Genomic DNA, 115,343 nt, shown 5'->3' with positions numbered 1-115,343 from the left:
TGCGTGACGCCGTCCAGTTCCACGGTGACGGTGCCGGGGGTGCGGTCGACGACACGGCCGAGGGCCGGCGCGGCCGGGTCCTGTCCGGCCGCCGACTCGCCCGCGCCGACGAGCAGTTCCGTGCCGGAGTCCGACCGGCGGGTGCGGATCTCCACCGGGTCCTGGCCCGGGAGGCGGAAGTGGTGCACCGTCCACGCGGGAGTGCCGCCCAGGCGCCAGCCGTCGGCGGCGCCGAACGGGTCCACCCAGCCGCCCGCCTCCGCCGCCGCGGGCCGCGCCAGCAGCGCAGCCGCCGCGTACACCTCGGCCGGGACGCCCTCCGGCAGGAGGGACGGCAGGTCCCGCTCGACCAGGCCGGTGTCCAGGTCGCCCGAGACCACGTCCGGGTGCGCGAGCAGCCGCCGCAGGAAGCCCGCGTTGGTCTGGACGCCCAGGATCACCGTGTCGGACAGGGCCCCGCGCAGCACCCGCAGGGCACTGGCGCGGTCGGGCCCGTACGCGATGACCTTGGACAGCATCGGGTCGTACGTGGAACCGACGGGGACGCCCGCCGTCAGACCGGAGTCGGTGCGCACCGCCCCGCCGTCCGGCTCCGACAGCGCCAGCACCGTGCCACCGGACGGCAGGAACCCGCGCGCCGGGTCCTCCGCGCAGACGCGGGCCTCGATCGCGTGCCCGGTCAGCCGGACGTCCTCCTGCCCGAACCCGAGGGGGGAACCGGCCGCGACGCGCAGCTGCTGCTCCACCAGGTCCAGGCCGGTGACCAGCTCGGTGACCGGGTGCTCCACCTGGAGGCGGGTGTTCATCTCCATGAAGTAGTACGAGGACGGGTCCCCGCCCGGGACGATGAACTCCACCGTGCCCGCGCCGACGTACCCGCAGGAGCGCGCCGCCTCCACGGCCGCCGCGCCCATCGCCGCACGGGTCTTCTCGTCCAGCAGGACCGAGGGGGCCTCCTCGATGACCTTCTGGTGGCGCCGCTGGAGGGAGCACTCGCGCTCGCCCAGGTGCACCACGTTCCCGTGGGCGTCCGCCAGTACCTGGATCTCGATGTGCCGGGGCCGGTCGACCCACCGCTCCACGAGCAGCGTGTCGTCGCCGAAGGAGGACTTCGCCTCGCGGCGGGCCGCCGCGATCTCCTCGGCCAGCACCGCCTCGTCCCGCACCAGGCGCATGCCCTTGCCGCCGCCGCCCGCCGAGGGCTTCAGCAGCACCGGCATGCCGATCGCGGACGCGGCCGCGACCAGTTCGGCGTCGGTCAGACCGCTGCCGGAGGAGCCCGGGACCACTGGCACGCCGGCCGCCCGGACCGTCTCCTTGGCCGTGATCTTGTCGCCCATCAGGGAGATGGCGGAGGCGGGCGGCCCGATGAAGGCCAGCCCGGCGTCCGCGCAGGCCCGTGCGAAGGCCGCGTTCTCCGCGAGGAAGCCGTAGCCCGGGTGGACGGCCTCGGCGCCCGTGCGCTTCGCGGCGTCCAGGAGCCGCTCCACCGACAGGTAGCTCTCGGAGGCGGCCGCCGGACCGATCCGGACGGCGGTGTCGGCCTCCCGTACGTGCCGCGCGTCGGCGTCCGCGTCGCTGAAGACGGCCACGGAGCGGATGCCGAGCTCCCGCAGGGTGCGGATGACCCGGACCGCGATCTCGCCGCGGTTGGCGACCAGAACAGTGCTGAACATCAGTGAGGTCCTCACGTCACACGTCACATACGGAAGATGCCGAAGCCGGAGTCGCCCAGGGGGGCGTTCGCGCACGCGGTCAGGGCCAGTCCCAGCACCTGCCGGGTCTCCATCGGGTCGATGACCCCGTCGTCCCACAGCCGCGCGGTGGCGTAGTAGGCGTTGCCCTGCTCCTCGTACTGCGCGCGGACGGGGGCCTTGAAGGCCTCCTCGTCCTCGGCGGGCCACTCCTGGCCCGCGCCCTCGATCTGGTCCCGCTTGACGGTCGCCAGCACCGAGGCGGCCTGCTCGCCGCCCATCACAGAGATCTTGGCGTTGGGCCACATCCACAGGAAGCGCGGCGAGTACGCCCGCCCGCACATGGAGTAGTTGCCCGCGCCGTACGAGCCGCCGACGACCACGGTCAGCTTCGGGACCCGGGTGCAGGCCACCGCCGTGACCATCTTCGCGCCGTGCTTGGCGATGCCGCCGGCCTCGTAGTCGCGGCCGACCATGAAGCCGGAGATATTCTGGAGGAAGAGGAGCGGGATGCCGCGCTGGTCGCACAGCTCGATGAAGTGGGCGCCCTTCTGCGCGGACTCGGAGAAGAGGATGCCGTTGTTGGCGACGATGCCGACCGGGTGGCCGTGGATCCGGGCGAAGCCGGTGACCAGGGTCTGCCCGAACTCCGCCTTGAACTCCTGGAACCGGGACCCGTCCACGATCCGGGCGATGATCTCGCGGGCGTCGTAGGGGGTGCGGGAGTCGACGGGGACCGCGCCGTACAGGCCGTACGGGTCCACCTTGGGCTCCTCGGGAGCCTCGACCGACCAGGGCAGCGCCCCGCGCTCCGGCAGGGTCGCCACGATGTTGCGTACGATCCGCAGCGCGTGCGCGTCGTCCTCCGCGAGGTGGTCGGTGACGCCGGAGGTGCGGGAGTGGACCTCGCCGCCGCCCAGCTCCTCGGCCGTGACCACCTCGCCGGTGGCGGCCTTCACCAGCGGCGGGCCGCCGAGGAAGATCGTGCCCTGGCCGCGCACGATGACGGCCTCGTCGCTCATCGCCGGTACGTACGCCCCGCCCGCCGTGCAGGAGCCGAGGACGGCGGCGATCTGCGGGATCCCGGCCCCCGACATGCGGGCCTGGTTGTAGAAGATCCGGCCGAAGTGCTCCCGGTCGGGGAAGACCTCGTCCTGCATGGGGAGGAAGGCGCCGCCGGAGTCCACCAGGTAGAGGCAGGGGAGACGGTTCTCCAGGGCCACTTCCTGGGCCCGCAGGTGCTTCTTGACGGTCATCGGGTAGTACGTGCCGCCCTTGACGGTGGCGTCGTTGGCGACGATCACGCACTCGCGCCCGCTGACCCGGCCGATGCCGGCGATGACCCCGGCGGCGGGGGCGGCGCCCCCGTACATCCCCTCCGCGGCCAGCGGGGCCAGCTCCAGGAAGGGCGAACCGGGGTCGAGGAGGGTGTCCACGCGGTCGCGGGGGAGCAGCTTCCCGCGCGCGGTGTGGCGGGCCCGGGCCTTCTCGCCGCCGCCGAGACGGGCCGCGTCGAGCCGGGCGCGCAGGCCTTCGGCGAGTTCGCGGTGGGCGGCCTCATTGGTCCGCCAGGCCTCGGACGCCGGGTCCGCGGCGCTCGTCAGCACTGGTGCCTGCTGCATCGGTCGAGCTCCCTTGCTCGTGCACGCTTTGTTAATGACCGTTAACGCGTTCGGGTCTCAGGTTAACGAGCGCTAACCGCCCTGTCTAGAATGGATTTCCATGAGCACCAGAGCGGCCACCCCGACCCGTCGCGAGCAGATCCTCAGTGAGGCCGCTCGTCTCTTCGCGGAGCGCGGCTTCCACGGCGTCGGCGTGGACGAGATAGGGGCGGCGGTCGGCATCAGCGGCCCCGGGCTGTACCGGCACTTCGCCGGCAAGGACGCCATGCTCGCCGAGCTGCTCGTCGGGATCAGCGAGCGGCTGCTGACGGGCGGCCGGCGCCGGGTCGAGGAGGCGGCCGGGGACCCGGAGGCGCTCCTCGCCTCCCTCGTCGAGGGCCACATCGACTTCGCCCTCGACGACCGTGCCCTGATCACCCTGCACGACCGCGAACTGGACCGGCTGCGCGAGGCCGACCGCAAGCTCGTGCGCCAGCTCCAGCGCCAGTACGTGGAGCTGTGGGTCGAGGTCGTACGGGAACTGCACCCCCGGGTGGGGGAGGCGGAGGTACGGGTGGCCGTGCACGCCGTCTTCGGGCTGCTGAACTCCACCCCCCACCTGGCCACACCCGGCCGGGAGGCGACGGAGTCGCTGCTGCGCAGGCTGGCGCACGGGGCCTTCGGGGCGCTGTCGGGTTGAGGCGCCGCTTGAGCGGTGCTCGGTGGAACGGACGGCTCCGGGCGGGCGGCGGCAGAATGGGCCGCATGCCGAAGCCGATAGAGACGCCCGTACCCAGCCGCGCCGAACTCGTCGACCACCTGGTCCGTACGCGCATCGCGGGCCGGGTGGCCACCCCGCGCGAGAACAACCTCTCCCACTACCGCAAACTCGCCAACGGCGACCGGCACTACTGGCTCGGCCTGGAACTGGGCGACCGCTGGGCCGACGAGCAGGACGTACTGGCCGTGATGGCCGAGCGCGCCGGCGTCATCGACGATCCGGCCCACCGGGCCGGACAGGACACCATCGACCCGGAACTGACCGTCGCGGGCCTGGACCGGATGGCGGCCCGGCTGCACAAGGCCGCCCTGGACCGGCAGAGCGTACTGCTGGCCACCGGCCACCCGGGCGGCCTGCTCGACGTCCACCGCGCCACCGCTGACGCGCTGCGGGCCGCCGGCTGCGAGATCGTCCGCATCCCGGCCGGCCTGATCGCCGACGAGGGCTCGGTGTGGCAGTTCGCCGACGTGGCCGTACTGGAGCGGGGCGCGACCCTGTGGCACACCCACTCCCCGGCCCCGATGGCCGCGATCCTGGACGGCCTCGCGGCGGAGGGCCGCCCGCAGCCGGACCTGGTCGTCGCCGACCACGGCTGGGCGGGCTGCGCGGCGCAGCGCGGGCTCGACGCGGTGGGGTACGCGGACTGCAACGACCCGGCGCTGTTCGTCGGCGAGGCGGAGGGCACCCTCCAGGTGGCGGTCCCGCTGGACGACCACGTCCGTGACCCGCGCTTCTACGACCCGATGGTGGCGTACCTGCTCTCGGCGGCGGGCCTGCTGTAGCCCGGCCGCGCGGCGGGCGCGGACCGGGCCGGGCCCGGCTGCCGCTACGGGGCCTGGGGGCCGTTCCTGACCGGCCGGGTGTGGATCTTCGCCACGCAGGCCGGCAGGGCCGCGTCCTCCCCGTGGGCCCGGGCCCGGTACGCGCTCGGGGTCTCGCCCACCAGCTCCGTGAACCGGGAGCTGAACGACCCCAGCGAGGTGCAGCCCACCGCGAAGCAGACCTCCGTCACCGACTGGTCGCCCCGCCGCAGCAGCGCCTTGGCCCGCTCGATCCGGCGCGTCATCAGGTAGCCGTACGGGGTCTCCCCGTAGGCGGCGCGGAAGCTGCGCGAGAAGTGGCCCGCCGACATCAGGGCGGTCCGCGCCAGCGCGGCGACGTCCAGCGGCTCCGCGTAGTCGCGGTCCATCAGGTCACGGGCCCGGCGCAGTCGGGCGAGATCCTCCAGGTTCACCCGTTCAGCCTCGCACGGGCCCCGGCGGTACCGCAGGTTCCGCCGGGGAGGGGGTCGGGTCCAGGTACACCCGGCGGATCGCCGGCCACCGCTCCCGCAGCTGGTCCTCGGCGTCCTCGCAGGCCGCCTCCACCTGCCGGGCCGAGGCCAGGTCGTGGAAGTCCACCTTCGCCGCGATCAGCACCTCGTCCGGCCCCTGCACCAGGGTGGTGAGCTCCAGCACCCCCTCGATGTGCGGGACCGACAGCAGCTCCTCGAGGACCTCCGCCCGCATCGGGGCGGGCAGCGGCCGCCCGATCAGGTACTGGGCGTTGGAGCGCCCCAGCTCCCACGCCACCGCCACCAGCAGCAGCCCGATCAGCAGCGACGCCACCCCGTCGTAGACGCCCGAGCCCGTCAGCCGGGCTCCCAGCAGTCCGCCCGCGGCCAGCGCGAGGCCGATCAGCGCGGCGGCGTTCTCCAGCAGGACCGCCTTCACCGCCGTGTCGGGGGTGTGCTTCACGTACAGCCCCAGCGGCGCCCGCATCCGGGCCGCCTCACCCGTCACCTGCCGCCAGGCCACCAGCAGGGAGTACCCCTCCAGGACGAAGGCGACCGCGAGGACGGCGTACGGGAGCGCCGGGTCACCGGGCTCCTCCCCGTGGACCAGCGTGTGGATCCCGTCGTAGACGGCGAAGACCGCGCCGCCCGCGAAGGTGGCGATCGAGGCGAGCAGCGCCCAGACGTAGCGCTCGGGCCCGTACCCCAGCGGGTGCGCCTCGTCGGCGGGGCGGGCGCTGCGCTTCAGGGACGTCAGCAGCAGCACCTCGGTGACCGTGTCGGCCACCGAGTGCGCGGCCTCGGACAGCATCGCGCTGGACCCGCCGACGATCCCGGCGACGGCCTTCGCCGCGGCGAGGGCCAGGTTGGTGACCACGGCGACGACCACCGTGGCGACGCTCTCGGATTCCGCCCCTTCGGCTGCGACCGGCATGGGGTGACGGTATGTCCGGTCAGCCGCGCGGGACGCGTACGACACCCTCCTGGATGACGGTGACCGCCAGGCGGCCGTCCTGCGTCCAGATGCGGGCCTGGCCCAGGCCGCGGCCGGCGGACGCCGAGGGGGACTCCTGGTCGTACAGCAGCCACTCGTCGGCGCGGAAGGGCCGGTGGAACCACATGGCGTGGTCCAGCGAGGCGCCGACCACGTCGCCGACCGCCCAGCCGCCCCGGCCGTGCGCGAGCAGCACCGAGTCCAGCAGGGTCATGTCGGAGACGTACGTGGCCAGGCAGACGTGCAGCAGCGGGTCGTCCGCGAGCTTGCCCTGGGTCCGGAACCAGACCTGGGAGCGCGGCTCCCTCGGTTCGCCGACCGATCCCCACGGCGGGGTGGTCGCGTACCGCAGGTCCACGGCGCCGCGCGCCTCCAGCAACCGCTCGACGGTGCCCGGGTCGCGGAAGGTCCCGCGGTAGGCGGGCAGCGCCTCGGCGGCCGTCGGCAGGGTCCCGGGGTCGGGCGCGGCCGGCATGGGGGCCTGGTGCTCCATGCCCTCCTCGTACGTCTGGAAGGACGCGGAGAGGTGGAAGATCGGCTGCCCGTGCTGGACGGCGACCACGCGCCGGGTGGTGAAGGAGCGTCCGTCGCGGATCCGGTCCACGGAGTACACGATCGGCGCGCCGGAGTCGCCGGTGCGCAGGAAGTACGAGTGCAGCGAGTGCGGCAGCCGGTCGGCGGGCACCGTGCGGCCGGCCGCGACCAGGGCCTGGGCCGCGACCTGGCCGCCGAACACGCGCGGCACCAGGGAGGTGCGGCTCGTGCCCCGGAAGATGTCCTCCTCGATCTGCTCCAGGTCGAGCAGATCGAGGAGGTCCGCCAGCGCGTCGTTCAAGTGGGTTACAGACCCATCGACTTGGCGATGATCGACTTCATGATCTCGCTGGTGCCGCCGTAGATGCGGTTGACGCGGTTGTCGGCGTACAGGCGGGCGATCGGGTACTCGTTCATGTAGCCGTAGCCGCCGTGCAGCTGGAGGCAGCGGTCGATGACGCGGTGTGCGACCTCGGTGCAGAACAGCTTCGCGGAGGCGGCCTCGGCCGGGGTCAGCTCGCCCGCGTCCAGGGCCTCCAGGGCGCGGTCGGCGACGGCCTGGGCGGCGTCCACCTCGGCCTGGCAGGCGGCCAGCTCGAACTTGGTGTTCTGGAAGTGCGCGACCGGCTTGCCGAAGACGGTGCGGTCGGTGACGTACTGCTGGGCGAACCGGACGGCCGCGGCGGCCTGGGCGTAGGCGCCGAAGGCGATGCCCCAGCGCTCGGAGGCCAGGTTGTGGCCGAGGTAGTAGAAGCCCTTGCCCTCCTCGCCGAGCAGGTCCTCGACGGGGACCTTGACGTCGACGAACGCCAGCTCGGCGGTGTCGGAGGTCTTCAGGCCCAGCTTGTCGAGCTTGCGGCCGATCGAGTAGCCCTCGGACTTGGTGTCCACGGCGAAGAGGGAGATGCCGAAGCGGCGGTCCTCGGCCGACGGGGCGGAGGTGCGGGCGCAGACGATCACGCGGTCGGCGTGCACGCCGCCGGTGATGAACGTCTTGGCGCCGTTGAGGACGTAGTGGGTGCCGTCCTCGGAGAGCTTGGCGGTGGTCTTCATGCCCGCGACGTCGGAGCCGGTGCCCGGCTCGGTCATCGCCAGAGCCCACATCTCCTCACCGGAGACGAACTTCGGCAGGAAGCGCTTCTTCTGCTCGTCGGTCGAGAGCATCTTGATGTAGGGCAGGGCGAGCAGCACGTGGACGCCGGAGCCGCCGAAGTTGACGCCCGCGCGGGAGGTCTCTTCGTAGAGGACGGCCTCGAACTTGTGGGTGTCCAGACCCGCGCCGCCGAACTCCTCGGGCACGTTGATGCCGAAGATGCCCAGCTCGCCGAGCTTGTAGTAGAAGTCGCGCGGCGCCTGGCCGGCCTGGAACCACTCGTCGTAGACGGGGACGACCTCGGCCTCGATGAAGGCGCGGAGGGTCTCGCGGAACGCCTCGTGGTCCTCGTTGAATACGGTACGGCGCACGAGCCGCCTCCTCGATCCCTAGTTCGGCCAGACTATGTCTAAGCGCTTGCTCATAGCTAAGTTACCCGGCGGTCACTCCGGCTGTCCAGGGAGTGTGACGCGGTCCCGGAACCTTTCTGCGGCCTGCTGCCTTCGGGTCGGCGGGCCGGCGGGCCGGCGGGCCTAAGGCAGCAGGCGCAGCGCGAACCACAGCTCCATCCGGGTGTCCGGGTCGTCGAGGTCCCGGTCGAGCAGCGCCGCGCAGCGGGCGATGCGCTGGCGGACCGTGTTGCGGTGGACGCCCAGCGCCGCCGCGCCGCGGTCCCAGCTGCCGTGGTGGGCCAGCCAGCCGCGCAGGGTGTCCCGCAGGGCGGGGGAGAGCGGCCCGAGCAGCGCCTCGGCGTGGGCCCGGGCCTCCGCCTCGCCGACCAGCCCCGCGAAGCCGGGGTCCGTGTGCCGGGCCAGCGGCGTACGGGCCGCCTCGGCACGGGCCAGGGCCCGCCGGGCCTGCGCCCCGGCGGTGGCCAGGGCGCCGGGCGCGGCCGGGGCGCTGACCCCGAGCCGCCACCCGGGCTGCGGGCCGGGCTCGCGGTCGGTGAGCAGGCGTACGCCGTCCCCGCGCGGGTCCAGCAGTACGGTGCCCAGCGCGGCCGCCAGGGCCTGCGGGTCGCCGCCGCCCCGGGCGTGGACCGCGTACCAGGGCCCCGGAGCGAGGGCCCCGGCCGGGTCCCCGTCCAGCAGCAGCCGGGTCAGGGCCGCCGCCTCGTCCCCGGCCGGGCGCTCCGCGGTGACCAGGCTCAGCAGGACGGCGGCGATGGAGGCGATGGTGTGGTCGCCGGGGGTCCGCCCCGGGGTGGCCAGGGCCAGGACCCGCCCGCCGCCCACGGCGTACGCGGCCAGGCTCGTCGCGCCGAGCGAGTCGGTGGCGGTGGCCGCGGCCCCCGGCGCCACCCGGCGCGCCAGCGCGGCCACGGCGTCGAGCACCCCGGAGTCGGGCACGGCCCCGGCGGCCGCCCCGGCGCCGGGGGCTCCGCCGGTACCGATCGCCCCGGCGGCCCCGGCCGCCCCGTCGGCCCCTGACCCGGGAGTCGCCCCGGCGGCCCCGGCCGGGCCGGTTCCGGATGTGACCGCATCGAGCAGCGCGGCCCAGCCGCCCAGGCTCGCCGCCAGGCGGGACAGCACCGCCGGGACCGGGTCCGGGCGGGCCGCGGCCGCCGCCAGGGCCTGCTGCGCCTCCGCGACCCGGCGCAGCTCCCGCGTGCGCGCCTCCGCCATCAGCCGCCCGACGCTGCGGGCGACCGCCGTGAACGGGGTCCCGGGCGGGACCTCCACCAGCGGCAGCCCGTACCGCCGGCACGCCTCGGCCAGGCCCGGCGGCACCACCTCGTGCACCGGGGTCACGCCGAAGCCGAGCGCGGCGGCCCCGGCACGGGCCAGCCCGCCGACGTAGGCGGCGGCGCCGGCCTCCGTCAGCTCGGCCCCCGCCGTCAGCAGGAGCTCGCCGCCCAGCAGGTACGGGGAGGGGTCCGCCATCTCCGAAGCGTGCACCCCGTGCACCTCCGCCACCGCAGGACCCGCGAGGTGCCGCAGCCCGAGCGCCCGCTCGCCGAGCAGTGCGGCCAGCCCCACGGGCGGCGTCATCGGCTCGCCGGCGGGCGCCCCGGCCTGCCCGCCGCCGGGGTTCGGGGTGAGGGGGACCTCGGACATGGATGCTCCGTACATTTCAGTGCTGCCAGGTGGATGAAACGTACCCTCCCCACCCCTGTGCGGCACGCTTACGCTCGAAGGACCGCACCCGCAGGACCACCAGAAGGGCACCCCCCATGAGCACGCAGCCGCGCGGCCCCGTCGACTCCTCCCGCATCCCGCGCTACGCGGGCCCGGCGACCTTCGCCCGCCTGCCCCGCCTCGACGAGGTCGGCTCCGCCGACGTCGCCGTCGTCGGCGTGCCCTTCGACTCCGGTGTCTCCTACCGCCCCGGCGCCCGCTTCGGCGGCAACGCCATCCGCGAGGCCTCCCGCCTGCTGCGCCCGTACAACCCGGCCCAGGACGCCTCCCCCTTCGCCCTCGCGCAGGTCGCGGACGCCGGTGACATCGCGGTGAACCCCTTCAACATCAACGAGGCCGTCGAGACGGTCGAGGCCGCCGCCGACGAGCTCCTCGGCAACGGCTCGCGCCTGATGACCCTCGGCGGCGACCACACCATCGCCCTGCCGCTGCTGCGTTCCGTCGCGAAGAAGCACGGCCCGGTCGCGCTGCTGCACTTCGACGCGCACCTGGACACCTGGGACACCTACTTCGGCGCCGAGTACACCCACGGCACCCCGTTCCGCCGCGCCGTCGAGGAGGGCATCCTCGACACCGAGGCGCTCTCCCACGTCGGCACCCGCGGCCCGCTGTACGGCAAGCAGGACCTCGACGACGACGCCAAGATGGGCTTCGGCATCGTGACCTCGGCGGACGTCTACCGCCGCGGCGCCGACGAGGTCGCCGACCAGCTGCGCCAGCGCATCGGCGACCGCCCGCTGTACATCTCCATCGACATCGACGTGCTCGACCCGGCCCACGCGCCCGGCACCGGCACGCCGGAGGCCGGCGGCATGACCTCCCGCGAGCTGCTGGAGATCATCCGCGGTCTGTCGTCCTGCAACCTGGTTTCGGCCGACGTCGTCGAGGTCGCCCCGGCGTACGATCACGCGGAGATCACCTCGGTCGCGGCCTCGCACACCGCGTACGAGCTGACCACGATCATGAGCCGTCAGATCGCCGCCTCCCGCCAGGGCTGACCAGCCCGGCCCGGCGGCGGCGGGAGCGGAACGACCGCAGCACGAAGGGCACGTACGCGCGTGACGCACGACCACGACCTGGTACTCCGTCCCACCGAGGCCCAGACGGCGGCCGCCCTGGCCCCGCCGCCGGGCCGCACGGGCGGGGACCTGGTCGTGGAGACGCTGCGCGGCCTCGGCGCGACCACCGTCTTCGGCCTGCCGGGCCAGCACGCGCTGGGCCTCTTCGACGCGGTCGGCCGCTCCGACCTGCGCCTGGTCGCCCTGCGCACGGAGAACAACGCCGGCTTCGCCGCCGACGCGTACGGCCGGCTCACGGGCGAGGCGGTGCCGCTACTGTTGTCCACCGGGCCCGGCGCGCTGATGTCCCTGCCGGCCCTCGCGGAAGCGGCGGCCGCCTCCGCGCCGGTCCTCGCGATCTCCTCCCAGGTCCCCACGGCCGGCCTGGGCGGGGGCCGCCGGGGCCATCTGCACGAGCTGCGGGACCAGTCGGCCTCCTTCCGCGACGTGGTGAAGTCGGTCCACACCGCCCGCACCCCCTCCCAGATCCCCTCCGTGATCGCCGAGGCCTGGGAGTCCGCGCTGACCGCCCCGCACGGCCCGGTCTGGGTGGAGATCCCCGAGGACGTCCTGCGGGCGCGGACACTGATCCCGCAGGTCACCGGGATGGACGCGACCCCGCACGAGCTGGCCCCCCGGCCGGAGCTCACCGCGCTGGCCGCGCACTGGCTGTCGAACGCCGCCCGCCCGGTGATCATCGCGGGCGGCGGGGTGATCCGCGCCGACGCCGCCGGCAAGCTCAGGCAGCTCGCGGAGCGGCTGAACGCCCCCGTGGTCACGACCTTCGGCGGCAAGGGCGCCTTCCCCTGGACCCACCCGCTCTCCCTCCGGTCCTGGCTGGAGGACCGCCACACGACGGACTTCCTGGAGGACGCGGACGTCCTGCTGGTCGTCGGCTCCGGCCTCGGCGAGCTGTCCTCGAACTACCACACGTTCTTCCCCACCGGCCGGGTCGTCCAGATCGAGGCGGACCTCGGCAAGCTGGAGTCCAACCACCCGGCACTGGGCATCCACGCCGACGCCCGCCTCGCCCTCCAGGCCCTCCTGGAAACGGTGGAACCCCGCCCGGACGAGGAGGCCCCCGAACGGGTCCGCGCCCTCCTCGCCGCGGTCGAGGAACGCCTCGCCCCGCAGGACGTCGCCCTCGAACGCGGTCTCCTGACCGCCATCCGGCAGGCCCTCCCGGCCCGCTCCCCGTCGTTCTGGGACATGACGATCCTGTCCTACTGGGCCTGGTCGGCCTTCGACGCGAAGCACCCGAACACCATGCACTCCGCCCAGGGCGCGGGCGGCCTCGGCTACGCCTTCCCGGCGGCGCTCGGCGCGGCCGTCGCCGAGCCCGGCACCCCGGTCCTGGCGGTCTCCGGCGACGGCGGCGCGATGTACTCCCTCGCCGAGCTCGCCACCGCCAGGGAACACGGGCTGGACGTCACCTGGCTGATCGTCGACGACGGCGGCTACGGCATCCTGCGCGAGTACATGAACGCCGCGTTCGACGGCCGTACGACCGCCACGGAACTGACCCGGCCCGACTTCACCGCCCTGGCCGCCTCCTTCGGCGTCCCGGCGTCCACCACCGCCCCGGAGACCCTCCGCGAAGACCTGGCGCGGGCCCTGAAGACCCCGGGCCCCTCGGTCCTCGTCCTCCCCGCCACCCTGAAGATGTTCGCCCCGACACACGTCTGAGCCGCGTCGGCCCGGGCCGGCCCGGGACGGGCCCGGCCCGCGCCGTCAGTCGGCCCGGAGGCGGGCGCTGGTCCATTCCAGGGCCGGGGGGATCTCCCGGTTCCAGGTGTTGAAGTTGTGGCCGCCGCGTTCGAGGGTGATCGACGAGACGTGGGCCGGGGCCTTCACGGCCTGGACGAACTGCCGGGTCGCCCGCAGGTTGCCCTCGCCCTGCAGCGAGGTGGTGACCAGGAACGACGCGTTCGGCTGGGGCCGGTTCGCCAGGTGCCACAGCAGGTCGGACCGCTTCTCCTCGTCCTTGTCGCCGTGGAAGAGGTCCCCGGAGTCCGAGTCGACCTCCGGCTTGTAGTCCGCGGAGAGGCCGACCCCGGCCGCATAGGTCTCCGGGTGCTGGAGGGTCATCTTCAGGGCGCAGTAGCCGCCCGTCGAGTCGCCGATGATCGCCCAGTTCCGGGCGGCCGTGCCGACCCGGTAGTGGCTCGCGACGGTCCGCGGGACGTCCGTACCGAAGAAGGTCTCGCTCCGCGGGCCGCCGCCGGGGACGTCGACGCACTGGCTGTTGGACGGGCCCACCACGGGCCGCATCATCACCAGGATCATCGGCTGCGTCTTCTTCTGCTTGGCCTGCGTCCAGGCCGTCTTCGGGTACCGCAGCCCCTTCAGCAGGTTCTCCGCCGTGCCCGGGTAGCCCGTGAGGACCACGGCGGCCGGGAACCTCCGCTGCTCGGCGCCCTTCTGGAAGTACTCCGGCGGCAGGTACACGTACGCCTGGGCCGCCACCCCCGACCGCTCGCCGTGCAGGGTCACCTGCTCTATGACCCCGCCCGTCTGGGGATTGCGCCCGCCCGGCACGTCCGGCGCCTGCCGCCCCAGCACCCGCACCGCCGCCCCGCCCGGCACGGCCTCGCGGCGGGGCGGCCCGGCGGTCAGGTCCTCCCACGACCCGTAGATCAGGAAGCTGCGGTTCGCCGCCAGCGCGACCGAGGCGAACAGGCACACCTGGACCAGGAGCAGCAGTCCGGCACGCCCCACCACCGGCCCCGCGCCGCCCCGCGCCAGCCGCGGCCACCGCCACACCGTCACCGCGAACACCAGCACCGTGCACAGCACGGCGCCCGTCAGGAGCGTGCCACTCGTCAGACCCATGAACCGGCGAATCCTTCCAAGATGCCCACAGCACCGCCAACCGGTGCGCACCCGGCTAGAGCGCCCCGGGGGCGGGACGGTTCCCCGCGCCGCCCCCTGGACGGACGAAGCCCCCGAGCGCTCCCGCGCACACCGGTGCGATCGTTGCGGTGGGATGAAATCCGCCGGTGGGGGCGTTGGGGGAGCGGCAGGACAGGACCGACGGGGAGGCACCACGTGACGGCGGCGCAGACGGAGGCCGGGGAGACGGCGGCCGAAGAGCAGCGGAGCTGGGGCAGGCGGCTGACCGCCTACACCTGGCGGTACAAGGCCAACGTGCTCCTCGCGCTCGGGTCCTCGCTGGCCGGCATGGCCGTCATGGCGCTGGTGCCGCTGGTCACCAAGGTGATCATCGACGACGTCATCGGCGACGAGAGCAAGCCCATGGGCCCCTGGGCCGCCCTGCTCATAGGCGCCGCCCTGCTGGTCTACGTACTGACCTACATACGCAGGTACTACGGCGGGCGCCTCGCCCTCGACGTGCAGCACGACCTGCGCACCGACATGTACGACACCATCGCCCGCCTCGACGGGCGCCGGCAGGACCAGCTGTCCACCGGACAGGTCGTCGGCCGGGCCACGAGCGACCTCCAGCTGATCCAGGGGCTGCTCTTCATGCTGCCCATGACCATCGGGAACTTCCTCCTCTTCGGGATATCCCTGGGGATCATGCTGTGGCTGTCCCCGCTGCTGACCCTCGTCGCCCTGCTGATGGCCCCCGCCCTCTGGTTCATCGCCAAGCGCAGCCGCAAGAAGCTCTTCCCCGCCACCTGGTACGCCCAGGGCCAGGCCGCCGCCGTCGCCTCCGTCGTCGACGGCGCGGTGACCGGCGTACGGGTCGTCAAGGGCTTCGGCCAGGAGGAGCAGGAGACCGGCAAGCTCCGCGAGGCCGGCCGCCGGCTCTTCGGCGGACGGATGCGCGCCATCCGCCTGAACTCCCGCTACACCCCCGCCCTCCAGGCCGTCCCCGCCCTCGGTCAGGTCGCCATGCTGGCCCTCGGCGGCTGGATGGCCACCCGGGGACAGGTCACCCTCGGCACCTTCGTGGCCTTCTCCACCTACCTCGCCCAGCTCGTCGGCCCCGTCCGCATGCTCGCCATGGTGCTCACCGTCGGCCAGCAGGCCCGCGCCGGCGTGGAGCGCGTCTTCGAGCTCATCGACACCGAGCCCGAGATCCGCGAAGGGACCGAGGAGCTCCCCGCCGACGCTCCCGCCACCGTCGAGTTCGAGGACGTCCGCTTCGGGTACGAGCCCGGGCGTCCCGTCCTCGACGGCTTCTCCCTCGCCCTGGCCGAGGGCGAGACCGTCGCCCTCGTGGGCGCCTCCGGCAGCGGCAAGTCCACCGTCTCCCTGCTCCTGCCCCGCTTCTACGACGCCGACCACGGCACGGTCCGCGTCGGCGGCCACGACGTGCGCGAGCTGACCTACGACTCCCTGCGGGGCGCCATCGGACTGGTGCCCGAGGATTCCTTCCTCTTCTCCGACACCATCCGCGCGAACATCGCCTACGGGCGCCCCGACGCCGGCGAGGAGGAGATCCGCGCCGCCGCCCGCGCCGCCCAGGCGGAAGGGTTCATCGAGGCCCTCCCCGCCGGCTACGACACCAAGGTCGGCGAGCAGGGCCTGACCCTCTCCGGCGGCCAGCGCCAGCGCGTCGCGCTCGCCCGCGCCATCCTCACCGACCCCCGCCTGCTGCTGCTGGACGACGCCACCTCCGCCGTGGACGCCCGCGTCGAGCACGAGATCCACGAGGCACTGCGGGCCGTCATGGCGGGCCGCACCACCCTGCTGATCGCCCACCGCCGCTCCACCCTCGCGCTCGCCGACCGGATCGCCGTACTCGAGCACGGGCGGCTCGCCGACATCGGCACCCACGAGGAGCTGGAGCGCCGCTCCGCGCTGTACCGGCGGCTGCTCACGGACCCCGACGCCCTCGGGGCGCACTCGCCGCGGACCCCCGACGCGCCGTCCATGGCGGAGTTCGAGCGGGACCTGGAGAAGGACATCGAGCTCGAGGCCGAGATCGACTCGGAGCCGGTGAGCGCCAAGCGGCGGGTGGCCGACGGGGTCACCCCCGAGCTGTGGCGGCGCCGGGAGGAGAAGGCCGGCGGTGCCGGGGCGGTCTCCGGGACGCCGGGTGCCACCCCCGAGCTGCTCGCGCAGGTGGCCGCGCTGCCGCCCGCCGATGACGAACCCCGGGTGGACGAGGCCCGGGCCTCGTCCGCCGAGGAGAGCTACGGCCTGCGCCGGCTGCTGGCCGGCTTCTGGGCCCCGCTCGCCGTCAGCCTCGGCCTGGTCGCCCTCGACGCGAGCGCCGGGCTGCTGCTGCCCGTCATGATCCGGCACGGCATCGACCAGGGTGTGGAGAAGGCCGCCCTGGGGGCGGTGTGGGCCGCGTCCCTGCTCGCCCTCGCCGTGGTGGCCGCGCAATGGGCCGCGCAGTTCGCCGAGATCCGGATGACCGGGCGCACCGGGGAGCGCGTGCTCTACTCCCTGCGCGTCAAGATCTTCGCCCAGCTCCAGCGCCTCGGCCTGGACTACTACGAGCGCGAGCTCACCGGCAAGATCATGACCCGGATGACCACCGACGTGGACTCCCTGTCCAGCTTCCTGCAGACCGGGCTCGTCACCGCCGTGGTCTCCGTCCTCACCTTCTTCGGCATCCTGATCGCCCTGCTGGTCCTCGACGCCGAGCTGGCGCTGATCGTCTTCGCCACCCTGCCCGTGCTCGTCCTCGGCACGATCGTGTTCCGCCGCAAGTCGGTGGCCGCGTACGAGCTGGCGCGCGACCGGGTCAGCCTGGTCAACGCCGACCTCCAGGAGTCCGTGGCCGGGCTCCGGCTGGTGCAGGCCTTCCGCCGCCAGGACATCGGCCGGGCGCGGTTCGCCGAGCGCAGCGCCGCGTACCGGGAGGCCCGGGTACGCGGCCAGTGGCTGATCTCCGTCTACTTCCCCTTCGTGCAGCTGCTGTCCTCGGGCGCGGCGGCGGCCGTGCTGATCGTCGGCGCGGGCCGGGTCGAGGCGGGCACCCTCACCACGGGCGCGCTGGTGGCGTACCTGCTCTACATCGACCTGTTCTTCGCACCGGTCCAGCAGCTCTCCCAGGTCTTCGACGGATACCAGCAGGCCACCGTCTCCCTGGGCCGCATCCAGGACCTGCTGCGCGAGCCCACCACCACCCCGCGCCCGGCCGAGCCCCGCGAGGTGACGGCGCTGCGCGGCGAGATCGCCTTCGAGGACGTGCGCTTCCAGTACGGCACCGCCGAGGAGCGCGGGGAGAAGGGGGACGCCCTGGCCGGGATCAGCCTGCGGATACCCGCCGGGCAGACCGTCGCCTTCGTCGGCGAGACCGGGGCGGGCAAGTCCACGCTGGTCAAGATGGTGGCCCGGTTCTACGACCCGACCTCCGGCCGGGTCACCGCCGACGGCACCGACCTGCGGGAGCTGGACCTGACGGCGTACCGCCACCGGCTGGGGGTCGTCCCCCAGGAGCCGTACCTCTTCCCGGGGACGGTCCGCGACGCCATCGCCTACGGCCGGCCCGGCGCGAGCGACGCCGAGGTGGAGGCCGCGGCCCGGGCGGTCGGCGCGCACGACATGATCGCCACCCTCGAGGGCGGCTACCTGCACGCCGTCACCGAGCGCGGCCGCAACCTCTCCGCGGGTCAGCGCCAGCTGATCGCGCTGGCCCGCGCCGAGCTGGTCGACCCGGACGTGCTGCTGCTGGACGAGGCCACCGCGGCCCTGGACCTGGCCACCGAGGCGCAGGTCAACCGGGCCACCGAGCGGCTCGCGGGCAAGCGCACCACCCTGGTGGTGGCCCACCGGCTGACCACCGCCGCCCGGGCCGACCGCGTGGTGGTGATGGACCGGGGCCGGGTCGTCGAGGACGGCAGCCACGCGGAACTGCTGGCCCGCGGCGGACGGTACGCGGTGCTGTGGCGGACCTTCGCCGGCGAGGACGAGGCGGCCGCGGCCGCGTAGCGGGCCGCGCGGGCGCCCCGGGTATCAGAGCTCGCCGAAGAGCAGGTTGCCCGGGGCGTCCGCGTCGTCACCGGTGTAGTACTCGCGTACCGAGTCGAGGAGTTCGTCCACCGACAGGTAGCCGTCGTGGTTCTTGTCGATCTTCGCGAACAGGGCCTCCGCGTCGGCGGGCTCCAGCCGCGTGTCGAAGGCCAGCTGCGCCTTGTGGAACTCCTCGGGGCTGATCCGCCCGTCCCCGTTGGTGTCCACGACGGTGAGGATCGCCTTCACCATCGGCCGGAAGGACCGGTCGTAGGCCTCGCCGCCGTCCTTGTAGAGGCGGGTCATGCCCCGGGAGTACTCCTCGGGGGTGACCTTGCCGTCCCGGTCCATGTCCAGTTCGGTGAAGAGCTCCTGCCAGAAGTCGACCAGCCCGCCCATCACCGCGGTCGCCTTCGGGGAGTTCGCCGGCTCGTCGAGGGCCGACAGCAGCCGGGAGCCCAGCGCGATGATGTCGTGCTCGTCGATCACGCCACTGCCGTCGGCGTCCAGGTGCGTGAAGGCGCGTTCCAGCTTGCGGTCGAGCAGGTCGTTCGTCATGTCATTGCCTTCCACGGCTACGATGAGCGGTCGATCGGTCGCCTAGCGTAGTGTCCGGCCTGATCGTCAAATCCCGTTCCGGCGCTGGGAAGTTGCGGATGCACTCGTACGAGGTATGGGGCGGCCGGCGCCCGGCGGGCCACCCCGCGTGGCGGCGCCGGCCGACCCGGGTGCCCCGTGCAACCTTCCGGCGGGCCGGGGCGTCGTTACGTACGCGCGTGCGTGTTACGTACGACTGATCGGGGGGGCGCGGCATGGTGCAGGGCGCGGGAACGCGGGCGAAGAGGGGGCGCGGCCGGGGGCGGGCCGTGTCCCTCGGGGTGTTCGGGGCGGCGCTGTGGCTGGCCGTGGGCGGGGTGTTCGCGACGGCGCCCGAGGCGCGGGCGGCCACCGGCGGGTGCCCGGGGCAGCTGGTCCGGACGCTGCCGCTGCCCGGAGCCGAGGTGCGCGTGTACAAGAGCCGCGCCCAGGTGTGCGCCGTGAACGTGGCCCTGACCCCCGGGGAACGCCGCTTCATGGAGGTGAGCGTTCAACCGCGTGGCGGGGTCCCCGTGGGCGATGCGGGGCAATTCACCCGGTATGCGGGCCCCGTCACCGTCGGAGCTATCAGCCGATGTGTGTATGTAAAGGGGAGTGTGGCGGCCGGATCGGTGGAGTCCGGCTGGATCCTCTGCTGAATCGGCGGCCCAACTGGGACTGTTCACGGGCATGTTGACCCCGCTAGGTTCACGGCGACCACCAGTGAACCGAAATGGGGAGAGTGCATGCGCAAGACGCTTGGCCGGCTGCTGCCGCTCACGGTGCTCATCGGCACCGTCGGCACGGCCGGTTTCACGGCTCAGACGGCCACCGCCGCAGAGCCGGCCGCAGCCGCGCAGGCCACCGCCGGACAGAGCTCCGCGGCGGACATCAAGGACCAGATCCTCGCGATCCCGGGCATGAGCCTGATCGAGGAGAAGCCGTACCCCGGCTACCGCTTCTTCGTGCTGAACTACGAGCAGCCGGTCGACCACCGGCAGCCGTGGAAGGGCACCTTCAAGCAGCGCGTCACCCTGCTGCACAAGGACGTCTCCCGGCCCACGGTCTTCTTCACCTCCGGCTACAACGTCAACACCAACCCGCGCCGCGCGGAGCCGACGACCATAGTCGACGGCAACCAGCTGTCCATGGAGTATCGATTCTTCAACCCGTCCCGCCCCGACCCGGCGGACTGGTCGAAGCTGGACATCTGGCAGGCCGCCAGCGATCAGCACCGCCTGTTCACCGCCCTGAAGAAGCTCTACCCCAAGAACTGGCTCGCCACGGGCGCCAGCAAGGGCGGCATGACGGCGACGTACTACGAGCGCTTCTACCCGCGCGACATGGACGGGATCGTCGCCTACGTGGCGCCCAACGACGTCGTCAACAAGGAGGACTCGGCCTACGACCGGTTCTTCGGCAAGGTCGGCACCAAGGAATGCCGGGACAGACTGAGCGCGGTCCAGCGCGAGGCCCTGATCCGCCGCGAGCCGCTGGAGGCCAAGTACAAGGCCGCCGCCGCCGAGAACGGCTGGACCTTCAACACCGTCGGCAGCCTCGACAAGGCCTTCGAGGCCGTCGTGCTCGACTACACCTGGGCCTTCTGGCAGTACAGCCTGCTCGCCGACTGCGCGGCCGTCCCGGACGCGAAGACCGCCACCGACCAGCAGATCTGGGACACGGTCGACTCGATCTCCGGCTTCTCGGCCTACGCCGACCAGGGCCTGGAGACGTACACGCCGTACTACTACCAGGCCGGTACGCAGCTCGGCTCGCCCGACATCAAGCAGCCGCACCTCAAGGACCTGAGCCGGTACGGCTACCAGCCGCCGCGCGACTTCGTACCGCGCGACATCCCGATGACCTTCCAGCCGGGAGCCATGGCGGACATCGACAACTGGGTCCGCAACAACGCCCACCAGATGCTGTTCGTCTACGGACAGAACGACCCGTGGGGCGCCGAGCCCTTCCGCCTCGGGTACGGGGTGCGCGACAGCCACGTGATGACCGCTCCGGGCGCCAACCACGGGGCCAACGTGGCCAAGCTCATGGACGGCGAGAAGGCCCTCGCGACCGCCCGGATCCTCCAGTGGGCCGGAGTGGCCCCGGCCGCGAACGTGTTCAGCACCGAGAAGGCGGCCCCCCAGGCGGCCCCGCTCGCCGCGCCGGACCCGCAGCTCGACCAGAGCGACCTGCGCCGCGAGTCGCTGCGCCGGTAAGGGCCTCAGCGGGCCGCGGGCTGGTACGACAGCCCGTGGCCCAGCGGGTAGCGGCCCGGCACCGGAACGGGGAGACGGCCCACGGGCCGGCTCGCCCCCGTCAGCACCCGGGCCGCCGCCCGCAGCTCCACGTCCGTCCACGTGTACGTGGCCACCTCGGCCGCGCACTCGGGCAGCCGCGCCGGATCGTACGGATTGCGGACGGCCACCAGCACCACCGGGACCCCCGTCGCCACCAGCTCCGCCACCAGCGTGCGCTGCGGGCTCTCCCCCTGCGGGACGTTGTACGTGCACACCAGCACCGCCGCGTGACCCGGTGCGGCCGCCACCGCCCGCTCCGGCGGGAGCGCCCGGGCACGGCAGCCCAGCGCGGTCAGCTCCCGCGCCAGGACCGTCGTAGGGGGCCCCGTCGTACCCGTGGGGGAGGCCGGGTCGGTCCCGGTCACCAGCAGCCGCGGACCGGCCGACGCGTCCAGGGGCAGCAGCCCGCGGGGATTGGCCAGCAGGGTGGTCGTACCGGCGGCGACCGCGTCGGCGGCCGCCAGGTGCTCGGCCGTCCCCACCGCCTCGTCCACCCGAGCGTCGGAGGTGTACGGGTCCTCGAACAGGCCCCGGCGGGCCTTCAGCTCCAGGATCCGCAGCACCGACTCCTCGATCCGCCCGCGCGTCAGCTCGCCCGACTCCACCGCCGCCAGCACGCTGCGGTACGCCAGCCCCAGGTCGGGCGCGTTCAGCAGCTGGTCGCAGCCCGCCTTCAGGGCCAGTACGGGCACTCGGTCGTCCCCGTACTTCTGCCGGACACCGGCCATGTCGAGGGCGTCGGTGACCACCACCCCGCCGAAGCCGAGGTGTTCGCGCAGGACGCCGGTCACGATGGGCCGCGACAGGGTCGCCGGGTCCTCCGAGGGGTCGAGCGCGGGGAACACGATGTGCGCCGTCATGATCACGTCCACGCCCGCGCGCACCGCCGCCCGGAACGGCGGCGCGTCCAGCTCCTCCCACTGCGCGCGGGTGTGCCGCATCACCGGCAGCCCGACGTGACTGTCCGTCTCGGTGTCCCCGTGGCCCGGGAAGTGCTTCGCCGCGGCCGCCACCCCCGCCCCCTGGTAGCCGCGCACCTGGGCGGCGGCCAGCGCCGCGACGGCGTCCGGGTCGGAGCCGAAGGAGCGCACACCGATCACCGGGTTGGCCGGGTTCACGTTCACGTCGGCCACCGGGGCCCAGTCCTGCCGGATGCCGAGCGCCGCCAGCTCGGTCCCGGCCACCCGCGCCGCCCGGCGCGCCCCCTCGGCGGAGCCCGCCGCGCCCAGCGCCATCGCCCCGGGCAGCAGGGTCGCGGGCCGGCCGATCCGGGCGACGGCCCCGTGCTCCTGGTCCACCGACAGCACCAGCGGGATCCCCGCCCCCGAGTCCGCGGCGGCCCGCTGGAGGCCGTTGGACAGGGCGGCGATCTGGTGCGGGGAGCGGGTGTTGTGGGCCCACGCGAAGTACACGACCCCGCCCAGGTGGTAGCGGGCCACCAGCTCGGCGGCGGTCCGCACCCCGAAGTGCCGCAGGTTCAGCTCGGCGTCCGCCGGGTCGGGGTCCGTCGCCGAATGCCCGTAGGCCCGGGACACGAAGAGCTGCCCCACCAGCTCGGGCAGGCCCAGCCCGGACACCAGGGTCCGCAGCCGGTCCCGGTCCGGCCGGCGGCCGGGCGGCCCGGAGGGGGCGCGGGAGTCGTCCGGGATCCGGGAGGCGGTGGTGGAGGCGGTGGAGGCCGCTCCGGCGGCTCCGGCGGCCGTGACGGCGGCCATGGCGGCGGCGGCGAGCAGAGCCCGGCGGGAGGCGTGGTTCGGCACCCCCAGGACCCTACTGCGGTCCTGCGCGCCAGGCCTGACGGACACTCGGGAATGGCCCGTAAGTGCCGTGCCGGGCGCCGTGGGCCGGACGGGTCCCCCGACGACACGCCTCAGGGCCTCCAGTGCTCCTGGAGGGTGCGCACGGCCTCGGTGATCGCGGGCCGGCGGGCCGCCCCCGTCCGCCACAGGGCGTACAGCCTGCGCACGGGTCCGGGCTCCAGCGGTACGGCCACCGCACCGGGCGGCAGGGCGCCCGTGCCCAGCCGGGGCACCACCGCGATCCCGAGGCCGGCCGCGACCAGGGCGACGATGGTGTGGTTCTCCTCGGCCGTGTGCGCGATGTCCGGCTCGAACCCGGCCGCCCGCATGGTCCGCACCAGCCAGTCGTGGCAGACCCGCCCCGGCGGCTGGCACACCCACCGCTGGCCACCCAGGTCCGCCCGCCGCACCACCCGCCGGGTGGTGAAGGGGTGCCCGGCCGGGACCACCAGATCGCAGCGGTCGTCGCCGATGACCGCCTGCTCCACGCCCTCGGGGGCGGGCAGCGGGGCGATGTCCCAGTCGTGGGCCACCGCCAGGTCGGTGATGCCCCGGGCCACCAGGTCCACCGAGAGGTGGGGGTCGACCTCCGTCAGGCGTACGTCCAGCGCCGGATGGCGGCCCGCCAGGTCCGCCAGCACGCCCGGCAGCAGCCCGCGCGCCGCCGAGGCGAAGGCGGCGACGGTCAGCAGCCCGCTCGGCCGCCCGCGCCGCTCCTCCAGGGTGGTCTCGGCCCGCTCCACGATCGCCAGCAGCTCCCGCGCGGTGTCGGCCAGGTGCCGGGCCTCCTCGGTGAGCGCGACCCCGCGCCCGCGCCGCTCCAGCAGCGTGGTGCGGGTCTCCCGCTCCAGCTTGGCGATCTGCTGCGAGACCGCGGAGGGGGTGTAGCCGAGGGCGGCGGCCGCGCCCGCGACCGAACCGTGGACGGAGACGGCGTGCAGGGCGCGCAGCCGGGAAAGGTCGAGCATCCGCCCATCGTAAGCAGTGCTTCATCCAACCCGGTAGTGATCAGCGCTGGTGCTACATGGTCCGGGGCGCCGATCCTCGGAGCATGCGTCCCGCACACACCGCACTCGCCGTACTCGTCGCCGCCGTCTGGGGGTTCAACTTCGTCGTCATCGAGATCGGCCTCGGCCACTTCCCGCCGCTGCTCCTGTCCGCCCTGCGCTTCCTCGTCGCCGCACTGCCCGCCGTGTTCTTCGTCGGGCGGCCCAAGGTCGCCTGGAAGTGGGTCCTCGGGGTCGGGGCCGCCCTCGGGATCGCCAAGTTCGGGCTGCTGTTCACCGGCATGGCCGCCGGGATGCCGGCCGGGCTGTCCTCCCTGGTGCTCCAGATCCAGGCCGTCTTCACCGCGGTGCTGGCAGCGGCCGTCCTGCGCGAGCGCCCCGGCCGGGTGCGGCTGCTGGGCATGGCCGTGGCGCTGGCCGGGATCGCGGTGGCCGCCGTGGACCGGGGCCTCTCCGGGTCCGTCACCGGCTTCGTCCTGGTCGTCGCGGCCGCCGCCTGCTGGGGCGTGTCCAACGTGCTCACCCGTAGGGCCGCCCCGCCCGACGCCCTGAACTTCATGGTCTGGGTGTGCACCGTCCCGGTGGTCCCGCTGTTCGCGCTCTCGCTGCTGCTGGAGGGGCCCGGGCGGGACCTGGCCGCGCTGCGCGCCCTGGACTGGTCGGGGGCGGCCGTCATCGGCTACGTCGCCTGGGTGTCCACCGTGTTCGGCTTCGGCGCCTGGGGCTACCTGCTGCGCCGCTACCCCGCGTCCGCCGTGGCGCCGTTCTCCCTGCTCGTGCCGGTGTTCGGGATGTCCTCGGCCGCCCTGGTGCTCGGCGAGGGGATCTCCGGACCGCGCTGGCTGGCGGCGGTGCTCCTGGTCGGCGGGGTCGGTCTGACCTCGCTGGCCCCGGCGCGCGCGGGGACCCGTACGGGTGCCGCCGGCGCGGGCGGCCCCCGCACGGCGGCGGCCGCGAGCCCCGCCCCCTGAGGGAGGCCCCGCGCGGCGCCGGCGTGAGGGAGCGGTACGGGGCCCGTACCGCTCCGTACGCTCTGCCGTGCGGCCTACTTCCGGCCGCCGCCCAGGATCTGGCCCAGCAGGTCGCCCAGGCCGCCGCCCTGCGCGCCGCCCGGGCCCGCGCCGCCGCCCTGCGCCCCGCCCGGGCCCGCGCCGCCGCCCTGCGCCCCGCCCGGGCCCTTGCCGGCGGCCATGCGCTTGGCGAAGACGGCCAGTACGACCGGGATCAGCATCTCGACGACCCGCATGACGGTCGGGGCGGGGATGCCGGTCCTCTTCGCCACGGCATCGGCCACCGGCTTGCCGACCTTGGCGAGGACCCCGGCCATCATGCCGCCGCCGAGCAGCCCGCCGAGACCGCCGCCGAGGGTGGCCACGCCCTGGAGGGGCGCGTCGGACGCCCCGGAGTCCCCGGGCGGGCCGGACGCCTCGACGAGTGCCTGGCGGACCTCGTCGTCGCCGGCGTCGGCCTTCTCCTGGAGGCCCCCGGTCATCGCCCCGACGGTCTGGGCGACCGTCTCGCGGGCGCCGTCGGCGTCCGTGCCGAGCAGGCCGGCGATCTCGCCCAGCCGGTCGTCGCCGAGTTCACGCATCACGTCGTCCTGGAAGGAAGATTCGCTCATGCCGGAAACGCTACTTCTGCGGTGATTCGGCAGCACCTCGGAGTGTCGTCCGCGTGGCGCTAGGTAACGGAAAGGTAAAGCTGTGATTCCGGATGCAACCCTCCGGCCGAGTGGCGGGTCGTATGTTGCGTCGGCACTTCCGGGTGGGGATCCGGGGGGATCGGGAAGTCCGACGAGGGAGGGGTAACCGTGAGGGGGTCCGGCCGCGAGGCCGGACCCCCTTTCGTTCGTCCACAGGCCCCCGGCGCCCTGTCGGCGGCGGACGGTAGCGTCGTGCCATGGTGAACAACGGGGCGGCGGTGCAACTGGCGGTGGTCGAGGGGGTGCTGGAGCGCATCACCTACGCCAACGAGGAGAGCGGTTACACGGTCGCCCGGGTCGACACGGGCCGGGGTGCGGCGGACCTGCTGACGGTCGTCGGCTCGCTCCTCGGCGCCCAGCCCGGCGAATCCCTGCGCATGGAGGGCCGCTGGGGGTCGCACCCGCAGTACGGCCGGCAGTTCAGCGTCGAGAACTACTCGACCATCCTGCCCGCCACCATCCAGGGCATCCGCCGCTACCTCGGCTCCGGCCTCATCAAGGGCATCGGCCCGCGCATCGCCGACCGCATCGTCGAGCACTTCGGCCTCGACACCCTCGACGTCATCGAGGCCGAGCCGAAGCGGCTGATCGAGGTCCCCGGCCTCGGCCCCAAGCGGACCCGGCTCATCGGCGCGGCCTGGGAGGAGCAGAAGGCCATCAAGGAGGTCATGGTCTTCCTCCAGGGCGTCGGCGTCTCCACCTCCATCGCGGTGCGCATCTACAAGAAGTACGGGGACGCCTCCATCTCCGTGGTGAAGAACCAGCCGTACCGGCTCGCCGCCGACGTCTGGGGCATCGGCTTCCTCACCGCCGACCGCATCGCCCAGGCCGTCGGGATCCCGCACGACAGCCCCGAGCGGGTCAAGGCCGGCCTCCAGTACGCCCTGTCGCAGTCCACCGACCAGGGGCACTGCTTCCTCCCCGAGGAGCGGCTCATCGCCGACGGGGTCAAGCTGCTCCAGGTCGACACCGGACTGGTCATCGAGTGCCTCGCCGAGCTCGCCGCGGATCCGGAGGGGGTCGTGCGGGAATCCGTGCCCGACCCCCAGGGCGGCCCGGACCCCCTCACGGCGGTGTACCTGGTCCCCTTCCACCGGGCGGAGCTGTCGCTGGTCGGCCAGGTCCGCCGGCTGCTGAACGCCGAGGAGGACCGGATGCCCGGCTTCCGTGACGTGGACTGGGACAAGGCCCTCGGCTGGCTCGCCGGGCGCACGGGGGCCAGCCTCGCCCCCGAGCAGCGGGACGCGGTCAAGCTGGCCCTCACCCGCAGGGTGGCCGTGCTCACCGGCGGCCCGGGCTGCGGGAAGTCCTTCACCGTGCGCTCCATCGTCGAGCTGGCCCGGGCCAAGAAGGCCAAGGTGGTGCTCGCCGCCCCCACCGGCCGCGCGGCGAAGCGGCTGTCCGAGCTGACCGGGGCCGACGCCTCCACCGTGCACCGGCTGCTGGAGCTCAAGCCCGGCGGGGACGCGGCGTACGACCGGGACCGGCCGCTGGACGCCGACCTCGTCGTGGTCGACGAGGCCTCGATGCTGGACCTGCTGCTCGCGAACAAGCTGGTCAAGGCGGTGGCGCCCGGGGCGCACCTGCTGCTGGTCGGCGATGTGGACCAGCTCCCCTCGGTGGGCGCCGGCGAGGTGCTGCGGGACCTGCTGGCCGAGGGCGGCCCGGTGCCCGCCGTCCGGCTGACCCGGATCTTCCGCCAGGCCCAGCAGTCGGGGGTGGTCACCAACGCGCACCGCATCAACACCGGGGTCCCGCCCATCACCGACGGCCTGCCGGACTTCTTCCTCTTCCCGGAGGAGGACACGGAGGCGGCCGGGATCCTCGCCGTGGACGTGGCCGCCCGCCGGATTCCGGCCCGGTTCGGCCTGGACCCGCGCCGCGACGTCCAGGTACTCGCCCCGATGCACCGGGGTCCGGCCGGCGCGGGGAACCTGAACGGCCTGCTCCAGCAGGCGATCACCCCGGCCCGGCCGAACCTGCCCGAGAAGCGGTTCGGCGGCCGGGTCTTCCGGGTGGGCGACAAGGTGACCCAGATCCGCAACAACTACGACAAGGGCGCCAACGGCGTCTTCAACGGCACCGTCGGGGTCGTCACCGCCCTGGACGTGGACGAGCAGCGCTTGACGGTCCGTACAGAGGAGGACGAGGAGGTGGGGTACGAGTTCGCCGAGCTGGACGAGCTGGCGCACGCGTACGCCGTCACCATCCACCGCTCCCAGGGGAGTGAATATCCGGCCGTCGTGATCCCGGTCACCACGGGGGCTTGGATGATGCTCCAGCGGAATCTGCTGTACACGGCCGTGACCCGGGCGAAGAAGTTGGTCGTCCTGGTCGGGTCACGCAAGGCCCTCGGGCAGGCCGTGCGTACCGTTTCCGCAGGCAGGAGGTACACCGCGGTCGCTTCCCGGCTCGCCGGGCGCGTCTCGGTGGGAAACATCACCTAGATGATCGATCATTTGGGGTTCCGACAACCGGTGGGAAGGGGGCAGGATGAGCAGGTTGAAGGCACTCAGTGCCGTCAGACGGACCAAAGGCCGACCCCGAGTGCACTCTCCTGCGCCAAATGGGGGAAGGTAGAGGCAGTCAGGGCACCTCGAAGAAGAGGCACTACGTCGGTGAGGGATGACGTGAGCGACAACTCTGTAGTACTCCGGTACGCGGACGGTGAATACACCTACCCGGTGGTCGAAAGCACCGTCGGTGACCAGGGCTTCGACATCTCGAAGCTGAGGGCCCAGACCGGGCTCGTCACCTTGGACAGCGGCTACGGCAACACCGCCGCGTACAAGTCCGCCATCACCTACCTCGACGGTGAGCAGGGCATCCTGCGCTACCGCGGCTACCCGATCGAGCAGCTGGCGGAGCGCTCGACCTTCATCGAGGTCGCCTACCTGCTGATCAACGGTGAGCTCCCGACCGTCGACCAGCTCGCGTCCTTCCGCAACGAGATCACCCAGCACACGCTGCTGCACGAGGACGTCAAGCGGTTCTACGACGGCTTCCCGCGCGACGCCCACCCGATGGCCATGCTGTCGTCCGTGGTCAGCGCGCTGTCGACGTTCTACCAGGACAGCCACAACCCGTTCGACGAGAAGCAGCGCCACCTCTCGACGATCCGCCTGCTGGCCAAGCTGCCGACGATCGCCGCGTACGCGTACAAGAAGTCGGTCGGCCACCCGGTGGTCTACCCGCGTAACGACCTCGGCTACGTCGAGAACTTCCTGCGCATGACCTTCTCCGTGCCGGCCCAGGAGTACGACCTGGACCCGGTCGTGGTCTCCGCGCTCGACAAGCTGCTGATCCTGCACGCGGACCACGAGCAGAACTGCTCCACCTCCACCGTGCGCCTGGTCGGCTCCTCGCAGGCGAACATGTTCGCCTCGATCTCCGCCGGCATCTCGGCCCTGTGGGGCCCGCTGCACGGTGGCGCCAACCAGTCCGTCCTCGAGATGCTGGAAGGCATCAAGAACGACGGCGGCGACGTCGACGCCTTCATCCGCAAGGTGAAGAACAAGGAGGACGGCGTCCGCCTGATGGGCTTCGGGCACCGCGTCTACAAGAGCTTCGACCCCCGGGCGAAGATCATCAAGGCGGCGGCGCACGACGTCCTCTCGGCGCTCGGCAAGAGCGACGAGCTGCTGGACATCGCGCTCAAGCTGGAGGAGCACGCGCTGGCCGACGAGTACTTCGTCTCCCGCAACCTCTACCCGAACGTGGACTTCTACACCGGTCTGATCTACCGGGCCATGGGCTTCCCGACCGAGATGTTCACCGTGCTGTTCGCGCTCGGCCGCCTTCCCGGCTGGATCGCCCAGTGGCACGAGATGATCAAGGAGCCCGGCTCCCGCATCGGCCGCCCGCGCCAGATCTACACCGGCGAGGTCCTGCGCGACTTCGTCCCGGTCGAGGCCCGCTGAGGCCTTCCCGGCGGCCCCGGTCATACGGAAAGCGCCCCGCCGTCGATCCCCCCACGGGTCGACGGTCGGGGCGCTTCCCTTTCCCCGGCGGCGGATTCCCCCCACGGGACCCGCGCCGGGGCGTCGGTGTGTGCCGGGACCCGTTCGGGTCGGGAGGGCCGCTCACAGCTTCCCGAGGGCACGCGTCCCGGCCGGCGGATGCCCGGACGTCCCCCCAAGGACCTCCGTGAAACGCCCCCCAAGACGTTTTCGGCATCGCCCCATTAGACCCGTGCCGACCCCGGATGGTTACGTTGGCATCACTGTGATCTGCGTCTCCAGTGAAGGATGTGTGGAGGGAACGGGGAGGAGACCCCCCGGATTCCGCTCCGGGTCCCTACCGGAACGAGCGCAGGCGCAGGCTGTTCGTCACGACGAAGACCGACGAGAAGGCCATGGCGGCTCCCGCGATCATCGGGTTGAGCAGGCCGGCGGCGGCCAGCGGCAGCGCCGCCACGTTGTAGCCGAAGGCCCAGAACAGGTTTCCCTTGATGGTGGCCAGGGTCCGCCGGGAGAGCCGGATCGCGTCCGCCGCCACCCGCAGGTCACCCCGTACCAGGGTCAGGTCGCCGGCCTCGATGGCCGCGTCGGTGCCGGTGCCCATGGCCAGACCCAGGTCGGCCTGGGCGAGCGCGGCCGCGTCGTTGACCCCGTCGCCCACCATGGCGACCGTACGGCCCTCGGCCTGGAGCCGGCGGACCACGTCCACCTTGTCCTGCGGGAGCACCTCGGCGATCACCTCGGTGATGCCCACCTCGCGGGCCACCGTCTCGGCCACGGCCCTGTTGTCGCCGGTCAGCAGGACCGGGGCGAGGCCCAGCGCCCGCAGCCGGGCCACGGCCTCGGCACTGGTCCCCTTGACGGCGTCGGCCACGGTCAGGACACCGCGGGCCGTGCCGTCCCAGGCGACCAGGACCGCGGTGGCGCCCGCGGCCTCGGCGGCGGCCTTCGCCCCGGCGAGCGCGGCGGGCAGGGCGACGGCCCGGTCCGCGAGCAGCCGCTCGCGCCCCACCAGGACCTCGCGCCCCTCGACCACGCCCCGCACGCCGAGCCCGGCCACGTTCTCGAAGGAGGCGGGCGCGGGCAGCTCCCCGGCCGCCTCGGCGGCCCCGGCGGCGATCGCCCGCGCGACCGGGTGCTCGGAGGCGTGCTCCAGCGAGCCCGCGAGCCGCAGCAGCTGCCGTTCGTCCACGCCCTCGGCGGCGTGCACCCCGGCGAGGGTCATCCGGCCGGTGGTGACCGTCCCGGTCTTGTCGAGCACGACCGTGTCCACCCGCCGGGTGGACTCCAGCACCTCGGGCCCCTTGATCAGGATGCCCAGCTGCGCGCCCCGCCCCGTGCCGACCATCAGGGCGGTCGGCGTGGCCAGGCCCAGGGCGCAGGGGCAGGCGATGATCAGTACGGCCACGGCGGCGGTGAACGCGGCGCCGGGGTCGTCGGTGACCAGCAGCCAGGTGACCCAGGTGCCGAGCGCCAGCAGCAGGACGACGGGCACGAACACGGCCGAGATCCGGTCGGCGAGGCGCTGGACCCCGGCCTTGCCGCTCTGGGCCTCCTCGACCATCCGGGCCATCCGGGCGAGCTGGGTGTCCGCGCCGACCCGGGTGGCCTCGACGACGAGCCGGCCGGAGGCGTTGACGGTGGCGCCGGTGACCGCGTCCCCCGCGGTGACGTCGACCGGGAGGGACTCGCCGGTCAGCATGGAGGCGTCCACGGCGGAGGAGCCCTCGACGACCGTGCCGTCGGTGGCGATCTTCTCCCCCGGACGGACCACGAACCGGTCGCCGGCCGCGAGCGCGCCGACCGGGATCCGCACCTCCCGGCCGTCGCGCAGCACGGCCACGTCCTTGGCGCCGAGCTCCATCAGCGCCCTGAGGGCCGCGCCCGCCTTCCGCTTGGAGCGGGCCTCCAAGTAGCGGCCGAGCAGGATGAAGGACACGACGCCCGCCGCGACCTCCAGGTAGAGGGCGGAGGAGCCGTCCGTGCGGGAGACGGTCAGGCCGAAGCCGTGCCGCATCCCGGGCGAACCGGCGTGGCCGAAGAACAGGGCCCACAGGGACCAGGCGTAGGCGGCCAGCGTCCCGACCGAGACCAGGGTGTCCATGGTGGCCGCGCCGTGCCGGAGGTTGGTCCAGGCGGCCCGGTGGAAGGGCAGGGCGCCCCAGACGACGACGGGCGAGGCGAGGGTGAGCGAGAGCCACTGCCAGTTGTCGAACTGGAGGGCCGGGACCATCGAGAGCAGGACCACCGGCAGGGCCAGGACGGCGGACACCAGCAGCCGCTGCCGGAGCGCGTCCAGCTCGGGGTCGCGCCCGTCCGTCCCCGCACCGGCCCCGGCGCCGGATTCCGGCTCGGGCCGGGGCGGGGCGGGCGGCGGGGGCTCCTCGGCGGTGTAGCCCGTCCTGACCACGGTCGCGATCAGGTCGGCCACCTGGACCGCGCCGCCGTAGGAGACCCGGGCCTTCTCGGTGGCGTAGTTCACCGTGGCACTGACGCCGTCCATCCGGTTGAGCTTCTTCTCGATGCGGGCCGCGCAGGAGGCGCAGGTCATCCCGCCGATCGTCAGCTCGACCTCGGAGCCGAGGGCTTCCGCCGCGGGCCGGTCGTGCACGGTGCTGCTGCTCATGTTCCCGCTCCAGGGGGAGGGCCGGGCCGTACGGTCCAGTATGAGCCGGCCGGTGCGGCCCGGCGGTACCGCGGTCGTGCGTGGTGCCGGGGAGGCGCCGGGGCTCAGACCTGGCCGGCGAGCTCGTACCCGGCCTCGTCCACGGCGGCGCGCACGTCGGCCTCGGCGAGCGGGGCGGCGGAGGTCACGGTCACCTCGCCGGTGGCGGCGACGGCCTTGACCGAGGTCACGCCGGGGAGGGCGGTGAGCTCGGCGGTCACCGCGCCCTCGCAGTGCCCGCAGGTCATGCCGGTGACCTTGTACACGACGGTGTGCTGGGTGTCCGTTTCGGCGGTCATGTCGTTCTCCTCGTCGAAGGGGTGTCTCTCTCCCCCAGTTTATACCCCTAGGGGGTATTGAGCGAATATCCGCCGGTCATCGAGCGGCGCCGCCCGGGACGGCCGGGCCGCAGGGGGCCCTGCGGTGGCCGGGGCTGAAGAAACATAAGTAAATGCGCACATGTCCCATTCTGTGACGCTCATCCTCATCATGGCCGCCGCGGTGCTCGCGCCCCTCCTCGCCTACGGCGTGGCGCGCCGGCTGCCGGTCCCCCTGGTGATCTTCGAGATCCTGCTGGGCGTCCTCATCGGGCCCGACGTCCTCGGCTGGGCGCACACCGGCGAGGTGATCGACGTACTCAGCCAGCTCGGACTGGCCATGCTGATCTTCCTGGCCGGCTACGAGATCCGGTTCGACCGGATCAAGGGGGACACCCTGCGCCGGTCGGTCTGGGCATGGCTGGCCGCCCTCGCCCTCGGCCTGGCGATCGGTATCCTGCTCGCCGACGGGGGCGGCTTCGACAAGGGCGTCTACGTCGGCACCGCGCTCACCAGCACCGCGCTGGGCGCGATCCTGCCGATGCTGAGGGACTCCGGGGACCTGGGGAGCCGCTTCGGGACGGTGACCATGGCGATGGGGTCCGTCGGCGAGTTCGGGCCGGTCATCGCGATGGCCCTGCTGCTCAGCGGCCGGGCGCCGGCCCGTTCGGCGGCGCTGCTGGCCGCCTTCGCGCTCCTGACGGCGGCAGCGGTGTTCTGGGCGATGCGGCCCAAGCCGCCCTGGTTCGCCAAGGTCATCGCCAAGACCCTGCACAGCAGCGCCCAGTTCGCGGTACGCCTGGTGGTGCTGGTGCTCGTGGCGATGCTGGGGCTGGCCCAGGCGATGGGGCTCGACGTCCTGCTCGGAGCCTTCGCCGCCGGGCTGATCACCCGGCTGGTGCTGCACGGGGCGGCGCCCGAGAGCGGCGAGGCCGTGCTGTCGAAGGTGGAGGCCATGGGCTTCGGCTTCCTCGTACCGCTGTTCTTCGTGGTCACCGGGATCCAGTTCGACCTCGACGCCCTCCTCGAGGGCGGCCGCGAGCTGCTCCTGCTGCCCGGGTTCCTGCTGCTGTTCCTGCTGGTCCGAGGGCTGCCGATCTGGCTGCTGGCCCCGCGCGACCTGGAGCGGCGGGACCGCACGGCGCTGGTGCTGTTCGGGTCGACCGCGCTGCCGCTGGTGGTGGCGATCACCACCCTCGGCGTGCAGGACGGCGCACTCGGCGCGGGGGAGGCGGCCGCCCTGGTCGGGGCCGGCATGGTCTCGGTGCTGGTCTTCCCGCTGGTGGCCCTGCGGCTGCGCGGCCACGCGGCGGGCGGGGGCCGGCGGGCCGGGGAGGAGCCCTGGTGACCGGGGCGGGACCGGGGCCCGCCCCGCTCCCGCGGCGCCGGATCACTGCTCGCGGCGGCCCCGGTTGCCGGGGCGGCGCGACACCCAGGTCCGGATGGTGTCGGCGTACCAGTAGGGCTTGCCGCCCTCCACGTGGTCCGGGGCCGGCAGCAGCCCGTGCTTGCGGTACGAGCGCACGGTGTCGGGCTGGACCCGGATGTGGGCGGCGATCTCCTTGTAGGACCACAACTGTCGGTCGCTCATGCGCGCCACCTCCTGGTCCACGGCGCGGGGCCGGCCGGGAGGCCGTCGGGGGAGCCGGCGCGTGGACATGACGATCACTCGGGGTTGTGCCCGGAGAACGACGCTCGGTGACCGCGGGGGAGTGTCTGTCGACCGGCTGTAACGGAAAACCCGCGTAGTACGGACATCCGTGACACGGCGGCGACTCCTGTGACGCATGCGGCACAGGAGTCAGCCGGTGCCGACGGGCATCACCGGCCGTCGGCGGGCGTACGGCGGGCGGCGGCGTGCATCGGCGGGCGGCTAGCTGCGCGCGTACGGCGGGCGTCAGCGCGCGTACAGCTCCGGCCGCTCGGCCAGCCGCACCTCGGTCCGCACGCCGTCGCGCGCGGCCGCCAGACCCGCCTCCGACACGGCGGCGGCCGCGTACCCGTCCCACGCGTCGGGCCCCGCCACCCGCCCCCGCGCCGCCGCGGCGACCCAGCGCCGCAGCTGGCGGTCGTAGGCGTCGGCGAAGCGGGTGGTGAAGTCCTGGGCGATCTCCCCGCCCCAGCGGCCGCCCGACTGGACGACCATCGCGTGCCCGTCACCGATCCGGGCGCTGCCGGACTCCCCGACGGCCTCGCACCGCACCTGGTAGCCGAAACCGCAGTTGACGAAGATCTCCACGTCGACGATCGCCCCGCCCGAGGTCTCCAGCAGCACCAGCCGGGGGTCGCGCAGCCCCTCCGGCGCCGCCGAGGACGGCGCCGGGGAGAGCACGGTCACCGCGGTGACCTCCTGGCCCAGCAGCCAGCGGGCCGCGTCCACCTCGTGCACCACCGAGTCGCTGATCAGCATGTCGCTGGTGAAGAAGGACGGCGAGGCCGCGTTGCGGTGCCGGCAGTGCAGGAAGAGCGGCCGGCCGATCCCGCCCGCGTCCAGCAGCTCCTTGAGCCGCTCGTACTCCGCGTCGAAGCGCCGCATGAAGCCCACCTGCACCAGGCGCCGGCCGAGCCGGCGCTCCGCCTCCAGCACCCGCAGGGCCCCCTCCGGGTCCGGGGTCAGCGGCTTCTCGCAGAGCACCGGCAACTCCCGTTCCAGGGCGTGCAGAATCGCTTCCTCGTGGGCCGGTCCGGGCGAGGCGATCAGTACGGCGTCCACCCCCGGCGCCGCCATCGCCGCCGCCGGGTCCGTGTACGCGCCCGCCCCGTCCAGGGTCGCCGCGACCTCCTTGACCCGGTCCCCGTCCGGATCGGCCACGGCCACCACCCGTGCCCCGCCGACCGTGCCGCCGATCCGGCGGACGTGGTCGGTGCCCATCTTCCCGGTGCCGATGACGGCGATGCCGAGCGTGCTCATGTCTCTCCTCAGGATGGCCGGGCCGGTCAGCGTGCGCCGCACGAGCGCAGGTAGGCGCGGGTGCGCCGGGCGATCGGCAGCGGACGCTCCGGCGGACACGGGTACATGTCCTGCTCCACGATCGCGAACAGGTCCACCCCGAGCCGCTGCGCCGCCGCCAGCACGGGCTCCAGTGCCGGCACCCCGGACGGAGGCTCGCACATCACCCCGCGCGCCACGGCCGGGCCGAACGGCGTCCCCTGCGCGCGCACTTCGGCGAGGACCCGCGGATCCACCTGCTTCAGGTGGAGGTAGCCGATCCGCTCGCCGAACGCCTCGATCGCCTCGACGCTGTCCCCGCCGCAGTACGCGTAGTGCCCCGTGTCCAGGCACAGGGAGACCAGCGCCGGATCGGTGGCGTCCAGGAACCGGGCCACGTTCCGCGGGGTGTCGAGGTGCGTGTCCGCGTGCGGGTGGACCACGATCCGCAGCCCGTACCGCTCCCGGACCTCCCGGCCCAGGCGCTCGGTCCCGGAGGCCAGTTCACGCCATTGGGCCGCGCTGAGGACCGGGTCCTCCAGCACGGCGCCCGTCTTGTCGTCCCGCCAGAAGGAGGGGATGACGACGAGGTGCTCCGCGCCCGTGTCCCGGGTCAGCGCGGCGATCCGCGACACGTGCGCCCAGGTCTCCTCCCAGACGGCGGGGCCGTGATGGAGTCCGGTGAAGACCGTGCCGGCGGACACCCGCAGGCCCCGCTTGGCCGTCTCGTCGGCGAGCCGGGCGGGATCGGTGGGCAGGTAGCCGTAGGGGCCGAGCTCGATCCACTCGTACCCGGCGTCGGCGACCTCGTCGAGGAACCGCTCCCAAGGGGTCTGGAGGGGATCCTCCGGAAACCAGACACCCCAGGAGTCCGGAGCCGAACCGATGCGGATACGGGTCAACGCGGGTGGGGAGGAGGTCATGACGGCCACCTTAGGGTGCGGGGGTTCGAGGGACTTCGAGGGACTTCGAGGGACGAGGGAGGACGAATGGGAGGAGGACCTGCTGTGACCACGGCGGACGGACCGGTGGAGGGGCCGACCGGGGAAGCGGCCTACGACCTGATCACGATGGGGCGGATCGGGGTGGATCTCTACCCGCTCAAGACCGGTGTACCGCTCGCCGAGGCCGACACCTTCGGCAAGTTCCTCGGCGGCTCGCCGACGAACGTCGCCGTCGCGGCCGCCCGGCTCGGACGGCGCACGGCCGTCATCACCCGGACCGGGGCCGACCCCTTCGGCGCCTATCTGCGGGCCGAGCTGCGGGCGTTCGGCGTCGACGACCGGTGGGCGGGCGAGGTGGCGGCGTACCCGACGCCCGTCACCTTCTGCGAGGTCTTCCCGCCGGACCACTTCCCGCTCTACTTCTACCGCCTCCCGAAGGCGCCCGACCTGGAGATCGGGCCGGACGAGATCGACCGGGAGGCGGTGCGGGCGGCGCGGGTCTTCTGGATGACGGGCACGGGGCTCAGCGCCGAGCCGAGCCGCGGCGCGACCCTGGCCGCGCTGGAGGCCCGCTCGAAGTCCGGGACCACCGTCTTCGACCTCGACTGGAGGCCCATGCTGTGGGACGGCCCGCCGGGGCCCTGGTACGAGCGGGCGCTCGGGATGGCGACGGTGGCCGTCGGCAACACCGAGGAGTGCCGGGTCGCGACCGGGCACGACGAGCCGTACGCGGCCGCCGAGGCGCTGCTCGCCGCCGGGGTGGAGCTGGCCGTGGTCAAACGCGGGCCGCGGGGCGTGCTCGCGGTGCACCGGGACGGGACGGCGGTGGAGGTGCCGCCGGTGGAGGTGGAGGTGGTGAACGGGCTCGGCGCCGGGGACGCCTTCGGGGGCGCGCTGTGCCACGGGCTGCTGGCCGGCTGGGACCTGGAGCGGGTGCTGCGGTACGCGAACGCCGCCGGGGCGATCGTGGCCTCGCGGCTGGCGTGTTCGTCGGCCATGCCGTTCCCCGGCGAAGTGGAGGAGGTGCTCGGCCGTGCCGGTGGTCTGTGAGCGGGAAATGGAGTTCACCCGGCTGCGGGTGCTGGAGATGGCGCCGGGGGAGTCGTACGCGCACGCGTGCGGGGACGCCGAATGGATCGTGCTGCCGCTGTCCGGTGGCTGCGAAGTCCTCTGCGAGGAGGGCGCGGACGGTGAGGAGGGCGGAGCCGCTGCGGGGCTGACCCGGCCCGTCCGGGCCTTCCGGCTGCGCGGCCGGCCCGGGGTGTTCGCCGGAGTCACCGACTTCGCGTACCTCCCCCGGGACGGGCACGCGGAGGTCGCCTCGGCGCGGGGCGGGCGGTTCGCGCTCGTCGGCGCGCGCTGCGGGAACAGGCTGCCCGCCCGGTACGGCCCCGCCGCGGACGTGCCCGTCGAGCTGCGCGGCGCCGGCCGGTGCTCGCGCCAGGTCAACAACTTCGCCGCCGCGGGTGCCTTCGCCGCCGACCGCCTCATCGCCGTCGAGGTGCTCACCCCCGGCGGCAACTGGTCCTCGTACCCGCCCCACAAGCACGACGAGCACCACCCGGGCGAGGAGTCCCGGCTGGAGGAGATCTACTACTTCGAGATCGCCCCGCACGGCGACACCCCCGGCGTCGGCTACCAGCGCGTGACGCCCTCGCCCGCGGGGAAGACCGACGTCCTCGCCGAGGTGCGGACCGGCGACGCCGTCCTGATCCCGGACGGCTGGCACGGGCCGTCGATCGCCGCGCCGGGCCACGACATGTACTACCTGAACGTGATGGCCGGCCCGGGCGCGGAGCGGGAGTGGCTGATCCGGGACCATCCCGACCACGCCTGGATCCGCGAGGAGTGGGCGGGGCAGGACGTGGATCCCCGGCTGCCGTTCCCGCCGCGCGCGGAGCCGAGTTCCGCGTCCGGCTCCGCGTCCGGTCCTGGGGCCGGCCCCGCACCCCGTCCGGCGTCCCGTCCCGCGTCCCGTCCCGAGGAGGCCCCGTGACCGCGCCGCCGCGCAGCGTCCGGCTCACCACCGCCCAGGCGCTCGTACGGTTCCTGAGCGTCCAGTACGCCGAGCGCGACGGCCACCGGCACCGGCTGATCGCCGCCACCTGGGGGATCTTCGGGCACGGGAACGTCGCCGGGATCGGGCAGGCCCTGCTGGAGAGCGGCCCGGACGCCATGCCCTTCCTCCAGGGGCGCAACGAACAGGCCATGGTGCACGCCGCCGTCGGCTACGCCCGCCAGAGCGGCCGGCTCTCCGCGCACGCCGTCACCACCTCCATCGGGCCCGGCGCCACCAACCTCGTCACCGGCGCCGCCCTCGCCACGATCAACCGGATCCCGGTGCTCCTGCTGCCCGGGGACACCTTCGCGGCCCGGCCCGCCGATCCGGTGCTCCAGCAGCTGGAAGTCCCCTACGCGGGCGACCTCTCCGTCAACGACACCCTGCGGCCCGTCTCCCGGTACTTCGACCGGATCACCCGCCCCGAGGCCCTCGTCCCGGCCGCCCTCCAGGCGATGCGGGTGCTCACCGACCCCGTGCAGACCGGCGCCGTCACCCTCGCGCTCCCGCAGGACGTGCAGGCGCAGGCGTACGACTGGCCCGAGGAGTTCTTCGCCGAGCGGGTGTGGGCCGTACGCCGCCCCCGCCCCGACCGGCGCGAACTGGCCGGTGCCGCCGCACTCGTACGCGGCTCCGCGCGTCCCCTGGTCATCGCCGGCGGCGGCATCCGGCACAGCGCCGCCCGGGGCGCCCTCGCCGCCTTCGCGGAGGCCACCGGGATCCCCGTCGCCGCCACCCAGGCGGGCAAGGGCGTCCTCCCGTACGACCACCCCGCCGACGTGGGCGGCGTCGGCCACACCGGGACGGCCACCGCCGACGGACTGGCCCGCGGCGCCGACCTGGTCATCGCCGCCGGGACCCGGCTCACCGACTTCACCACCGCCTCCGCGACCCTGTTCCAGAACCCGGCCGTCCGCTTCATCGGCCTCAACCTCGACCCCTACGACGCCCACAAACTCGCCGCCCACCCCCTCGTCGGCGACGCCCGCGAGACCCTCGCCGAACTCCGGGAAGCGGTCTCCGGGTACCGGGTCGAGTCCGCGTACGAGGCGGCGTACCAGGCGGCGAAGGCCGACTGGGAGCGCCGCGCCGACCGGGCCTGGGCCACCCCGCAGGAAGACGCCCGGCCCACCCAGGCGCAGGTCCTCGGACTGCTCGACGGGCTCGTCGACGACAGCGACATCCTGATCAACGCCGCCGGCTCCCTCCCGGGCGACCTGCACCGGCTGTGGCGGGCCCGCTCCGCCGACCAGTACCACGTCGAGTACGGCTACTCCTGCATGGGCTACGAGATCCCCGCCGCGATCGGCACCGCCCTGGCCGCGCCCGGCCGCCCGGTCTGGGCGCTGGTCGGCGACGGGACGTACCTGATGAACCCGACGGAGATCGTCACCGCCGTCCAGGAGGGGATCCCGGTCAAGGTGGTGATCCTCGACAACCACGGCTACGCCTCCATCGGCGGCCTGTCCGGGGCGGTCGGCGGCGAGGGCTTCGGCACGGCGTACCGCTTCCGTGGGGAGGACGGTTCGTACGACGGGCCGCCCCTGCCGGTGGACCTCGCGGCCAACGCGGCCTCCCTCGGAATGGCCGTGATCCGCACCCGCACCATCGGTGACCTGCGGAAAGCCCTCGCCGAGGCCCGTGAGTCGCACCGGCCCACATGTGTCTACGCACAGACCCGAACACCCGACACTGTGTCGGGCCCGCCCCCGGCACAGGCGTGGTGGGATGTTCCTGTGGCCGAGACCGCGACCCGTGCGCCGGCCGCCCAGGCCCGTGAAGAGTACGACCGGCAAGCCGCACAGCGACGTCGCCATCTGTGAAGGAGCAGCACCATGAAGACCGTCAACCACTGGATCGGTGGCAAGACCGTCGAGGGCGCGTCGGGCAACTACGGCCCGGTCACCGACCCGGCCACCGGCGAGGTCACCACGCGGGTCGCGCTCGCCTCCGCCGAGGAGGTCGACGCCGCGGTGAAGGTCGCCCAGGAGGCCTTCCTGTCGTGGGGCCAGTCCTCGCTGGCCGCCCGCACCAAGGTGCTCTTCGCCTACCGCGCCCTGCTGGACGCCAACCGCGACGCCATCGCCGAGCTGATCGTCGCCGAGCACGGCAAGGTGCACTCCGACGCGCTGGGCGAGGTCGCGCGCGGCCTGGAGATCGTCGAGCTGGCCTGCGGGATCACCACGCAGCTCAAGGGCGAGCTGTCCACGTCCGTGTCCAACCGGGTGGACGTCTCCGCCATCCGCCAGCCGCTCGGCGTCGTCGCGGGCATCACCCCGTTCAACTTCCCGGCCATGGTCCCGATGTGGATGTTCCCGCTGGCCATCGCCTGCGGCAACACCTTCGTCCTCAAGCCGAGCGAGAAGGACCCGTCGGCCTCCAACAAGCTGGCCGAGCTGATGACCGAGGCCGGCCTGCCCGCGGGCGTCCTCAACGTCGTCCACGGCGACAAGGCCGCCGTCGACGCCCTCCTCGCCCACCCCGGCATCTCCGCCGTCTCCTTCGTCGGCTCCACCCCGATCGCCCGCCACATCCACACCACCGCCGCCGCCAACGGCAAGCGCGTCCAGGCGCTGGGCGGCGCCAAGAACCACATGCTGGTGCTCCCCGACGCCGACCTGGACGCCGCCGCCGACGCGGCCGTCTCCGCCGCCTACGGCTCGGCGGGCGAACGCTGCATGGCCATCTCGGCCGTCGTCGCGGTCGGCTCCATCGCCGACGAGCTCGTCGAGAAGATCCGCGAGCGCGCCGAGAAGATCAAGATCGGCCCCGGCAACGACCCGACCTCCGAGATGGGCCCGCTGATCACCGCCGCCCACCGCGACAAGGTCGCCTCCTACGTCAAGGGCGCCGCCGCCCAGGGCGCCGACGTGGTCCTGGACGGCACCGGTTACACGGTCGAGGGCAACGAGAACGGCCACTGGATCGGCCTCTCCCTCCTCGACAACGTCAAGACGGACTCCGACGCCTACCGCGACGAGATCTTCGGCCCGGTGCTGTGCGTCCTGCGCACGGAGACCTACGAGGAGGGCCTGGCCCTCATCAACGCCTCGCCGTTCGGCAACGGCACCGCGATCTTCACCCGCGACGGCGGCGCCGCCCGCCGCTTCCAGCTGGAGGTCCAGGCGGGCATGGTCGGCGTGAACGTGCCGATCCCGGTGCCGGTGGGCTACCACTCCTTCGGCGGCTGGAAGGACTCGCTCTTCGGCGACCACCACATCTACGGCAACGACGGCATCCACTTCTACACGCGCGGCAAGGTCGTCACCACCCGCTGGCCCGACCCGGCGGACGCACCGGCCGGCGTCGACCTGGGCTTCCCCCGCAACCACTGACACCACCCCGCACGACGGAACCCCCGGCCAACCCTCACCGGCCGGGGGTTCCCGCCGTCCTAGCGCCGTGCGCCGGGAGCGACACCCGTGGGAGCCGTCCCTCCGTTCGCCTGAAGGGTGTCCCGGAGGTGCGGCCAGACGTCCGTGGACGCCGTGGCGGACCAGACCGCGTCCCCGTGGCCGTAGCCGGGGACCGTGACGAAGCGGACCCGGGCGTTGCCCGCCGCGCGGATCAGCTCCGCCCCGCGCGGCTCGTCGCCCCGGCCCAGCTCGGTGTTGACCCACACCACCTCGCAGCGGATCCGCTCCCACGCGATCCCGTACGCCTTCCCGTCGCCCGCCCACACCGCCGCCAGGTCCCGCATCAGCGCGGTCGGAACCAGCCCGCTGCCGAGCGCCGAGGTGGCCGCGTGCCAGGTGGCGAGCGGGGTGCGGGTCAGGGTGAAGCGGTCCTCGGCCGGGGTGGCGCCGAACGCGTATTCGCCCGCGGCGTGGCCCTGCCGGTAGATCCAGTTCGCCGGGCCCGGGAGGGCCGCGGTGCGGACCAGGGCGAAGTGGGCCAGGCTCGCGTGCGTGAAGCGCCGGGACGGGTCCGGCGGCCAGGGCGCTCCCGATTCGCCCGAGGGGTCGGACACCGCCCGGGCGACCAGCCCCGCCAGGCCCGGGTCGGCCGCGTGGACACCCCGCACGAGCTGCTCCTCGTACACCTCCCTGGTCCGCGCCGCCCGCTCGGCCAGGTCTCCGGTGTACGGCCCCGTCGTGTCCAGGACCAGGACCCGGCGCAGCCGCTCCGAGGGGTCGTGCGAGGCCGCGTCCAGGGCCAGGGCGGCCCCCGCGGAGTGGCCCGCGTACGCGTACGGCAGGCCCAGTACGGAGTCCAGCGCGGCCACCACGCCCGCCAGGTCCCGGCGGTGCGCGGCGAGCCCGAAGTCCGCGGTGATCTCGTCGGGGCGGGCGGCGTCCTCCCGGGGCGTCACCCCGACCACCAGCAGGCCCTGGCGGCGCAGGTGGTGGGCCAGGCTGTCGCCGCCCGGCGTGAAGAAGTCCGCCGCGAAGTTCAGGCCACCGCCGGGCAGCAGGTACACGATCCCGTGCGGGGCCCGCACCGCGTCCGCGACCACGTCCACCGTGACGGGCGCCGGGCCGCCGTCGTCGAGCGGGAGGGTGAGCCGTATCCAGCCGTCCCCGGGCAGGTAGGCGGCGGTCCCTGTGCCCAGCGCCCGCTCGATCCGGGTGAGCAGGCCCACGCCCCCGACCGGCCGGGCGGCGGACGCGGCGGGACCGGACTCGCTGTGCTCTCGTGCCATCCGTCTTGCCTCCCCGTCGCAGGTGATGGCCGAATGCCGTCACCCCCGGGAGACACCCTCGCCGGTCAGCGGGCCCGCGCCAAGTCCGGTTCGCTCTCCGCTTCTTCCGCGGCCGTGCGGCGGCGCCGGCGCAGCACCGGGAGGGCGACGGCCGCCCCCGCCAGCACCAGGGCGGCGCCCGCCGCCGGCCAGGGGACGGCGAGGAAGTCCGTACCGGCCTCCGGGGCGAGATCGGGGTGGGCGGACGCGCCCGCCCGGACCTTGACGGACACCCGGTCCAGCTGGGGTGAATCCGGCCACGGTTCGGTCAGCTCGATCCGCTGGCCGGGCAGCAGTACGACCTTCCGGTCCCGGGCGGGCCGGTCCAGCAGCCGGCGCCCGAACAGGCCCTCGGCGGACACCGCCACCGTCGGCCCGAGGACCACGTTGCCCCGGTTCACCAGCGTGTACGTGATGGTGGCGCGGGCGTCCTTGACCCACGGCAGCAGCGGGGCGCCCCGGGTGACCCGTACGTCCTCCACGCTCAGCCCCGGCGTCAGCGGCCCGGGCACCCGGAAGTACAGCCGGGCACCCACCTGCCGCTGGACCCCGACCTGCACCCTGCCCTCCTCCCGCACCCCCTCGACCTGCGTGTTCAGCGCGACGATCCCGCCCACGTGGTCACCCGGCACGGCGTCTTCGGGGACTGTGACGGTGAAGGGGATGTCCTTGCGGCCCCGGGGCGGGACGGTCACGGTGGCCGCCGTCTCGGGGGCCAGCGCCACCCAGGCGCCGACGTCCTGGGGCTTCGTCTGCACGGGCAGCAGCGCGAAGGCGCCGCCCGAGGGGGTGTTCACCGCGTCGGTGGCGAAGACCCGGAAGGTCAGCTCCCGGTCGGAGGAGTTCAGGACGGTCACACTGTCGCGGACCGTGGTGCCGGCCGCGCCCTGGTGGAAGAAGTACGCGCGGTCGGTCGCCGACGCACCGGCGGGCGGTGTCGGGAAGACCCCCCAGGTGCCGTTGTCCGCGGCCGTCGCGGGGGCGGCGGGCAGCAGAAGCACCAGCGCACCGCACAGGCCTGGGAGGAGGGAGCGGAGAACGGTGCGCAGGCGCATGGGCGGATCTCCAGTGTCGCGGCGGGGGAAGGCGGGGAAAGGCGGGGGACGCGGGAGGGTGGTGCGGCGCCGGAGCACCGCACCACCCGGCTCGGACCGTCCGTCAGGCGATGGAGAAGGTCACGACGGACCGGTAGGTGTCCGCGAACATGAACGGCGGCAGCTGGATCACCGCCGCGCCGCCCACGGCGAATTCGCCGCCGGTCAGCTCCTCACCGCCGGCCGCCTGGGAGGCGACCTTCATCGGCGTGTCCGAGATCGCGCCCGGGGCGCCGGCCGTGCAGGTGCTCGGGCTGTCCGGGTTGGTCACGGTGCAGGACGGCTGGATGCCGAGCTGGGCCTTCGCCAGCGAGTGGCCCGTCGCCTGGTTCAGGAACGGCGTACGGGTCGCCGTCACGTCCCAGCCGAGGCTGCCGCCGCGGAAGTCCTGGACGGTCGCGGCGTTGAACGCGCCGAACACCGACTGGGCCTTGCCGTTGATGGTCACCGGTCCGAAACTGACGGCCGGCTGGCCGTCCTTCGGGCCGAGGGCCAGCGGACCGGGCAGTACTTCGATGTCCACCGGGTTCTGCACGCCCGCCTGTTCCTCGATGAAGACGAACGGCTTGAACGGGGCTGCCGAGCCGTCGATCCTGATCGTGTCGGCCTTCTTGGTGACGGTGACGGTGCAGGTGGCGGCCCCGGACGCGTCCGCCGTCCCCGTGCCGGTGTCACCCGTCGGCGCACCGGCGAGCAGGGCGGAGCAGGTGACCGGGCCGGCCGGGAAGTTGGCGCCGGTGGCGACGACCGAGGTGCCGGCCTTGCCGCTGTTGGGCGTCAGCCTGGTGGTGACCGGGTCCTTCGGCAGGGCCTCGACGGCGATCGAGGCGACGGGGGCGCTGGGGCGCGGGTCCGGCGTACAGGTCGTCGTGTAGACCGTGCCGCCGAGGTCGGCGTCCGTGACCACCTGGTCGATGGTGATCTGGACCGCGGTGCCCTCCGTGCCGTCAGGGATCTTGACGGTGCCGCTGAACGCGGGCGGGTCGGACTTCTTGCCGGCTTCCTGACGGCTGGGGGTCGCCGGGCTGGTGACCGTCTGCGCGACCCCGCCGACCAGCAGCTTCGCCTTGATGGTGTTGACCGTGTCGATGGTGAACATCGGGATCACCGGCGTCTCGCCGGGATCGATGGTGATCGGTACGGTCTCGCCCGCCTTGGCGGTGTCCGGCACCGTGACCGTGTAGTCCTGGTTGCCGTTGGCACCCGGCTGGGGCGCGGGCGCGACGCACTTCACCGGCACGGGAGTGGTCTTCGTCGCGGCCTGCGCCGGCCCCGTCAGGGCCACGACGCCGCCCGTCAGGGCCAGGGACAGGGCGCCCGCCCCGGCCAGCACTCTTCGTCTGAGCGTTCTCGTACTCACAGGGTCGCGACTCCTTCGTCATGACGAACCCTTCCCCCCACCCGCTGTGCGGGGAAGGCCGAGCCGGTGCGGATGGCCGTCATTGACGCGTCGCGGTGCCGAGAAGTCAATGCCTTGCTTTCGCCCGAAGGGCACAGACATCGATGTCCCATCAGACCGGGTCTGACGGGACATCGGGCAGCGGCCGGTCCGTGACTCCGGTGCGTTTTCCCTTCAGCGTTCCGCGGGGAGGTGCAGGAGCAGGTTCGGGGTCCCGGCGGGCAGGTTCGTCACCTTGTCCCGGACGGCGTCGCGGAGGAGGATCCGGCCGACTTCCTCGGGGGTCCTGGCCCTGCCGTTCGCCAGGAGCAGCGCGGCGGCACCCGCGACGTGCGGGGCGGCCATGGAGGTCCCCGAGGACCGTGCGAGGGCGGTGGGGGAGTCCTTCCAGGCCGAGGTGACGGCCAGCCCCGGCGCCGAGAGGTCCACGCAGCGGCCGTGGTTGGAGAAGGCCGGACGCCGGTCCGCCCCGTCGGTCGCGCCGACCGTGAGCGCCTGCGGGACGGCGGCCGGGGAACCGGCGCAGGCGTCCCTGGCCTCGTTGCCGGCGGCCACGGTGAAGGTGATCCCGGAGGCCACCGCGCGGATGACCGCCGCCTCCATGGAGTGGCTGCGGCTGCCGCCCATGCTCATGTTGGCGACGGCAGGGCCCCGGGCGGGGTTCCGCAGGTGGTCCTTCACCATCCAGTCGAGGCCGCGCAGGATCACCGAAAGGCTCCCGTCGCCCCGGCAGTCGGCGACCTTCACCCCGACCAGGGAGACGCCCTTCGCGACCCCGTACGTCGCGCCGCCGACGGTGGCGGCGACATGTGTGCCGTGGCCGTTGCAGTCCTGGGAGCTCCCCAGGAGCATCCCGCTGTAGCCGTTGCGGGCGCGGCCGCCGAACTCCTGGTGGAGGGTGTTGATCCCGGTGTCGAGCACGTAGACGGTGACGCCCCGGCCCTTGTTGCCGGCGTACGTGTACGAACCGTCGAGCGGCAGCTCGCGCTGGTCGATCCGGTCCAGTGCCCAGGGGGCCGGCCGCTGGGTCTGGGCGGCGGGGGCCTCCGCGGGGGTGGGGTCGGGGGTCGGGTCGGGGAGGGCCGGAGAGGGGGTGGGGAGGGGCTCGGGGACGGCCGGTGCGGTCGGGGGCGCCGGGACCGGGACGGGGACGGCCGGGGGGTGGGGGACGCCGGCCGGGGGTCGGAGAGGGGACGCCGTACCGGAGATCCGGAACGGCGCGTCCGGCTCCACGGCCGCCACCCGGGGATCGGCGGCGAGGACGGCGGCGCGGGCGGCCGTGGTGCGGACCGCGAAACCGTTGAGGGCGGCTTCGTAGACCGCCCCCACCTCGTCCCCCGACCGCGCCGCCTCGGCGGCAAGGGCGCGGGTCGGGGCGCGGGAGGTGGTGTCCTTCAGGGTGACGACGTACGGCGAGGTGGGGGCATCGCCGACCGCGCCGCCGCCGACGACGGTGGCGGCGGGGGCGGGGGCGGGGGCGGGGTGCGGCGGCAGGACGGAGGCCGCCGCCAGGAGGGCGGCGGCCGGGAGCAGCGCGGTCATGGCGGTCATGCGGCCGATGCTCGGCCAGCCCGGGTGGCGCCGCGCGGAGGGTGCGCCGAGTGGCCCTCCGACACGCCACCGAAGGGGCCAATGCCCGGCCCGGGTGGCGCGGCCCCCGCTCAGGTGGCGCGGACGGCGAGGGCGGCGGCGTAGGCGTTCGGGGCGGGGAGGTCGCGCAGGGTCCAGCCCGGGACCGGGGCCGGGGCGGGCCCCGAACCCACGTAGGGCTCGGTCAGGCCGAGGGCGACCCCCATGCCGGTCCCCTTGAGGCAGGCCTCCTTGCGGGCCCACACCCGGGCCAGCGCCGCCTGCCGCTCCGCCTCGGGGAGCGCGTTGATCTCGGCCGACTCCACCGGGTGCAGGCTGCTCAGGACATCGGCCACCGCGCTCGCCGTCGGCAGGCCCTCCACGTCGACGCCCACCGGTACCCCCGCGAAGGCGAAATAGGCCAGGTCGTCGCTGTGGGACAGGGAGAAGCGCACCGCACCCCCGGCCACGGCCGGACGGCCGTGCGGCTGCCCGCAGCCCGGGCAGTCCTCGCGGACCAGTTCGACCTTCTCCGGTGACAGACCGAGGAACCCGCCGAGCAGCACCCGCAGCCCCAGGTGCGAGGCCAGGTAGCTGCGCCGGTCGGCCGGGCGCAGCAGCCGTTCCGCCCGCTCACGTTCGGCCGCGTCGAGCAGCGCCCGCGCCTCGTCGGCCCGGTGACCGCCGATCACCTCGCGCGTGGTGTCCAAGGCCCACACCGCCACGGCGGAGCCCGCCGGGGGTGGGCCCGTCAGGGGGACGGCGCCGTCGAGCTGGTTGACGTACTGACTCATCCGACGAGCGTAGACGAGGCAGTTGGGGCCCTGGTTATCCTCGTGCCCGACTTGCCGAGCACCACTCCAGGGGGAACACACCGTGCACAATGCCGTCGTGACGCCGGAAGGCGACCGGATCCGCTGGGTCGAACTGCCGGGAGAGGAGGCCCCCCGCGTCTACCTGCACGGGCTCGGCTCCACCTCCCCCGCCTACTTCGCCGCCAGCGTCGTGCACCCGCTGCTGGCCGGGCGGCGCTCGCTGCTTCTCGACCTGCTGGGGCACGGCCACAGCGACCGGCCCGAGGCGTTCTCGTACACCCTGGAGGCACACGCCGACGCGGTGGCGCAGGCCCTGACCGCGGCCGGCGCCGAGGGCGCCGAGGTGATCGCCCACAGCATGGGCGGAGCGGTGGCCATCGTGCTGGCCGCCCGGCACCCCCACCTGGTCTCCCGCCTGGTCCTGGTCGACGCCAACCTGGACCCGGTCCCGCCCCGCCCGGCCACGGCCGGCAGCAGCGGTATCGCCTCCTACACGGAGGAGGAGTTCCTGGCCGGCGGCTGGGCGGAGGTCCGCGACCGGGTCAGCGCGCACTGGTGGTCGACCATGCGGCTGGCCGGCCGTACCGCCCTGTACCGCAGCGCCGTGAACCTGGCCGCGGGCACCACGCCCACCATGCGGGAGCTGCTGCTGGAGCTGAAGATCCCGCGAGGTTTCCTCTTCCCGGAGGAGGACGGAACGCTCGCCGGGACCGACGCCCTGGAGGCGGCCGGCGTCACCGTGGTGGCCGTACCGGACAGCGGGCACAACATCATGCTCGACAACCCGGAGGGCTTCGTGCGGGCCACGGCGGCCGTCCTCGCGCGGAACGCGGTCTGAGCCGTCCCGTTACCCGGCGGGGGACCCCGCGGGTATGCCGCCGGGGGTGACGGCGGGGGCGCCGTTCGGGCTGGCGCCCGGTATGCGCGCTCCCGGGGAGGGCGTCCCGTCGGTCCAGGCGTAGACCTCACGGCCGCGCACCGAGACCTGGTACTGGTAGCGGTCCCGGCACTCGGGGCGTTCCTCGCCCCGGGTGCCGCCAGGCCACCAACGGGCGTCCAGACGGGGGCCGCCGGGCTTCTTCCGCGCCGCGGCGGCGCACTGCGGGCCGTCGAGCGGCGTCTTGCCGAGGGTGAACCGGATCAGCCGGGCGCCGTCGCCGCGCGCGCGGATCCGTATGTCGGTGGCGTCCCGCGGTATCCAACTGGGCAGGACGAACGCCCGGTCGCCCCGCTTCGGCGCGTCGGCGGCGCTGGCGTAGCGCTTGCCCTTCTCCCGCAGGACCTGCTTCTCCAGGGCGTCGGTGACCGGGTTGGGCGGCAGGTTGGGCAGCGCGAAGGCGGCCAGTGCGAGGACTCCCGCGACGGCGGCGGCGATGACGAGCGGACGGCGGTTCATACCCATAAGTGTTCGCGTCGGGGCCCGTTCGCGCGTCCCTCCCCGGTATCGATTTCGGATCTGCCGCAGGGCGGATACGGAGTCATACCTGAGAAGGGCGTGGCCCACGCACCGCTCGCCGACACGTACGCCTCCGCGTCGCGTTATAGGGGCGGTAGGGACCGGGGATATGGCCTGCTCCGAGGGTGGAACCCGTCGCCGCACCGGGAGTTGACCGGGCGGCCCCGTCGCCCGCTCGCCCCGCCGCCCCCACTCGGAGGATTGCCATGCGTCGCCGTCTCGTCCCCCTGCTCGCTGTCGCGTCCGCAGGCCTGCTGGCCCTCGCCACCCCGGCCTCCGCGGTCCCGGCGGACAAGCCGCAGATCCTGAGCGGCTGGACGCAGACGAGCGTCTCCAGCTACAACGCCTGGGTCGCGGCGCGCGCCAACCAGGGCAGTTGGGCCGCGTACGCCTTCGACTGGTCGACGGACTACTGCTCCTCGTCCCCCGACAACCCCTTCGGCTTCCCCTTCCAGACGGCCTGCGCCCGCCACGACTTCGGCTACCGCAACTACAAGGCGGCCGGCACGTTCCCGGCCAACAAGCCCCGGCTGGACGACGCCTTCTACGCCGACCTGAAGCGGGTCTGCTCTCAGTACTCGGGCGTCAAGAAGGGCTCCTGCGACAGCACGGCCTGGACGTACTACCAGGCGGTCAAGGCCTTCGGCGTCTCCCCCCAGGACGCCCCCGCCGACTCGGCCCCCTCCGACTCGACACAGACCGAGCCGACCCTGACCGAGCCGGCCCCGGCCTCCTGACCCCCCGCGCCCCCCCCGCGCCGGGCGAAGCCCCTGACACCGTCCCGCCCGAACGAACCCCCGTCGGGCGGGACGGCCCGGATGGAGCAGGCGCCTTCCAAGCACGTGGCCGCAGGGTCGAGTCCTGCCGGGGGCACTCTTTCTCCACCACCCTCAAGCCCTCCCTCGCGGAGGGCTTTCTCAGGTATCGCCAACGGCTGGCCCTTCAGATGACGGCTCTCGTGGACCTCGCCGTCGTCTCTCCACTGACTGCCGACCTCCGGCTCGGCCGTGTGAGCGAGAAGCTCCCCCAGCCGGCCTCCGGGAGCGTCGCGTCGGTAACACGGAGGGCTACGGCCTCCTCCGGGCGGAGGCCTGCGTAGTAGAGCGTGGCGAAGAAGGCGCGGAGCCGGTATCCGGTACGGGGACGGCCCAAGTACCGGGTGATTCCCAAGCCCATGGCGCGGGTTCGACGGACCACCCGTAGCGGCCCTCTGCCGGAGCCCACGGGCCCGCGCCGACGGCCCGTGAGTAGAACACGGCCTGCCGGAGGGTCCAAGTCCGTCCCCTCGCCGAGACAGGACCACCACAGCACGGGCCTTCCTGCGTCACAGACAGATCACAACGCCCACGCAGCCACCCGAGCCCCGCCAACATGGCTCGATGCGCACACACCGCACCATCACCCTCCTGGCTGCCGCGAGCGTCCTCACCCTCACCGCGTGCGACCCGCAGGTCGCCGACAGCGGGAAGCCCGCAACGCCCAGCGCCCCGGCTACCACCCCGGCGGCGTCCGGCCCGGCCCCCTCAGCCAAAACAGCCACGCTGCCCGACCTCGTCGGCAAGGGCCTCCAGACAGCCCAGGACGAAGCGCAGCGGGCCGGCTTCTTCGTCCTCTCGTCGCACGACGCCCTCGGCCGCGAGCGGCTCCAGGCTCTCGACCGGAACTGGAAGGTGTGCAGCCAGACCCCAGGGCCGGCTGCGGGCCTCGACACCAAGACCGCTGTGGACTTCGGCGCGGTCAAGCTCGAAGAAACCTGTCCCGCCACGGACGCGCCCGCCCCGAAGCCCGCGGGCGACGTCATGCCGAACTTCGTCGGCCAGGGCATGAAGGCCGTCCGCTCCGCGCTCCCGTCCAATGCGAGCATCACCGTGAAGGACGCGGTGCAGAGCCGCGTGGTCCTCCAGGAGTCGAACTGGAAGGTCTGCACGCAGGACCCGAAGGCCGGCGCCGCGCTCACCGGCCAGCCCCTGACCTTCACCGTCGCCAAGACCGAGGAGCCCTGCCCCTAGCTCTTCGTACTGGCTGTCTGGGCTCCCACGCTCATCCCTCACCCCCGGCTCCGGGGAAGGGAATGAACGCTAGCCGTAGCGCTGACAACGCCGGTGGGAGAGGACAGGAGAGCGGGCACACCGGACCGGTGCGCAAAGGACGGCGTCGATACCCCGCGCCGGGCGCGTCGTCCCCGTTCCGCGTCACGAGCGGGGCGGCAGCCCGACGGCTGCCTCAAACGGGTGGAAAGCAGCCAAGACCTTCCGAAGGTAGCGACGTGAGGCCCGGTTCTCGCCACGACGGCCGCACTCGGCCCAGGTGCGAGGGGGGAGGGTTCCGATCCTCCGGATGGTCGGATGCACGCCGTCCGACCTGCGGAAGCATCGCCGAGGTGGCGATGCTTCGGTGGTGCCCCCGGCAGGACTCGAACCTGCGGCCAAGCGCTTAGAAGGCGCCTGCTCTATCCACTGAGCTACGGGGGCCGGAAGGTGACCGTGTTGGCCTGGAGCCCCCTGGTGGGGGTGGGACTGCGGTCCGTGCCGGGTCAAGGATAGGGCTCCGGTCGCCTTGTCCCGGTTGCTTCACCCGCGTGCCACGTTGTGGAGGTTCGGTGAAGCGGTCCCGATAATCGCAGGCAGGTGCGATTCGCGCATCGCTTTTACGCCGCGTCGGCCTGGGTGTTGTGCACTCGTTATGCCTGCGTCCCACTCGTCCGCGGTGTCCATGATGTCCCTCTGGAGTCGCGGTCGGCGCGCAGAGGGCGTATAAGCTTCAAAAATGGTCCCAAATTGGGCATTCTTCGCATGTGGTGACCTTGGATGTTCGGCCTCAGCTGCTCGATGCCCTGTCCGCCCTGCGCGACCGGGTCGCGTCCGTGCGTCTGCCGCTGCCCCTGCCCGGCGCCCCACGCGCCCGCCAGACCAGAGCCGAGCTGCTCGCGCAGCTCGACGACTACCTCGTCCCCCGGCTGAAGTCGCCCGAGGCGCCGCTCCTCGCCGTCATCGGCGGTTCCACCGGGGCCGGTAAGTCCACCCTCGTCAACTCCCTCGTCGGCCGGCAGGTCAGCGAAGCCGGAGTGCTGCGCCCCACCACCCGCACGCCGGTGCTCGTCTGCCACCCGGACGACCACCACTGGTTCGCCGGGATGCGGATCCTCCCCGACCTCATGCGCGTCTGGGCGCCCCAGTCGGACGAGGAGCTGGTCCCCGCCTCCAGGAAGAAGCCCGAGCGCGCACCGGGGCACCCCGCCTCGACCCGCGAGCTGCGGATCGAGACCGTCTCCACCCTGCCGCGAGGCCTCGCCGTCCTCGACGCCCCCGACATCGACTCCCTCGTCGTCGAGAACCGGACCCTCGCCGCCGAGCTGATCTGCGCCGCCGACGTCTGGGTCATGGTCACCACCGCCTCGCGGTACGCCGACGCCGTCCCCTGGCACCTGCTGCGCACCGCCAAGCAGTACAACGCCACCCTGGTCACCGTCCTCGACCGGGTCCCGCACCAGGTGCTCGCCGAGGTCTCGCGCCAGTACGGGGCGCTGCTCACCCGGGCCGGGCTGGGCGACGTGCCCCGGTTCACGGTGCCGGAGCTGCCCGAGTCGACCGGTGGCGGCGGGCTGCTGCCGGCCAGTGCCGTCGCCCCGCTGCTCGCCTGGCTCACCCATCACGTCCACGACCCCGCCGCCCGCCAGTACGCCGTCGGCCGGACCGCCCTCGGCGCGCTCGACTCCCTCAAGCGCCGCATGCCGGAGCTGGCCTCCGCCGTCGCCGCCCAGCACGCCGCCGCCGTCCGGCTCACCACCGCCGTCGAGGACGCGTACCGGCAGGAGGGCAAGCGGGTCCGCAACCGCCTCGACAAGGGCGCCGTCCTCGCCGGTGACGCCCTCACCCGGTGGCGCGGCTACCCCCTCGACACCAGTGCCGACGAACTCCTCGACTCCCTCGCGGAATCCCTCGCCGCCCTGCTCCAGTGCGCCGTCGCCGCCGCCGACGAGCGGATCGCCGAGGTCTGGCGGCGCGAGCCGGCCTCCGGGGCGGTGCCGCTGCCCGGCCCCGACCGGGAGGCGGCGGAACGTATCGGCATGGCCGTACGCCGCTGGCGGCGCGTGCTGGAGGAGCTCGCCGAGGAGGAGGTCGCCAAGCTCGACAAGCAGCCCGCGCCCGACCCCGACGGGGTCGCCGCCCTCCTCGTCGCCGCCCTCCTCGGCGGCAAACGGGCCCGGCCGGCGGGGGAGAAGCTCGCCGAGCGGATCGGCGTACAGGCCGCCGTACGCCTGCGCGACCGGGGCGGCGAACTGGTCGGCGACCACCTCGACCAGGTCCTGCGCGCCGAGCGGGACCGCAGGCTCGCCCCCCTCCAGGCACTCGAAGTCACCCCCGAACCACAGGCCGAGCTGATCGCCGCGCTGTCCGTACTGCAGAAGGAGAGGTGACGCGGTGACCGCCGTGACCGACCGCGACCACGCCGGTGACCGGTGGGACGACGGGTTCATCGCACGCTCGCGCCCCCGGAACTCCCGGAAGGGAGGCCTGCGCGGCTCCGGTCCCCAGGCCGGTGACGCCCTCATCGACGACGCCCTCCTCGACGCCGCGCTCCTCGCCAACGACCTCGACGAGGACGAGGACGAGGACGACGGGGGCGCGGACGGAGGGCGCGCCAGGCACGCCGATGGCGATCGCGACGGCCACGGGGACGAGGCGCTCGTACGGGCCGTCTCCGGCGCCGGCAGCGACGGGGGCAAGGCACCCTCGCCCCCGCTCAGCCCCGAGGCCCAGGCCCTGCGGACGCGCCTGGACGCCCTGCGCCAGCTGGTCGGACTGTCCCGGACCCGCCTCGACGGCAAGACCCTCGCCGAGGCCGGCCGGGTGCTGGACGAGGCGGCCGCGCGCCGGGGCCTGTCCCCGCAGCACACGGTCGTCGCCATCGCCGGAGCCACCGGAAGCGGCAAGTCCACGCTCTTCAATTCACTCGCCGGAGTGCAGATCTCCGAAACCGGACTGCGCCGGCCGACCACCGCCGCGCCCATCGCCTGCAGCTGGTCCGACGGCGCCGCGGGCCTGCTCGACCGGCTGGAGATCCCGGGGCGGCTGCGCCGCCGCCCCCGCGAGACCTCGGAGGCCGGGGCGCTGCGCGGCCTGGTCCTCGTCGACCTGCCCGACCTGGACTCGGCGGTCGGCGCGCACCGGGAGCACGTCGACCGGGTGCTGGCGCTGGTCGACGCCGTGGTGTGGGTGGTGGACCCGGAGAAGTACGCGGATGCCGTCCTGCACGAGCGGTACCTGCGGCCGCTGGCCGGGCACGCCGAAGTGACCTTCGTCGTGCTGAACCAGGTGGACCGGCTGCCCGGCGAAGCCGCCGACCTCGTCCTGGACGACCTGCGGCGGCTGCTGGACGACGACGGCATCGCCCTCGGCGAGCACGGTGAGCCCGGGGCCACCGTGCTCGGACTGTCCGCCCTGACGGGTGAAGGGGTCGGGGAACTCCGCGAGCTCCTCGGACAGTTCACCCAGGAGAGGGGCGCCGCGACCCGCCGGATCTGCGCCGATGTGGACCGGGCCGCCGTACGCCTGCGGCCGCTGTACGTGGCGGACGGGCACTCCGGACCCTCCGGGCCCGAGATCGGCGAGGCGGCGCGCGCCGAGTTCGAGGACCGGCTCGCCGAGGCGGTCGGGGCGTACGCGGCCGGTCTCGCCGCCGAGCGGGCCTGGCGGCGCAACGCCGGCAAGGCCTGCGGCACGCCCTGGCTGCGGCTGTGGCGCTGGTACGAGAGCAGGCGCGCCCCGCGCTCGCTCGCGTCCCTGGCCGTCATGTCGGCGAAGGGCCGCACCCCCGGCGCGTCCGCCGCCGGGCCCCCCGAGGAGGAGGTGACCGCCCGCCAGCGGGTGGAACAGGCGGTGCGCACCGTCGCGGACGAGGCGGTCGTCGGGCTGCCCGACCCCTGGGCGCAGGCCGTACGGGAGACCGCGGTACGCGGCGCCGAGCGGCTTCCGGAGGCCCTGGACGAGCTGGCGGTGACCCTGGGCGCGGCCGTCGCGGTACCCGGCGCCAAGCCGCCGAGGCCCGCGTGGTGGCCCGTCGCGGTGCTGGCGCAGGCGGCCATGACGCTGGTGCAGATCTTCGGCGGACTGTGGCTGGTCGGGCAGATCGTCGGGGTCCTGGAGCCGAAGCTGCTGCCGCCCGTGCTGTTCATGGTGGCGGGCATCGTCGGCGGGCCACTGGTGGAGTGGGCCTGCTCGATCGCCGCCCGGGGGCCGGCGCGCAGGTACGGCCAGGACGCGGAACGGCGGCTGCGGCAGGCGGCGGCCGGCTGCGGCCGGGCCCGGGTGCTGGAACCGGTGGCGGCGGAGCTGCTGCGCTACCGCGAGGTGCGCGAGCAGTACGCGACGGTTGCCGCAGGGGGGACGAAGTTGTCCACAACACGCCAGTAATCCACAGGCCGGAGCGGGGGAGCGGGGCCCGCGGCCAGCATGGTCGTACCTCGTGCGGATGGTCCGCACGGGTACGGAGCGCGGGGGAGGCTGCCGGGATGAACGACACCCTGGTGACGCTGGTGGGGCACGTGGCGACCCAGATCGACTTCAAGGAGACGGTGACAGGGCCGTCCGCGAGATTCCGCTTCGCTGTGACGCCCCGGTACTTCGACCGGCGCACCGACACCTGGACGGACGCCCCCACCAGCTTCTACACCGTGTGGGCGCGCCGGGTGCTGGCGGTCAATCTGGCCAGTTCCGTCTCGGTGGGGGAACCGCTGGTGGTCCACGGGCGTCTGCGGGTCCGGGAGGACCCGCCCGACGGCGAGGGCGTCCGCTGGTTCTCGGCGGACATCGACGCGATCGCCGTCGGACACGACCTCAACCGCGGAACGGCGGCCTTCCGCAGGGTCGTCAGGACGGACACGCCACTGATGGGCCCTCAGAAGGCGGCGGTGGTCTGAGTGTTCGAGGCGGCTAGGATTCCCCGGTACTCACGGGCACCTTGGTCTTCGGCCCGAAGGGGAGAACTGTGCCGATTGCTGTTCCCGCATCCTCCGCATCCTCCGCATCCCGCGCGGCGTCCACCGCGCCGGCGGGCGAACCGGCCTCCGCGCCCACCGTCCCACCCGCGGCCGGACCGGACGGGCCTCAGGTTCCGCTTCCAGCCGGTGCCGCCGCCGGCCCCGCCACGGCCGCCGCCGGAGCCGCAGCGGGTGGGGTACGGGGCTCCGTGCGCCGGCCGCTGGCGGCGGCCCTGCTGGCCGCGGCCCTCACCGCCGCACCCGGCGCCCGCGCCGCGGCGGACTCCGGCCCGGCCGCCGCCGGACGGGGGGCCGGGGGCGCGAGCGCCGTGCTCGACGGCCTCAAGACGTACGGGCAGGCGGTCCTGCGCGCCGGGGACGGCTCGGTCCGGCAGATCCCGGCCGGGCTGTACGAGATGCGGGTCGACGGCGGCGGCATGCTCCAGACGTACGGAGTCGGGGTCGCCGGCTACGCGCAGCCCCAGGCCCGGTACACGGAGAGCGGCTGGAGCGGCAGCCCCCTCGCCGGGAACGCCGAGGCGGGCCGGATCCGCTGGGTGCTGGAGCACTCCTATCCGCAGCACAACGACCTGGCCGGACTGGCGAAGGCGGCCGGGGCCGCGGCGCTGACCGCCGAGAGCGCGGCGGCCGGGACGCAGGTGGCGATCTGGCGCCTGGCCGACGGGGCGCAGGTGGAGGCGGCCGACCCGGCGGCGGAGATGCTGGCCGACTACCTCCAGCGGGAGGCCGGCCGGCTGCCGGAGCCGCCGGCCTCGCTGGGACTGGACCCCGGCCAGGTGTCGGGGCCGCTGACGGGCGCCGTCGGCACCCGGCTGGGCCCGGTCACCGTCCGGACGGGGGCGCAGAGCGTGACCGTCACCCCGGACGCGGCCGCCACCGCCATGGGGGTGCGGGTGGTCGACGCCGAGGGGCGGCCGGTGGCCTCCGCGGCGAACGGCAGCCGGCTGTACTTCGAGGTGCCCGCCGGCACCCCGGACGGGACGGCCTCGGTGACCGTGCACGGCTCCACGAAGGTGCCCGTCGGGCGGGTCTTCACCAGCGGGATCCCGGCCGAGGCGCAGATCGTGGCCGGCTCCAGCGAGTCCGCGGCGGCCGCCACCGCCAAGGCGGTCTGGCCGCAGCCGCCGGCCGTCCCTGCGGACACCGTCGGAACGCTGGGCCAGCTGTCCGGTACCTCCGAGGTGGCGACGGCCGCCGAGCCGGCCTCGGCCGGGCCGGACTCCCCGGACGAGGAGCGGCTGGCGACCAGCGGCAGCTCCGCGGCCACGCCGGTGATCGCCTCCCTCGCGGTCGGACTCGTGGTGCTGGGCGGCATGGTCGTCCTGCTGCTGCGCAAGCGGCCGCTGGAAGGGGAGGAAGGCGAGGGGTGATTCCGTCCGGCGACCCGGGGTAGAGGCGGAACGTGGCTGATCAGAAACTGACCTGGCGGGGCACGTTCGCGGCCTGGGACCGGCGGCTGTTCGACGCCGTGGCCCAGCGGCACTGGCCCGGCGCCGAACGGGCGCTGCCCGCGCTGGGGCGTGCCGCGAACCACGGGGTGCTGTGGGGCGCGACCGCGGCGGCGATCACCGTCGTCGGCTCGCCGCGGGCCCGCAAGGGGGCGCTGACCGCGGCCGCCTCGCTGGCGCTGGCCTCGGCGACCATCAACACCGTCGGCAAGTGGTCCGTGCGGCGGCCCCGGCCGCTGCTGGAGGGGGTGCCCCTGGTGCGGCAGCCGGTCGTGCCGCCGTGGACGACCTCCTTCCCGTCCGGGCACTCCGCTTCGGCCGCCGCCTTCACCGCGGGCCTCGCCCTGGAGTCTCCCGGCTGGGGGGCCGCGGTGGCCCCCGTGGCCGCGTCGGTGGCCTTCTCCCGGGTCTACACCGGCGTGCACTACCCGTCGGACGTGCTGGCGGGCGCGGCGCTCGGGGTCACGGCCGGGTTCGTCGTACGCGGCATCGCGCGCGGCGCCGAGCAGGCGCGGACCGTTCCGGGCCACGAGCGCCCGGAGGCGGGGGCGCCCGCACTGCCGGACGGGGCCGGGCTGACGGTCGTGGCGAACACCTCGTCGGGGACGCCCCGGTCCGAGGTGCTCGACCTCGTACGGGCGCTGCTGCCGAAGGCGGAGGTCGTGGAGTGCGCCGGGGACGGGCTGGAGGCCGCGCTGGCGGACGCCGCCTCCCGGGCCACCGTGCTCGGGGTGTGCGGCGGCGACGGCACGGTCAACGCCGCCGCGACCGCCGCCCTGCGGGCCGGGATCCCGCTGGCTGTCTTCCCCGGCGGCACCCTGAACCACTTCGCGCTGGACCTCGGCCTCGCCGGCCCGGAGGACACCTGCCGCGCCGTCACCGCCGGCCAGGCGGTCCGCGTCTCGGTGGGCCGCTTCACCCCGGCCCCGGCCACCGCCCCGGCGACGGGCCCGTCCGGCACGACGGCCTCGGGCCCCGGGCCCGCTCCGACCCCCGCCGCCGACCGGGCCCCCGGCGCTGCGTCGGCCTCCGGCCCCGGATCGGACGCTGGCCCTGTGTCTGATCCCGGCGCTGCGTCCGGCTCCGGGTCCGGGTCCGGCCCTGCGACGGCCTCCGGCTCCGGACCCGGGGCGGCGGGTGGGGCCCGGGGCGTTTCCGCCGAGGGCGGGGACGGGGCCCGGTACTTCCTGAACAACTTCAGCATCGGGGCCTATCCCGAGCTGCTGCGGCACCGGCTGCGCTGGGCGCCGCGGATCGGGGGCGGGCCCGCCGCGGTGCTGGCCGCCTGGCGGGTGCTGCGGGCCGAGCGGCCCGTACGGCTGACCCTGGCCGGGCGCCCCCGGAGCGCGTGGCTGCTCTTCGCCGGCAACGGCACCTACCAGGGCACCGGCCCCGCCCCCCGCCGGCGGGCGGGCGTCGGCGAGGGCGTGCTCGACCTGCGCGTCGTCCACGGCGGCGGCCGTCCCGGCCCGCGCCTGCTGGCCGCTGCCTTCGCCGGCCCCCTCAGCCGGTCCCCCGTCCACGTGGCCACCCGGCTGCGCACCCTGCGCGTGGAGGACATCCCGCCCGGCACCCCGCTCGCCTACGACGGCGAGTACGCCCAGGCCCCCGCCGCGCTCGTACTCGAGTCGCTCACCGACGCCCTGGTCGTCTACCGCCCCCGCTGAAGGCGGGCGTCCGTCCCGAGGTCGGCCCGCATCAGGGCGCGCATCCCCTTCCACCGCTCCCCGAGCCGCAGCAGGTTGGCCTTGACCTCCTGGAAGGAGCCGTCCGGTGCCGGGTCGCCCTCCTCCAGCCGCAGGATCAGGTAGAAGGCCTCGGAGAGCCGCTCGGTCGTGGCGTCCAGCTCGGCCACGACCGCCTCGGACCCCACCAGCTGCGCCTCCGCGAAGGCCACGTGCATCGCCTGGCGCGCGTCTTCCAGGGCCGCCCGGCCGTCCGCCGTGACCTGCGCCTTGTGGACGAGCCACAGGAAGTTCATCAGCTCGATCCGGTAGCGCCGGTACCCGGTCGTGGCCGCCACGTAGCAGGCGCGGCGGACGTCCAGCTCGGACGCCCGCTGCTCGCGCAGCCACTGGCTCTCGGCCATCCGTTCCTGCCGCTCGAACTGCTCGGACTGCACCCGGCCCACCAGCCGCTGCGTCAGCAGCGGCGCGAAGAGCGTGCCCGTCATGCCGATGAGCGCTATCGCGAGCGGCAGCGGCCAATTGCCCACAAGGACTCCCCCGAGCGTCGTACCCGTCGTACCCGTCACACCGGTCGTGCCGGTCGTGCCGGTCGGTCGTACCTGTCATACCAGGCGTACCCAGGGTCACCATGCCCAGGCCAGGCACCCCCCGGTGTCCGGCGGGACTCGGACGGGTTTCCCCCGGGGGATGGACGTACGGCAGTATGGGGTGTATCTGCCCACCATCGATCTGCCGGACGGTTTCTCTTGGCTGAGTACATCTACACCATGCGCAAGACGCGCAAGGCGCACGGTGACAAGGTGATCCTCGACGACGTCTTCCTGAACTTCCTGCCGGGGGCGAAGATCGGCGTTGTCGGCCCGAACGGCGCCGGCAAGTCCACCGTCCTGAAGATCATGGCGGGCATCGAGCAGCCGTCCAACGGCGACGCCTTCCTGTCGCCCGGCTACTCCGTCGGCATCCTCATGCAGGAGCCGAAGCTCGACGAGTCCAAGACGGTCCTGGAGAACGTCGAGGACGGCGTCGCGGAGATCAAGGGCAAGCTCAACCGGTTCAACGCGATCGCCGAGGAAATGGCGACGAACTACACCGACGAGCTCATGGAGGAGATGGGCAAGCTCCAGGACGACCTGGACCACGCCAACGCGTGGGACCTCGACGCCCAGCTGGAGCAGGCCATGGACGCCCTGGGCTGCCCGCCCGGCGACTGGCCCGTCACCAACCTCTCCGGTGGTGAGAAGCGCCGCGTGGCCCTCTGCAAGCTGCTGCTGGAGGCCCCCGACCTGCTGCTCCTCGACGAGCCCACCAACCACCTCGACGCCGAGTCCGTGAACTGGCTGGAGCAGCACCTGGCCCAGTACAAGGGCGCCGTCGTGGCCGTCACCCACGACCGCTACTTCCTCGACAACGTCGCCGAGTGGATCCTCGAGCTCGACCGCGGCCGCGCCCACCCCTACGAGGGCAACTACTCCACCTACCTGGAGAAGAAGGCCGAGCGCCTCAAGGTCGAGGGCAAGAAGGACGAGAAGCGCGCCAAGCGCCTCAAGGAAGAGCTGGAGTGGGTCCGCTCCAACGCCAAGGGCCGCCAGGCCAAGTCCAAGGCCCGCCTCGCCCGCTACGAGGAGATGGCGGCCGAGGCCGACAAGATGCGCAAGCTCGACTTCGAGGAGATCCAGATCCCGCCGGGCCCGCGCCTGGGCTCGATCGTGGTCGAGGTCAACAACCTCTCGAAGGCGTTCGGCGACAAGGTCCTCATCGACGACCTGTCCTTCACGCTGCCGCGCAACGGCATCGTCGGCATCATCGGCCCGAACGGCGCCGGCAAGACCACGCTCTTCAAGATGATCCAGGGCCTGGAGGCCCCGGACTCCGGCGAGATCAAGGTCGGCGAGACCGTCAAGATCTCGTACGTCGACCAGGGCCGCGCCAACATCGACCCCAAGAAGTCCCTCTGGGCGGTCGTGTCGGACGAGCTGGACTACATCAACGTCGGCAACGTCGAGATGCCGTCCCGCGCGTACGTCAGCGCCTTCGGCTTCAAGGGCCCGGACCAGCAGAAGGCCGCCGGCGTGCTCTCCGGCGGTGAGCGCAACCGCCTGAACCTCGCGCTCACCCTCAAGCAGGGCGGCAACCTGCTGCTCCTCGACGAGCCCACCAACGACCTCGACGTCGAGACCCTCGGCTCGCTCGAGAACGCGCTGCTGGAGTTCCCGGGTGCGGCCGTGGTCGTCTCCCACGACCGCTGGTTCCTGGACCGGGTCGCGACGCACATCCTCGCCTACGAGGGCGAGTCGAAGTGGTTCTGGTTCGAGGGCAACTTCGAGTCCTACGAGAAGAACAAGGTCGAGCGGCTCGGCCCGGACGCCACCCGTCCGCACCGCGCCACCTACAAGAAGCTCACCCGGGGCTAGGCCGCAGCCATGGCCAGACACCACTACCGGTGCCCCCTCCGCTGGGCGGACATGGATGCCTTCGGGCACGTCAACAACGTCGTCTTCCTCCGCTACCTGGAGGAGGCGCGCATCGACTTCATGTTCCGCCTGGCGCCGGGGGAGGGCAGCGACTCCTTCACGGGCGGCTCCGTCGTGGCCCGTCACGAGATCGACTACAAGCTGCCCCTCGTGCACCGTCACGAGCCGGTGCTGATCGAGTCCTGGGTGACCCGGATCGGCGCCGCCTCCCTGACCATCCGCTACGAGGTCAAGGACGAGGCGACCGAGGACACCCCGGAGACCGTCTACGTCCGTGCCGAGACGGTGGTCGTGCCCTACAACCTCGCCGAGGGGCGGCCCCGCCGCATCACGGCCGAGGAGCGGCACTTCCTCGAGCAGTACCTCGACACGCCCGAGAACGCTCCGGCGGCCGCCGAAGGGCGCCTCGCGGCATGAACGGACAGCTGCGCCTCGCCGACTCCGGGGAGGCGGCGGACCTCGCCGCCTTCCTGGGCCGGCTGGTGCACTACGACCGCGCCGCCGCGGTCCGCCTGCAGGCGCGGGCGGGCGGCGGCGCGCTCGCCGTCTTCGGGCGGCCGCCCTCCTTCGAGGTGCTGGCCGTCCGCACCGCACGCCTCGCCGAGCCCCTCGCGACCCCGCTGGACGTCACCGTCTCTGCGGGCGAGCTGCTGGAGGCCGTGGACGAGGACGGTGCCGCCGTCACCGTCCCCGGCGCGGTCACCGGCCCGCCCTGGACGGGGGTCCTGCCGCCCCGCGGCGGCTGGCAGCCGGTCCCCGGCCTGCCCGGCCCCGAGGCGGTACGGGACGCCGTCGCCGCCGCCGTCGCCGAGTTCCGGGCCCGCGACGAGGCCCTGCCCCCGCAGCACCGGACCCGCTCCGAGCGGGACCGCATCGGCCGCGAGATCTGGTCGCGGACCCTGGGCGACACCGAACTGCCGCTGCGCGCCGTGCACGCCGCCCAGTCGCTGGGCTTCCTGCGGCCGGTACGCACCACCGTGCCCGCCGGCGCCCCCGCCGCGGGCGCTCCCGCCCCGGTGGCCCTGTTCGCCTCCGGCGGCTGGCTCCGGCTCAGCACCCCGTACGGGTCCGTCGCCACCCGCCGCCCCGGAGGCACCGGAGGGCTGGGCACCCTCCAGGTACGGCCGGTCTAGTACTCCGCGGGACTATCCCGGGGTGTTGATCATCGAGGCGGCCGCGTAGGTCAGGTACCGCCACAGCTGCGCCTCGTGCTCCGGCGCCAGGCCCAGCTCGTCCACCGCCACGCGCATGTGGCCCAGCCACGCGTCGTGCGCGGCCGCGTCCACCTGGAACGGCGCGTGCCGCATGCGCAGCCGCGGGTGCCCCCGGTCGCGGCTGTACGTCGTCGGGCCGCCCCAGTACTGCATCAGGAACAGCGCGAACCGCTCCTCGGCGGGCCCGAGGTCCTCCTCCGGGTACATCGGGCGCAGCAGCGGATCCCCCGCGACCCCCTGGTAGAAGCGGTGGACCAGACGGCGGAAGGTCTCCTCGCCGCCGACCTGCTCGTAGAAGGTCGTCTCCTGCACCGTGCTCTGCGGATCGTCATTCACCCGTCCATCGTCTCAGACGCCCGGACGGAGGACGCCGGTCCCAGGACCACGGGCGACGGCCCCCGCCGAGAGGTCGCCTCCGGAGCCCGCCCGCAGCACAGTGGAGACATGAGCACGGCGAAGGCCGGGAAGAGGGACCTGCGCGCGGTCGCGCACGCCGCCCAGGTACGGGAACTCACAGCCGCCGGTGTGCTGGAGGACCCGGCCTGGCGGGCGGCGTTCGCCGCCGTGCCCCGGCACCTGTTCGTACCGTACTTCTGGACCGGCCGTGGAGCCGGGCACGAGCGGCTGTGGGCCGAGGACCCGGACCCCGAGCACCGGGCCCGCTGGCTGCGCGGGGTGTACACGGACGCCCCGCTCGCGACGAGGCTGCGCGACGGCGAGCTGGTCTCCTCCAGCAGCCAGCCCTCCCTGATGGCGAAGATGCTGCACGCGCTGGACGTGCGCGACGGGCACAACGTGCTGGAGATCGGTACCGGGACCGGCTACAACGCGGCCCTGCTCTGCCACCGGCTCGGCGACGAGCACGTCACCACGGTGGACCTGGACGAGGAGATCACCGAGTCGGCACGCTCCCACCTGGCGCTGCTCGGCTACCGGCCCACCGTCGTCACCGGGGACGGGGCGCGCGGCTGCCTGGCCCGGGCGCCCTTCGACCGGATCCTGGTGACCTGCACCCTGCCGCTGATCCCGCCCGCCTGGCTCGGACAGTGCCGGCCGGGGGCGCGGATCCTGGCCCCGCTGTCGACCGGGCTGATCGCGCTCACCGTCCGGGACGCCGCCTTCGCGGAGGGCCGCTTCCTGCACACCTCCGCGTACTTCGTCCCGCTGCGCGGCGCCACGGCCGCGCCGGGACCCCCCGGGGCGACCGGGCCGCTGCACGGGATCCCGTACGAACTGGTGGAGAACGAGCGCTTCCAGTTCCTGCTGATCCTGACGGCGGGAGTGCTCCACCCCCGCGAGGCGCTCGACCTGTGGCGCGGCGAGGGCCGCCCGGCGCGCGAGCGGTTCGGCGTCACCGTCACCCCGGAGGGGCAGTGGGCCTGGCTCGACGATCCCCAGGGGCCCTACGTGTGGCCCCTGGGGGAGGAGACCTGAGCGGGCCGGACTAGGCCGTCTCTTCCGGATCTTGCTCCCCCAGCTACCGCTGGGAGGTGCCCCCACACCCGCGCCGCCCGGTACCGCACCTCGCCGCGTTGTCGCGGCACCCGAGGACGTCCAGTAATCGGGAGCCGCTCCGCCTTGCGATGCACGGCACCGGACGACGCGGGCTTAACCGGCAAGATCCGAAAGAGACGACCTAGCCGCGGCGGACGGTGATGGTGGTCCAGGCGCCGACGTGGACGCGGTCGCCGTCGGCGAGGGGTACCGGGACGTACGGCTGGATGGGCTCCTCGCCGCCGTTGATGGTGGTGCCGTTGGTGGAGTTCTGGTCGACCACGGCCCAGGTCAGGTCCGGCTGCTGGACGAGCACGGCGTGCTGGTGGGAGACGCCCGGGTCCTCCGGCGGCACGGACAGGTCGATGTCGGGGGACTCTCCCGTGGAGGCGCGGCGGCGGCCGATGGTGATCTGGCCCCCGGAGAGCGGAAGGTGCAGTTCCGGGGAGTACGCGGGCAGGTTGAGGGCGGCGGCCTCGGGACCGCTGCGCCGCATCATGGCCGTGAAGTACGAACGGTCGGGGCCGATCGTCGCCGACCAGGAGGCGCCGCCGTTCAGGTCGGGGACGGACTCCTGCCGCGCCGGCGGCGACGGCTGCGGCTGTGGGTACGCGGCCGGCTGGTACTCGGGCTGCGGGTCGGGCTGCTGGTACTCCCGCTCTACCGGCTGCGGCCGCGCGGGCCGTTCCGGGGCGGGCGGCTGGAGCAGCCAGTCGTCCTCGCCCTGGAGCGGCTCCGCCGGGCGGTTGACCCGCGACGGGCGGGAGCCCTGGTAGTCGAAGTGGTCCTGGGAGAACACCGGCTGGGGCGGAACCGGCGGCGGGGGCGGGGGCGGCGGCGTGCCGACCGTGCCGGGACCGGCCTCCGCAGCGTACGGAGTCGCCGTGCGGGTGAGGAAGTTGTACCGGCACTCCTCGCAGAAGGGGGCCATCGCCTCGCGCGGGGTCCGGCACCGCGGGCACAGCTCGGCCTGCGCGGTCGGCTCTCCGCCGGTGGGCGGGTAGCCGTAGCCGTGGGTGGGCGCCGCGGAGGTGCCCGCGGGGGCGGCCATCCGGTGGCCGCAGACCTCGCACCAGTCGTCGGAGGCGGACTGGTGGCCGTTCGGGCAGGTCGGCATCGCGGCGGCTCCCCCTTCTCCCTGCGTCATCGCGTCAGGCTTCTTCTCAGGTCTTCTTCACTCGGACGGTCTGCGTCGAACGCGTTTCAAGGGTCATCTCGTCGGCATCGGCGACCTTCGCCTTCAGCCGCACAGTACCCGCCACCGCGTCCACGACATCCACCACCTTCGCGAGCAGTTTCGCGGTGTCGGCGTTGCCGGAGGCGCTCGCCAGCTGGACGGCACGGCCCAGTTTCGCCGTCGCGCCGTCGACATCGCCCATTTTGCGGGCTTCCAGCCCCTGCTGGATAGCCTCCGCGAGCTCCGCCTGGCCCGTGTAGTGCGCCACCTGCGGGCTGATGGCCGTCGAAGCGGCCAGGTCGTCCGTCCACACCGCCCGGACCAGCCCCTGGGCGAGCGGCGGACGCGGCTCGCCGTCCGGCCCGGGCAGGACGAGCGAGGCCCGGGCGGCCAGCATCTCCTGGCCGACGGAACCGCCGGGCACCCGGACGCACACGTGGTACTCGCGGGACTCGTCGCCCCAGGAGCCCGTCGGGTAGTCCCCGGCGCGCGGGCCCGCCCCGGTGCGGCGGCCCGTCAGGTCCTGGACGGAAGGCGAGACCTGCTTGACGTACTGGATCTCCGCGCCGACCGGGGTCCACAGGCGCAGCGCGACGTCCGCGACCTCCTTGCCCATGACCTTCTCCATCATGCGCGTGAAGTCCTCGGCGAGACGCGCCGGATCGGCGACGATGTCGGCGGAGCCGAGCAGCGCGCTCGCGATCCCCGTCACCTCCTTCACCTCCCAGTCCGTGCCCACCCCGCGCGCGTCGCAGGTGAAGCGGCCGGCGCAGGCCTCGAGGGTGGCGCGCAGCACCGCCGGGTCCTCGTGCTCGTTGCGGCCGTCGGTGAGCAGGATGCCGTGCCGGATCGGGGCCGGGGTCCGGCGCAGCAGGCCGTCGGCGAGCCGCAGCCAGGTCCCGATGGCCGTGCCGCCGCCGGCGTGCAGGCCGCGCAGGGCCTCCTTGGCCTGGGCGCGGGTGGCCGGTCCGGCGGTGGCGAGGCCGCCCCGGCCCGGGTAGACCTCCTTGGCCTCGTGCGTGCCGGCGATCACGGCGAAGGCCGTGCCGTCGCGGAGGGTGTCGATCGCGGCGGCGGTGGCCTCGCGGGCGCCGCGCATCTTGTCGGGCGGGTACTCCATGGAGCCGGAGCAGTCCACCATGATCACGACGGCCGCGTCCTGGCCGGGCGCGTACGCGGCGGTGGCCGTGGCTCCGCCGGTGGAGGTGACCGTCACGATGGCGTGCACGTCGCGCCCGCCCGCGGGCAGGAACTCGTTCTGGTACACCTCCACGCTGAAGCGGGGGGCGCTCGGTTTGGCGAAGTTCGCCATCGGTTGGACTCCTCCTCCGGGCCGGCTGGGGCGGGCGGTCAGCCCTGGGGGCGGACCTGCGGTTCCGCTTCGGGTTCCGCTTCCGGTCGCGCGGGTGCTTCCGCATGCGTTTCCGTCCGCGCCTCCGGCGGGGCCTCCGCCGGGTCGCCGAAGGGCACGACGGCGACGGTGATGTTGTCGTGGCCGCCCCCGTCCAGGGCGTGTCCCACCAGTACCTGCGCGCTGTGCAGCGGGCGGGCGGCGGCGTCCGCCGGCAGGAGCCGGGCCATCTCCCGCGCGGACTCGGCGTAGTTCCACAGGCCGTCGGTGCAGACGACCACCACGCCGGGGTGGTCGGGTCTGAAGCTGGCGGTGTGCGGTTCGAGGTCGTACGCGTCGGCCCCGAGCCAGCCGGTGATGGCGTGGGCCCGGACGTCGGCGTAGGCCTCGGCCTCTCCCATCAGGCCCGCCGCGACCATCTGGGCGGCCCAGGAGTCGTCCTCGGTGAGCCGGCGGGCCAGGGCGGCGCGGTCGTCCGGCACCCAGTAGGCGCGGCTGTCGCCGACCCAGCCGATGGTCAGCACACCGCCGCTGACGACGGCCCCGACGAGCGTGCAGGCGGGGGCGTTCTGCGCGCCGGGCGCCGGCGGGGCGAGGGCGGCCACCGCGGCGGCCGCCGCGAGAATCGCCCCGTGCATCGCCTCGGCCGGGTTGGCGCCGCGCGGAAGGGCTTCGAGGAGCGCCTCGTTGGCGGCGCCGGCGGCGGCGGCCGACGCCTCGTCGGGGCGGCTGGCGGAGGAGACGCCGTCGCAGACGATGGCGACGGTGGCCGCGGAGCCGTCGGGCAGGGCGGTGGCCGACACGGCGAAGGAGTCCTCGTTGCGGTGGTGGCGCAGGCCGCGGTCGCTGACGGCGGCGACGCTGCAGAGCTCCTCCTCCAGGTGGTCCCGCTCCCGGGGCTGCGCGTGGCCGCAGTGCTCGCAGTACCCGTCGGTGTCGACGTGCCCGGCGCGGCAGGCGACGCAGGTCCTGCCCTCGCCCTGCGGGGTGCCGGACGGGGCCTCCCGCGCGGCGCCGCCGTACGGCTCCTCGGGCGTGGTGCCGGGCGCGTCGTGGCGGCCGCCGCCGGCCGCATATGGGTCTTCCCGCGCGGCGCCGCCGTACGGCTCCCCGGGCGCGGCGGCGGAGGCCCAGGGGGCGTCCGGCCCGGTCTCCCCCTCCCATCCGGGTGCGGGCACCCCGTACCCGGCGGGTCCGCCGTAGCCCGGGACGGCGTGGTGCGCGGCCCCGGCCGGGACGGGGGCCGGCTCGGCGGCGCCGGGTGCGGGGACGCCGGAGCCGGGCCGCTCCGGGGCCACGGCCGCCGGGGTCTCGGCGGGGTCGGACGCCGGGGGCTCGTGCCCGGCCCGGTCCGCCACGCCCCGGGTGGGGGTGACCGGGAGGGTCGGGGTGGGATCCGTGGCGGGGGGCGCGGCGGAGAGGGCGTATCCGCATACGCCGCAGAAACGGTCACCCTCCTCCAGGGGCTCCGCGCAGCTGGGGCAGCCCGACGGCCGATGCATCGACATCACTCACACCCACGTCCGGGGACGGAAACGGTTTGCCCGTTCCACCAGTTCGATCCGCTCCTCGCCCCGCTGCGCCAGCCGGGCGAGGACGCGGTAGGAGCGTTCCAGGCCGAAGCGCAGCCCCCGCTCGTCCAGTTGACTGCCGAGCAACGAGGTCCGGCCGGGGTCGGCACCCCGGCTGCCCGACAGTACCCAGTCCAGGGCGGAGCCCAGGACCTCCGTCGCCAGCCGCTCCTGCCGCTCCGGGTCCAGGCCGAACCGCCGCAGCGCCTCCACCTGGTCGGAAGCCGCCGCGAGGTCGGCCAGCAGCTCCTCCTGCGGGGAACGGTCGCGCAGGCGTGCCCGTACCGCCGCCACCCGTGCGGCGGTGTAGTGGATCGACGCCTCCGGTACGGATTCCAGGGTGCGCACCGCCGCCTCCCGGTCGCCGGCCGCGAGCTGGACCCGGGCCAGCCCGAAGGCCGCGCTCACGAAGCCCGGGTCGGTGATCCACACGAGCCGGTAGTACTCGGCGGCGTTGTCCAGCTGCCCCAGGATCTCCGCGCACAGCCCGAGCGCCAGCTTCGGCGCGGGCTCGCCCGGGAAGGCGTCGTAGACGGCGTCGAAGGACAGGGCCGCTATCTCGTCGTCTCCCGTGGCCAGGGAGGCGATCCCGCGCGCCCACACCACCCGCCAGTCGTCCGGGTACCGGGCCTCCAGCTGGGCCAGGGCGTCGCCGGCGACGGCCAGTTCGCGCAGCTCGAGCCGGGCGCGCAGTTCCCGCAGCCGCAGTTCGACGGAGTCGGCCGGCGCCGCGCCGAGGGCGCCCAGCAGGTCGGCGGGCGCGGAGGCGAGCAGGCCGGCGAGGAAGCCGGCATTGGGGTCGGCGGGGTCCACCAGCGGCACCGGCAGGGCCAGTGCGGTGTCGCGGGCGTCGAGGGCCGCGAGCCCGGCGGTGGCCGGCGGCGGCGTGCGCGGGGCCGGGAGCGGCGGCAGCGCGTGCGCGGTGGCCGGCGGCGCCTGCCGGGGCCCGGGCACGGCGGCCCCGGCGACGTGCGTGGCGGTGGTCGAGAGCGCGGGCAGCGCCGCGCCGCCCCCCGCGGGGGAGGCTCCGGCGGGCGGAGCGGGCACGGCGGCGGCACCGGCCGGCCCGGCCCGCCCCGGCACGCCGGCCGGAACGGGCGCCGGCCCGTGCGCCACCGCCAGCCCGTGCGCCACCGCCGGCCCGTGCGCGACGCCCGGCCCGTGCGCCACCGTGGGACCCGCACCCGTGCCCTGCCCGGGAACCGCCGCGGACGGCGCGCCCGCCGGGGACACCGCACCGGCCGCACCCGCAGCACCCGCCGCACTCGCGCTCCTGGTGCGCCGGCCGAACAGCCCGCCCCGCCCGGCCGCCACGGACCGCACCCCCAGCCGGGACACCTCCGCCCCCGGCGCGTCCGCGTACAGCCGGGTGTCCGGAACCCGCAGTTCCGGCCCGAAGAGCGTCGACAGCTGCGGCCGCGGCCGGCCCGTCTGCAGCGCGACCACCTCCCGCAGCACACCCGTCAGCTGGTCCGCCATCTCCTGCGCGGACGCGAACCGGCGCCGCGGATCCGGATCGGTCGCCCGTACCAGCAGCCGGTAGAAGGACTCGTACCGCTGGAACACCTCGATGTGCTCCGGATCCGGCAGCGAGTCCACGAACACGTTCGTGTAGCCCTGGAAGTCGAAGGTCAGCACCGCCAGGGTGCGCGCCACCGTGTACAGGTCCGAGGCCACCGAGGGACCCAGCTCCGCCACCTCGGGCGCCTGATAGCCCACCGTGCCGTAGATGGCCGACTCCTCGTCGTCCATCCGCCGGACCGCGCCCATGTCGATCAGCTTCAGCTGGTCCTGCTGCTGGATCGCGTTGTCGACCTTGAAGTCGCAGTACAGGAGGTTGCGGCTGTGCAGGTGCCCGAGGGCCTCCAGGGCCTCGATCCCGTACGCGCAGGCCTGCTCCACCGGCAGCGGATCGCGCCGCCCGTCAGGCCGGCGCCGCTCGTTGGCGATCTCCTTCAGCGACTTGCCGCCCACGTACTCCATGACGATGTACCCGTCCAGCGAACCGGTCCGCTGGTCCAGGTGCTCCACGAAGTTGTAGATCCGCACGATGTTGGAGTGCTCGATCTCCGCGAGGAAGCGCCGCTCGGAGATCGCCGCCTCCATCGCGTCCTGGTCCCCGGTGTCGAGCAGGCCCTTGAGCACCACCCACCGGTCCGACACCGCCCGGTCCACCGCCAGGTAGACCCAGCCGAGCCCGCCGTGCGCGAGGCAGCCCGCCACCTCGTACTGGCCGTGCACCACGTCCCCGGCGCGCAGCTTCGGCACGAAGGAGTACGGGTGCCCGCACTTGGTGCAGAAGCCCTCCGTGCGCCCCGGCCGGTCCCCGCGCGCCCGGCCCACCGGAGCCCCGCAGTCCGAGCGCGAGCAGAACCGCTTGCGCTCCGGCACCTCCGGGTTCTCCAGCACCGCCGCCGACGGATCCGGACGCGGCACCTCGGGCACGCTGACCAGCCCCGCGCCCAGCCGGCCGCGCCCCGACGAGGACGCGGCCGAGCCCGAACTGCGCACCGACACCGACCGGCTGGACGCGCTGCCGGCCAGCGAACGCGACAGCCGGCCGGACACCGAACGGCGCGAGGAGGAGGAGCGCGAGGACCGCGACGAACGGGCCGAGGCCGAGGAACGGCCGGAACCGCGCGAACCCGCCGAACCCCGGGAGTCGCCGTGCCGGGCGGCGCTCGTCATCCCGGTCGGCGGCGACACCAGCTCCTCCGCGCCCGCGGCGACCGCACCCACCGGCGCGAGCCCGCAGGTGTCGCAGTAGAGCCCGCCGCCGCCCATGTCCTCGTACGCACCCGGGCAGCCGGGGCGAAGGCAGGGCGTTCCGATCGGCGTCATGCCTCCTCCTCCCCCGGCCGCGCGGGCCGGTGTTCCTGCGACGTCAGGGCCTCCGCCGTCGCCTGCTGGTAGCGCCGGACCGCCTGCTCCGCGGCCCGCAGGTCGCAGGGCGCGCTCCACAGCATCCGCCGGGCCGCGTCGTACCGCTCGATCAGCAGCGGGTCCTCCGCCATGCCGTGCCGGGCCGCCTTCGCCTTGTACGCGTCGAGCCGCCCGCGCAGCTCGGCCCGTACCGCCAGGGGCGCCGTCACCGCCGTCAACGATTCACGGGCCCGCCGCAGTTCCTCCTCGGCCCGGTCCTCCAGAGCGTCCAGCAGCGGGGACAGCCGGTGCCACTGCGACCGCCGCCGGTACTCGGCCGCCGCCGCCAGCTGTTCCTGGAGGGCCGTCGGCGGGCCGCTGACCGCCGGCACCTCCGACGCCGCGATCTTCGCCAGCACCTCGCCGCGCGCCGCCCGCGCCTCCGCCAGGGTCCGGTCGGCGCGCGACAGCAGGTCCCGTACCGCGATCAGCCGCTGTTCCGCGTCCTGCCGTACCGTCAGGACCGCTTCCACCTCCCGGCGTACGTCGTCCAGCGCGCGCGCAGCCCGGTCGTAGCGGGCGGTGTCCGGACGGCCCCCGCCCGGGGCGGAACTCCCCGCCGCCGGCACCCAGAAGGCCAGCGGGTCGGCGATCACCGCCTCCCGCAGCCGCGTCAGCTCGGCGGTGATCTCCTCCAGGTCGTCCCCCGAGGGGTGCTCGCCCGGCCGGACCCCCACCGAGTGCGCCAGCGAACGCGTCCGGTGCAGCTCGGCGGCGAGCAGGTCGATCCGCGCGGGCAGCGCCGACCACACCGCGTCGGCGGCGACCACCACGTCCAGGGCGGACGCGTACAGCTCGTTCATCCGGGCCACCAGCTCGGCCAGCGAGAAGCGCTCCGCCAGCGCCGCGCCCTCCACCCCGGCCCCGGCGATCGTCACCCCGGGCCCGCGCAGCCGCTCCGTCAGCTCGGCCAGGTCCTCCCGGCTCGGCCAGCGGCGCCGCTCGCGGATCTTCCGGGCGGCGGCCAGCGCCCCGCTGTAGGCGTCGAAGTACGTCCACAGCCGGGTCACCGACGCGTCGGCGGCGGCCCACCGCTCCTTGGTGACCCCGCTCAGCGCGGCCCCCTCCAGCAGCCGCCGTCCCGCGTGGTCCTGGAGCGCGAGCAGGGAGGTCTCGACGGCCTCGTGCTCCGCGCCCAGGCGGGCCAGCGCCCGGTCGACGTCGTCCCGGTCCATCACCGCCGGCCCCGCCCCCGGCAGGGGCGCACGGAGCTCGCTCGGATGGGGCCCGCCCGTACGGGGCCCGCTCGTGTAAGGCTCGCTCACGTACCGCTCCGAATCCGCCATGTGCCTCAGCCGTCCCGGTACTTGGGCGCCGGCGGCACGCTGGCCTTCGGCAGGACGTCCTCAAAGTGCTTCCTGTAGGAGGTCGCCCACGGGCTCTGGTCACCGCCCGCCCGGAAGTTCTCCAGCACCTTGTTCACCCGGCGCACCAGGTCGGAGGCGTCCTTGTTCATCGCCACCCCGTAGAACTCGCGGGTGAAGGGCGCCCCGACCAGCTGGACCGACGGGTCCTGCGCCGCCTGCCCGGCGGCCAGCGCGTTGTCCGTGATGATCCCGTCCACCTCGCCCAGCTGGAGCCGCACCAGGCAGTCCAGCTGGTTCGGCACCGACACCCCGACCGACCCGTACGACCGGGACCTCAGGGCCGCCTCCGCCGTGGAACCGGCCGCCGTGCAGATGCGGCGGCCCTTCAGCGAGGCGTCGTACCCGGTGATCGGCGAGCCCTTGGGGGCCAGCACCTGCTGGCCGGCCTCGAAGTAGGCCGTCGAGAAGGCCACGTCCTCCAGGCGCTTGCAGTTGATCGTCATGGTCCGCACGACGATGTCGACCCGGCCCTCCTGGAGCGCCGGGACGCGCTGACTGGTCGGGATGGCCCGGTAGATGACCAGGTCCTCACTGCCCAGGATGTCCTTCGCTATCGCCTTCACCAGGTCGATGTCGAAACCGTCCAGGCGGCCGTCCGGATTGCGGTAGCCCCACTTGAAACTGTTCTGGTCCACGCCCGCCACGAGCTTGCCCGCCTTGCGGATCCGCTCGATCGCCGGGCCGTCCAGCCCCGACGGGCGCAGGCTGGCCTCCGGGTCCTGGCAGGTGTCGGCCGGCTGGTACGGGGCCGCGGCCACCGAAGCCGGCTCGCGGACCGTCCCGGGCCCGCCCGCCGCCGGGGACCCGGCCAGCGGCAGCAGCACCGCCGCCGCCGTCACCCCGCAGGCCGCGGCCATGGCGCTGACCCCGCCCCAGCCGCGCAGCCGGCCGGCCGCGCGCCGCACCCGGGCCGCGCCGGACGGCCGCGGCACAGTGCCCTCCGCCTCCCGCGGCGTCCCGTACGGCTCGTTCCGCTCCGGCCGTGTCCCTCGTATCCGCATCGATCTCACCTGTACTCCGAAAGCCTGCGACCGATGCCGAGGAGGGCCGCCGCCGCGCCGGCGAGCGCCAGCACCGCCGCGCCCGTCACCAGCCCGCCCAGCGCGCCGAGCCCGTCCCGGGCGGCCAGGGTGAACTGCTTCTGCTCATGGGCCACGGCCCGCTCCAGGGAGGCGTCCACCGTGTCGAACGAGGCCCCGCTGCTGTCCTTGTGCCGCTCGTCCCCGATGACCTGGAGCAGCGCCTGCTCGTAGTCGCCCTTCATATCGGCGTCCCGGGCCGCCGCGTGCCGCTGCTTCCACTGCGCCACGCCCGCCACGGCCTTCGAGACCGGCTCGCGGCCGCTCCCGTCGTCCGCCAGCCGCAGCGCCCGCGCCAGACCCGCGTCGAGCTGCTTCATGTTCTTCTCGTAGTCCACGTCGTACTTGTCGGACTTCTTGTCCTCGGCCAGTACGGCGCCCCGCGCGATCAGCGTCAGGTTCTCGTTCGCCCGCGCCTGGAGCGAGGCGATCCGGGCGTCGTTGAGCACCTTCAGGGACTCCTGCCCGTCCGCCCTCGCCTCGCCCAGCCCGGCCCGCGCCACCGACTGCCCCACCGTCAGCCACAGCAGCGCCGCCGCCGCCGCGGCCGTCGCCGCCAGCATTCCGTGGTTGAAGACCCGGTTGGTCCGCCGGTACGTGCGCCGCTGCGCCCACACCAGGGCGCCCAGCGCGAGCACGCCCGCGCCCGTCGCCGCCACCGGCCAGGACCGGGCCTCGTCGTAGTCCGTGTACAGCCGGCCCGTCTCCGCCTCGTACAGCCGCTGGGCCGCGGGCAGCAGCACCGTGCTCATCTGCTCGTTGGCGTGGCGCAGGTAGGCGCCGCCCAGCGGCAGGCCCTGCCGGTTCGTCGCCCGGGCCTGCTCGATCAGCCCGGTGTAGCGGGGCAGTTGCTCGCCGAGCAGCGCGATCTCCTTGCGCGACTCCCCGCCGGCCCCGGTGTTGGCGGCCGCGCTCACCAGCAGCCGGGAGGCGTTCGCGATGTCCTTCTCGTAGCGCTGGCGGACCTCCCGGGGCTCCTGGGCGCCCGCGAGGAAGCCGCTGGAGGAGGCCGTGTCGGCATCGGCGAGGGAACGGTAGATGCTCGCCGCGTCCGCGCTCAGCGGCTGGCTGCGGTCCACCACGTCCTCCGCGGCCGTGACCCGGCCGGAGACCTCCCACACCGCCACCGCGCCGAACAGGACGACCAGGGCGGCCAGTACCGCACCGATGATCCGCAGCCGGCCCGGCTCGGTCGTCGCCGCGGCGCGCAGCCGCTCCACGCCCTCCGCCCAGGCGGTACCGCGCCCCTGCGGCGCGGGCGGTCTCCCGGCCGGTCCGGCGGGCGCCCCGGAGGTACCGCCCCCGGGCGCCGGCGCGCGTGTCGTGATGGCCACCGTGACCTCCCCCTCGGTCCCTCTGCTCCGCAGCAGTATGGCCGTAGTGGCGCCCGGCCACAGCACCCGGTGCCCGATCTTGGACGATCCCCCCTCCCGGGCCGCCCCGGCCGTCGCCGCGCCTGCTCCTACCCTTGCGGATCCCCCCGTCACCCTTCACCGTCGATGCCCTTCACCGTCAATACGCCTCAGCGGCCCCCGTGGTTCCGGCCGCCGCGGTGCCCGGCGCGGGTTCACTCAAATGGGTAAGCAGCCTCGCCGCGGCCCCGGCCGGCGCGCCCAGGGCGTCCAGCCCCAGCAGGGCGGCCCCCAGCACCGGCGGGGCGGTGACCACCGACACCCGGGCCCGGGGCGCGCGGACGGCCAGCAACTCCTCGATGCGGCCGTTCAGCTGCGGGTGCCGGGCCGCGAGCACACTGCCGCCCAGCAGCACCGGCACCTCCCGCTCCAGCAGCCCGAGCCGCTCCAGGGCCACCGAGGCCATCGCCACCACCTCGTCGGCCTGCCGCTCCACGAGCGCCGAGGCCACCGGATCCCCCGCCGCCGCCACCGCGAACAGCACCGGCACCAGCTCGTGCAGCCGCTCCCGGGCCAGCGTGCCCAGGTGCGCCGCCTCGATCAGCGCGGCCATCGACGCCAGCCCGAAGTGCCCGGGCAGGGCCGTCGCCAGAGCCGTCGGCCCGCCCCGCCCGTCCTCGGCCCGCGCCGCCCACCACAGGGCCTCCTGCGCCAGGCCGCCCCCGCCGCCCCAGTCCCCGGAGATCTGCCCGAGGGCGGGGAAGCGGGCGGTGCGCCCGTCGGGCAGCATGCCCACGCAGTTGATGCCCGCCCCGCAGACCACGGCGACCCCCAACGGGGCGTCCACTCCCGCCCGCAGGATCGCGAAGGTGTCGTTGCGCACCTCGGTGGCCGCGCCCCAGCCGCGCGCCGCGACCGCCTCGGTGAGCCGGCGTTCCTCCACCGGCAGGTCCACGTTGGCCAGACAGGCCGAGACCCGGGCGACACGCGGCACCCCGGGCAGCCCGGCGGCCGCGGCCGCCGCCGAGACGGCTTCGGCGAGCACGTCCACGGCCGCCTCCACACCGGTCCGGGGCGGCTGGAAGCCCCCGGCACGCCCGGTGCCGAGGACCGTGCCGTCGGCGGCGACGAGCGCGGCGTCGGTCTTGCTGTTGCCGGCGTCGATCGCGAGGACGGCGGGGCCGCAGTGGGCGGCGGGGACGGCTACGCCCACGGCAGGTGCTCCTTGTTGTGCGCGAGCAGCCGGTCGGTCAGCCCCTCGGCCAGGTCGTACTGTCCGACGAGCGGATGGGCGAGGAGGGCCTTGAGGACCCGCTCGCGCCCGCCGCGCAGGGCCGCGTCCAGCGCCAGGTCCTCGTAGGCGCTGACGTGCGCGACCAGCCCGGCGTACAGGGGATCGAGCCGGGGCACGGGCAGCGGTACCGGGCCGTCGCCGCCGACCCGCGCCTGGACCTCGATCACGGCGTCGTCCGCCAGGAAGGGCAGCGTCCCGCCGTTGCGGGTGTTGACGACCTGGACGGACGGTCCGCCGCCGCCGAGCAGGGCCGCCGCGAGGTCCACGGCCGCCTCCGAGTAGAAGGCCCCGCCCCGCCGGGCCAGCAGCGCGGGCTTCTCGTCGAGCGCGGGATCCGCGTACAGGGCGAGGAGTTCCCGCTCCATCGCGGCGACCTCGGCGGCCCGCGAGGGCTTCTCGCCGAGTTCCCGTACCACCTGGTCGTGCGCGTAGAAGTAGCGCAGGTAGTAGGAGGGCACCACGCCGAGCCGGTCCAGCAGCGCCCGCGGCAGGTGCAGGTCGGCGGCGACGGCGTCCCCGTGCTCGGCCAGCAGGCGCGGCAGCGCGTCGGGACCGTCCGGGCCGCCGAGGCGCACCCCGAGTTCCCAGGTCAGGTGGTTGAGGCCGACGTGGTCGAGGTGGACCTCGGCGGGCGCCACGCCCAGCAGAGCGGCGAACTTCCGCTGGAAGCCGATGGCGACGTTGCACAGCCCGACCGCCTTGTGCCCGGCCCCGAGCAGGGCCCGGGTGACGATCCCGACCGGGTTGGTGAAGTCGATGATCCAGGCGTCCGGGGCGGCCCGGCGGACCCGCTCGGCGATGTCGAGGACCACCGGGACGGTCCGCAGGGCCTTGGCGAGCCCGCCCGCACCGGTGGTCTCCTGGCCGACGCAGCCGCACTCCAGGGGCCAGGTCTCGTCCTGGAGCCGGGCCGCCTGCCCGCCGACGCGCAGCTGGAGCAGCACCGCGTCGGCGCCGGCCACGCCCGCGTCCAGGTCGGAGGTGGTGGTGACGCGCCCCGGGTGGCCCTGGCGGGCGAAGATCCGCCGGGCCAGGCCGCCGACCAGCTCCAGCCGTTCGGCGGCGGGGTCGATCAGTACGAGTTCGCCGACGGGCAGGGTGTCGCGCATCCGTGCGAAGCCGTCGACCAGTTCGGGCGTGTAGGTGGAACCGCCGCCCACCACTGCGAGTTTCATCGGGATCAGCCTTTCACGCCGGTCAGGGTGACTCCCTCGACGAACGCCTTCTGGGCGAAGAAGAAGAGGACGATCACCGGGGCCATGACGAGCGCCGTCGCCGCCATGGTCAGGTTCCAGTTGGTGTGGTGCGCCCCCTTGAAGGACTCCAGGCCGTAGCTGAGGGTCCAGGCGGCCGGGTTGTCGGAGGCGTAGATCTGCGGGCCGAAGTAGTCGTTCCAGGCGTAGAAGAACTGGAACAGCGCGACGGCCGCGATCCCCGGCCTGGCCATGGGCACCACGACGCGCAGCAGGACGCGGACCTCGCCGCAGCCGTCCAGTCGGGCCGCGTCGAGGTACTCGCCGGGGATGGTCAGCAGGAACTGGCGCAGCAGGAAGATGGCGAAGGCGTCGCCGAACGCCAGTGGCACGATCAGCGGCCACAGGGTGCCGGACAGGTCGAGCTGCTTCGCCCAGAAGAGGTACATGGGGATGACGGCCGCCTGGGGCGGCAGCATCATCGTGGCGATCACCAGGAGCAGCGCGAGCCGCCGGCCGCGGAAGCGGAACGTGGCGAGGGCGTAGGCGACGGGCAGCGAGGAGACCACGGTCAGCACGGTCCCCAGCCCCGCGTACAGCAGGGTGTTGCGCCACCAGGTCAGGAAGCCGGGGGTGTGCCAGACCTGCGCGTAGTTGCCCCACTCCCAGGTGCGCGGCCACAGCTCGCGGGTCAGGGCCTGCTGGTCGCTCATCAGGGAGGTGAGGAAGAGGAAGACGAAGGGGAGGACGAAGAACAGGGCGGCGGCGACGGCCAGGGCGTGCACCCCGACCCAGTGGAGCACGGCCTTGCGGTGGTGGCGCATCTCAGTCACCGGCTCCGATCAGTCCGCCCCGGCGGCGCATCAGGAGCACGGTGACGGCCATGGAGAGGGCGAACAGCACCAGGGACAGGACGCTGGCGGAGCCGTAGTCGAAGCGCTGGAAGCCGAGGTTGTAGACGGTCTGGGGGAGGGTCAGCGTGGACTTGTCGGGGTAGCCCGGTTCGACCTGCTGTCCCGAGCCGCCGATGATCCCGGCGGCGGTCTTCCCGGCGATGAGCGGCTGCGTGTAGTACTGCATGGCCTGGATGACCCCGGTGACCACGGCGAAGAGGACGACGGGGGAGATGTTCGGCAGGGTGATGTGCCGGAAGCGGGCCCAGGCGCCGGCCCCGTCCAGCTCGGCGGCCTCGTACTGCTCCTTCGGTACGTCGAGCAGCGCCGCCATGAAGATCACCATCAGGTCGCCGGCTCCCCACAGCGCGAGGACGGTGAGGGCGGGCTTGGACCAGGCCGCGTCGGTGAACCAGCCGGGTGCCGGCAGTCCGGCGGCTTCGAGCAGGGTGTTGACGGGGCCCGTGCCGGGGTTGAGGAGGAAGACGAAGGAGAGGGTCGCGGCCACCGGCGGGGCCAGGTAGGGCAGGTAGAACAGGGTCCGGAAGAGGCCGGCGCCGGTCTTGACCTTGGTGACGAGCAGGCCGACGCCGAGCCCGAAGACGACCCGGCAGCTCACCATGACCGCGACGAGCCACAGCGTGTTGCGCATCGCCGGCCAGAAGAGCGGATAGTCGGAGAAGACGTAGATCCAGTTGTCCAGGCCGTTGAAGACGGGGGGCCGGAAGCCGTCGTACCGGGTGAAGGAGAAGTAGACGGTGGACAGCAGCGGGTAGGCGAAGAAGACGGCGGAGCCGATGAGCCAGGGCGACAGGAAGGCGAGGGTCCGCAGGGCGGAGCGCCGGTGCCTGGCCCGCAGGGCGGGGGTGGTGGTCATCGGGGCTACTTGGCCTTCGCGATGTCCGTGTCGATCTGCCGGTCGGTCCTGGCGAGCCCGGCCGCGAGGTCGGGGACGTCGCCCTTCTCGACGGAGTACGCGAAGTCCTGGAAGGTCAGCTGGTAGGCACCGCCGTTCACCTGGGCCGGGGTGGTGTTCGACTTCGGGTGCCGGGCGATGTCGAGGAACGTCTTCGACTCGGGGGTGACCTGGAGCCGCGGCGAACGGAGCGCGTCGAGCGTCGAGGGTATGTTGTGGATGTCGTTGGCGAAGGCGACCACGGCCTCGGTGTCCGTGGTCATGTACCGCACCAGCTCCCAGGCGGCGTTCTGCTTCCGGCTCGCCGAGGAGATGCCCATGATGGTGCCGGAGAGGTAGCCCTTGCCGTAGTCGGCCCTCTGGTCGTCCGGCACGGGCAGCGGGGCGGTGCCGATCTCGAAGGGGACGCCGGCCGCCTTGGCCATGGCCGGCCGCCACTCGCCGTCGATCTGCATGGCCACGAGCCCCTTGTGGAAGGGGTGTTCGTTGCTCCATTCGGCACCGAAACCGGCGCGGAAGCGTTCCAGCTTCTCGTAGCCCCCGAGCTTGGCCACCAGGTCCTTCTGGGCGGTGAGCATCTTCGCGAAGGCCGGGTCGCCGGCGAGGTTCGACTTGCCGTCGGCGGTGAAGTAGGTGGGGCTCCACTGCGCGGCCAGCCGCATCGGGGTGGTCTCGTAGCCGTGGAAGGTGGGCATCACCCCGAGCTGCTCGTACGAATTCCCCTTCGGCTTGGTGAGTTTCCGCGCGGCCTCTTCGAACTCGCTCCATGTCCGCGGCGCTTCGGTGATCCCGGCGGCGGCGAACGCGGTCTTGTTGTAGACGAGGCCGTAGGCGTCGTGGAGCAGCGGCAGGGTGCACTGGTTGCCGTTGAACCGCGTGTACTCCAGCAGGGTCGCCGGGAAGACCTTCGTGCTGTCGATCCCGGACTTCTCCAGGAAGGGGCCCAGGTCGGCGAAGGCGCCGGAGTTGCAGAACTTGCCGACGCTGTCCGTGGCGAAGGAGGAGACCACGTCGGGGGCCTTGTCCCCGCCCGCGCGCAGCGCCTGGTTGATCTTGTCGTCGGTCATGTCGCCGGTGGCCTTGACCTTGATGTTCGGGTGCGCCCTCTCGAAGCGGGCGATGTTGTCCTCGATCGCCTTGACCTCGCTGGGCGTGGACCAGCCGTGCCAGAAGCTGAGGGTGACGTCGGCCTTCGGGTCGTCGGCGGCGGGGGCGCCGCTCTGGCCGGTGCAGCCGGCGGCGAGTACGGACAAGGCGGCGAGGACGGCCGCGGTGGTGGTCAGGCGTGCGGCTTCGGGCATGGAGGCACTCGCTCTCTGGGGGAGAACTGCGGATGAGGGGTGGAGGAACGGGGTTCAGCGGGAGGTGTCGAAGACTTCCTCGCGCGTGGTGGCCAGGGCGCTCTCCAGGGCGCCGCGCAGCACGGGGTGTTCGCGCACCTCGCCGGTCACCAGCCGGGGCCGGGAGGGCGTCAGTTCGGCCAGTTCGTCCTCCAGCAGGGCGCGCAGCGGGTCGCCGCCCGCGGTGATCAGGGCGCCGGACAGCACCACGATCTCCGGGTCCAGTACGGCGACCAGCGAGGCCAGGCCGGTCGCGAGCGCGGTGGCGTACGACCGGAGGAAGCGCAGGCGGGCTCCCTGCGGCTCGGCGGCGGCGCGCCGCAGCAGGTCGGCCCCGGCGGCCACCCGCGCCGCCCGCGGGGCGTCCGGGAGGGCACCGGCGTCGAACCCGGCACCGGCGGCGAGGGCGGGCAGGACCTGCACGCCGGCCAGCTCCTGGTAGCCGCCGCTGTTGGCCCGCGTCACCTGGCGGACCAGGGGGTGGCCGGGCACGGGCAGGAAGCCCACCTCGCCCGCGCCGCCGGTCCAGCCGCGGTGCAGCCGCCCGCCGAGGACGAGGGCGGCGCCGAGGCCCTCCTCGTTCCACAGGAGGACGAAGTCCTCGTGGCCGCGGGCCGCGCCGAGCCGCTGCTCGGCGACCGCGGCGAGGTTCACGTCGTTCTCGTACTCGACCGGCACGGGCAGGGCCGCGGCCAGTTCGTCGAGGAGGGTGGGGGAGTGCCAGCCGGGGAGGTGGCCGGCGTAGCGCAGCCGTCCGGAGCGGGGGTCGAAGGCGCCGGGGGTGGCGATGACGACGCGGTGCAGGGCGGGGAGGGTGAGCCCGGCGTCCTCCAGGGCCGCGCGCAGGGCCCGGGTGACCTGCCCGACGGCGTCGGCGCCCGCGGCGCTGGGGATCTCGGAGCGGCCGGTCACGGTGCCGGTCAGGTCGGCGACGGCGGCGAGCACCCGGTCGGGGGTCACGTCCAGGCCGGCGACGTGGGCGGCGCGGGCGTTGAGCGCGTACAGCTGGGCGTTCGGGCCGGGGCGGCCGCCGTCGGTGCCGGTGGCCACGACCAGCCCGGCGGCCTCCAGCCGGGCCAGCAGCTGGGAGGCGGTGGGCTTCGAGAGTCCGGTGAGGCGCCCGATCCGGGTCCGGGACAGGGGGCCGTGCGTCAGCAGCAGCTCCAGGGCGGCGCGGTCGTTCATGGCGCGCAGCAGGCTGGGCGTTCCGGGAGTGGTGGCCGGCATGACGGGGGTGCTCCCTCACCGAGGCAACTGTTAGGTAAGTTTCCTATCGGCTTCGGAGGTGTGTCAATGCCGCTGCCCCGCCGGTACGTACCAGCGGGGCAGCGGAGGACGCGGGTGCGGCGGATGGCCGGGCGGGCCCTACTTGGGCAGCCGGACCCCCGGAGCGGGAGCCGGCGCCTGCGGGATCGGGGCGGTGGCCAGGGACTGCGGCGAGGCGGGGTTGGCCAGCGCCGACGGCGCGGCGACGGCGGCCGCCGCGTCGGCCGGGGCGGCCTCCTCCTCGCCGGGGTCCGGGGCGCCGCCGATGATCCGGATCCCGGCGGCGTCGAAGGCCTCCTTGATCCGCCAGCGCAGCTCGCGCTCCACCGCGAACTGCTGGCCCGGCATCGTCTTCGCTGACACCTTCACCGTCATGGAGGCCAGCAGCACCTCGTCCAGGCCCAGCACCTCCACCGGACCCCACAGCCGCTCGTCCCACGGGGTCTCCTTGGCCAGGGTGTCCGCGACCCCCTGGACCACCTCGCGGATGTGCGCGAGGTTCTCCGTCGGCTTGACCTGCACGGCCACGCCCGCGGTCGCCCAGCCCTGGCTGAGGTTGCCGATCCGCTTGATCTCGCCGTTGCGGACGTACCAGATCTCACCGTTGTCGCCGCGCAGCTTGGTCACGCGCAGTCCGACCTCGATCACCTCGCCCGAGGCCACCCCGGCGTCGATCTGGTCACCGACGCCGTACTGGTCCTCCATGATCATGAACACGCCGGAGAGGAAGTCCGTCACCAGGTTGCGGGCGCCGAAACCGATCGCCACACCGGCCACACCCGCGCTCGCCAGCAGCGGCCCCAGGTCGATCTTCAGCGCGGCCAGCACCATCAGCGCGGCCGTGCCGAGGATCACGAACGAGGACACCGAACGCAGTACCGAACCGATCGCCTCCGAACGCTGGCGGCGCCGCTCCGCGTTGACCAGCAGCCCGCCGAGCGCGGTGCCCTCGACGGCCTCCGCACCGGAGTTCATCCGGCTTATCAGCTTGGTCAGGGCCTTGCGGACCACCGTACGGAGCGCCACCGCGATCACGATGATCAGCAGGATCCGCAGGCCGATGCTCAGCCAGGTGGCCCAGTTCTCCTCGACGAAGCTCGCGGCGTTCGTCACGCTCTCGGCGGCGTCGTCGGTCGTCGACGCTGCGTGCGGCAGCAGGATGGCGGGCGAGGGCACGGCGGGAACCTCCAGGGCATAGCGGTCCGCCCGCGGAACGGTCGTACGGTCGTGCTGACGGTGCGGGCAGACCATCCACACTAACGGGGCACGGGGCCGACCTCGTTGTGCTGTTCGAGGGAGAGACCGGACTCACCTGGGGATGAAAGGGGGTGTGGTCGAAAACACCCCGGGCCCGTTACCGGCGCGTGGTGGCGCTTCGACCAGCCGTAAGGGGAGACTGAGAGCAGATCGTCCCGGCGCGAGCCACGCGCCGCCGGCGTACAAGGAGGCAGTCCGTGCCGCACGTCCTGGTCCTCAACGCGTCGTACGAGCCCCTCGGCGTCGTACCGCTCCGCCGCGCGCTCGTCCTCGTCCTGGAGAACAAGGCCATCTCCCTGGAGGAATCGGGCGCCTTCCTGCACAGCGCGACACGAGCCGTCCCCGCGCCCAGCGTGGTCCGGCTCAAGCGCTTCGTGCGGGTCCCCTACCGGGGGCCCGTTCCACTCACCCGCCGCGCGCTGTTCGCCCGCGACGGCGGCCGCTGCATGTACTGCGGGGCCGTCGCCACGAGCGTGGACCACGTCGTTCCGCGCAGCCGTGGGGGCCAGCACGCCTGGGACAACGTGGTCGCCGCCTGCCGGCGGTGCAACCACGTGAAGGCGGACCGGCACCTGCTGGAGCTCGGCTGGCGCCTGCGCCACCAGCCGGCTCCGCCCTCCGGGCTGGCCTGGCGGATCATCGGGACGGGGCACCGGGACCCGCGGTGGATGCCGTACCTCCAGCCGTACGGGGCGCAGGACGCGCTCGAACGCATCGGAGCCACCGCGTAGCCCCCCGCGCCCGGGCGGTGTGCGCACCGCGTTCCGCAGGGACCAGGGGGTGTCCGGCGGATCATGACCCGGCCTGATCCGGCCCTGATCCACCGGACACCCCCTAGGGGACCACCGCGAGGGCAGTGGCGGACCAGAGGCTGCAGCCGAAGCGCGTCGCGCGGCGCTCGCACGTGACGCGGAGGTAGCGCGTGTCCGGCGCGTCCAGCCGGACCGCGTCCACCCCGCCCCGGGAGGACACCACCGTCCCCGGGCGCCACGTCACGCCGTCGCGGGACGTCTCCACCCGGAACTGCGAGGGGTGGGCCTCCTGCCAGTGCAGGGTCAGCAGGCCCACCCTGGCCGGGGCGGCCAGTTCGGCCTGCCACCAGGCGCCGTCCACCGCCGGGGACGACCACCGGGTGGCGGCGGACCCGTCCACCGCCGCCGACGCCGGGAACTGCGGGGCCTCGTCGCCCGACGAGCGGGCCCGCGCCGTGCGCAGCAGGTCCGGACCGCCGGTGCGCGGAACCGCCCGGACGGTGAGGGTGCGCACCTCCCCGTCGAAGGCGAGCGGGACCTCGTACACCCCGGCCGGGGTGCCCGCCGCCACCGTGACCTCCACCGGGACGGAGACCGTCGCGCCCCGGGGCACCGCGACCTCCTGCGGGAGCCGCACCTGGACCCCCGCCGGCGGGGCCGCCGTCAGCGGAGCCCGGAACTCCCCGGGGCGCAGGCCGGACAGCTGCGCCGGCACGGTGCGCGCCGCGCCGCCGATCTCCACGTCGGCGCGGCCTCCTCCGGACAGTTCGAAGCGGGCCCGCGGGCCGTCCGCGAACCACGGGACCACCTGGTGCACCACGGGGTCCGGACCCGCCCACGACAGCCGGACCGCGTCCGCCCGTACGCCCGCCGCATCGGCCTGCGTCCAGCCGGACACCGCCGCGTCGGCCAGCCGCCGCCAGCCCTCGCCGGGCACGTGCGCCTCCACCGTCACGCCCCGCGCGCCCGGCGCCAGCGGGTCCGTCATGACCGTGACCGCCGCGAGCGGCCGCGCCGAGTCCAGCCGGACGGTGTGGGCGCCGGCTTCGCGCACCACGGTCCCGTCCTTGCGGGCCGCGCCCGTCCAGGCGTCCGACTCCGCCGCCGCCTTCGCCAGGAAGGGGTCGAGCACGGAGGTGTCCACCCGCACCCCGCCCGGCTCGGCCAGCGCGCTCCGCGCCCGCGCGAGCTCCCGCGAGGCCTGCCAGGCGGCCGCCCCGTCGCCCCGGGCCTCGGCGCGCAGCAGGTCGACCGCCAGCTCGCCCGCGGCCCCGTACCGCGCGAGCCGCTCCAGCCAGGGCCCGGCCTCCTCCGCCACCGGCGCGTCCAGGCGCCGGGGGGCCTCCCTCAGCACGGTGAACGCCGCGCGGAGCCGGTCGCCGGCGGCCTTGTCCCCGGCGGCGCGGGCCCGCCAGAACTCCTCGACCAGCGGCTTCAGATAGGCCGACTCCTCCACCTTGAGGCCCGAGGAGGCCGTGTTCCCCGCCAGGGCCGCAAGCGCCGCCCGGGTCCTCGGGTCGGGGCCGGACAGGTCGAGGACCGCCGCCGCCCAGGACTCCCCGGCCCGGTAGCCGCGCGGGTTCCAGGCGTAGTCCGCCGCCGTGAACAGCGGGATGCGGGAGAGGGTGCCCTGCGCCATCGCGTTGGCCAGCACCCCCGCCGAACCGCCCGCCACCGCCGGATCGCGCCCGGCGTACGGCCCGAGGAAGATGCGGCCCGGGTCCCAGTCGTTGACCGGGTAGTTGTCCATGGTGACCAGCGGATGCGCGAGCGCCGCCCGGGCCCCGGCCAGCTCCTGGCCGGTGATGGTGCGCGGCACCACGCCCACGCCCGTCCAGGCCACTTCCACGCGCGGGTCCAGCGCCCCCGCCAGGGCCGTCCGGTAGGCGGTGGCGCCGTTCTGGAAGTACTCCGTCGGCAGCAGCGACAGCGGGGCCGACCCCGGATGCCGCGCCGCCAGGTGCGCGGCCAGCTCTCCCGCGACCTCGGCGTGGGCCTTCGCCGCCGCGGCGGGGCCCGTCCCGTACCGCGCCCGGTCGGCGCGGCAGCCCCATTCGGTGTAGCTGACGTCCTGGAACTGCACCTGGAAGGCGCGGAAGCCCAGCTCCCACATGGCGTCGGCCTTGCGCAGCAGCGCCGCCCGGTCGTCCGCCGACGACAGGCACATCGACTGCCCCGGGGACACCGCCCAGCCGAGCACCACCCGGTTGGCGCGGGCCCGCTCGGCCAGGGCCCGGAACTCCTCCTGCCGTTCGCGCGGGTACTCCTCGCGCCAGGCCGTGGTGCGGTACGGGTCGTCACCGGGCGCCAGCAGCATCCGGTTCTGCTTGGTACGGCCCAGGAAGTCCAGCTGCTCCAGGCGCTGCTCCTGGGTCCAGGGCTGCCCGTAGAAGCCCTCGGTGATCCCGCGCACGGGGGCGATGGGCCAGTCCCGCACCAGCATCCCGGGCACCTTGCCGCGCCCGGCCGCCAGCAGCTGGCGCAGCGTCTGCGCGGCGTGGAAGAGCCCGTCCCCGCCCACCCCGGCCAGCGCGACCGTGTCCCGGCCGCCGGTCCGCCCCACCGCCAGCCGGTAGCCGCCGGCGGGCAGGTCCCCGGCCGGCGCGGCGCCCAGCGCCCGCAGGGCCTCCTCGGCGTCCGGGCCCTGGAGCCGTACGACGAGGGCCCGCTCGGGCAGCGCCGCGCCCGGGGGGCGCACGAGCGGGTTCCGCACTCCGGCCGCGCGCAGGGCGGTGCGTACGACCTCGACGGCGTACGGGTCCACGTCCTGCGGGGCCACCAGCACGGCCTCCGCCGGCACCGGCAGCTCCCGCCCCGGGTCGGCGGTCGCCGACTGCGGCCTCGGCCACACGGCGGGGCCCTCGGAAGCGGCTCGGGGAACGTCGGAGCCCGGGTCGACGACGGACCCGAGTCCCGCCGCCTGGACGGGGACTGACCCGCTGTCGGGGCGCGCGGAGCCCGAGCTCCCCGGTGCCGCGCTGAAGCGCGGCGGAGCGGAGGCGACGGCCCCGCCGAGCAGCGTTCCGATGACGGCGACGGCGGCGGCCGTGGTCCGCTTCCTGCCCCTGAGCTGCATGGAGCCTCCCCCGTCCCGAGTCGTCCCCCGACCGTGTGAACGAGCCAGAGCCCACCACCCGTGCGGCGTGGGTGTCAATGCGGGTGGGGTGATCTGACCGGGATCCGCCAGGAATGCGATGCCCCTGACTGGGTATGGCTGCGGTGTTCGCCACGGGTGTTGCATGGGCGTCCGAAGACCGTGCCGGCGGTCGGAACAACCGCGCCGGCGGTCCGGAGAACCGCACTAGGGAGGAACCTCATGAACGCCCGCACCGCGTCCGGCACCCGCAGGAAACCGGCCCCGCTCGCCCATCTGCCCGTCCCGTCCGGGCCCGGGGACCTGTCGGCCGCCGACGCCGCGCACCCGCCGCTGACCAGCGAACCCCCGCTGGCCGGCTCCGCGTACACGCCCCTGACCAGTGAGCCCCCGCTCGTGGCCGAGTCCCCCCTCACCAGCGAGCCGCTCACCTAGCGCCCCCCCAGCCCCCTCCAGCCAAGGATGACGATGGACGACCTCGCCCGGCTCGCGGCCCTCTACGGCGTCGCCACCTCCTACCAGCCCGCCGAGGACGTCACCGTCCAGGTGCCCGAGGCCACGGTCCGGGCCGTGCTCAGCCTGATCGGCGTCCCCGCCGGCACCCCCGAGGAGGTGCGGGAGACGGCCCGCGCCACCGAGCGGGAGCGGGCCGGGCGGCTGCTCCCGCCGACGCTGGTGCACTGGAGGGGAGAGCCCGCGCCGGCGGCCCTGGCCGGGCTGCCGGCCGGGACGCGGGTGCGGGTGACCCTGGAGGACGGGGCCGGGCAGGCCGACTGGCACCCCGGCCTGCCCCTGGGGGTGCACCGGCTGGCCGCCGAAGCACCCGGCGGGCGCACCGCCTCCGCCACCCTGATCGTGGCCCCGGACCGGGCCCCGGCGGCGCCCGTCCGCGCCCACGGGCTGCTCGTCCAGCTGTACTCCCTGCTCTCGGAGCGTTCCTGGGGCATGGGCGACCTGGGCGACCTCGCCGAGCTGGCCCGCTGGGCGGCCCGCACCCACGGCGCCGGGTTCGTCCAGGTCAACCCGCTCCACGCGGGGTTTCCCGGCACCCCGAGCGACCCGTCCCCCTACCGGCCGTCCTCCCGCCGCTTCCCGGACCCGGTGCACCTGCGCGTCGAGGACCTGCCCGAGTGGGAGGCCTGCCCGGACCGGGACGCCCTCGCCGAACTCGCCGCCCGGGGCGGAGAGCTGCGCCGGGAGGTGCTGGAGAAGGGGGCGCTGATCGACCGGGACGCCGTCTGGGCCCTCAAGCGCGCCGCCCTGGAACTGCTGTACGCCGTCCCGCGCACCCCCGCGCGGGAGGCCGCCTACCGGGCGTTCCGCGCGGCCCAGGGGGACGGGCTGGCCGCGCACGCCGCCTGGTGCGCGGCCGCCGCCGGGGAGGACCCCGGGGAGCGCGCCGACTTCCACTGCTGGCTCGTCTGGCTGACGGACACCCAGCTGACCGCCGCCCAGCGGGCCGCCCGGGAGGCGGGGATGGAGGTCGGCATCGTGCACGACCTGGCCGTCGGGGTGCACCCGGACGGCTCGGACGCCCGAACCGGCTCCTTCCACGCCCGCAGCGCCTCCGTCGGGGCCCCGCCGGACGCCTTCAACGCGCGCGGCCAGGACTGGGGACTGCCGCCGTGGCGGCCCGACGCCCTGGAGGGGTCCGCGTACGCGCCGTTCCGGGCCCTGCTGCGCGGGGTTTTCCGCTACGCGGGGGCGGTGCGCGTGGACCACGTCATGGGCCTGTTCCGGCTCTGGTGGATCCCGGAGGGCACCCCGCCCGCGGAGGGGACGTACGTCTCCTACGACGGCGAGGCGATGCTGGCCGTACTGGTCCTGGAGGCCCACCGCGCCGGGGCGCTGGTGGTCGGCGAGGACCTCGGGACGGTCGAGCCGGGGGTGCGGCGGGCGCTGGCCCGGCGCGGGATCCTCGGTACCTCCGTGCTCTGGTTCGAGCGGGACTGGTCCGGTGACGGCGAGCCGCTGCCCGCCGAGGCCTGGCGGTCGGAGTGCCTGGCCACCGCCACCACCCACGACCTGCCGCCCTCCGCCGCCAAGCTGGCCGGGTCCCACGTCGAACTGCGCGACCGGCTCGGCCTGCTGACCCGTCCTCTGGAGCTGGAGCGGGCCGAGGACGCCGCCGACACCGCGCGGTGGCTGTCGGTACTGGACCGGCTGGGGCTGGAGACCAAGGGCGAGGAGGCCGCCGTACGGGCCCTGTACGCGTTCCTGCTGCGCACGCCCGCCCGGCTGGTCGGCGTGTGGCTGCCCGACGCGGTGGGGGACCGGCGGCCGCAGAACCTGCCGGGCACCTGGGACCAGTACCCCAACTGGCGGCTGCCGCTGGCCGACGCCGGGGGACGGCCGCTGACCCTGGAGGCGCTGACCGCCTCGCCCCGGGCGAACGCCCTGCTGGGCGCGGTGCGGGAGGGCGCTCGGACCCGTACGGCACCCCCGGGCGCGCGCCCCGTTTAGGTGTTCGCTACGTTTGCACCGTGGACAAGAAGAACGCTCTGCGCGCCGGCGCCGTCACGGCCGGAACGACGCTGATGATGCTGCTGATGACGTCTCCCGCGCTCGCGGTGACCCGCGACGACGGCGACGACCCGGGCCCGGGCCTGAGCATTGGCGAGACGCTCGGCCTGTACGTGGCCGCGCCGATCGTGCTGTTCCTGGTCATCGCGGGTCTCGTGATGGTCGGCGACAAGTCGCGCAAGACCAAGGTCTGACCCGGCCGGGCAGGCCTTTCGTCAAGACTTCCGGGCGCCGGAGGTCCGCGGGACCGGTGTGAGCCGGTTCCCGCGCGGCCTCCGGCGCCTTGGTGTGCCCGGAAGCGCGCGGTTCCGTTTCAGGCCACGTCCGCGAGGAGCTTGCGCAGCAGCGCCGTGAGCTGTTCGACCTCTTCGCGGTCGAAGCCCTCCAGGGCGGTGCGGTGCACCTCCAGGCCCGCGGAGACCGCCTCGTCGGCGAGGGCGAGTCCCCGGTCGGTGAGGGTCACCTGGAGCCCGCGCCGGTCGTGCGGGTCGGGGCTGCGGGTGAGCAGTCCGGCCCTCTCCAGCTTGTCCAGGCGCCCGGTCATGCCGCCCGTGGTGAGCATCAGCGTGGCCGACAGCTCGCGGGGGGAGAGGGTGTACGGGGCCCCGGAGCGGCGCAGCGTCGCGATGACGTCGAATTCCCCGCGGGTGATCCCGTGCCGGTTGTAGGCCCGCTCGACGGCCTCGCCCACGGCCTTGGAGATCCGGTAGATCCGGCCGAAGACGGCCATGGGGGCGGTGTCCAGGTCCGGTCGTACGGCGGCCCACTGCGCGGTGATCGCGTCGACGGCGTCCTTCTCGGGGGCCTTCTTCACCTCGGTCATGACCGAAGTATCCGATTCCGCTCGCTCGTTCGCAAGAAAGTAGCTTGCTAAAAAGTAGCTTAGTAGTAAGCTACTTATAAGCGACCTACCCGGGGAGGTCCGGGGACGGGCCCCCGGGTGGGTCGCGGCCAACCCGCACCCCGCCAGCCCGTCCTCAACTGCCCGAGGAGTGACCGTGAACCGTGTCACCACCACCCTCCTGACCGCGCTCGCCCCCATCTCCTGGGGGTCGACGTACTTCGTCGCCAGTGAGCTGCTGCCGCCGGACCGGCCCCTGTTCACCGGGGCCATGCGCGCCCTCCCCGCCGGTCTGCTGCTGGTCGCCCTCTCGCGCACCCTGCCCAAGGGCGCCTGGTGGTGGAAGTCCGCGGTCCTCGGCACCCTCAACATCGGAGCGTTCTTCCCGCTGCTCTTCCTCGCCGCCTACCGGCTCCCCGGCGGCGTCGCGGCCGTACTCGGCTCCGCCGGGCCGCTCTTCGTCGTGGGGCTCGCCGCCCTCCTCCTGGGGGAGCGGGCCAGGCTGCGGACCGTGCTCGCGGCCGTGGCCGCCGCCTTCGGCGTGAGCATGGTGGTGCTGACCGCCCAGGCGGAGCTCGACCTCATCGGCGTCATCGCGGGCGTGGTCTCCTCCGCCGCCATGGGCGCGGGCACCGTGATGACCAAGCGCTGGGGGCGCCCCGAGGGCGTCGGCCCGCTGGCCGTGACCGGCTGGCAGCTCACCGCGGGCGGCCTGGTCATCATCCCGATCGCCGCACTGGTCGAAGGGGCGCCGCCCGCGCTCGACGGAAAGGCTTTCCTCGGCTACGGCTACATGATGCTGATCAACACCGGGGCCGCGTACTTCCTCTGGTTCCGCGGAATCGGCCGGCTCACCGCCACCTCCGTCACCCTGCTCGGCCCGCTGTCACCGCTCACCGCCGCCGTCATCGGCTGGGCCGCGCTCGGCCAGTCGCTGTCGCCCGTACAGCTGGTGGGCATGGCCATCGCCTTCGGCGCCACGGTCGTCGGGCAGCTCCCGGGGAAGTCCGCGCCCGTCGCGGAGGAGCCGGCCGCCGAGGAGGAATCGTTCACTTCTCCTGAAGGAACTGATCGAAATGTTTCGATGGACCTGGGCAAAGTGAAGGTGTGAAGGTAGGGGGCACGCACCACACCGGACCCCGAGGGGGAAACCAGCAGTGACCGTCATGGACCGTGTCCGCACCGCATCGACCGCCGCCGGCGCCCCCGCCGGCGGCGGCGCCGCTGCCGCAGCCGGGACGAAGAAGGGAGCCGCTGGGCTCGGCGTACTGCTCGCGCTGGTCGCGACGGTCGTCTGGTCCGGCAGCTTCGTCGCCACCCGGGGCATGGCGGACACGGTCCCTCCCGTACAGGCGGTCTTCTGGCGCTGGATCATCGCCGCCGTCGCGGTCGCCCCCTTCGCGGCCCGGCAGGCCTGGCAGCAGCGGGCGCTGCTCCGCCGGCACATCGGCTACGTCTCGCTCGCCACGCTCTTCGGAGTCACCCTCTACAACACCCTGGTGCACCAGGCCGGACTGACCACCTCCGCCTCCAACATGGGCATGATCATGGCGGCCTCGCCGGTCGTCATGGCCCTGTACGCCCGCCTCGGCGGCGAGCGGCTCGGCGTCCGGCGCTCCTTCGGGATGCTCCTCGCGGCCTTCGGGGTGCTGCTGCTGGTCGGCGACGGATCGCTCGGCTTCGCCTTCGGCGCCGGCGACCTGTGGATGTTCGGGGCCGCACTGTCCTTCGCCACCTACAGCGCGCTCCTCAAGCGCAAGCCCGCCGAGATCGGCGGACTGGCCTTCCTGCTCGCCACCTTCGTCCTCGGCGCCCTGATGCTGGCCCCCGCCTACGCCGTGTCCCTCACCGTCCAGGGCGGCTTCGAGGTCACCACCGCGACCGTCGGACCCCTGCTGTACGTCGGCGTCTTCTCCTCCGCCGTCGCCTTCTTCGCCTGGAACAAGGCCGTCTCCCTGATCGGGGCGGCCCGCGCGGGAGTCGTCTACTACCTCCAGCCGGTGTGCGTCGCCGGGCTCGGCCTGCTCCTCCTCGGCGAGCGGACCGGGCCGGCACAGCTGCTGTGCATGGCGCTGATCCTCGGCGGTGTCGCCCTCGGCAGCGCGACCCGGAGGTAGTTTCGCTCCCGTGACCGACTGGGACATCAAGAAGCTGCGGATCCTGCGCACCCTGGCCGACCGGGGGACGGTGACCGCCACGGCCGAGGCGCTGCACATGACGCCCTCGGCCGTTTCCCAGCAGCTCACCAACCTCGCCCGGCACCTGGGGGTGACGCTGCTGGAGGCGCAGGGTCGGCGGGTCCGGCTCACCGACGCCGCGCACCTGGTGCTGCGGCACACCGAGGCTGTCTTCGCCCAGCTGGAGCGGGCCGACGCCGAACTCGCCGGCTACCTGGCCGGGGAGGCGGGGGAGGTGCGCATCGGGGCCTTCTCCACGGCGGTGCCCGTGCTGGTCGTCCCGGCGGTGGCCGCCCTCCGGCTCAGCCACCCGGCGATCGAGGTACGGGTACGGGAGACCGAGGCCGCCGAATCGTACGAACTGCTGTCCGCCGGGGCCGTGGACCTCGCCCTCTCGCTGGCCGCGCACGCCCCGGGGGCGCGCGACGCCCGCTTCACGCGGGTCACCCTGCTGGAGGACCCCCTGGACGTGGCCCTGCCCCCCGGCCATCCACTGGCGGGCGCGGCGGAGGTACGGCTGGCCGACCTGTCCGCGGAGCGGTGGATCTACGGCGGGAGCGGGCCCTGGTCGGAGATCACCCGCTCCGCGTGCGAACCGGCGGGCTTCGTACCGGAGCAGGCGCACTCGGCGTCCGGGTGGACCGCGATCCTGGCGATGGTGGAGGCGGGGATGGGCGTCGCCCTGGTCCCGCGCATGGTCTCCGCCCGCGCCTCGGGGGTGGCAGTCCGGACCCTGAGCCACGACCGCCCGACCCGCCACGTCATCGCAGCCCTCCGCCGCGGCACGGAATCCGCCCCGGCCCTCTCCCGAGCCCTGGAGGCCCTCCAGGGGGCGGCGGCGGCACTCGGGTGAGGGGGCGGGCGGTCCCCGGCCCCCGTGAAGGGGGCCGGGGACCGAAGCCGTCAGGCTCGGGAGGCTGCCGCGTCCGCCGCCTGGGCCTTCAGGGCGCGCTCGACGCCGGCGCGGGACTCCGAGACCAGGCGGCGCAGCGCCGCGTTCGGCTCGGCCGAGGCCAGCCACGCGTCCGTCGCGTCCAGGGTCGCCTGCGAGACCTGGAGCGACGGGTACAGCCCGACCGCGATCTGCTGCGCGATCTCGTGGCTGCGGCTCTCCCAGATGTCCTTCAGCACCGCGAAGTACTTCTCCGTGTACGGCGCGAGCAGCTCCCGCTGGTCGGTCTGGACGAAGCCGCCGATCACGGCCTCCTGCACCGCGTTCGGCAGGTCGCCCGACTCCACCACCGAGGCCCACGCCGCCGCCTTGGCCTCCGCCGTGGGCCGCGCGGCCCGCGCCGTCGCCGCGTGGCGCTCGCCCGCGGCCGTCGCGTCCCGCTTCAGCTCCGCCGCGATCGCCGCCTCGTCGGCGCGGCCCGTGGCGGCCAGGCGCTCCAGGAACGCCCAGCGCAGCTCCGTGTCCACGACCAGGCCCTCGACCTCCGCCGAGCCGTCGAGCAGCGCCGCCAGGTAGGTCAGCTGTCCCTCGGTACGGGCCGTCGCCGCGAAGGCGCGGGCCCACGCCAGCTGGTGGTCGCTGCCCGGCTCGGCCGCACGCAGGTGCTCGAGCGCGGCCTCGGTCCAGAGCTCCAGGCCCTGCTCCCGCCACGCCGGGTCGGCGTACAGGTCGACGGCCAGCTTCACCTGGCGGTGCAGCGACTGCACCACGCCGATGTCCGACTCCTTGCCGATGCCGGACAGCACCAGGGCCAGGTAGTCGCGCGTCGCCAGCTCGCCGTCACGGGTCATGTCCCACGCCGAGGCCCAGCACAGGGCACGCGGCAGGGACTCCGTGAAGTCGCCCAGGTGCGCGGTGACGTTCGCCAGCGAGACCTCGTCCAGGCGGACCTTGGCGTACGACAGGTCGTCGTCGTTGAGCAGCACGACCGCCGGGCGGGTCCGGCCCACGAGCTCGGGGACGGCCGTCAGCTCGCCGTCGATGTCCAGCTCGAGGCGGTCCGTGCGGACCAGCTTGCCGTCGCGCAGGTCGTACAGGCCCACCGCGATGCGGTGCGGACGCAGCACCGGCTCGCCCTTGGCGCCCGCCGGCAGGGCGGGGGCCTCCTGGCGGACGGCGAACGCCGAGACGAGGCCGTCCGCGTCCAGCTCGATCTCCGGGCGCAGGACGTTGATGCCGGCCGTCTCCAGCCACGCCTTCGACCAGGCGGTCAGGTCGCGGCCGGAGGTCTCCTCCAGGGCGCCGAGCAGGTCGGACAGGCGGGTGTTCCCGAACGCGTGCGCCTTGAAGTACGCCTGCACGCCCTTGAAGAAGGCGTCCATGCCGACGTACGCGACGAGCTGCTTGAGCACCGAGGCGCCCTTGGCGTACGTGATGCCGTCGAAGTTGACCAGGACGTCGTCCAGGTCACGGATGTCGGCCATGATCGGGTGCGTGGACGGCAGCTGGTCCTGGCGGTACGCCCAGGTCTTCATGGAGTTGGCGAAGGTCGTCCACGCGTGCGGCCACTTCGAGCCCTCGGCGTAGGCCTGGCAGGCGATCGAGGTGTAGGTGGCGAACGACTCGTTCAGCCACAGGTCGTTCCACCACTCCATGGTGACCAGGTCGCCGAACCACATGTGCGCGAGCTCGTGCAGGATGGTCTCGGCGCGCACCTCGTACGCCGCGTCCGTCACCTTGGAGCGGAAGACGTACTGGTCGCGGATGGTGACCGCGCCCGCGTTCTCCATCGCGCCCGCGTTGAACTCCGGCACGAAGAGCTGGTCGTACTTCGCGAAGGGGTAGTCGTACGCGAACTTCTCCTGGAACCAGTCGAAGCCCTGCCGGGTCACGTCGAAGATCGCGTCCGCGTCGAGGAACTCGGCGAGGGAGGGCCGGCAGTAGATGCCGAGCGGCACGGACTGCCCGTCCGGGCCCTCGTACGAGCTGTGCACCGCGTGGTACGGGCCGGCGATCAGCGCGGTGATGTACGAGGAGATGCGCGGGGTCGGCTCGAAGACCCACACCCGGTCCTTGGGCTCGGCGCCCTGCGAAAGGTCGCGCGGGGAGTTCGAGATGACCGTCCAGCCCTCGGGGGCGGTCACGGTGAACTGGAACGTCGCCTTCAGGTCGGGCTGCTCGAAGCTGGCGAAGACCCGCCGCGCGTCCGGCACCTCGAACTGGGTGTACAGGTAGGCCTGCTGGTCGACCGGGTCGACGAAGCGGTGCAGGCCCTCGCCGGTGTTGGTGTAGGCGCAGTCCGCGACGACGCGCAGCTCGTTGGCGCCGGCGGCGAGGTGGTCCAGCGCGATCCGCGAGTCGCGGAAGACGGCGGCCACGTCGAGCGACTTGCCGTTCAGGACGACCTCGTGCACGGCCGGCGCGACCAGGTCGATGAAGGTCCCGGCGCCTGCCTCGGCCGACTGGAAGCGCACGGTGGTCACGGACGGGAAGGTGCCGCCCTCCTGCGCGCCGCTGAGATCGAGTTCGATCTCGTACGAGTCGACGGTGAGCAGCTTCGCCCGCTGCTGAGCCTCTTCACGGGTGAGATTCGTGCCAGGCACGCGTTCATCTCCTTTGATGGTGACGTTGCCCGGCCATCCTTCCACGCGGGCCGCGCCGCCGGGCGGGACTAATCCAGAGGCGAACACGGCGAGGGCACGACGGAGGGGGGGGGGGGGGGGGGGGGCGCGGCGGCCCCCCCCCCCCCCCCCCTCCGTCCCCGGACCCGGGGGTGGTCAGCCGCGGAGCTCCTCGGCGACGAGCTCCGCGATCTGGACGGCGTTCAGCGCGGCGCCCTTGCGGAGGTTGTCGTTGGAGAGGAACAGCGCGAGGCCGTTGTCGACCGTCTCGTCCACGCGGATGCGGCCGACGTACGAGGCGTCCTTGCCGGCGGCCTGGAGGGGGGTGGGAATCTCCGAGAGCTCGACGCCGGGGGCGTCCTTGAGGAGCTCGTAGGCGCGCTCGACGCTGATCGGACGCTCGAAGCGGGCGTTGACCTGGAGCGAGTGGCCGGAGAAGACGGGGACGCGCACGCAGGTGCCGGAGACCTTGAGCTGCGGGATCTCCAGGATCTTGCGGGACTCGTTGCGGAGCTTCTGCTCCTCGTCGGTCTCGAAGGAGCCGTCGTCGACCAGGTTGCCGGCGAGCGGGACCACGTTGTACGCGATGGGGCGCTTGTAGACGGCCGGCTCGGGGAACTCCACCGCGCCGCCGTCGAAGGTCAGCTGGTCGGCGGCCTCGGAGACCGCGCAGGCCTGGCCCTTGAGCTCGGCGACGCCGGCCAGACCGGAGCCGGAGACGGCCTGGTAGGTGGTGGCGACCAGCGCGACCAGCCCCGCCTCCTCGTGGAGGGGGCGCAGCACCGGCATGGCGGCCATGGTGGTGCAGTTCGGGTTCGCGATGATGCCCTTGGGGCGGTTCTTGATCGCGTGCGGGTTGACCTCGGAGACGACGAGGGGGACCTCGGGGTCCTTGCGCCAGGCGGAGGAGTTGTCGATCACGACGGCGCCCTGGGAGGCGACCTTCTCGGCGAGGGCCTTGGAGGTGGCGCCGCCCGCGGAGAAGAGCACGATGTCGAGGCCGGAGTAGTCCGCCGCGGAGGCGTCCTCGATGGTGATCTCCCGGCCCTGCCACTCGACGGTCGAGCCGGCGGAACGGGCCGAGGCGAAGAGCCGCAGCTCGTCCACCGGGAACTTCCGCTCCGCGAGGATGCCGCGCATGACTCCGCCGACCTGTCCGGTGGCTCCGACGATTCCGACCCTCACGGTGACTCCTTCAAATACGTGGACGCGGGCGCGCGTGAAGCCATCATGCGTTCGAACCCACGAGGCTTGTCCAATCCATTGTCCGAGGCGCGGACAGTGTCGGACGCCCGCCCTCCCGTGCCGGGTGCGCGGACGGCCTGCCCCAGGGCCGCCGGAGGTCCGTTTTGCCTGGTCGGGGTGGGTTGGCTGTGGTTCGACCGTGATCGTTTCGCGGACGCGGCGCACCGGACGCCGGAACGCCGCCCCGGGAGTGGGAGCGGGCGCCGGCGGCATGACGGAGGGGCGGTGCTCGGCCGAGCACCGCCCCTCGTCATGCGTTCAGCCGGTCACGCCGTTACGGGGTGACCTTGTCGATCTGCACGCTGCCGGTGCCGGCGGCGGTGCCGCGGGCGTTGAGCAGCTGGACCTGGCCGAAGAACTGACGGCCCTCGGGGGCCGCGCCGGAGACCAAGACCTGCGCCGAGACGGAGGCCGAGGCCCCGCTGGCGAGGTTGACCGGAGTGGCCTCGTCGACCTGGACGGAGCCCAGGGCGGCCGAGAAGTACACGTCGCGGTAGTCGTACGTGGTGCTGCCGGCCGGGATCGCGTAGCCGATGACCTTGATGGTGTAGGTGCCGGCGGCGGGCTTGACCAGGCTCACGGACTCGTCGGAGTCGCCGTCGGCGGAGGAGCCGACCTTGACGCCGTCCTTGTAGACCTCGAGGTCGAGGTCCGCGGCGGTGTCCGAGGGCTTGTTGATCGCCACGTCGAGGCGGGAGGCGCCCTCGCCGACGGTGACCTCGGTGGTCTTGGTCTCACCGGTCGCGATGGTCGGCTTGTCGACCTTGGCGGAGCCGAGCGGGCCGCCCGCCAGCTTGCCGCCGGAGATGGCGGCGGCGTCGTTCTTCACGGTCCACTGGACCGGCGCCGGGGTGCCCTGCTTGACCTCGGGCAGGACCTTGACGGCCGGGTCGAAGGCCGCGCCGAGCACGGAGACGTCCAGCTTGAACGGGTTGTCGAGCAGCGGCGACGTACGGCGCGACTCGACCTCGATCTCCCAGACGCCCGGCTGCGGGTTCTCGTACGAGCGCAGGTCGGGGCGGCACTGGTTCGCCGGGTTGTCGTAGTTCGGGTAGCACTGGGTGGTCGCGCTGTCCTCGACGCCCGTGCCGTACGGGTGGATCGAGATGAAGCGCGTCTGGCTGCCCGCCGCGAGCCCGCCGAGGGCGACCTCGAGGGTCTTGGCGCCCTGCGGGACGGTCACGAAGTACGACTTGTGGCTGTTGCGCTGGACGGTGGAGCTGTCCGACAGCGTGAAGGAGGGCTTCGCCAGCGGGCTGGCGGCGACGACCGTGGCGAGGATCTGCTTGTCGACGCCCTCGGTGGTGGGGTCGTCGAGCTGCAGGATGCCGCTGTGGACGCCGGCCGACTTGGCGTTGGCCTCGACCTTGATGGTGACGGGCTTGTTCAGGGGCAGGGTGACGTAGTCGTAACCGCCACCGCCGACCACCTTGAAGGTGCCGTCGTTGTTGCGCCAGCCGATGTTGTGGCGGGTGCCGTACTTGACGCCGGTGGTGCGGGTGACGACGACGTCGTAGACCTTCTTCTGGCCGGTCTTGAGGCCGCCCTCGCGGTCGTAGACGCCGGTGCCGAAGCCCGGGGTCTTCAGGAACTGGTCGATCGCGGTGTCGACGGGGGCCTTGACGGTGAACTCGTTGGCCTTGGCGCCGCGCTGGATGGACTCCCACGCCTGGGGGACGTCGATGAGACCGGCACCCTGTGCGTGGGCCGGGACGTCGTCGATCTTCTTCGCGGTGCTGGTCAGCGCCACGCGCAGGTTCGCCGGGGGCAGCGCGATCTTCTGCTGCTTGGCGGCCGAGATCAGCAGGGCGCTGGCGCCCGCGGCCTGCGGCGAGGACATCGAGGTGCCCTGGAGCATGCCGTAGCCGGCGGGCAGGCTGTAGCCGGCCTCCTTCACGGGCATGCCGGGCAGCCAGGTCTGGATGGTGTTGATGGCCGCGCCGGGGGCGGTGATGGTCGGCGTGAACCCGCCGTCCTCACGCGGGCCGCGCGAGGAGAAGGGGAACATGTTGTACTTCTTGGCCACGCCGGAGCCGTAGTTGGCGGCCCAGGTCTCCTTGGAGACCGCGGCGCCCACGGAGATGACCTTGTCCGCGAGACCGGGGTCGCCGATGGTGTTGACGCCCGGACCCTCGTTGCCCGCGGAGATGACGAGCTGGACACCGTAGGTGTCGATGAGGTTCTTGTAGAGCTCCGAGCGGGCGTTGTTGCCGTCGTTCAGCGCCGGCAGGCCGCCGATCGACATGTTGACGATGTCGACGCCGCGGTTGACGACGAGGTCGATCATGCCCTCGGTCAGCGCGACGTTGGTGCAGCCGCCGGACCAGGAGCAGGCGCGGGAGGAGACGAGCTTGGCACCGGGCGCCTGGCCGTTCATCCGGCCGCCGAACAGGCCGTTGGCGGCGGTGATGCCGGCGACGTGCGAGCCGTGCTCGGACTCGATGATGCCGATGTTGACGAAGTCGGCCTTCTTGCCGACCCAGTCACCGCCGAGCGGGTCCATCGGGACGTCCTTGCGGATCTCGATGGTGAACGGGATGCGCTCCGCCACCTCGGTCGCCGGGTTGTCCGTACCGAAGTAGCCGATCTGGTAGCCGTCCTTGTACGGCTTCATCGGCTCGTTGTCGGTGAAGTCGCCGTTCTGGTCGGTGTCGACGCGGACGGTGCCGGCGGCCGGGTCGTAGAGCATGCCGAACCGGTCGGTGGTGTCCCCGTCCCGGTTGACGTCGCCCTTCATGTCGCCGTTGGCGGTGATGGCTTCGCTGAAGCGGCTCCACTGGAAGGTGCCCTCGGGGGCCTTCCAGCTCTGGCCGCCGGCGGTGAAGGCGCCGCCCGCGGAGGTGACCGGGGTGATCTGGGCGCGCCAGGTCCCGTCGTTGTCCGTGATGGGGTCGGTCGCGGTCACCCAGTCGACGATCTTGCGCTCGCCGGTGGTGGTCTTCTGCAGCGCGGGGTGGCTGACGTCGACGCCCGAGTCCATGATGCCGATGGTCACGCCACGGCCGTCGGCCTGCGGGTTCGCCTTGACGAAGTCCACGGAGCCGGTCTCGAACGACGGGTTGTACGGGTTCTTGGCCGGGGTGTTCTTGTCCGGCGCCGGGTAGGTCTCGGCGGCGGTCTTCTTGGCCGAGCCCTCCTTGCTCACCTCGGGGCGCGGGTCCGGGAGCCGGATCTCGTGCCGCAGGTCCATGCCGTGGACGGACTCCAGCTTGGCGGCCGCCTTCAGCGCGGCCTCCGCCTTGTCGGTCGGCAGGGTGGCGCGTACGTAGCCGAGCTTGTCGTACGTCTGGCCGACCGAGGCGCCCTGGACGGCGTCGAGCTGGTCGGCGACCTGCTTGGTCTGGCCGGGGGCGGTCGCGACCATGACGGTGACGGTCGCGTCACCCTTGGCCTTGGCCTCCTGGAGCAGTTCGGCGTCGGCCGAACCGAGCTTCTGGTCCGCGGACTTGACCGGCGCGGTCGTCCACGGGTCGTCGCCGGCGCCCGCGGCGAACGCGGGCACCGCGCCGGTGGCGCAGAGGGCGGCCACCAGGCCCGCGGCCGCCGCGACGCGGGCAGCGCGCCTGGTGCCGGGTATGGCCCCGGTGGTGGAGCTGGGGGAGTCGAGGGTCATCAGCATCCCTGGCTAAGTGAAAGATACGGTCCGGAATTCGGTGCCGGATGACCGGTCAGCTTTGCGCAAGTGACAGCTGTTTGGGGAGGGCTGTCATTGACCGAGACCTGACATGGCGGGTTCCCGTCAGTGCGGAGTGTCCGCCAGTGAGGACAAGCCAGGGCGATTCGGGGCGAGTTATAGCGCCCGGTGAGTTGATTTATCGACTCTCCGACCGCCTTGCGGAGGCGGATCGGACGTCCGTCTCACGACGGGTGTGACAGATTCCGTCCGTTCAGCGCTCGCGCGTGCGCGCGTAGTGCCGCGAGGCCTTGGCGCGGTTGCCGCAGGCTGCCATGGAGCACCAGCGCCGGGTGCCGTTGCGCGAGGTGTCGTGGAAGTGCAGCACGCAGGTTTCCGAGGCGCACTTGCGGATCCGGTCGGGCGCGGTGGCCAGCAGGTTGAGGTAGTCGCGGGCCGCCGTCCACGCCGGACCCCAGGAGGGGTCGGCGAACTCGGCGCGCTCGCCCGGGCCTTCGGCGGTGAGGGTGGCGCGGATCCGGCCGTGCTCCAGTACGGAGTCGACCAGGGAGCGGGCGCCCTCGTCCGCGGGGTCCGCGACGGCGCGGGCGATCGCCTCGCGCGCGGTCAGCAGGTGCACGAGGGTCGAGGCGTCGGCGCGGAAGCGGCCGGCCAGGCCGGCGCTCTCCAGCCAGAGCGCCAGTCCCTCCACCCGGGTCAGCCCGAAGGCCCCCGCGAAGAGGTCGACGGTCTCACCCTCCACCACCCAGCGCGTGTTCAGCAGGTCCAGGGAGACCGGCTCTCCGGTGAGCGGACGCGGGTCCGTGCTCGGTGCAGTCATGTCCGCCTCCTCGCGCTGCTAACCCCTCAAGAGTACGTGACCGGTTGACGCCCCCCGCTCTAACCATTAATCTCGATTTAGAAGGTTAGAACTCCAGGACGTCTGGAACCTCGGGGAAGGGAACCCTCATGACGACCGCCACCGGCACGCTCAGCACCGGGCACATCGGCCTCAACGTCACCGATCTGGACCGCTCGCTCGCCTTCTACCGCGACGCCCTCGGCTTCGCGCTGCTGGGCGAGGGCAAGGAGGAGGACCGCAGGTTCGCCTTCCTCGGCCAGGATGGCGCACTCGTCCTGACCCTGTGGCAGCAGGCGGGGGGCCGGTACGAGCCGCAGGCCGCCGGACTGCACCACCTCGCGTTCTCGGCCGGCGCGATGGAGGAGGTGCGGGCGTACGAGGAGCGGCTGCGCGGCCTCGGCGTCGAATTCGCCCACGACGGCGTCGTCGCCCACGGCGAGGGCGCGGCCTCCGGGGGGATCTTCTTCCACGACCCCGACGGCACCCGCCTGGAGATCTCCGTGCCCACCGGGGCCGAGGGCGCTCCCGCCCCGACGGCGGACGCTCCGACCTGCGGCTTCTTCTAGGAAGTCAAGGGGCGGGAAGTCGAAGACCGGGAACTCGAGGACTGGGGATCGTGATGGGCCGGTACCACCGGGGCTCGCTGGCCGTGCAGGAACGGGTCGGCGTACGCGAGCTCGCCGAACACGTCGGCCGCTCCATCGGCGCGGACATCCGCGACGTCGCGGCGGCCTTCCTCGCCCAGCAGCCCCATCTCGTCGTCGGCGCCGCCGACGGCGCGGGGCGGCTGTGGGCCTCGCTGCTCACCGGCGCGCCCGGTTTCGTACGGGCCACCGGGCCGCGCCGCATCGAGGTCTCGGGGGGCCTCCCGGAGGGCGACCCGCTGGCCGGGGCGCTGGCCACCGACGGCACCCGGACGGGCACGATCTCCCTGGACCCGCGCACCCGGCGCCGGATGCGGCTCAACGGGACCCTCGCCGTGACGCCCGGCGGGTTCGCGGTGGAGGCCGAGCAGGTGTTCTCCAACTGCCCCAAGTACCTGCAGAAGCGGCAGCCGCTGGAGCTGGTGGCCGAAGGGGCCGGTGTGGTGCGGCGCGGTGACGTGCTCACCCGTGGCCAGGCGCGGGCCGTCCGCGCCGCCGACACCTTCTTCGTCGCCACCACCGCCGAGGCGGACGGGGCCGACGCCAGCCACCGGGGCGGCATGCCGGGCTTCGTGGAGGTGCTCTCGCCGACGGAACTGCTCTGGCCGGACTACGCGGGCAACGCGATGTTCCTGACCCTGGGCAACCTGGCCGCCGACGAGCGGGCCGGGCTGCTCTTCCCCGACTGGGAGGGCGGCGGGCTGCTCCAGCTGAGCGGCCGGGCGCGGACCGAGTACGGCCCGGGCGGCGGCCGCGCCGTGCGCTTCCGGGTGGAGGCGGTCGTGGAGAGCCTGCATCCGGGGCGGCTGCGGTGGAGCACTCCCGAGTACTCCCCGGCCAACCCGCCTCACCGGGGCAGTACGACCAGGTAGGCGGCGGGCTCGCGGTCGCCGGACGCCGTCAGGGCGGTGCGGACGACCGCCGCCTGCTGCTCGGGCCAGTCGCGCAGCTTGCGGGGAGTCAGGTACAGGACGGTGACCCCGAGGCGCTCCAGGGTCTCCCGCTTGCGGACCGCCTCCGACCAGTCCTCGTCCTCGTCCTGGCGGGGCGCGCGGGTGTCGATCTCGATGGCGACGGCCTGCTCGGGCCAGTACGCGTCGACGCCGCCCAGGTGCGGGCCGCCGGGCAGCCGCAGGTCCACGTTCCAGACGGGCTCGGGGAGCTCGTAGCCCCGTACGAGCTGGTAGAGCCGGTCCTCGGCGATGGCCCGGCCCTCCGCGAGGAGGGACTCGACGGCGTCGACCACGTGCGGCCGGTTCAGCAGCCGGGCCACCGTCAGCTCCCGCACCACGGCGGCCGGTTCGCAGTGCCCGCCGCGGACGGCCTCGCTGAGGATGCCGCGCACCGTACCGGCGTCGGAGACCTGCGCGACGGCGTCGGCGACGGCCCGTGCCACCGGAGCCACGGGCAGCCCGGTCACCTCCACGGGGCGGGGCGGGGTGTGGGCGCGGACGATGCGGACGTCGCCGGTGGAGCGCAGGCGGCGGGTGTTCGGTACGAGGACGTCGATGTGCGGGAGGGCGAGCAGGGCGGGCGTCGCGGAGAACCGGTAGAGCGCGAGGGCGGCCAGCCCGGTGATCATGGCCTCGCCGCTGCCGCGCCGGTTGGCGTACAGCAGGGCGGCGTGCAGCCGCTCCTCGCTGGTCGCGGGCCCGGAATGGAGCAGGAACACCCCGGGCAGCACCTGCTGCCAGGGCCGCCCGGCGGCCTCGGAGGCGCTGACGCCGTGCTCGCGCAGCTGGGCGAGGGTCAGCACCCGGGGGCGGCTGGCGGTGAGGTGGGCGAGGGGGAGGGGTGCGTTCTGGTTCATGACGCGGTGATTCCCTCAGGCCATGGCCTTGCTAACCCCTGTTACACACCCGTCGGCAAATCCGGACAAGACGGGGCTAAAGTACGGGCGTTCGAGTGCCGAAAGGGACCGCTGCTCCGATGAGCCTATGACCCCATGACCGCACGGGCACCCCGGGGCGGGGTACGGACCGCCGGCCCGCACCCCGCCGTACGCGGTCTCAGCCCGCGGCCGCGTCGCACGCCTGCCCGCGCAGCGCACGGGCCAGGTCGTCGCGGGACTCCAGGACCAGCCGGCGCAGCGCGGGGGCCGCGTCCGGGCGGGCGGCGAGCCACGCGTCGGTGGCGTCCACCGTGGCCTGCGAGTCCTGGAGCATCGGGTAGAGCCCCTTCACCACGTCGATGCCGATCTGGATCGAGCGCTGCGCCCAGACCCGCTCGATCACCTCGAAGTAGCGCCCGGTGTAACCCGCCAGCAGGTCGCGCTGCGAGGCCCGCTGCATCCCGTCGATGGTGGCCTCCACCAGCGCGTTGGACAGCGCGTCCGACTCCACCACCGCCGCCCACGCCTGGTCCTTGACCGCCGCCGACGGCCGGGCGGCCAGGCAGCGCACCTCGTGCCGCTTGCCCGAAGCCGTGTCGTCCCGGGTCAGCTCGGCCTCCACCGCCGCCTCGCCCAGGGCCCCGTGCGCCACCAGCGGCAACAGGAAGTCCCAGCGCAGCTCCTGGTCGACCTCCAGCCCGTCGATCCGCGCCGTGCCGTCCAGCAGGCCCAGCAGCAGCTGGAAGTCGCCCTCGGTCGCCGCGCCCGCCGCGAAGAACCGGGCCCAGGTCAGCTGGTGTTCCGACCCCGGCTCGGCCAGCCGCAGTTCGTGCAGGGCGCCCGCCGCCAGGTCGCGCCCGCTCTGCTCGCGGCGCTGCGCCGGCGTGTAGTGGGTCACCGCGCTCAGCGCCTGCGCGTGCAGCTGCTGGAGCACGCCCACGTCGGTCTCCCGGCCCGCGTGGGCCAGGACCAGCGAGAGGAAGTCCCGCGCGGGCATGAGGGCGTCCCGCGTCAGGTTCCACAGCGCCGACCAGCACAGCGCCCGGGCGAGCGGGTCGGTCAGGTCGCCGAGGTGGCCGCGCAGCGTCGCCAGCGAGACCTCGTCGAAGCGGATCTTGCAGTACGTGAGGTCCTCGTCGTTGACCAGGACCAGGTCGGGCCGCTCCAGACCGGCCAGCTCCGCCACCACCGTCCGGGAGCCCGCCACGTCCGCCTCGGCCCGGGCGTAGCGCACCAGCGAACCGTCGGCCTCCAGCCGGTACAGGCCCACCGCCACCCGGTGGGGCCTCGGCTCGTCGCCGTCCTGCACCACCGCCAGCTCCGTGAGCCGCCCGGCCGCGTCGGAGGTCACCACCGGCGTCAGCGCGTTCACGCCCGCCGTCTGGAGCCAGGCCCGCGACCACTCGGCCATGTCCCGCCCGGAGACCTCCCCGAGCACCGACAGCAGGTCGTCCAGCGTGGTGTTCCCGTAGGCGTGCGCCTTGAAGTAGCGCCGGGCGCCGTCCAGGAACGCCTCCCGGCCCACGTACGCGACCAGCTGCTTGAGCACGGCGGCGCCCTTGGCGTACGTGATGCCGTCGAAGTTCAGCTTCGCGTCCTCCAGGTCACGGATGTCGGCCGTGATCGGGTGCGTGGACGGCAGCTGGTCGGCCCGGTACGCCCACGCCTTGCGGCTGTTGGCGAAGGTGACCCAGGCCTGGTCGAAGCGGGTGGCCTCGACCAGCCCGAAGGAGCCCATGAAGTCGGCGAAGGACTCCTTCAGCCACAGGTCGTCCCACCACTTCATGGTGACCAGGTCGCCGAACCACATGTGCGCCATCTCGTGCAGGATGACGTTCGCGCGCCGCTCGTACGAGGCCTGCGTGACCTTCCCGCGGAAGATGTACTCCTCGCGGAAGGTCACCATCCCCGGGTTCTCCATCGCGCCCAGGTTGTACTCCGGCACGAAGGCCTGGTCGTACTTCCCGAAGGGGTACGGGTAGTCGAAGATCTCGTGGAAGAGGTCGAAGCCCTGCTTGGTGACCAGGAAGACGTCGTCGGCGTCGAAGTGCTTCGCCAGCCCCTTGCGGCACATCGCGCCCAGCGGGATGGTCAGGTCCCCGCGCGTGTAGGTGTCGGTGACGTAGTGGTACGGCCCGGCCACCACACAGGTGATGTACGTGGAGATGGGCGCGGTCTCCGCGAAGCGCCGGGTCTGCCCCTCGCGGGACTCCTCCGCGCCGTTGCTCCACACCTGCCAGCCCTCGGGCGCGGTCACCTCGAAGCGGTACGGCGCCTTCAGGTCGGGCTGCTCGAAGTTGGCGTAGACCCGGCGGGCGTCCGCCGGCTCGTACTGGGTGTAGAGGTAGACCTCGCCGTCCTCCGGGTCCACGAAGCGGTGCATGCCTTCGCCCGTGCGGCTGTAGGCGCAGTTCGCGTCGACGACCAGGACGTTCTCGGAGTCGAGCCCCTCCAGTGCGATCCGCGCCCCGTCGAAGACGGCGGCCGGGTCCAGGGCGCGCCCGTTGAGGGTGACGGAGTTCACCGAGGGGGCGATCAGGTCAGCGAAGGAGGAGGCGCCCGGGACGGCGGCCCGGAAGCGCACGGTGGTCACCGAGCGGAAGGTGCGGGGACCCTCGGCCGGCTCGGCCTCGTCCACCGCGGACCTCAGGTCGAGGACCACCTCGTACCCGTCGACGGACAGCAGTTCGGCCCGCTCGCGGGCCTCGTCGCGGGACAGATTCTCTCCGGGCACGTTGCACTCCTTCGTGCGTGATCGCGGTCTTCGCTGGAATCCTCCCACGGGGAATGCGCGCGTTCCCGGCCTGGTTGGCGAGAGGGAACATGCCCGTGACGCCCCATGTGACTTGAGGAGAGCCATGACCGACACCCAGGTGCGCGAGAAGACGCCGGTCGACTTCTGGTTCGACCCGCTCTGCCCCTGGGCCTGGATGACCTCGCGTTGGATGCTCGAGGTCGAGAAGGTCCGCGACGTGGAAGTCCGCTGGCACGTGATGAGCCTCGCCGTGCTCAACGAGGACAAGCTCGACGAGCTGCCCGAGCGCTACCGCGAGCTGCTCGGCCCCAAGGGCTGGGCTCCGGTGCGCGTGGTGGTCGCGGCGCAGCAGAAGTTCGGCGAAGAGGTCACCGGCAAGCTGTACACCGCCCTCGGCACCAGGATCCACAACGAGGACCGCGGTGCGACCCGTGAGGTCATCGCCGACGCCCTGGAGGAGGTCGGCCTGCCGGCCGAGCTGCTCGCCTACGCCGACTCCGACGAGTACGACGAGGTCCTGCGCGACTCGCACAACAACGGCATCGAGCGCGTCGGCCAGGAGGTCGGCACCCCGGTGATCTCCGTGCCCGGCGCCGACGGCGAGGAAGTGGCCTTCTTCGGTCCGGTCGTCACGCCCGCCCCGCGCGGCGAGGCCGCCGCCCGCCTGTGGGACGGCACCCTGCTGGTCGCCTCGACCCCCGGCTTCTACGAGATCAAGCGCACCCGCACCAAGGGCCCCAGCTTCGAGTAATCCGGCCCCGTCCGGCCCCGGTAGGCGCAGAAGACCCCCGTGAGTCACGTCCTCACGGGGGTCTTCCGCTGAACACGTCCGCACGCGAAGGCTGAGAAGACGATCACGAGGCGGACGGGTCTACGGGGTGCGGATCAGCCCTTGACGGGGATCAGCAGCGGGGTGTTCGCCTTGGCGTCGGCGTAGCGCCGGGCCACGTCCTGCCAGTTGACGACGTTCCACATGGCCTCGATGAAGTCGACCTTCTGGTTCTTGTACTGGAGGTAGAAGGCGTGCTCCCAGGCGTCGAAGACCAGGATCGGCGTGCTGGCGACGCCCACGTTGCCCTGGTGGTCGTAGACCTGTTCGACGACCAGGCGGCCGCTGACGGGCTCGTACGCGAGCACGCCCCAGCCGGAGCCCTGCGTCGCGGAGGACGCGAAGGTCAGCTGCTTCTTGAACTTGGCGAACGAGCCGAAGGACTCGGTGATCGCGTCCGCGAGGTCGCCCACCCCGTCGGCCGCGGTCGGCTCGCCGCCGCCCTCACCGGTCTTGGGGCTGGCCATGTTGTTCCAGTAGATGCTGTGCAGGATGTGGCCGGAGAGGTGGAACGCCAGGTTCTTCTCCAGCCCGTTGAGCGCGCCCCAGTTCTCCTTGTCGCGCGCCTCCTCCAGCTGCTCGAGCGTGGTGTTGGCGCCCGTGACGTAGGCCGCGTGGTGCTTGTCGTGGTGCAGTTCGATGATCTGCGGGTTGATCACCGGCTCGAGCGCCGCGTAGTCGTAAGGAAGCTCAGGAAGCGTGTAGATCGCCATGCGTGTTGTCCGGTCCCCTCGGCGTGCCAATCGCTAATTGCAATTAATGCGCAACTGCACGCTAGCAGCATCTATTCCGGCTCCACGAGTAAGGGTCACCTCTCCTGTGCGCACCGCCGGAACGCCGGAGGCCGGGTCCGTGCGATCGCACGGACCCGGCCTCCGACGTGCCGTCGGGCAGGGGTGTCACCTCGGAGCGGACTTCCCGGCGGCGGCCCGCCGGCGCTGCATCACGTACCCGGTCGCCGCCAGGGCCGCGGTCAGCCCGCCGGTGAAGACGACCTGCACCCGGGTGTCCTCGCCCAGGGCCATCAGCACCAGCACGCCCGCGACGCCCGCCAGCGCCACCCAGGTCAGGTACGGGAAGCCCCACATCCGCACGACCAGCTTCCCGGGGGCCTCGCGCTCCAGGCGCCTGCGCAGCACGTACTGCGAGACGGCGATGAAGCCCCAGACGACCAGGATGACCCCGCCGACCATGTTCAGCAGCCAGGCGAACAGGGTGTCCGGATACCAGTAGGACAGCAGGACGGTGACGAAGCCGAAGCCCGCGGAGGCGAGCACCGCCCGGCGCGGCACCCCGCCCGAGACCTTGCCCAGCGCCCGGGGGCCCTGGCCGCGCGCGACCAGGGAGTGGGCCATGCGCGAGGAGCCGTAGATGTTGGCGTTCATCGCGGACAGCAGGGCGATCAGGATCACCACGTTCATGATCTGGCCGGCGGCCGGGATGCCCAGGTGGTCCAGGGTCGCCGCGTAGGGGCCGTGCTCGGTGACGGCCGGGTCGTTCCAGGGCAGCAGGGTCACGATCACCAGCATCGAGCCGACGTAGACGATCGCGATCCGCCACATGGTTGTCCTCACTGCCCGGGCCACGCCCTCGACCGGGTTCTCGGACTCGGCGGCCGCGATGGTCACCGTCTCGAGGCCGCCGTACGCGACGACCGAGGCGAGCAGGCCGACCAGCAGGCCGTCGATCCCGTTGGGCAGGAAGCCGCCGTCGTGCAGCAGGTTGTCCGCGCCGGGGGAGGAGGTGCCGGGCAGCAGGCCGAGCACGGCGAGCGCGCCCAGCCCGAGGAAGAGCGCGATGGCGCCGATCTTGAGGGCGGCGAACCAGAACTCGAACTCGCCGAAGCGCGAGACGGCGCCCAGGTTGGCGACGGTGAAGACCACCATCAGGGCCAGCACCCACATCCACGACGGGGTCCCGGGGAACCAGCCCGCCAGGATGTGCGCCGCGCCGATCGCCTCGATGGCCACGCCCACGACCAGCAGGGTCCAGAACATCCAGCCCGCCGTGAAGCCGGCCCAGGGCCCGACCGCCCGCTCGGCGTGCACCGAGAAGGAGCCGGAGGCCGGGTTGGCCGCGGACATCTCGCCGAGCATCCGCATCACGAACATCACGAGCAGCCCGGACACGGCGTACGCCAGCACGATCGAGGGGCCGGCGGCCGCGATGCCGGCGCCGGAGCCGACGAAGAGGCCGGCGCCGATGACCCCGCCGAGGGCGATCATCGAGAGGTGGCGCTGCTTGAGGCCGTTGCCGAGGGGCGACCCGGCCCCTGCGGCCGTCGGGGCCTGCTGTCCGGGAGGTGCGGTGGTGGTGCTCTGGCTCATGGGGCCCAGTCTGCCGAGCGTCCGGTTATCGGACGCCGACGGTCCAGTATCCGGACACCGCTCTCACCGGACGTGACCGCCCGCCCCGGAAAGCGGAACGGGCCCGGGACCGAAGTCCCGGGCCCGCGGCCCGTCTGTCACGGCGTCAGGACCGCCGGTCCCGCACCTCCCGGCACCACGCCACCAGCAGCACCAGGGCCGCCGCCCCGGAGGACCACAGCAACTGCGGCCGCGCCGAGTCGTCGAACAGCATCAGCACCAGCACCGCCGCCATGCCGACGAGCGCCGCCCACGTCAGGTACGGGAAGGCCCACATCGGCAGCGTCAGCCGCTCCGGCATGTCCCGCTCCAGCCGGGGCCGCAGCCGCAGCTGCGAGACGGCGATCAGCGCCCACACGAACAGCAGCACCGCGCCGACCGCGTTCAGCATGTAGAGGAAGACCGTGTCCGGCCACAGCAGGTTCAGCACCACCGACACGAAGCCGAAGGCCACCGAGGCCAGCACCGCCCGCGTCGGCACCCCGCTGGCCGACACCTTCAGCAGCGACTTCGGCGCCTCGCCCCGCTCGGCCAGCGAGAACACCATGCGCGAGGAGCCGTACAGATTGGCGTTCAGCGCCGACAGCAGCGCCACGAACACCACGATGTTCATGATCTGGCCGGCCGCCGGGATCCCGATCGAGTCGAGGACGGCGACGTACGGGCTCTCACCGGGCTCCAGCGAGTCCCACGGCAGCAGGCTCACGATGACCAGCATCGAGCCGACGTAGAAGAAGAGGATGCGCCACACCGCGCTGCGCACCGCGCGGGACACGGACCTGGCCGGGTCGTCCGACTCGGCGGCGGCGATGGTGACGACCTCCAGGCCGCCGAAGGCGAAGACCACCGCCAGCATGCCCGCGATCACCCCGCCGACCCCGGCCGGGAAGAAGCCGCCCTGTCCGGTCAGGTTGGCCGTGCCCACCGGCTCGGTGTCGGGGAGCAGGCCGAAGACCGCCAGGGTGCCCAGGATCAGGAACAGCACGATCGCGCCGACCTTGAGAGCGGCGAACCAGAACTCGAACTCGCCGAAGTTCCGTACGGCGGCCAGGTTGCTGAGGGTGAAGACCACCATGAAGATCAGCACCCACAGCCACTGGTCGACCGAGGGCACCCACCCGTGCGCGATGTTCGCGGCGCCGGTCGCCTCCACGGCCAGCACCACCACCAGCAGGAACCAGTACAGCCAGCCGGCCGAGAAGCCGGCCCAGCGCCCGAGGGCCTTCTCCGCGTACACGGAGAAGGAGCCGGAGGCGGGCATCGCGGCGGACATCTCGCCGAGCATCCGCATCACCAGCATGGCGAGCACGCCCGCGAGCAGGTACGAGCAGATGATCGCGGGGCCGGCGATCCCGATGCCGGCGCCGGAGCCGACGAAGAGGCCGGCGCCGATCACGCCGCCGAGGCCCAGCATGGTCAGGTGACGCTGCTTGAGGCTGTGGCTGAGGGGTTCCGGGGGCAGCTCGCTCCCGGTGACGGACAGGTCTTCGCGCATGAGCAGATTCGTACTCTCGGTAGGCAAGCGACGCCGGGGGCTGCGCAAGGGATGGGCGGGGAGTCCAGGGGTATCCAGGGGGATTGGCGGGAACCTACAGTCTGGCTGGAGGGTCCCCCCGGGAGCAAAAAGGATGTGCCGTCGAATGTGGCCCGTGATCGGGATCACTTCAACGCGGGTGTGAGGCTGTGCCTTTGTGCGGTCTCCACCAAACCGGACAGTACGGCTTTGTCCCGGTCGATGGTGGGGCGGCCGTCGGCCGGCGGCTAACGTCGCGATGTCCTGCCCGACCACCCACCCTCCGGAGCCTTCGATGAGCACCGCTTCCGTCTCCTTCCGGCCCGGCGCCGTCCTCGCCGATCTGCTGCCCGCGAGCCGCGTCAAGGACGCCGCCCTCGTGGCCGGCGGAGCCGCGTTCACCGGCCTGGCCGCGCAGATCTCCATCCCGGTCGACGGCCTGGCCGCCCCGATCACCGGGCAGACCTTCGCGGCCCTCCTCGTCGGCACCGCGTTCGGCGCCCGCCGCGGCTTCCTGTCGCTCGCGCTCTACGTGCTGGTCGGCATGGCCGGCGTGCCGTGGTTCGCGAACGGCGGCTCCGGCGCGGGCGGCGCGACCTTCGGCTACGTCCTCGGCATGCTGCTCGCCGCCACCCTCGTCGGCGCCCTCGCGCGGCGCGGCGGCGACCGCTCGGTGCTGCGCATGGCCGGCACGATGGCGCTGGGCTCCGCGGTGATCTACGCGGTGGGCGTGCCGTACCTGATGGCCGTCACGGGGATGTCCCTGGAGACCGCCGTCGCCAAGGGCCTGGTCCCGTTCCTCATCGGCGACGCCCTCAAGGCCGCCCTCGCGATGGGCGCCCTGCCGGCCGTGTGGAAGCTGGCCGGCCGCCGCGGCTGACCACCCCTCATGCGCCGGAGCCCGGCCCGCCGGTGACGGCGGGCCGGGCTCTGTCGTGCGTGGGCGTACAGGGCTCAGCCCCGCAGCGCGGCCCGCTTGCGGCGGAGGTCCAGCACCACGCCGACGGCCACGACGAGGCCGGCGACCAGGGTGGACAGGGTGACCACCTCGCGGTTCGCGTCGTCCACGAACATGTAGCCGATCACGAACATGATCAGTGCGGCGGTGGCCCAGGTCAGCCACGGGAAGAGCCACATCTTGACGGTCAGCTTCTCCGGAGCCTCACGGACCAGGATCCCGCGCATCCTCAGCTGGGTGAAGCAGATCACCAGCCAGACGAAGAGCGCGATGGCACCCGAGGAGTTCAGCAGGAAGTTGAAGACCGTGTCCTTGAACGCGTAGTTGAAGTAGACGGCGACGAAGCCGAAGACCGTGGAGCCCAGGATCGCGGCGACTGGCACGCCCTTGGCGTTGACCTTGGCGAACGCCTTCGGGGCGTCGCCGCGCTCACCGAGCGAGAAGGCCATGCGGGAGGCGGTGTAGAGGCCCGAGTTCAGGCAGGACAGCACGGCGGTCAGGACGATGACCTCCATGATCGTGCCGGCGTGCGCGATGCCGATCGAGTCCAGGGCGGCGACGTACGAGCCCTTCTCGGTGATCGACTTGTCGTTCCACGGGAGCAGCGTCAGCACGATGAAGATCGAGCCGAGGTAGAAGACGCCGATCCGCCAGATGACGGAGTTGGTGGCCTGGGTGACCGCCTTGCGGGGGTTCTCCGACTCGCCGGCGGCGAGGGTGACGATCTCGCTGCCCATGAAGGAGAAGACGACCATCAGGACACCGGTCAGGACGGCCCCGTACCCGTTGGGGAAGAAGCCTCCGGTGTCGGTCAGGTGCGCGAAGCCCGCGCCCGGGTTGTCCGAGCCCGGCAGCAGGCCGAAGACGGCCAGCATGCCGACGATCACGAACGCGCCGATGGCGACGACCTTGATGCCCGCGAACCAGAACTCGAACTCGCCGTAGGAGGCGACCGAGCCGAGGTTGGTGACGGTCAGCACCGCCATCACGATCAGCGCCCAGGCCCACTGCGGGACGGCCGGGATCCAGTTCTCCAGGATGGCGGCACCCGCGGTGGCCTCCACGGCGAGCACGACGACCCAGAAGAACCAGTAGAGCCAGCCGATGGAGAAGCCGGCCCAGCGGCCCAGCGCCCGGTCGGCGTACGCGGAGAAGGAGCCCGAGTTCGGGCTGGCGGCGGCCATCTCGCCCAGCATCCGCATCACGAAGACGACCATCGCGCCGACGAGGGCGTACGAGATCAGAATGGCGGGGCCGGCCTTGGCGATGCCGCCGCCGGAGCCGACGAAGAGCCCGGCGCCGATGACACCGCCGATGGCGATCATGGAGAGGTGGCGGTTCTTGAGACCGGCCTTGAGACCGTCGGAGGGCTGGGCGGAACCGGGGTCGCCGGTCGGGTCGCCTGCCTTCTGAAGGGTCGTCGTGGTGCTCATGGACGAATCCTTAGGTTCTCGGGTGGAGAGTTCCGGCATTCAAACCCGATTTCCGGCCAGTACGGAAGACCTTCCTCCGATAGTTACCCAAGGCCCCTAACCCGGGACCAAGGTCCCGACCCCTCCCGTCTGCGTTCTTTGGGTTTACTTGAGGTTTAGAAGTGATTTATGCGACACCCCTCCGCCGTCCTCCGGAGCCGCGCATGCCACACTCGACCCATGCGCGTGTATCTCGGATCCGACCATGCCGGCTTTGAGCTCAAGAACCACCTGGTGGACTGGCTCAAGAACAACGGCCACGAGCCCGTCGACTGCGGGCCCCACATCTACGACGCCGTGGACGACTACCCGCCGTTCTGCCTCCGCGCCGCGGAGAAGACCGCCGCGGACGCCGACAGCCTCGGCATCGTGATCGGCGGCTCCGGCAACGGCGAGCAGATCGCCGCCAACAAGGTCAAGGGCGTGCGCGCCATCCTCGCCTGGAGCGTGGAGACCGCGAAGCTCGGCCGCGAGCACAACAACGCCAACGTCATCTCCGTCGGCGGCCGGATGCACTCCCAGGAGGACGCCACCCGCTTCGTCGAGGCCTTCCTGGCGACCCCGTACTCCGACGAGGAGCGCCACACGCGCCGCATCGACATGCTCTCCGCGTACGAGACCACCGGCGAACTCCCCCCGATCCCGGCCCACCACCCGCAGGACCAGTAGGACCCCGGGGGGGGGGGGGGGGGGAGGCGGTGGAGCGCAGCAGCCCGAGGAGGGACGTCGATCCTCAGAGGGACCCGATA

Annotated in this window: 90 protein-coding genes and 1 tRNA gene (1 of these 91 running past the window's edge); 39 read left to right on the top strand and 52 right to left on the bottom strand. The window is 73.6% G+C overall.

The window, feature by feature from the left end; genetic code table 11:
* Together ACZ4WZ_RS07830 and ACZ4WZ_RS07825 are read right to left on the bottom strand one after the other, a co-directional pair.
* Window positions 1–1,676: the 5' portion of an acetyl/propionyl/methylcrotonyl-CoA carboxylase subunit alpha gene (locus tag ACZ4WZ_RS07830; RefSeq protein WP_467886473.1), read on the bottom strand. It extends 355 nt beyond the left edge of the window; 1,676 of the gene's 2,031 nt are visible here — the first part of the coding sequence; the start codon lies at window positions 1,674–1,676; the stop codon falls past the left edge of the window.
* Window positions 1,677–1,699: 23 nt separating this feature from the next.
* Entirely contained in the window at window positions 1,700–3,316 is a 1,617-nt protein-coding gene (locus ACZ4WZ_RS07825) for a carboxyl transferase domain-containing protein (RefSeq protein ID WP_388938750.1), read from the bottom strand.
* A 100-nt stretch (window positions 3,317–3,416) separates the two neighbouring features.
* Between ACZ4WZ_RS07825 and ACZ4WZ_RS07820 the strand changes: the two genes are divergently transcribed.
* Window positions 3,417–3,995: an SACE_7040 family transcriptional regulator gene (locus tag ACZ4WZ_RS07820; protein ID WP_467886470.1), complete on the top strand. Its 579-nt coding sequence runs from the start codon at window positions 3,417–3,419 to the stop codon at window positions 3,993–3,995.
* A 56-nt stretch (window positions 3,996–4,051) separates the two neighbouring features.
* A complete protein-coding gene (locus ACZ4WZ_RS07815; RefSeq protein WP_467886467.1) occupies window positions 4,052–4,858 on the top strand; it encodes a phosphatase in 807 nt (268 codons plus the stop codon).
* 44 nt (window positions 4,859–4,902) lie between these two features.
* On the opposite strand, the gene ACZ4WZ_RS07810 is transcribed toward ACZ4WZ_RS07815, so the two are convergent.
* The 5 genes from ACZ4WZ_RS07810 to ACZ4WZ_RS07790 form a co-directional block, all read right to left on the bottom strand.
* Window positions 4,903–5,310, bottom strand: a complete 408-nt coding sequence (locus ACZ4WZ_RS07810) for a helix-turn-helix transcriptional regulator (RefSeq protein ID WP_467886465.1) — start codon at window positions 5,308–5,310, stop codon at window positions 4,903–4,905.
* A 4-nt stretch (window positions 5,311–5,314) separates the two neighbouring features.
* On the bottom strand, window positions 5,315–6,283 hold the full coding sequence (locus ACZ4WZ_RS07805) for a cation diffusion facilitator family transporter (protein ID WP_467886462.1): 969 nt from the start codon (window positions 6,281–6,283) through the stop codon (window positions 5,315–5,317).
* A 19-nt stretch (window positions 6,284–6,302) separates the two neighbouring features.
* On the bottom strand, window positions 6,303–7,178 hold the full coding sequence (locus ACZ4WZ_RS07800; protein ID WP_467886460.1) for an acyl-CoA thioesterase: 876 nt from the start codon (window positions 7,176–7,178) through the stop codon (window positions 6,303–6,305).
* A 5-nt stretch (window positions 7,179–7,183) separates the two neighbouring features.
* A complete protein-coding gene (locus tag ACZ4WZ_RS07795) occupies window positions 7,184–8,341 on the bottom strand; it encodes an acyl-CoA dehydrogenase family protein (RefSeq protein WP_467886458.1) in 1,158 nt (385 codons plus the stop codon).
* Window positions 8,342–8,503: 162 nt separating this feature from the next.
* The gene (locus ACZ4WZ_RS07790; RefSeq protein WP_467886455.1) at window positions 8,504–10,027 is read right to left on the bottom strand and encodes a PucR family transcriptional regulator ligand-binding domain-containing protein; all 1,524 of its coding nucleotides are present in this window, start codon (window positions 10,025–10,027) and stop codon (window positions 8,504–8,506) included.
* Window positions 10,028–10,143: 116 nt separating this feature from the next.
* On the opposite strand from ACZ4WZ_RS07790, the gene speB reads away from it, so the two are divergent.
* Window positions 10,144–11,106 (top strand): agmatinase, encoded by a 963-nt coding sequence (gene speB, locus ACZ4WZ_RS07785; RefSeq protein ID WP_007264163.1) that lies wholly within the window; start codon window positions 10,144–10,146, stop codon window positions 11,104–11,106.
* Between the two features lie 60 nt (window positions 11,107–11,166).
* Window positions 11,167–12,852 (top strand): thiamine pyrophosphate-binding protein, encoded by a 1,686-nt coding sequence (locus ACZ4WZ_RS07780; protein WP_467886452.1) that lies wholly within the window; start codon window positions 11,167–11,169, stop codon window positions 12,850–12,852.
* Window positions 12,853–12,897: 45 nt separating this feature from the next.
* Here the strand turns inward: ACZ4WZ_RS07780 and ACZ4WZ_RS07775 are convergent, their stop codons facing one another.
* Complete coding sequence (locus ACZ4WZ_RS07775; RefSeq protein ID WP_467886449.1) at window positions 12,898–13,998, bottom strand: alpha/beta hydrolase; 1,101 nt, start codon at window positions 13,996–13,998, stop codon at window positions 12,898–12,900.
* 216 nt (window positions 13,999–14,214) lie between these two features.
* On the opposite strand from ACZ4WZ_RS07775, the gene ACZ4WZ_RS07770 reads away from it, so the two are divergent.
* Window positions 14,215–18,021, top strand: coding sequence for an ABC transporter ATP-binding protein (locus ACZ4WZ_RS07770; RefSeq protein ID WP_467886447.1), 3,807 nt, complete (start codon window positions 14,215–14,217; stop codon window positions 18,019–18,021).
* A 24-nt stretch (window positions 18,022–18,045) separates the two neighbouring features.
* Here ACZ4WZ_RS07770 and ACZ4WZ_RS07765 read toward each other — a convergent pair whose 3' ends face one another.
* Window positions 18,046–18,600, bottom strand: coding sequence for an EF-hand domain-containing protein (locus ACZ4WZ_RS07765; protein WP_467886444.1), 555 nt, complete (start codon window positions 18,598–18,600; stop codon window positions 18,046–18,048).
* Window positions 18,601–18,908: 308 nt separating this feature from the next.
* Between ACZ4WZ_RS07765 and ACZ4WZ_RS07760 the strand changes: the two genes are divergently transcribed.
* Both ACZ4WZ_RS07760 and ACZ4WZ_RS07755 read left to right on the top strand, forming a co-directional pair.
* Window positions 18,909–19,277, top strand: a complete 369-nt coding sequence (locus tag ACZ4WZ_RS07760) for a hypothetical protein (protein ID WP_467886441.1) — start codon at window positions 18,909–18,911, stop codon at window positions 19,275–19,277.
* 87 nt (window positions 19,278–19,364) lie between these two features.
* Window positions 19,365–20,837, top strand: a complete 1,473-nt coding sequence (locus ACZ4WZ_RS07755; RefSeq protein ID WP_467886439.1) for an aminopeptidase — start codon at window positions 19,365–19,367, stop codon at window positions 20,835–20,837.
* A 5-nt stretch (window positions 20,838–20,842) separates the two neighbouring features.
* On the opposite strand, the gene ACZ4WZ_RS07750 is transcribed toward ACZ4WZ_RS07755, so the two are convergent.
* Both ACZ4WZ_RS07750 and ACZ4WZ_RS07745 read right to left on the bottom strand, forming a co-directional pair.
* Window positions 20,843–22,633: a glycoside hydrolase family 3 protein gene (locus ACZ4WZ_RS07750; RefSeq protein ID WP_467886628.1), complete on the bottom strand. Its 1,791-nt coding sequence runs from the start codon at window positions 22,631–22,633 to the stop codon at window positions 20,843–20,845.
* A 155-nt stretch (window positions 22,634–22,788) separates the two neighbouring features.
* The gene (locus tag ACZ4WZ_RS07745) at window positions 22,789–23,685 is read right to left on the bottom strand and encodes a LysR family transcriptional regulator (RefSeq protein ID WP_467886436.1); all 897 of its coding nucleotides are present in this window, start codon (window positions 23,683–23,685) and stop codon (window positions 22,789–22,791) included.
* A gap of 83 nt (window positions 23,686–23,768) precedes the next feature.
* On the opposite strand from ACZ4WZ_RS07745, the gene ACZ4WZ_RS07740 reads away from it, so the two are divergent.
* A complete protein-coding gene (locus ACZ4WZ_RS07740; protein ID WP_467886433.1) occupies window positions 23,769–24,695 on the top strand; it encodes an EamA family transporter in 927 nt (308 codons plus the stop codon).
* A gap of 74 nt (window positions 24,696–24,769) precedes the next feature.
* Here ACZ4WZ_RS07740 and ACZ4WZ_RS07735 read toward each other — a convergent pair whose 3' ends face one another.
* Window positions 24,770–25,345, bottom strand: a complete 576-nt coding sequence (locus ACZ4WZ_RS07735) for a DUF937 domain-containing protein (protein ID WP_467886431.1) — start codon at window positions 25,343–25,345, stop codon at window positions 24,770–24,772.
* Window positions 25,346–25,623: 278 nt separating this feature from the next.
* On the opposite strand from ACZ4WZ_RS07735, the gene recD2 reads away from it, so the two are divergent.
* The gene (gene recD2, locus ACZ4WZ_RS07730) at window positions 25,624–27,873 is read left to right on the top strand and encodes an SF1B family DNA helicase RecD2 (protein WP_467886428.1); all 2,250 of its coding nucleotides are present in this window, start codon (window positions 25,624–25,626) and stop codon (window positions 27,871–27,873) included.
* A 183-nt stretch (window positions 27,874–28,056) separates the two neighbouring features.
* A complete protein-coding gene (locus ACZ4WZ_RS07725) occupies window positions 28,057–29,346 on the top strand; it encodes a citrate synthase (RefSeq protein WP_030229520.1) in 1,290 nt (429 codons plus the stop codon).
* A gap of 376 nt (window positions 29,347–29,722) precedes the next feature.
* Here ACZ4WZ_RS07725 and ACZ4WZ_RS07720 read toward each other — a convergent pair whose 3' ends face one another.
* Window positions 29,723–32,011, bottom strand: a complete 2,289-nt coding sequence (locus ACZ4WZ_RS07720; protein ID WP_467886425.1) for a heavy metal translocating P-type ATPase — start codon at window positions 32,009–32,011, stop codon at window positions 29,723–29,725.
* 104 nt (window positions 32,012–32,115) lie between these two features.
* Complete coding sequence (locus ACZ4WZ_RS07715; RefSeq protein WP_467886422.1) at window positions 32,116–32,349, bottom strand: heavy-metal-associated domain-containing protein; 234 nt, start codon at window positions 32,347–32,349, stop codon at window positions 32,116–32,118.
* Between the two features lie 160 nt (window positions 32,350–32,509).
* Between ACZ4WZ_RS07715 and ACZ4WZ_RS07710 the strand changes: the two genes are divergently transcribed.
* Window positions 32,510–33,715, top strand: a complete 1,206-nt coding sequence (locus ACZ4WZ_RS07710; protein ID WP_467886419.1) for a cation:proton antiporter — start codon at window positions 32,510–32,512, stop codon at window positions 33,713–33,715.
* A 42-nt stretch (window positions 33,716–33,757) separates the two neighbouring features.
* On the opposite strand, the gene ACZ4WZ_RS07705 is transcribed toward ACZ4WZ_RS07710, so the two are convergent.
* The 3 genes from ACZ4WZ_RS07705 to ACZ4WZ_RS07695 form a co-directional block, all read right to left on the bottom strand.
* Window positions 33,758–33,958: a helix-turn-helix transcriptional regulator gene (locus tag ACZ4WZ_RS07705; RefSeq protein WP_467886416.1), complete on the bottom strand. Its 201-nt coding sequence runs from the start codon at window positions 33,956–33,958 to the stop codon at window positions 33,758–33,760.
* A 306-nt stretch (window positions 33,959–34,264) separates the two neighbouring features.
* Window positions 34,265–35,278 (bottom strand): Gfo/Idh/MocA family protein, encoded by a 1,014-nt coding sequence (locus ACZ4WZ_RS07700; RefSeq protein WP_467886413.1) that lies wholly within the window; start codon window positions 35,276–35,278, stop codon window positions 34,265–34,267.
* Window positions 35,279–35,304: 26 nt separating this feature from the next.
* The gene (locus tag ACZ4WZ_RS07695; RefSeq protein ID WP_467886410.1) at window positions 35,305–36,219 is read right to left on the bottom strand and encodes a sugar phosphate isomerase/epimerase family protein; all 915 of its coding nucleotides are present in this window, start codon (window positions 36,217–36,219) and stop codon (window positions 35,305–35,307) included.
* 147 nt (window positions 36,220–36,366) lie between these two features.
* On the opposite strand from ACZ4WZ_RS07695, the gene iolC reads away from it, so the two are divergent.
* The 4 genes from iolC to ACZ4WZ_RS07675 are packed head-to-tail and all read left to right on the top strand — an operon-like array spanning window position 36,367 to window position 41,634.
* Entirely contained in the window at window positions 36,367–37,290 is a 924-nt protein-coding gene (gene iolC / locus ACZ4WZ_RS07690) for a 5-dehydro-2-deoxygluconokinase (RefSeq protein WP_467886625.1), read from the top strand.
* Between the two features lie 7 nt (window positions 37,291–37,297).
* Window positions 37,298–38,236, top strand: coding sequence for a 5-deoxy-glucuronate isomerase (iolB, locus tag ACZ4WZ_RS07685; RefSeq protein ID WP_467886622.1), 939 nt, complete (start codon window positions 37,298–37,300; stop codon window positions 38,234–38,236).
* A complete protein-coding gene (iolD, locus tag ACZ4WZ_RS07680; RefSeq protein ID WP_467886407.1) occupies window positions 38,233–40,122 on the top strand; it encodes a 3D-(3,5/4)-trihydroxycyclohexane-1,2-dione acylhydrolase (decyclizing) in 1,890 nt (629 codons plus the stop codon). Before iolB ends, iolD begins: the two co-directional genes overlap by 4 nt.
* Before the next feature lie 12 nt (window positions 40,123–40,134).
* The gene (locus ACZ4WZ_RS07675) at window positions 40,135–41,634 is read left to right on the top strand and encodes a CoA-acylating methylmalonate-semialdehyde dehydrogenase (RefSeq protein WP_467886404.1); all 1,500 of its coding nucleotides are present in this window, start codon (window positions 40,135–40,137) and stop codon (window positions 41,632–41,634) included.
* A 59-nt stretch (window positions 41,635–41,693) separates the two neighbouring features.
* On the opposite strand, the gene ACZ4WZ_RS07670 is transcribed toward ACZ4WZ_RS07675, so the two are convergent.
* The 5 genes from ACZ4WZ_RS07670 to ACZ4WZ_RS07650 form a co-directional block, all read right to left on the bottom strand.
* Window positions 41,694–42,941: a hypothetical protein gene (locus tag ACZ4WZ_RS07670; protein WP_467886401.1), complete on the bottom strand. Its 1,248-nt coding sequence runs from the start codon at window positions 42,939–42,941 to the stop codon at window positions 41,694–41,696.
* Window positions 42,942–43,006: 65 nt separating this feature from the next.
* Entirely contained in the window at window positions 43,007–44,035 is a 1,029-nt protein-coding gene (locus ACZ4WZ_RS07665) for a WxL protein peptidoglycan domain-containing protein (protein ID WP_467886399.1), read from the bottom strand.
* Between the two features lie 103 nt (window positions 44,036–44,138).
* Entirely contained in the window at window positions 44,139–45,434 is a 1,296-nt protein-coding gene (locus ACZ4WZ_RS07660) for a hypothetical protein (RefSeq protein ID WP_467886396.1), read from the bottom strand.
* A gap of 213 nt (window positions 45,435–45,647) precedes the next feature.
* A complete protein-coding gene (locus ACZ4WZ_RS07655; RefSeq protein ID WP_467886394.1) occupies window positions 45,648–47,024 on the bottom strand; it encodes a S8 family peptidase in 1,377 nt (458 codons plus the stop codon).
* 110 nt (window positions 47,025–47,134) lie between these two features.
* Window positions 47,135–47,836: a 4'-phosphopantetheinyl transferase family protein gene (locus ACZ4WZ_RS07650; protein WP_467886391.1), complete on the bottom strand. Its 702-nt coding sequence runs from the start codon at window positions 47,834–47,836 to the stop codon at window positions 47,135–47,137.
* An 82-nt stretch (window positions 47,837–47,918) separates the two neighbouring features.
* Here ACZ4WZ_RS07650 and ACZ4WZ_RS07645 point away from each other — a divergent pair, with 82 nt between their 5' ends.
* A complete protein-coding gene (locus ACZ4WZ_RS07645) occupies window positions 47,919–48,695 on the top strand; it encodes an alpha/beta fold hydrolase (protein WP_467886389.1) in 777 nt (258 codons plus the stop codon).
* A 9-nt stretch (window positions 48,696–48,704) separates the two neighbouring features.
* Here ACZ4WZ_RS07645 and ACZ4WZ_RS07640 read toward each other — a convergent pair whose 3' ends face one another.
* On the bottom strand, window positions 48,705–49,253 hold the full coding sequence (locus ACZ4WZ_RS07640; protein WP_467886386.1) for a hypothetical protein: 549 nt from the start codon (window positions 49,251–49,253) through the stop codon (window positions 48,705–48,707).
* 266 nt (window positions 49,254–49,519) lie between these two features.
* On the opposite strand from ACZ4WZ_RS07640, the gene ACZ4WZ_RS07635 reads away from it, so the two are divergent.
* Both ACZ4WZ_RS07635 and ACZ4WZ_RS07630 read left to right on the top strand, forming a co-directional pair.
* Complete coding sequence (locus ACZ4WZ_RS07635) at window positions 49,520–50,050, top strand: phospholipase (RefSeq protein ID WP_467886384.1); 531 nt, start codon at window positions 49,520–49,522, stop codon at window positions 50,048–50,050.
* Between the two features lie 642 nt (window positions 50,051–50,692).
* Window positions 50,693–51,322, top strand: a complete 630-nt coding sequence (locus ACZ4WZ_RS07630) for a hypothetical protein (protein ID WP_467886383.1) — start codon at window positions 50,693–50,695, stop codon at window positions 51,320–51,322.
* Window positions 51,323–51,708: 386 nt separating this feature from the next.
* Here ACZ4WZ_RS07630 and ACZ4WZ_RS07625 read toward each other — a convergent pair.
* A tRNA-Arg gene (locus ACZ4WZ_RS07625) sits at window positions 51,709–51,784 on the bottom strand.
* A gap of 323 nt (window positions 51,785–52,107) precedes the next feature.
* On the opposite strand from ACZ4WZ_RS07625, the gene ACZ4WZ_RS07620 reads away from it, so the two are divergent.
* The 5 genes from ACZ4WZ_RS07620 to ACZ4WZ_RS07600 all read left to right on the top strand — a co-directional run bounded on the left by ACZ4WZ_RS07620 (window position 52,108) and on the right by ACZ4WZ_RS07600 (window position 59,428).
* Window positions 52,108–53,730 (top strand): dynamin family protein, encoded by a 1,623-nt coding sequence (locus ACZ4WZ_RS07620; RefSeq protein WP_467886381.1) that lies wholly within the window; start codon window positions 52,108–52,110, stop codon window positions 53,728–53,730.
* Window positions 53,731–53,734: 4 nt separating this feature from the next.
* The gene (locus ACZ4WZ_RS07615) at window positions 53,735–55,726 is read left to right on the top strand and encodes a YfjP family GTPase (RefSeq protein ID WP_467886379.1); all 1,992 of its coding nucleotides are present in this window, start codon (window positions 53,735–53,737) and stop codon (window positions 55,724–55,726) included.
* Between the two features lie 98 nt (window positions 55,727–55,824).
* Window positions 55,825–56,232: a single-stranded DNA-binding protein gene (locus tag ACZ4WZ_RS07610; RefSeq protein WP_467886376.1), complete on the top strand. Its 408-nt coding sequence runs from the start codon at window positions 55,825–55,827 to the stop codon at window positions 56,230–56,232.
* 269 nt (window positions 56,233–56,501) lie between these two features.
* Entirely contained in the window at window positions 56,502–57,683 is a 1,182-nt protein-coding gene (locus tag ACZ4WZ_RS07605; RefSeq protein WP_467886374.1) for a TQXA domain-containing protein, read from the top strand.
* A gap of 32 nt (window positions 57,684–57,715) precedes the next feature.
* Complete coding sequence (locus ACZ4WZ_RS07600; RefSeq protein ID WP_467886371.1) at window positions 57,716–59,428, top strand: phosphatase PAP2 family protein; 1,713 nt, start codon at window positions 57,716–57,718, stop codon at window positions 59,426–59,428.
* On the opposite strand, the gene ACZ4WZ_RS07595 is transcribed toward ACZ4WZ_RS07600, so the two are convergent.
* Complete coding sequence (locus ACZ4WZ_RS07595) at window positions 59,413–59,976, bottom strand: hypothetical protein (RefSeq protein WP_467886369.1); 564 nt, start codon at window positions 59,974–59,976, stop codon at window positions 59,413–59,415. The two genes, ACZ4WZ_RS07600 and ACZ4WZ_RS07595, sit on opposite strands and share 16 nt — an antisense overlap.
* A 219-nt stretch (window positions 59,977–60,195) precedes the next feature.
* Here ACZ4WZ_RS07595 and ettA point away from each other — a divergent pair, with 219 nt between their 5' ends.
* Genes ettA through ACZ4WZ_RS07580 form a run of 3 tightly spaced genes read left to right on the top strand, consistent with a single transcriptional unit; the run spans window position 60,196 to window position 63,053 of the window.
* The gene (gene ettA / locus ACZ4WZ_RS07590) at window positions 60,196–61,860 is read left to right on the top strand and encodes an energy-dependent translational throttle protein EttA (RefSeq protein WP_388938841.1); all 1,665 of its coding nucleotides are present in this window, start codon (window positions 60,196–60,198) and stop codon (window positions 61,858–61,860) included.
* A gap of 9 nt (window positions 61,861–61,869) precedes the next feature.
* Window positions 61,870–62,337, top strand: coding sequence for an acyl-CoA thioesterase (locus ACZ4WZ_RS07585; RefSeq protein ID WP_467886366.1), 468 nt, complete (start codon window positions 61,870–61,872; stop codon window positions 62,335–62,337).
* Window positions 62,334–63,053: a DUF8010 domain-containing protein gene (locus ACZ4WZ_RS07580; protein ID WP_467886363.1), complete on the top strand. Its 720-nt coding sequence runs from the start codon at window positions 62,334–62,336 to the stop codon at window positions 63,051–63,053. The genes ACZ4WZ_RS07585 and ACZ4WZ_RS07580 overlap by 4 nt, the downstream gene beginning before the upstream one ends.
* 12 nt (window positions 63,054–63,065) lie before the next feature.
* Here the strand turns inward: ACZ4WZ_RS07580 and ACZ4WZ_RS07575 are convergent, their stop codons facing one another.
* Window positions 63,066–63,470: a globin gene (locus tag ACZ4WZ_RS07575; RefSeq protein ID WP_388938846.1), complete on the bottom strand. Its 405-nt coding sequence runs from the start codon at window positions 63,468–63,470 to the stop codon at window positions 63,066–63,068.
* 108 nt (window positions 63,471–63,578) lie between these two features.
* Here ACZ4WZ_RS07575 and ACZ4WZ_RS07570 point away from each other — a divergent pair, with 108 nt between their 5' ends.
* A complete protein-coding gene (locus ACZ4WZ_RS07570; protein WP_467886360.1) occupies window positions 63,579–64,568 on the top strand; it encodes a methyltransferase domain-containing protein in 990 nt (329 codons plus the stop codon).
* Window positions 64,569–64,770: 202 nt separating this feature from the next.
* Here ACZ4WZ_RS07570 and ACZ4WZ_RS07565 read toward each other — a convergent pair whose 3' ends face one another.
* The 14 genes from ACZ4WZ_RS07565 to ACZ4WZ_RS07500 form a co-directional block, all read right to left on the bottom strand.
* The gene (locus tag ACZ4WZ_RS07565; protein WP_467886358.1) at window positions 64,771–65,775 is read right to left on the bottom strand and encodes an FHA domain-containing protein; all 1,005 of its coding nucleotides are present in this window, start codon (window positions 65,773–65,775) and stop codon (window positions 64,771–64,773) included.
* A gap of 16 nt (window positions 65,776–65,791) precedes the next feature.
* A complete protein-coding gene (locus ACZ4WZ_RS07560; protein WP_467886355.1) occupies window positions 65,792–67,117 on the bottom strand; it encodes a VWA domain-containing protein in 1,326 nt (441 codons plus the stop codon).
* A gap of 38 nt (window positions 67,118–67,155) precedes the next feature.
* Entirely contained in the window at window positions 67,156–68,664 is a 1,509-nt protein-coding gene (locus ACZ4WZ_RS07555; protein WP_467886352.1) for a protein phosphatase 2C domain-containing protein, read from the bottom strand.
* A 3-nt stretch (window positions 68,665–68,667) separates the two neighbouring features.
* Window positions 68,668–71,568 carry a serine/threonine-protein kinase gene (locus tag ACZ4WZ_RS07550; RefSeq protein ID WP_467886349.1) on the bottom strand — a complete coding sequence of 967 codons (2,901 nt, stop codon included), beginning with the start codon at window positions 71,566–71,568 and terminating at the stop codon, window positions 68,668–68,670.
* Window positions 71,565–72,824 carry a hypothetical protein gene (locus ACZ4WZ_RS07545; protein WP_467886619.1) on the bottom strand — a complete coding sequence of 420 codons (1,260 nt, stop codon included), beginning with the start codon at window positions 72,822–72,824 and terminating at the stop codon, window positions 71,565–71,567. The genes ACZ4WZ_RS07550 and ACZ4WZ_RS07545 overlap by 4 nt, the downstream gene beginning before the upstream one ends.
* A gap of 116 nt (window positions 72,825–72,940) precedes the next feature.
* Complete coding sequence (locus ACZ4WZ_RS07540) at window positions 72,941–73,873, bottom strand: glutamate ABC transporter substrate-binding protein (RefSeq protein ID WP_467886617.1); 933 nt, start codon at window positions 73,871–73,873, stop codon at window positions 72,941–72,943.
* Window positions 73,874–74,022: 149 nt separating this feature from the next.
* Complete coding sequence (locus ACZ4WZ_RS07535) at window positions 74,023–75,429, bottom strand: hypothetical protein (RefSeq protein ID WP_467886346.1); 1,407 nt, start codon at window positions 75,427–75,429, stop codon at window positions 74,023–74,025.
* Between the two features lie 178 nt (window positions 75,430–75,607).
* Window positions 75,608–76,660, bottom strand: a complete 1,053-nt coding sequence (locus ACZ4WZ_RS07530) for an N-acetylglucosamine kinase (protein ID WP_467886344.1) — start codon at window positions 76,658–76,660, stop codon at window positions 75,608–75,610.
* Window positions 76,651–77,916, bottom strand: coding sequence for a 6-phospho-beta-glucosidase (locus ACZ4WZ_RS07525; protein ID WP_467886341.1), 1,266 nt, complete (start codon window positions 77,914–77,916; stop codon window positions 76,651–76,653). Before ACZ4WZ_RS07525 ends, ACZ4WZ_RS07530 begins: the two co-directional genes overlap by 10 nt.
* A 5-nt stretch (window positions 77,917–77,921) precedes the next feature.
* Entirely contained in the window at window positions 77,922–78,758 is an 837-nt protein-coding gene (locus tag ACZ4WZ_RS07520; protein ID WP_467886615.1) for a carbohydrate ABC transporter permease, read from the bottom strand.
* A gap of 1 nt (window position 78,759) precedes the next feature.
* On the bottom strand, window positions 78,760–79,704 hold the full coding sequence (locus ACZ4WZ_RS07515) for a carbohydrate ABC transporter permease (protein ID WP_467886338.1): 945 nt from the start codon (window positions 79,702–79,704) through the stop codon (window positions 78,760–78,762).
* 5 nt (window positions 79,705–79,709) lie between these two features.
* Window positions 79,710–81,044, bottom strand: a complete 1,335-nt coding sequence (locus tag ACZ4WZ_RS07510; protein ID WP_467886335.1) for an ABC transporter substrate-binding protein — start codon at window positions 81,042–81,044, stop codon at window positions 79,710–79,712.
* 54 nt (window positions 81,045–81,098) lie between these two features.
* On the bottom strand, window positions 81,099–82,310 hold the full coding sequence (locus ACZ4WZ_RS07505; protein ID WP_467886332.1) for an ROK family transcriptional regulator: 1,212 nt from the start codon (window positions 82,308–82,310) through the stop codon (window positions 81,099–81,101).
* A gap of 138 nt (window positions 82,311–82,448) precedes the next feature.
* Window positions 82,449–83,525, bottom strand: a complete 1,077-nt coding sequence (locus ACZ4WZ_RS07500; RefSeq protein WP_467886329.1) for a mechanosensitive ion channel family protein — start codon at window positions 83,523–83,525, stop codon at window positions 82,449–82,451.
* A 278-nt stretch (window positions 83,526–83,803) separates the two neighbouring features.
* Here ACZ4WZ_RS07500 and ACZ4WZ_RS07495 point away from each other — a divergent pair, with 278 nt between their 5' ends.
* On the top strand, window positions 83,804–84,337 hold the full coding sequence (locus tag ACZ4WZ_RS07495; protein WP_467886326.1) for an HNH endonuclease: 534 nt from the start codon (window positions 83,804–83,806) through the stop codon (window positions 84,335–84,337).
* 103 nt (window positions 84,338–84,440) lie between these two features.
* Here the strand turns inward: ACZ4WZ_RS07495 and ACZ4WZ_RS07490 are convergent, their stop codons facing one another.
* Window positions 84,441–87,434, bottom strand: a complete 2,994-nt coding sequence (locus tag ACZ4WZ_RS07490; protein ID WP_467886323.1) for a beta-N-acetylglucosaminidase domain-containing protein — start codon at window positions 87,432–87,434, stop codon at window positions 84,441–84,443.
* A 240-nt stretch (window positions 87,435–87,674) separates the two neighbouring features.
* Here ACZ4WZ_RS07490 and ACZ4WZ_RS07485 point away from each other — a divergent pair, with 240 nt between their 5' ends.
* From ACZ4WZ_RS07485 to ACZ4WZ_RS07475, 3 genes are read left to right on the top strand one after another with little or no spacing between them, the layout of a single operon-like run.
* Window positions 87,675–87,887: a hypothetical protein gene (locus ACZ4WZ_RS07485; protein ID WP_467886320.1), complete on the top strand. Its 213-nt coding sequence runs from the start codon at window positions 87,675–87,677 to the stop codon at window positions 87,885–87,887.
* Between the two features lie 27 nt (window positions 87,888–87,914).
* Window positions 87,915–89,915 carry a 4-alpha-glucanotransferase gene (locus tag ACZ4WZ_RS07480; protein ID WP_467886317.1) on the top strand — a complete coding sequence of 667 codons (2,001 nt, stop codon included), beginning with the start codon at window positions 87,915–87,917 and terminating at the stop codon, window positions 89,913–89,915.
* Window positions 89,916–89,935: 20 nt separating this feature from the next.
* Window positions 89,936–90,169: a hypothetical protein gene (locus tag ACZ4WZ_RS07475; RefSeq protein ID WP_388938873.1), complete on the top strand. Its 234-nt coding sequence runs from the start codon at window positions 89,936–89,938 to the stop codon at window positions 90,167–90,169.
* A gap of 119 nt (window positions 90,170–90,288) precedes the next feature.
* Here ACZ4WZ_RS07475 and ACZ4WZ_RS07470 read toward each other — a convergent pair whose 3' ends face one another.
* On the bottom strand, window positions 90,289–90,798 hold the full coding sequence (locus tag ACZ4WZ_RS07470) for a MarR family winged helix-turn-helix transcriptional regulator (protein WP_467886313.1): 510 nt from the start codon (window positions 90,796–90,798) through the stop codon (window positions 90,289–90,291).
* A 169-nt stretch (window positions 90,799–90,967) separates the two neighbouring features.
* Between ACZ4WZ_RS07470 and ACZ4WZ_RS07465 the strand changes: the two genes are divergently transcribed.
* The 3 genes from ACZ4WZ_RS07465 to ACZ4WZ_RS07455 are packed head-to-tail and all read left to right on the top strand — an operon-like array spanning window position 90,968 to window position 93,846.
* On the top strand, window positions 90,968–91,927 hold the full coding sequence (locus ACZ4WZ_RS07465; protein ID WP_467886311.1) for an EamA family transporter: 960 nt from the start codon (window positions 90,968–90,970) through the stop codon (window positions 91,925–91,927).
* Between the two features lie 46 nt (window positions 91,928–91,973).
* Window positions 91,974–92,933 carry a DMT family transporter gene (locus ACZ4WZ_RS07460; protein WP_467886309.1) on the top strand — a complete coding sequence of 320 codons (960 nt, stop codon included), beginning with the start codon at window positions 91,974–91,976 and terminating at the stop codon, window positions 92,931–92,933.
* Window positions 92,934–92,943: 10 nt separating this feature from the next.
* Window positions 92,944–93,846, top strand: coding sequence for a LysR family transcriptional regulator (locus ACZ4WZ_RS07455; protein WP_467886307.1), 903 nt, complete (start codon window positions 92,944–92,946; stop codon window positions 93,844–93,846).
* Window positions 93,847–93,896: 50 nt separating this feature from the next.
* On the opposite strand, the gene pepN (ACZ4WZ_RS07450) is transcribed toward ACZ4WZ_RS07455, so the two are convergent.
* The 4 genes from pepN (ACZ4WZ_RS07450) to ACZ4WZ_RS07435 form a co-directional block, all read right to left on the bottom strand.
* Entirely contained in the window at window positions 93,897–96,488 is a 2,592-nt protein-coding gene (gene pepN, locus ACZ4WZ_RS07450; RefSeq protein ID WP_467886305.1) for an aminopeptidase N, read from the bottom strand.
* Window positions 96,489–96,662: 174 nt separating this feature from the next.
* Window positions 96,663–97,691: an aspartate-semialdehyde dehydrogenase gene (locus tag ACZ4WZ_RS07445; protein ID WP_467886303.1), complete on the bottom strand. Its 1,029-nt coding sequence runs from the start codon at window positions 97,689–97,691 to the stop codon at window positions 96,663–96,665.
* Window positions 97,692–98,025: 334 nt separating this feature from the next.
* Window positions 98,026–101,364, bottom strand: a complete 3,339-nt coding sequence (locus tag ACZ4WZ_RS07440) for a S8 family serine peptidase (RefSeq protein WP_467886301.1) — start codon at window positions 101,362–101,364, stop codon at window positions 98,026–98,028.
* A gap of 274 nt (window positions 101,365–101,638) precedes the next feature.
* Complete coding sequence (locus ACZ4WZ_RS07435; RefSeq protein ID WP_467886299.1) at window positions 101,639–102,205, bottom strand: CGNR zinc finger domain-containing protein; 567 nt, start codon at window positions 102,203–102,205, stop codon at window positions 101,639–101,641.
* 128 nt (window positions 102,206–102,333) lie between these two features.
* Here ACZ4WZ_RS07435 and ACZ4WZ_RS07430 point away from each other — a divergent pair, with 128 nt between their 5' ends.
* Both ACZ4WZ_RS07430 and ACZ4WZ_RS07425 read left to right on the top strand, forming a co-directional pair.
* A complete protein-coding gene (locus ACZ4WZ_RS07430; protein ID WP_467886296.1) occupies window positions 102,334–102,792 on the top strand; it encodes a VOC family protein in 459 nt (152 codons plus the stop codon).
* Between the two features lie 53 nt (window positions 102,793–102,845).
* Window positions 102,846–103,742 carry a pyridoxamine 5'-phosphate oxidase family protein gene (locus ACZ4WZ_RS07425; protein ID WP_467886293.1) on the top strand — a complete coding sequence of 299 codons (897 nt, stop codon included), beginning with the start codon at window positions 102,846–102,848 and terminating at the stop codon, window positions 103,740–103,742.
* Here ACZ4WZ_RS07425 and ACZ4WZ_RS07420 read toward each other — a convergent pair.
* Both ACZ4WZ_RS07420 and pepN (ACZ4WZ_RS07415) read right to left on the bottom strand, forming a co-directional pair.
* Window positions 103,718–104,680, bottom strand: coding sequence for a hypothetical protein (locus ACZ4WZ_RS07420; protein ID WP_467886290.1), 963 nt, complete (start codon window positions 104,678–104,680; stop codon window positions 103,718–103,720). The genes ACZ4WZ_RS07425 and ACZ4WZ_RS07420 overlap by 25 nt on opposite strands.
* Before the next feature lie 199 nt (window positions 104,681–104,879).
* Window positions 104,880–107,435, bottom strand: coding sequence for an aminopeptidase N (pepN, locus tag ACZ4WZ_RS07415; protein WP_467886287.1), 2,556 nt, complete (start codon window positions 107,433–107,435; stop codon window positions 104,880–104,882).
* 124 nt (window positions 107,436–107,559) lie between these two features.
* Between pepN (ACZ4WZ_RS07415) and ACZ4WZ_RS07410 the strand changes: the two genes are divergently transcribed.
* On the top strand, window positions 107,560–108,207 hold the full coding sequence (locus ACZ4WZ_RS07410) for a mycothiol-dependent nitroreductase Rv2466c family protein (RefSeq protein ID WP_467886284.1): 648 nt from the start codon (window positions 107,560–107,562) through the stop codon (window positions 108,205–108,207).
* A gap of 134 nt (window positions 108,208–108,341) precedes the next feature.
* Here ACZ4WZ_RS07410 and ACZ4WZ_RS07405 read toward each other — a convergent pair whose 3' ends face one another.
* The 3 genes from ACZ4WZ_RS07405 to ACZ4WZ_RS07395 all read right to left on the bottom strand — a co-directional run bounded on the left by ACZ4WZ_RS07405 (window position 108,342) and on the right by ACZ4WZ_RS07395 (window position 112,146).
* Window positions 108,342–108,998, bottom strand: coding sequence for a superoxide dismutase (locus ACZ4WZ_RS07405; protein ID WP_125597991.1), 657 nt, complete (start codon window positions 108,996–108,998; stop codon window positions 108,342–108,344).
* 186 nt (window positions 108,999–109,184) lie between these two features.
* Window positions 109,185–110,612, bottom strand: a complete 1,428-nt coding sequence (locus ACZ4WZ_RS07400) for an amino acid permease (protein ID WP_467886281.1) — start codon at window positions 110,610–110,612, stop codon at window positions 109,185–109,187.
* A gap of 145 nt (window positions 110,613–110,757) precedes the next feature.
* A complete protein-coding gene (locus tag ACZ4WZ_RS07395; RefSeq protein WP_467886279.1) occupies window positions 110,758–112,146 on the bottom strand; it encodes an amino acid permease in 1,389 nt (462 codons plus the stop codon).
* A 313-nt stretch (window positions 112,147–112,459) separates the two neighbouring features.
* Between ACZ4WZ_RS07395 and ACZ4WZ_RS07390 the strand changes: the two genes are divergently transcribed.
* Window positions 112,460–113,044, top strand: a complete 585-nt coding sequence (locus tag ACZ4WZ_RS07390) for a biotin transporter BioY (protein ID WP_467886276.1) — start codon at window positions 112,460–112,462, stop codon at window positions 113,042–113,044.
* 74 nt (window positions 113,045–113,118) lie between these two features.
* Here ACZ4WZ_RS07390 and ACZ4WZ_RS07385 read toward each other — a convergent pair whose 3' ends face one another.
* The gene (locus ACZ4WZ_RS07385; protein ID WP_467886274.1) at window positions 113,119–114,555 is read right to left on the bottom strand and encodes an amino acid permease; all 1,437 of its coding nucleotides are present in this window, start codon (window positions 114,553–114,555) and stop codon (window positions 113,119–113,121) included.
* Between the two features lie 219 nt (window positions 114,556–114,774).
* Here ACZ4WZ_RS07385 and ACZ4WZ_RS07380 point away from each other — a divergent pair, with 219 nt between their 5' ends.
* Window positions 114,775–115,263 (top strand): ribose-5-phosphate isomerase, encoded by a 489-nt coding sequence (locus ACZ4WZ_RS07380; protein WP_467886271.1) that lies wholly within the window; start codon window positions 114,775–114,777, stop codon window positions 115,261–115,263.
* Window positions 115,264–115,343: the final 80 nt, after the last annotated feature.

The organism is Streptomyces sp. NPDC029122, assembly GCF_055569445.1.
The sequence above is the reverse complement of the archived record's forward strand: the minus strand, read 5'-3'. Positions and strand labels throughout refer to the sequence as shown.

Coding starts and splice junctions, on each gene's coding strand:
- ACZ4WZ_RS07825 (WP_388938750.1), bottom strand. CDS start 3,316: ATGCAGCAGGCACCAGTGCTGACGAGCGCCGCGGACCCGGCGTCCGAG.
- ACZ4WZ_RS07820 (WP_467886470.1), top strand. CDS start 3,417: ATGAGCACCAGAGCGGCCACCCCGACCCGTCGCGAGCAGATCCTCAGT.
- ACZ4WZ_RS07815 (WP_467886467.1), top strand. CDS start 4,052: ATGGGCCGCATGCCGAAGCCGATAGAGACGCCCGTACCCAGCCGCGCC.
- ACZ4WZ_RS07805 (WP_467886462.1), bottom strand. CDS start 6,283: ATGCCGGTCGCAGCCGAAGGGGCGGAATCCGAGAGCGTCGCCACGGTG.
- ACZ4WZ_RS07790 (WP_467886455.1), bottom strand. CDS start 10,027: ATGTCCGAGGTCCCCCTCACCCCGAACCCCGGCGGCGGGCAGGCCGGG.
- speB (WP_007264163.1), top strand. CDS start 10,144: ATGAGCACGCAGCCGCGCGGCCCCGTCGACTCCTCCCGCATCCCGCGC.
- ACZ4WZ_RS07775 (WP_467886449.1), bottom strand. CDS start 13,998: ATGGGTCTGACGAGTGGCACGCTCCTGACGGGCGCCGTGCTGTGCACG.
- ACZ4WZ_RS07765 (WP_467886444.1), bottom strand. CDS start 18,600: ATGACGAACGACCTGCTCGACCGCAAGCTGGAACGCGCCTTCACGCAC.
- ACZ4WZ_RS07755 (WP_467886439.1), top strand. CDS start 19,365: ATGCGCAAGACGCTTGGCCGGCTGCTGCCGCTCACGGTGCTCATCGGC.
- ACZ4WZ_RS07750 (WP_467886628.1), bottom strand. CDS start 22,633: ATGGCCGCCGTCACGGCCGCCGGAGCCGCCGGAGCGGCCTCCACCGCC.
- ACZ4WZ_RS07745 (WP_467886436.1), bottom strand. CDS start 23,685: ATGCTCGACCTTTCCCGGCTGCGCGCCCTGCACGCCGTCTCCGTCCAC.
- ACZ4WZ_RS07740 (WP_467886433.1), top strand. CDS start 23,769: ATGCGTCCCGCACACACCGCACTCGCCGTACTCGTCGCCGCCGTCTGG.
- ACZ4WZ_RS07735 (WP_467886431.1), bottom strand. CDS start 25,345: ATGAGCGAATCTTCCTTCCAGGACGACGTGATGCGTGAACTCGGCGAC.
- recD2 (WP_467886428.1), top strand. CDS start 25,624: ATGGTGAACAACGGGGCGGCGGTGCAACTGGCGGTGGTCGAGGGGGTG.
- ACZ4WZ_RS07720 (WP_467886425.1), bottom strand. CDS start 32,011: ATGAGCAGCAGCACCGTGCACGACCGGCCCGCGGCGGAAGCCCTCGGC.
- ACZ4WZ_RS07715 (WP_467886422.1), bottom strand. CDS start 32,349: ATGACCGCCGAAACGGACACCCAGCACACCGTCGTGTACAAGGTCACC.
- ACZ4WZ_RS07710 (WP_467886419.1), top strand. CDS start 32,510: ATGTCCCATTCTGTGACGCTCATCCTCATCATGGCCGCCGCGGTGCTC.
- ACZ4WZ_RS07705 (WP_467886416.1), bottom strand. CDS start 33,958: ATGAGCGACCGACAGTTGTGGTCCTACAAGGAGATCGCCGCCCACATC.
- ACZ4WZ_RS07700 (WP_467886413.1), bottom strand. CDS start 35,278: ATGAGCACGCTCGGCATCGCCGTCATCGGCACCGGGAAGATGGGCACC.
- ACZ4WZ_RS07695 (WP_467886410.1), bottom strand. CDS start 36,219: ATGACCTCCTCCCCACCCGCGTTGACCCGTATCCGCATCGGTTCGGCT.
- iolC (WP_467886625.1), top strand. CDS start 36,367: ATGGGGCGGATCGGGGTGGATCTCTACCCGCTCAAGACCGGTGTACCG.
- iolB (WP_467886622.1), top strand. CDS start 37,298: ATGGAGTTCACCCGGCTGCGGGTGCTGGAGATGGCGCCGGGGGAGTCG.
- ACZ4WZ_RS07675 (WP_467886404.1), top strand. CDS start 40,135: ATGAAGACCGTCAACCACTGGATCGGTGGCAAGACCGTCGAGGGCGCG.
- ACZ4WZ_RS07670 (WP_467886401.1), bottom strand. CDS start 42,941: ATGGCACGAGAGCACAGCGAGTCCGGTCCCGCCGCGTCCGCCGCCCGG.
- ACZ4WZ_RS07665 (WP_467886399.1), bottom strand. CDS start 44,035: ATGCGCCTGCGCACCGTTCTCCGCTCCCTCCTCCCAGGCCTGTGCGGT.
- ACZ4WZ_RS07655 (WP_467886394.1), bottom strand. CDS start 47,024: ATGACCGCCATGACCGCGCTGCTCCCGGCCGCCGCCCTCCTGGCGGCG.
- ACZ4WZ_RS07650 (WP_467886391.1), bottom strand. CDS start 47,836: ATGAGTCAGTACGTCAACCAGCTCGACGGCGCCGTCCCCCTGACGGGC.
- ACZ4WZ_RS07640 (WP_467886386.1), bottom strand. CDS start 49,253: ATGAACCGCCGTCCGCTCGTCATCGCCGCCGCCGTCGCGGGAGTCCTC.
- ACZ4WZ_RS07635 (WP_467886384.1), top strand. CDS start 49,520: ATGCGTCGCCGTCTCGTCCCCCTGCTCGCTGTCGCGTCCGCAGGCCTG.
- ACZ4WZ_RS07630 (WP_467886383.1), top strand. CDS start 50,693: ATGCGCACACACCGCACCATCACCCTCCTGGCTGCCGCGAGCGTCCTC.
- ACZ4WZ_RS07610 (WP_467886376.1), top strand. CDS start 55,825: ATGAACGACACCCTGGTGACGCTGGTGGGGCACGTGGCGACCCAGATC.
- ACZ4WZ_RS07585 (WP_467886366.1), top strand. CDS start 61,870: ATGGCCAGACACCACTACCGGTGCCCCCTCCGCTGGGCGGACATGGAT.
- ACZ4WZ_RS07580 (WP_467886363.1), top strand. CDS start 62,334: ATGAACGGACAGCTGCGCCTCGCCGACTCCGGGGAGGCGGCGGACCTC.
- ACZ4WZ_RS07570 (WP_467886360.1), top strand. CDS start 63,579: ATGAGCACGGCGAAGGCCGGGAAGAGGGACCTGCGCGCGGTCGCGCAC.
- ACZ4WZ_RS07565 (WP_467886358.1), bottom strand. CDS start 65,775: ATGACGCAGGGAGAAGGGGGAGCCGCCGCGATGCCGACCTGCCCGAAC.
- ACZ4WZ_RS07560 (WP_467886355.1), bottom strand. CDS start 67,117: ATGGCGAACTTCGCCAAACCGAGCGCCCCCCGCTTCAGCGTGGAGGTG.
- ACZ4WZ_RS07555 (WP_467886352.1), bottom strand. CDS start 68,664: ATGTCGATGCATCGGCCGTCGGGCTGCCCCAGCTGCGCGGAGCCCCTG.
- ACZ4WZ_RS07550 (WP_467886349.1), bottom strand. CDS start 71,568: ATGACGCCGATCGGAACGCCCTGCCTTCGCCCCGGCTGCCCGGGTGCG.
- ACZ4WZ_RS07545 (WP_467886619.1), bottom strand. CDS start 72,824: ATGGACCGGGACGACGTCGACCGGGCGCTGGCCCGCCTGGGCGCGGAG.
- ACZ4WZ_RS07540 (WP_467886617.1), bottom strand. CDS start 73,873: ATGGCCGCGGCCTGCGGGGTGACGGCGGCGGCGGTGCTGCTGCCGCTG.
- ACZ4WZ_RS07525 (WP_467886341.1), bottom strand. CDS start 77,916: ATGAAACTCGCAGTGGTGGGCGGCGGTTCCACCTACACGCCCGAACTG.
- ACZ4WZ_RS07520 (WP_467886615.1), bottom strand. CDS start 78,758: ATGCGCCACCACCGCAAGGCCGTGCTCCACTGGGTCGGGGTGCACGCC.
- ACZ4WZ_RS07515 (WP_467886338.1), bottom strand. CDS start 79,704: ATGACCACCACCCCCGCCCTGCGGGCCAGGCACCGGCGCTCCGCCCTG.
- ACZ4WZ_RS07510 (WP_467886335.1), bottom strand. CDS start 81,044: ATGCCCGAAGCCGCACGCCTGACCACCACCGCGGCCGTCCTCGCCGCC.
- ACZ4WZ_RS07505 (WP_467886332.1), bottom strand. CDS start 82,310: ATGCCGGCCACCACTCCCGGAACGCCCAGCCTGCTGCGCGCCATGAAC.
- ACZ4WZ_RS07490 (WP_467886323.1), bottom strand. CDS start 87,434: ATGCAGCTCAGGGGCAGGAAGCGGACCACGGCCGCCGCCGTCGCCGTC.
- ACZ4WZ_RS07485 (WP_467886320.1), top strand. CDS start 87,675: ATGAACGCCCGCACCGCGTCCGGCACCCGCAGGAAACCGGCCCCGCTC.
- ACZ4WZ_RS07480 (WP_467886317.1), top strand. CDS start 87,915: ATGACGATGGACGACCTCGCCCGGCTCGCGGCCCTCTACGGCGTCGCC.
- ACZ4WZ_RS07470 (WP_467886313.1), bottom strand. CDS start 90,798: ATGACCGAGGTGAAGAAGGCCCCCGAGAAGGACGCCGTCGACGCGATC.
- ACZ4WZ_RS07440 (WP_467886301.1), bottom strand. CDS start 101,364: ATGACCCTCGACTCCCCCAGCTCCACCACCGGGGCCATACCCGGCACC.
- ACZ4WZ_RS07435 (WP_467886299.1), bottom strand. CDS start 102,205: ATGACTGCACCGAGCACGGACCCGCGTCCGCTCACCGGAGAGCCGGTC.
- ACZ4WZ_RS07430 (WP_467886296.1), top strand. CDS start 102,334: ATGACGACCGCCACCGGCACGCTCAGCACCGGGCACATCGGCCTCAAC.
- ACZ4WZ_RS07425 (WP_467886293.1), top strand. CDS start 102,846: ATGGGCCGGTACCACCGGGGCTCGCTGGCCGTGCAGGAACGGGTCGGC.
- ACZ4WZ_RS07420 (WP_467886290.1), bottom strand. CDS start 104,680: ATGAACCAGAACGCACCCCTCCCCCTCGCCCACCTCACCGCCAGCCGC.
- ACZ4WZ_RS07410 (WP_467886284.1), top strand. CDS start 107,560: ATGACCGACACCCAGGTGCGCGAGAAGACGCCGGTCGACTTCTGGTTC.
- ACZ4WZ_RS07405 (WP_125597991.1), bottom strand. CDS start 108,998: ATGGCGATCTACACGCTTCCTGAGCTTCCTTACGACTACGCGGCGCTC.
- ACZ4WZ_RS07400 (WP_467886281.1), bottom strand. CDS start 110,612: ATGAGCCAGAGCACCACCACCGCACCTCCCGGACAGCAGGCCCCGACG.
- ACZ4WZ_RS07395 (WP_467886279.1), bottom strand. CDS start 112,146: ATGCGCGAAGACCTGTCCGTCACCGGGAGCGAGCTGCCCCCGGAACCC.
- ACZ4WZ_RS07390 (WP_467886276.1), top strand. CDS start 112,460: ATGAGCACCGCTTCCGTCTCCTTCCGGCCCGGCGCCGTCCTCGCCGAT.
- ACZ4WZ_RS07385 (WP_467886274.1), bottom strand. CDS start 114,555: ATGAGCACCACGACGACCCTTCAGAAGGCAGGCGACCCGACCGGCGAC.
- ACZ4WZ_RS07380 (WP_467886271.1), top strand. CDS start 114,775: ATGCGCGTGTATCTCGGATCCGACCATGCCGGCTTTGAGCTCAAGAAC.